Origin of the sequence: Saccharopolyspora sp. ID03-671 (assembly GCF_045278815.1) — a bacterium.
In the GTDB taxonomy this organism is placed as follows: domain Bacteria; phylum Actinomycetota; class Actinomycetes; order Mycobacteriales; family Pseudonocardiaceae; genus Saccharopolyspora; species Saccharopolyspora ipomoeae.
The window spans coordinates 5849468-5964810 of the sequence record NZ_CP134054.1 but is presented as its reverse complement, the minus strand read 5'-3'; the positions used below and the strand labels follow the sequence as shown (position 1 = coordinate 5964810).

The following is a 115343-nucleotide window of genomic DNA, read 5'->3' as shown; positions in this document are numbered from 1 at the left end:
AGGAGGGACGCGGCCACGCCCGCCTCAACTTCGCCACCCCGCGTCCCGTGCTCGAACGCATCATCACCGACCTCGCCGCAGCGGCCCGCAACCGCTGAGCACGTCGGGCGCACCCCGCACCAGGGGACGGTTCTTCCTCGAACTGCGCCGACATTTCGGACATCGATCACGGGTGATTCGAGGAAGAACCGCCCCCTGCCGCGCTTCGCCGACACCGGAGTTTTCGCCCACCCGTCGTTCCGCCTTCACCCTCGTCTTACCCCGCCAGGAGCTGCCCGGATCACGATGATCCGGTGCACGACGCGATGACGACCGGGCTCCCCGGTTCGCGAAGAGTCCGCAGCCTCGCGGTGCTCGGCGACTCCGTGGCCGCGGGCATGGGCGATCCGATCGCGGGCGGCCGGTGGCGCGGGTTCGCGCCCCTGCTCGCCGAGGCGATCGGGGCCGCCCGCTTCACCAACCTCGCGACCAGCGGCGCGCGGGTCCCCGAGGTCTGGCGCGCCCAGCTGCCCGCCGCGCTGCGGGTGGCTCCCGACGCGGCGGTGCTCATGGTCGGCATGAACGACACGATGCGCGCCGACTTCGACCCGCGACTGCTGCGGCAGCAGCTCGACCACGTGGTGCGCTCTCTGGTGGCGGCGGGCGCGGCGGTGGTCACCATCCGCTACCACGACCACGCCCGGGTCTTCCGGCTGCCGGGACCGCTGCGGCGGATGCTGAACCGGCGCATCGACGCGCTCAACCGCGTCCTCACGTCGGTCGCCGAGACGCACGGGGCCGCGGTCGTCGACCTCGACCGGCTGCCCGGCGCCTACCACCGCGCGGCGTGGAGCGTCGACCGGCTGCACCCCTCCGAGCTGGGCCACCGGATGCTGGCCGCCGCCTTCGCCGCCGGGCTGGCCGGGCAGGGCCTGCTGGTGCCCTCGGAGGTGTCGCTGACCTGCTCCGGCGGTGTTCCGGTGACCCGCATCGACCACGTCCGCTGGCTGCTGATCAAGGGTGTCCCGTGGGTGCTCAGCCGAACCCGGGACCTGACGCTCTACTCGCTGATCTCGTTCGCCCGCAAGGCTTTCCGACGACCGGGGCGGGCCGCCGACAGCGACGCGCCCACCGCGCCTAGCGATCCACCCCGGGTGTGGCCGGCCGGCTGATCCCGTGCCGCCCGCCCGGCAACCGCGCGGGGCTCTGCCCGGGCAACCGCACGGTCGCCACGCTGCCCTCGGGCACCTCGACCTCGAACTCCCAGGCGTCCTCGTCCCGGCGCCACGCGACCCCGGTGTGCCCGTGCGGCGTGGTGTGGCGGACGTCGGCCCAGGTCACGCGATCGTCCTGCACCGGGGCGATGTCGAAGGTCCGCCACCCGGGACTGGTGGCGCGCAACCCGCCGACCCGCTGCTGGATCCACGCCGAGGCCGCGCCGAGGAAGTAGTGGTTGTGGGAGCGGGCGCTCTCGTCCCACGACTCCATCAGCGTCTCCATCCCGAGCCGCCGCCAGATGCCCCAACCGGGCCGGTCCGGCCGGGTCGCCACGGTGATCGCCAGATCCGCGCGACCCACGTCGGCCAGCACCGGCAGCAGGTGCTTGGCCGCCACCGCCCCGCAGTCCAGGTGCCCCCGGGAGCGGTACTCGACGTGGTCGACCAGACCCGCGCCGACGGCCCCGGCGACGTAGGTCGGCACCGCGCCGAAGGCCAGCGGCAGCACGTTCATCGACTGCCGGTACCCCGCCTCGGGCGAGCGGTAGGTGGCGCTGGCCCGGTCGAAGTACTTCGCGTGGTAGGCGGCGGCGATCGTGCGTCCGGCGTCGCGGTAGCGCTCGGCGTCGCCGTTCCACCCGAGCACCTGGCAGATGTCGGCGGCGCGCGAGACCACCCGGTAGAGCATCATCGTCGCCGTCGGCTCCGGCCCCTCGGGCGCGTGCCAGTGCCCGGGCGAGAGCCAGTCGCCCCAGCTGTCGCCGCGCCACAACCCGCCCTCGGCGAGCTCCAGCAGCCGGTCGGTGTAACCGCGGATCGGGTCCCCGTAGCGCTCCAACAAGGCGCGATCGCCGTGCTCCCAGTACAGGTTCCACGGAATGAGCACCATCGAGGCGCTCCACGCCGGATCGGGTTCGCGACCCCAGCCCGGGGTGGGCACGATCATCGGCACCATGCCGGTCCCGTCGAGCGCGTCGACGTGATCGTCGAGCCACTTGACCAGCGAGTCCTTCAGCCCGAAGTGGTGCAGCACCGCCTCGGTGCCCAGGTGCGCGTCGGCGGTCCACCCGTTCTTCTCGTACACCGGCGTATCGGTGGGCACGCCGTGCAGGTTGTTCAGGAAGGTGCGCGCCGTGGCCGCGTCGATCCAGCTCAGCGTCTCGTCCTCGCAGACGAACGAGCCCGCCTCGGCGACCGCGGTGACCAGCCGCACCGCCCGCACGTCGCTGACGACGGCGTTGCCGCGGACCTGCACGCTCGCGTAGCGGAACCCCTTGTAGGAGAACTGCGGTTCCCAGGTGACCGGTCCGGAGCCGACGACGTAGCGGTCGACCTGGGACGGCCCGGCGGCCAGGACGTTGTCGGTGCGCGCGGTGCCGTCCTCGGCGAGCTGCTCGGCGTAGCGCACGACGACCTCCGCTCCGGGTTCCCCGCGGATCGAGCAGCGCAGCCGACCGGCGAGGATGGTGCCGAAGTCGTGCACGGTCGTGCCTCCGACGGTCGTCTCCCGTTGCGCCGCCAGGACTTCGGCGCGCCGGACCGGTGGCGCGGTCGCCTCCTTCAGCAGCCCGCCGGGGGGTGCGACCGCGATGGCCGGTTCCCAGCGGAGTTCGGTGCGCGCGTCGACGGTCTCGCCGGTGTAGAGCAGGTCCTCGGTGGTCGGACCGGCCGCGACCTCCCAGTCCGGACCGGAGGTCACGACGTGGCGGGCCCCGTCGGCGTCGAGGTACTCCAGCTGGGCGAGCAGGACCGGTTCCCGGTGCCACGGCGCGAGGTTCCAGCCCCACGTGTTGGCGCCGCGCGCGGAGTAGAAGCCGCGGCCGAGCTCGGCGGTGAGGGTGTTGCGGCCGGGTTCCAGCGCGACCTCGTAGGTGCGGTGCAGCACGGTGCGGTCGTAGGCGGTCTGGGCGGGTTCGAGGACGTCCTCGGTGACCTCGCGCCCGTTGAGCCGGAACACGCCGTACCCCAACCCGACCGCGGTCAGCCGCGCTTCGCGCGCGCCCTCGGGGACGTCGAAGGCGGTGCGGAACACGGGGTTGGGCGCGGGCACGGTGTCCACTCCGATCGCCCGCACACCCCGTTCGACCATCCCGTCGCGCAGCGCGATCCCGTCCACCGGGAGCGGTGAGACTCCGTCGTCGGCGAGGGTTTCCGTCGCGTTCGTGCGGGTCCGCCAGCCGACCCGGCCGCGGTCGACGGTCAGCTCGACCCGGTGCTCCCCCGGCTCGCCCGGTTCGGCGAGTTCGAGGTAGTGGGCGAAGCGGTCCCACCGGAAACCGCCGACCTCCACGACCGCGTCGGCCAGGACCGCACCCGCTGCGTCGCGCAGCTCCAGCCTGCCGCGCGGTTCGCCCTCGCGGACCAGGTCGACGCCGACGGCGGTGAACCTGCCCGGCGCGGTGAAGGTCTGGCCCAGCGACTCCCCCGGCCCGATCCAGGCGATCTCATCGGAGTCGATCGAGCGGAGAACGCGATGGGCCGGGTCGGTCCACCTGCCGATCCAGAGCGCGGAGCGGTCGGGGCCGTCGGGGAGGTGCGGATCCACGAGTTCCTTTCACAGAGCGTTCTTCTCGACCGAGGTGAGCTGTCGCGCACCCGGCAGACGGGGTATCCAGAGCAAGCCGATTCCGGCGGCGAGGAGCGCCAGGACCGCAACACCGGCGAAGGTGCCGCCCGCGCCGGCCGTGGCCAGGGCCGGGGTCGCGAAACCGATCAGCGCCGCCACGACCCGGCCGAAGGCGATCGTGACCCCTTGCGCGGTGGTGCGCAGCAGCGTCGGGAACAGCTCCTGCGACCACACCTTGTAGAGGGTCTCGCCGGCGAAGGCGCTGCCCAGCCCGGACAGCAGCAGCGTCGCCAGCAGCGAGAACTCGCTGAAGCCCACGACGAGCGGGAGCACCCACGCCAGCACGATGATCGCCGACCCGGCGGCGAACAGCGGCCCGCGCGCGGCGGTGTCGACGTAGCGCATGAACACCACGCCAGCGACCAGTCCGACGCCGAGTCCGACGGTGCTGAACAGCGAGTATGTGGCGACATCGCCGCCGACGACGTTGACGTGGAGGAACGAGCCGAACTGGCCCATCGTGTTCGCGCCGACGTTCCACATCGCGTAGTACAGGGCCGTGGCCAGCAGCCCCGGCAGCAGCGGCGGTCGCAGCAGCTGCGGGAGGTCGCGGAACCGCACCGACTCCCCCGATTCGACGGCATTCCGGGCCCGGCGCCACTCGGCGGATTCCCGCATCGTCAGCCGCAGTCCGAGCACCACCAGCGCGACCACGACGAGGTAGCCGAACAGGATTCGCCCACCGACGGCCCCGAGGCCCGACAGCAGTGCGCTGACCAGCATGGTCACCGCGATGCCGACGTTCCACAGCACCGAGGAGAACACCACGAGCCCGGCCTTGCGGCCTTCCGGCGCCTCCTCGTTGATCATCGCCAGCGACACGGGCAGGTCCGCGCCGATCGCCAGACCGATCACCACCGCGCCGATGACCAGCGGCCCCGGTCCGGTGGCCGCCGCGAGCAGCACGGCACCGAGGGCGTAGGCGGCCAGCGACCAGGTGAAGATCCGGCGGCGGCCGAAGCGGTCGCCGAGCCGCCCGCCGACCAGCGCGCCGAGCGCGAACGACAGCGTCTGCAGGCCCAGGACCAGCCCGATCTGCCCGTCCGACAACGACATCGACTCGGGATAGAGGGTGCCGACGACGATGCCCGCGGACACCAGGGCGCTGGAATCGAGGAACGAGGCCATGCCGGCGAGGAGCGCGGTGCGCCAGGGGCGGGCCGGTGTCGCGGTGCTGTCCATCGAACGCTCCCTGGTCGAGGTGCCGACGGCCTGTTCGCAGCGTGCACGGGGACGCTGAGCGGAGCTCGATTTTCATGCTAACGATCTACGAGCGGAGCGGGTTCGGAATTTCGGGTGACGGTCGGAGCTCCGGCCAGCCGAGCCGAACGATGGGTGTGACCTGTGGATACATCCACAGTGGTCACTCAATGGTGCGGTCTTCCAACCAGTTTCGCAGCGTAATGGCGTCGACCAACCGATCGTGCGGCCCATTTCGGTCGCGCCCGCGTTCACCCACGCGGCACAATGGGCACACCAGTTCGATTGCTGCTTGACAACTCCACACCGCACGACCACGAGCGGGCACGCCCCGGCTCGAGAACCCCACCGGCGCAGCGCCGTTCACCGCCGCCGGTTGGCCCCCCGCGTCGGCGTCGCGCCGGTGGGGTCCTCGGGCCACGGGTGCTTCGGGTAGCGGCCGCGCAGTTCGGCCCGGACCTGCGGATATCCGCTCCGCCAGAAGGATTCGAGGTCACCGGTCACCGCGGCCGGTCGCCCGGCGGGCGAGAGCAGGTGCAGCACCACCGGCACCCGCCCGTCGGCGATGCGCGGTGCCCGCTGCCATCCGAAGACCTCCTGCAGCTTGACCGGCAGGGCGGGCTGCTCGGCGCTGTAGTCGACCCGGATCTGCGACCCGGAGGGCACGGCGATGCGGTCGGGAGCGAGCTCGTCCAGCCTGCCCACCTCCGACCAGGGGACGAGGCGCCGCAACGCCTCCCCGGCGGCCAGCCGCAGGTCCGCGCGACGTCGCGCCTGGGAGAGCTCCGGTTCCAGCCACCGGTCCGCGGCCTCCAGCAGGGACTCGTCGTCGGTGGCGGGCCACGGGTCGCCGATCGCCCGGTGCAGGAACGCCAAGCGCTGCCGCAACCGCCGCGCGTCGTCGTTCCACCGCAGCGGTTCGAGCGCCTCGGCGCGCAGGCCCTCCAGCAGCGCGCGGCGGACCTGCTCCGGATCGGGGTCGCGCAGCGGCCTGGTCGCCAGCGGGATCGCGCCGAGCCGCCGCACCCGCACGGCGCGCACGTCGCCGTCGGCCCAGGAGATCTCGTCCTCCTCGGCGAGCAGCGCGGGCGCGGCGCGGCGGGCCAGCTCCTCGTCGGCGGGGGCGGCGAGCCGGATGACACCGGCCGACCGCCCGGGCGCGCGGTCGGCGACGGCCACGGCCAGCCACTCCGACCCGCGCAGCGCCGAGCCCGAGCGCAGCTCGACCGCGGTCCCGGAGGCCATCAGGTACGTGGCGGAGTCCTCGCCGCGGCGCCGCGCGAGCCGCTCGGGCTGCGCCAGCGCCACCACCAGGGCTTCGTCGCCGTCGCCGCGCGGCGCGTCGGGCACCTGCGCGGCGAGCCTGCGGGCCTCCTCCCGCCAGCGCTGCGCGCCGGGCCCGCCGGAGCGCAGCCGCGACAGCGCAGTGGTCACGTCGACCTCGGTGGTCAGGTTGTCGTTGTCGAGCAGCGCGACCACCTCGGCGGCGACCTCGCTTCCGGCGCTGTCGGCGCCGTCGAGCAGGGCCCGCGCCAAGCGCGGGTGCAGACCGAACCCGGCCATCCGCCTGCCCCGCTCGGTGACCGACCCGGACCCGTCGAGCGCGCCGAGACCCCGCAGCACCTCGCGCCCGGCGGACAGCGCCCCGCTCGGCGGGACGTCCCACCACGACAGCGCCGAACCGTCGGGAGTGCCCCAGCAGGCCAGTTCCAGTGCCAGCCGGGTGAGTTCGGCAGTGCGGATCTCCGGCTCGGGGTAGTCCGGCAGCGTCGAGTGCTCGTGCTCGGGCCAGCAGCGGTACACCACGCCGGGCCCCTGCCTGCCGGCACGACCGGCGCGCTGCTCGGCGACCGCGGCCGAGACGCGCACGGTCGTCAACCCGGACAACCCGCGCCGGACGTCGGTCCGCGAAACCCGCGCCAGCCCCGAGTCGACCACGGCCCGCACCCCGGGCACGGTCAGGCTGGACTCGGCGACCGCGGTGGCCAGCACGACCCGCCTTCGAGTCCCCGCCCGCAGAGCCGTGTCCTGCTGGGAGTGCGCGAGCCTGCCGTGCAGCGGCAGAACGTCCACATCGGACAGATCGGCGAGCTGCCCGGCGACGCGGCGGATCTCACCGGCGCCCGGCAGGAAGACCAGCACGTCGCCGTCCTGCTCGGACAGCGCGGCGCGGGTCGCTCGCGCCACCGCGGACTCGGTGCGCTCCCCGCGCTGCGGTGGCACGTGCTCGACGCGCACCGGATGCGTGCGGGCGCGGGCGTGCAGCACGGGCGCGCCGTCGAGCAGGTCGGCCACCCGCTCGGCGGCCACCGTCGCCGAGGTCGCCAGCACCTTCAGGTCCGGTCGCAGCCCTTCGCGGGCGTCCAGCAGCAGCGCGAGCAGCAGGTCGGCGTCGAGGTGCCGCTCGTGGCACTCGTCGAGCACCACCACGTCCACCCCGGACAGCTCCGGGTCGGCCTGCAACCGGCGCACCAGCAGACCCGAGGTCACCACCTCGACGACCGTGTCCGGTCCGCGCTTGCGCTCGCCCCGCACCGAGTAGCCGACGCGCTGCCCGACCCGCTCCCCCAGCAGCTCGGCCATCCGACCGGCCGCGGCGCGGGTAGCCAGCCTGCGCGGTTCGGCGACGACGACCCGCAACCCGGCCTCGGCCAGCGCCAGGGGAACCAGCGTCGTCTTGCCGGTGCCCGGCGGGGCCACGAGAACGGCGGTGCCGTGCCCGGTCAGCGCGGAGGTGACCTCACCCAGGACCGGGCGGACCGGGAGATCGGGGAACTCCATGTGCGGCCCGGGTTTACGCGAGCTCGTCGTCTTCGGGGTCGTGCTGGAAGATCGTCCGGCCGCGCAGGACCGTGCGCAGGCAGCGCGGCATCGGCGCCTGCGGCGAGAGGTCCGGCAGCGGCGGCACGCCCGACCGCGGATCGGTCGACCAGCGCTGCACCCGCGAATCGGTGGCGGCCACCACGAGCTCACCGGCGTCCCACACGGCGTAGGTGGCGGGAGCCCCGGGCACCAGCGTCCCTGTCACACCGTCGTCGACCCCGGCGGCGCGCCAGCCGCCCCGGGTGTGCGCGGTGAACGCGGCGCGCGGCGAGATCCCGAACCCGTCGGTGCGGTGGTTCACCGCGGCCTGCACCGACCGCCACGGGTCCACCGGCGTCACCGGCGCGTCCGACCCCAGCGCCAGCAGCACGCCGTGGGCGGCCAGCTGCGAGAACGGGTTGAGCAGGGTGCCGCGCGGCAGGCCCAGCCGGCGCGCGTACATGTCGCCGTCACCGCCCCAGGCGGCGTCGAAACCGGGCTGCACCGAGGCGACCACGCCGTAGGAACCGAGCTCGGCGGCCTGCTCCTCGTCGATCATCTCCAGGTGCTCCAGGCGGTGCCGCACGCTCGCCAGCGCGGGCGCGCCGACGACCTCGGCGGCCTTGCGGAACCCCGCGCACACCTCGGCGACCCCGGCGTCGCCGATGACGTGGAACCCGGCCTGGATCCCGGCCCGGGTGCAGGCCACCAGGTGTTCCGCGACCGCGTCGGCGTCGAGGTAGAGCACTCCCGCCGTGGACGGGTCGTCGGTGTAGGGCTCGCTCAGCGCGGCGGTGCGGGAACCGACGGCGCCGTCGACGAACAGGTCCCCGGCCAGGCCGCGAGCACCGAGATCGCGGGCGCGCTCGACGGCGCCCAGCTCCCCCCAGTAGCCGACGACCTCGGGCACCCCGCCCTGCTGCGACAGCGCCAGCAGCTCCACCAGGTCCTCGGCACCGGAGATGTCCGGCCCGGCGCACTCGTGCACGCAGGCCACACCGCGGGCGGCGGCCTGCTGCAGGAACGCCAGCTGCGCCTCCTTGCGCTGGCCCGAGCCCAGCGCGTCGCGGGCGGCGCGGCGCACGTGGTGGTGCGCGGCGCGGGTCAGCGGACCGTCGTCGCTCCAGCCCTCGGCGCCGCGGGCCAGCGGGTCCAGGTTGACCAGCGCGGTCGACACCAGCGCGGAGTGCACGTCGATGCGCGAGAGGTACACCGGGGCGCCACCGGAAGCGGTGTCGATCTCCTCGCGCGTCGGGGGTCTCCGCTCGGGCCACCAGGTCTCGTCCCAGCCGTGCCCCCACACCAGGGCGCCCGGGTACTCGGCCACGTGGTCGCGCAGCGCGTGCAGGAACTCCGTCAGCGAAGCGCAGCCGGTCAGGTCCAGGCCGCGCAGCAGCAGACCGGTCGAGGTGGCGTGCACGTGGGAGTCGACGAAGGCGGGAGTGACGAACGCGCCTTCGAGGTCGACGACCTCGGCATCGGGCGGTGCAGCGCACGGCCGACCTCGTCGGCGCCGAGCCACGAGACGACGCCGTCGGTGACGGCCATCGCGGTGGCGGCGGCGTCGGCGGGCGAGTGGATTCGGCCGCCGAGCAACAACGTGGTCTCGGGCATGTCCTTCGTGCTTTCCGCGTTCCGGGGTTCAACTGCGCAGTCCGCTCACGCCGGGCGGCTCAAGGCGCCGATCCCGTGATCGAACTCAGCCCCCGATCCGCACCGGCAACGATCGTTCTGACGAGCTTACCCGCACTAACCGCCCGGCCTTGAACCTGTCGCGATAACCGTGAACGCCAAGCTCAGGCCCCGTTCCAGGCGGCGCGCACCCGGAAGCGGTCCGGTCAGCGCTGCGGCGGCTCGTCGAGGCGCTCGGAGCGGACCTGCTGCGGCGGCAGGATGATCGGGGTGTCGCGCGGCGGGGTGTCGTCGGTCTCGTCGACGACCTCGCCGTCGATGAAGTCGCCCTGGCGGCCGCCGCCGCGGTGGAACCGCTGCTGGTGCAGCCACACCTGGTCCTGCATCTGCTTGGCGCGCTTCTCGGCGGCGCGCATCATGCGCTTGCGCACGACCGCCCTGGTCGGCGGCAGGAGCAGCAGGAGCCCGGCGACGTCGCTGAGGAACCCGGGCAGCACGATCAGCAGGCCACCGGCGGCGATGAGCATGCCGTCGGAGATCTCCTTGTCGGCGGACCTGCGCATCCTGGCGGCCTCGCGGACCTCGGCGAGGGTGCGGCGCCCCTCGCGGCGCAGCAGCCAGCTGCCCAGGACCGCGCCCAGCACGAGCAGGCCGAGCGTGGGCAGCAGCCCGATCGCCTGACCCATCGCGATCAGCACGGCGAGTTCGGCGACCCCGGCGATGAGGAGCAGCACGAGGATCGGCACCCAGGACCTCCAGTAGACACAGGCGTTGCACCCCGTCCAACGAACGACGGGCCGGAAATTCTCCCAAACCACCCCGGGACATTTCCGGCGAACCTCACAACGCCCGGGCGGGACCCCGCGACCCGCCGCGACCGCAGGTGCCGGTGGGCGGCCGGGGGCGGCTTCGTAGACTCACGGTGATGCGGGCGCACAAGTCGAAATCGCTCATCCTCCTGCTCGTGGGAAGCCTGCTGGCCCTCGCGGTGCTGATCAGCGACCAGTACCTGCCGAGTCTGCCGCTGCAACCCAAGCAGCTGCCGGCCGCCGTGGTGACGGTCGGTGACTCCACGCTGTCCGGTGAAGGTGGCGGCAACTACGTCGCGGGCACCAACGGCGAGAACGACAACTGGTGCCACCGCTCCCCCGCCGCCCCGGTCAACCAGCTGCGCCTGCCGCCGGAGGTGACCCGGATCAACCTGGCCTGCTCCGGTGCCCGCACCGAGTCGCTGCTCAGCGACCAGGAGTTCGTCGGGGCCGAGAAGTCCCAGTCGGTGCAGCTGGCCGAGCTGGCCCAGCGGTACCGGATCACCGACGTCGTGGTGCAGATCGGCGCCAACGACGACCCGGGCTTCACCGAGGTGGTCAACCAGTGCGTGGAGTCCTGGGCCCGCCGCGCCCCGCAGGGCTGCGCGACGCAGCTGCAGGACCGGTGGCCGCAGCGGGTGGAGCGGATGGAGCCCAAGGCTCTCGCGGCGGTGCACGACATCCGCGCGGCGATGGACAGCGCCGGCTACACGCCCACCAGCTATCAGCTGATCGTGCAGTCCTACGCGTCCCCGGTGGGCCCGGAGGTGCGGCCGGAGCTGCAGGGCCTGTCCGGGTGCCCGTTCCAGCCGAGCGACCTGGCGTGGATCCGCGACGTCGGCGTGCCGCAGCTCTCCGACGGGCTGCACGACGTGGCCCGCCAGGCCGGTGCGCGGTTCCTGGACCTCTCGCGGGCGGGCCACGGCCACGAGGCGTGCACCGGTGATCCGCGGACCGCGAGCGGCGAGTGGTTCACCCGGCTCACGGTCGACTGGGAAGCGCTCAAGGACGAGCAGCGCGCACCGCACGCGATGCAGGAGTCCTTCCACGCCAACGCCGCCGGCCACGCCCAGCTGGCCCGCTGCCTCGGCGAGTTCCTGGCCACCACCGAGCCCGGCGCGGCCTGCCTGCCCGACGAGCGCGGCAACCTCACGGCCGTGCCGCTCGCCGACGCCCACCGGTGAACCGGACCGCGCTCCACGAGCGCGGTTTCGCGAATCAGATTGCGGGCGGCCGGTTCTCGAACGGCGTGGACAGCACGACGGTGGTGCGGGTCGAGACCTTCGCGGCCTCGCGGATCTGGCGCAGCAGGTCCTCCAGCCCCAGCGGCGAGGCCACCCGGACCTGGAGGATGTAGGACTCGTCACCGGCGACCGAGTAGCAGGACTCGATCTCCGGCAGGTGCTGCAGCCGCTGCGGGTAGTCGTCCGGGGCGGCCGGGTCGATCGGGGTCAGCGAGATGAACGCGGTCAGCGGCAGACCGATCTGCTCACCGTCCACCTTCGCCGTGTAGCCCTGCAGCGCGCCCCGCTGCTCCAGCCGCCGGACGCGCTGGTGCACGGCCGACACGCTGAGCCCTACGCGCTCGGCCAGCTCGGTGAAGCTGCATCGGCCGTCGCGCGCGAGCTCGCGCAGGATCGCCCGATCGGTGGCCTCCAGGGCACCCGGGCCGGTGTTCCGTTCGCTCACGCCGGCAGCACCACCAGCTCGTGCGGCTGGTTGTTCACGCTCTCCACGCCGTCCTCGGTGACGATCACGATGTCCTCGATCCGCGCACCCCACTTGCCCTGCTGGTAGATGCCGGGCTCGACGCTGAACGCCATGCCCGCTTCGAGGACCAGGTCGTTGCCGCCGACGACGTAGGGCTCCTCGTGCACGTCGAGGCCGATGCCGTGACCGGTCCGGTGCACGAAGTTCTCACCGAAGCCCGCCGCGGCGATCGGCTCGCGGGCGGCGGCGTCGACGGACTCGGCGGTGGCACCGGGCCGCACGGCGTCGACGGCGGCGCGCTGGGCGGCCTGCAGGACCGCGTAGGTCTCGCGCACGTCGGCCCCGGAGGGCTCGCCGACGGCGTAGGTGCGGGTGCAGTCGGAGTTGTAGCCGCTGGCGATCGGGCCGCCGATGTCGATGACCACCACGTCACCGCGCTCGATGACCCGGTCGGACACCGAGTGGTGCGGGCTGGCGCCGTTGGGGCCGGAGCCGACGATGATGAACGCGGCCTCGGTGTGGCCCTCGGCGATGATGGCCTCGCCGATGTCGGCGCCGACCTCGGCCTCGGTGCGGCCGGGCTTGAGGAACTCCGCCATCCGGGCGTGCACCCGGTCGATCGCGGCACCGGCGTCGCGCAGCGCCTGCAGCTCGGTGGCGTCCTTGCGCATCCGCAGCTCGCGCAGCACCGGCGAGGCCAGCACCTGCTCGGCGTCGGGAAGCGCGCCGCGCAGCGGGATCGTGTGCAGCGCGGGCATCGCGTCGGCCACCGCGATGCGCGAGGGCGTGCCCAGCAGGTCGGCCACGATCCGGTGCGAGTCCTGGCCGTCGACCCAGGTCACGACCTCGATGCCGAGGTCGTCGAGCGGCACGTCGGCGTACCCGGGGGCCTCCAGCTTGGGCACCACGAGGGCGGGTCGGCCGTCGGCGGGCAGCACCAGGCAGGTCAGCCGCTCGTGCGACTCACCTCCGGCGCCCAGCAGATAGCGAAGGTCGGAGCCGGGCGTGATCAGCAGCGCGTCCAGGTCGGAGGCGGCAGCGGTTTCCGCGGCACGGGTCAGGCGCGCGGCGAGCACGGCGGGGTCCTGCTTCAACGAGACGGTGGCCATGGTCCAAGCCTAATCCCGGCGGGGTTGTCCGCCGAGCGGCGCCCGGTGGTTCCCCGCCTCGTCATCTGCGCCGGTGATCCGGGCGTCCGGCGCCTTCGAGCACGGCCGGACAGGCGACTGCCCGCCACCCGAGGTCGTCGTGGTGGCGGGAAGTCGCCTGTCTCGCACCCGGTTCCCGCTCGCGGACCGCGTACCAGGTCAGGCGGATCGGATCAGACCGATCGAATCAGACCGGGGCCTTGTCCAGGTCCTGCTCCAGCAGCGCCGCGAGCTCGTCGAGCGAGGTCTCGTCGGCGCAGGTCAGCTCGACCTCCTCGCCGTGGTGGGCGGCGAGGCCCATCACGCCGAGGACGCTGGCCGCGTCGACCGGTTCGCCCGCCACGCCGTCGACGACCTTCGCGATCGTGACGGACTCGGAGCGGGATGCCGCGGCCTGGGCGAACAGGGCGGCGGGGCGGGCGTGCAGGCCGACGGAGGCGGCGATGCGGACGCGGCGGTGCATGCGGGTTCCTCTCGGAAGTCGTTGGGGTGGAAGGCGTTCTGAGGCTCAGGCGGCGACGGGCTCGGCGGTTTCGGCGGCCCGCTCGGCGGCGGGTTCCCCCGCGGGCCGACCGATCCGCTTGGCGACCAGCACCGCGGCGGCGGAGATGACCACGCCGACCACGATCGCGGCCAGGTAGGGCAGCGGGTTGCCCACCAGCGGGGTCACGAAGATGCCGCCGTGCGGGGCGCGCAGCGTGGCGCCGAAGCTCATCGACAGCGCACCCGTGGTGGCCGCGCCGATCACGGTGGACGGGATGACCCGCAGCGGGTCGGCGGCGGCGAACGGGATGGCGCCCTCGGTGATGAACGAGGCGCCCAGCAGCCACGCGGTGCGGCCGTTGGCCCGCTCGGCCGGGGTGAACAGGCCACCGCGCACGGCCGAGGCCAGCGCGAGCGCCAGCGGCGGCACCATGCCCGCGGCCATCACCGCGGCCATGATCTCCAGCGAGGTCGTGTTGCCGATGCTCAGGCCGCCGACGGCGAACGTGTAGGCGACCTTGTTGATCGGACCGCCCATGTCGAAGGCGATCATCGCGCCCAGCAGCGCACCGAGCAGGGCCGCGTTGGCCCCGGACAACCCGGTCAGCCAGTCGGTCAGCGCGGTCATGGCCAGCGCGATCGGCTTGCCGACGACCACGAACATCAGGATGCCGACCACCAGCGTGCCCAGCAGCGGCAGCACCACCACCGGCATGATCCCGGCGATCCCGCGCGGGACCTTGACGGTCTTGAGCCCGGCGATCACCGCACCGGCGAGCAGACCCGCGACCAGTCCGCCGAGGAACCCGGCGCCGACGGTCACGGCGATGGCGCCGCCGACGAAACCGGGGGCGATGGCGGGCCGGTCGGCGATCGCGAAGGCGATGAACCCGGCCAGCACCGGCACCAGGAACTCGAAGGCGGCCGAGCCGATCTGGTTGGCCAGCGCAGCCCAGGAGACCAGGCTGGTCGCGTCGAAGTGGTCGGTGACCGGCGGGGCGTCGGTGATCTGGTAGCCGCCGAGCGCGAAGCTCAGCGCGATCAGGAGACCGCCCGCGGCCACGAACGGGATCATGTAGCTGACGCCGGTCATGAGCCACTGCCGCAACCGGCTGCCGAACCCGGCACCGGCGGCGACCTTGCTGGACAGCGCGGGCTCAGCGGGTTCGGCGGGATCCGCGGACCCCGGCTCGGGGGCCTCCGCGGCGGCCTCGGCGGCGCGGGTCAGCAGCGCGGGCGCGTCGTTGATGGCCTGCTTGACGGGGACCTCGACGATCGGCTTGCCGGCGAAGCGCTCCCGGTCCCGCACGCCCACGTCGACGGCGAAGATCACCGCGTCGGCGCTGCGGATGTCCTCCGCCGACAGCGGGGTCGATCCGGCGGAGCCCTGGGTCTCGACCTTCAGCTCGGCACCGGCGTCGGCGGCCGCCTGTTCGAGGGCCTCGGCGGCCATGTAGGTGTGCGCGATCCCGGTCGGGCAAGCGGTGATGGCCACGTACTTCACGGTGCGACCTCCTCGCTGATGTAGGCGGCCAGCTCGGCCGGGTCGGTGGCCTCGGCGAGCGTCGTCTTGAACTGGGCGCGCACGAGGCGGCGCGCGAGCGCGGCCAGCACGGTCATGTGCTGCTCACCGCCACCTTCCGGGGCGGCGATCAGGAAGATCAGCTTGGCGGGTCCGTCCTCGGCACCGAAGTCCACGCCCGCGCTGCTGCGGCCGAAGGCCAGCGACGGCGCGGTCACCGCGGTGGAGCGGCAGTGCGGGATGCCGATGCCGCCCTCCAGGCCGGTCGGCATCTGCGCCTCGCGGGCGTCGATGTCGGCCAGGAAGGTTTCGAGGTCGGTGACGCGGCCGGCGTCCACCAGCCGCTGGGCCAGTTCGCGGACCACGGCCCGCCGGTCGGTGCCGGACAGCTCCAGCTCGACGAGGTCCCGGGTGATCAGTTCGGTTGTCATGCAGCCACTCCGCTGAGGCTCACTGTTGCGTCCACTGCGTCCACCCGCACGCGCTGCGGGTAGACGTCGTTCAATCCGGGCATGCGGCTTCCCGCGAGCCCGACGGCGGCCGTGCCGTAGGCGACGGCGCTGCGCAGCGCCGCCTCCCCGACCGCGCTCTCGCGCAGGAACCCGGCGAGCATCGCGTCACCGGCGCCCACGGTGCTGCGCACCTCGGCGGCGGTGCTCGTCGCGTGCAGGGCGCCGGCTGCGCTCACCAGCACCGCGCCCAGCTCGCCGAGGCTGACCAGCACGGTGCCCACCCCGTCGGCCCGCAGCCGGTGGGCGACGTCGAGCACGTCCCCGAGGTCGCGCAGCGGGCCACCCGCCAGGTCGGCGAGTTCGGCGAGGTTCGGTTTGATCAGGTCGGGGGCCGCCTCGCAGGCCAGCGCCAGCGGCGGGCCGGAGGCGTCCACGGCGACCCGGGTGCCCGCGGCGCGGGCCGCGCCGACGAGCCGGGCGTGCAGGTCGGGCGGGCAGCCGTCGGGCAGGCTCCCGCAGGTCACCAGCCATTCGGCGCGCCCGGCGAGCTCGATCACCGAGGTCTCCAGCGCGGCGATCTCGGCTTCGGTGAGGCGCGGTCCGGGCTCGTTGAACTTGCTGGTGGTGCCGTCGGCCTCCACGACCGCGATGTTGCTGCGGGTCGCGGCGTTCACCGGGACCTCCACGACCGGAACCGCTTCGGGCGCCAGCAGTTCCGCCAGCCGGGCCCCTTCGGCTCCGCCGGAGGGCAGCACGGCCAGGGTGGGCACGCCCGCGGCGGCCAGGGCCCGGGCGACGTTCACGCCCTTGCCGCCCGGGTCGAGCTGCACCTGCTTGGCGCGGTGCACCTCGCCGGGCACCACCCGGTCGACCTGGACGGTGCGGTCGAGGCTGGGGTTGGGCGTCACGGTGACGATCACGCCAGCACCACCTCCGCCTCGGTCCGCTGGAGCTCGTCGACGGCGGCCCGGTCGAGGTCGTCGTCGGTGATGATCCGGTCGATCTCGGACAGCTCGGCGAAGCGGCTGAACTGGTCGTCGCCGTACTTGCTGTGGTCGGCCAGCAGCACGCGCTGCCTGCAGGCGGCGATCATCGCCGACTTCACCGCCGACTCGGCGGGGTCGGGCGTGGTGCAGCCGCGCGCGGCGGAGAAGCCGTTGGTGCCGAAGAAACCGACGTCGACGGTCAGCTGCCGGAGCACGTCCAGGGCCCAGGACTCGACGGTGGCGAGCGTGGTGCCGCGCACCCGGCCGCCGAGCAGGTGCACGTTGACGCCGTTGCGGGCCGCCAGGAGGTTGGCGGCGGGCAGCGAGTTGGTGACCACGGTCAGCTCCCGGTCGGCGGGCAGCAGCGCGGCGAGCTTGGCGGTGGTGGTCCCGCCGTCGAGCAGCACGGTGCCCCGGGCGGGGACGTGGTCGAGGGCTGCCTTGGCGATGCGCTCCTTGGCCTCGGCGTTGGTCTGGTCGCGCAGCGGGACTCCGGGTTCGAAGTCGAGCCGTTCCACGGCGATGGCCCCGCCGTAGACGCGCCGCAGCAGGCCCTGCCGCTCCAGCGCGGCGAGGTCGCGGCGGATCGTCTCGGGTGCCACCTCGAACTCGGCCGCGGCGGCGGTGACGTCGATGCGCCCGTCCTGCCTCGCCCGCTGCGCCAGCAGCTGTTGGCGCTCCGCCCCGTACATGCCCGTTTTCCTCCGCTTGGTGTTTGGTGTTGCCTGATTCTGCCTCTTGTTGTCATATTGTCAAGGCCTCGGGCCCACGAGGATTGAAGCTCGTCGCGTAGGGAGCAGTGCATGTCGACGGTACGAGGAGTCGGAGTCAGCCCCGGCCGGGCGGCCGGCCCGGTCGTGTTGGTTCATGACCGGTTGCCCGAACCCGCCAGCGGACCCGAGCCCGCCGACCTCGCGGTCGAGGCCGGCCGGATCCGGCCCGCCGCGCAGGAGGTGGCCGCGCAGCTGCGGGACCGCGCCGAGCGCGCGAGCGGTGAGGCGCGGGCCGTCCTCGACGTCACGGCCGCGATGGCCACCGACCCGTCCCTGCTCTCCGCCGCCGAGCGGGCGGTGACCGACCGGCGGCTGCCCGCCGCGCGCGCGGTCTTCGAGGCCGCCGCGCAGTTCGCCGAGACGCTGGCCGCCGCGGGCGGCTACCTGGCCGAACGCGTCCGCGACGTCGAGGACGTGCGGGACCGCCTCGTCGCCCGGCTCTCCGGTGTCGCCGTCGCGGGGGTGCCCGCGACGAGCACGCCGAGCGTGCTGGTCTCCCGCGACCTCGCCCCGGCCGACACCGCCGACCTCGACCCGAAGATGGTGCTCGCGCTGGTCACCGAGGAGGGCGGCCCGACCAGCCACACCGCGATCCTGGCGCGCTCCCTGGGCATCCCGGCCGTCGTGGCCGCGCGCGGCGCGCTGAGCGCCGAGGCCGCCGGAGCCCGGGTGGACGGATCGGCGGGCACGGTCGAACTCGTCGCCGAGCAGCTCGTCCCCGAAGCCGCGACCCGCACCGAGAACCGCTGGCACGGCACCGGATCGACCTCCGACGGGCACGCGGTGAAGCTGCTGGCCAACGTCGGCTCGGCCACCGACGCCACCGCCGCCCTCGACGCGGGAGCCGAGGGGTCGGGGTTGTTCCGCACCGAGTTCTGCTTCCTCGACGCCACGACCGAACCCACCGAGGCCCAGCAGCGCGAGGCCTACGCCGCGGTGCTCCGGCCGTTCGCCGGAAAGCCCGTCGTGGTGCGCACTCTCGACGCCGGAGCGGACAAGCCCCTGCCGTTCCTGGACGTCGACGCCGAACCGAACCCCGCGCTGGGCGTGCGGGGCCTGCGGGTCGCCTTCGACCGACCGGGCCTGCTGGATCGCCAGCTGGTCGCCATCGTCTCGGCGGCCGAGGACACCGGCGCCGACGTCTCGGTGATGGCACCGATGGTCGCGACCCCGGCCGAGGCGGCGTGGTTCGCCGAGCGGGCCCGCGCCGCCGGTGTCGGCCGCGTCGGCGTCATGGTCGAGACCCCGGCGGCGGCGCTGTGCGCCGATGAGCTTCTGTCCGAAGTGGACTTCGCGAGCATCGGCACCAACGACCTCGCCCAGTACACCTGCGCCGCGGACCGCATGATCGGCGCGCTCGCCGAGCTCAACGACCCGTGGCAGCCCGCGCTGCTGCGCCTGGTCGCGATGCTCGGCGAAGCCTCCCGCGCGCAGGCCGCACCGGTCGGCGTGTGCGGCGAGGCCGCCTCCGACCCGCTGCTGGCCGGTGTCCTCGCAGGACTGGGAGTCGCCAGCCTCTCGATGACGGCCGCGGCCCTCCCCTCGGTCGGCGCGGCCCTGGCCGAGCACCCGCTGAAAACCTGGCGACGAGCGGCGGAACAGGCGATCTCAGCCCCCGGAGCGGCCCAAGCCCGCGAACGTGCCCGCGCGGTCCTGGACGGCTGATCCGCGGCAGGTCGGGCACACGTCGTCACCCCCGCATGACAAGCTTGGGGATGTGACCGGACCTCTGATGCTCGTGGACTCCGCCGGGTTGTGGTTTCGCTCGTTCTACGCGCTGCCCGACTCGTTGACCTCCCCTGACGGCACGCCGGTGAACTCGGTGCGCGGCTTCTGCGACATGCTGGCGAAGCTGATCACCGACCGGCGGCCGTCTCGGCTGGTGGCCTGCCTGGACAACGACTGGCGCCCGCAGTTCCGGGTCGACGCGCTGCCCTCGTACAAGACGCACCGGGTGGCCGTGGAGGACCCGGACGCCGAGGACGTGCCCGACGCGCTGTCCCCGCAGATCCCGGTGATCATGGAGGTGCTCGACGCCGCGGGCATCGCCACCGCCGAGGCCGAGGGGTTCGAGGCCGACGACGTGATCGGGGCGCTGGCCGATCGGGAGCGCACCGATCCGGTGGAGGTCGTCACCGGCGACCGCGACCTGTTCCAGCTGGTGCGCGCCGAGCCGCAGGTGCGGGTCATCTACATCGGCGCGGGCCTGGCCAAGGCCCAGGACTTCGGCCCGGCGGAGCTGGCGGAGAAGTACGCGCTGAACCCGCAGCGCGCGGGCGCGGACTACGCGGAGATGGCGGTGCTGCGCGGCGACCCGTCCGACGGGCTGCCGGGCGTGGCCGGCATCGGCGAGAAGACGGCCGCGAAGCTGATCACCCAGTTCGGCTCGCTGGAGGCGCTGCTGCGCGGCGCCGCCGAGGGCGATGCCCGACTGACCTCGCGCGTCCGCGCGAAGCTCACCGACTCCGCCGAGTACCTGGCCGCGGCCCCGGCGGTGGTCAACGTCGTCCGCGACGCTCCCGTGGTGATGGACCGCGACTCCGACGCCATGCCCGCGGCACCGGACGTCGACCGCCTCCACGACCTGCAGAAGACCTGGGGTCTCGGAGCCAGCATCGACCGACTCGTCGCCGCGCTGGAGAACTAGCCGCGACCACCCGACATCTCTCGCCTACTTCGGGTGGCCGACCTCGTAGACGCCGTCCTCGTTCTTGACGGTGACGGTGACGGTCTTGTTCTGGCCGTTGACCTGGACCTGGCAGTCGAAGCGGCGCTGGACCTCCACCGGCTGACCGTCCGGGCACGTCACGGTGCCGACCCCGGCGAGGCTGTAGGAGCCCTTGAGGGTCTGGGTGACGCCCTTCTCCACGCTGGCCGCGTCGAAGACCGGGCGCACGAAGAACCCGGGCGCCACGAAACCGAGCACCAGCACGATGGCGACGACCACCAGCACGCCCGAACCGCCGAGGATCCACGGCAGCTTCGAGCGCCCCGCCTTCTTCGGCGGCACCTGCGGGAACCCGAACCCGTCCGGCGACGGGTAGTACGGCTGCGGCTGACCGTAGCCGTAGGGCTGCTGCCCGTACTGCGGCTGCTGGGGCTGGAGCGGCTGCTGCGGCACCGGCTGCGGCGGCATCGGTTGCTGCTGCATCGGCTGCTGGACGGGTTGCTGCTGAACCGGCTGCGGCACACCGCCGTAACCGCCCGGCTGCGGCTGGCCCTGCGGCATCCCGCCCGGCTGCATCCCGGGCCCCTGGGGCTGCTGCCCCCACTGGGGGTAACCCCCTGGCGGGCCGTAGGGGGACGACATCTACACCTCCGGATGAATTCAGCTGGCGCGGCCGACGTTCAGTGATCCAACCACAGTCGGCTCACACCCCACCGGCGGCCACCACGCCGCGGCGGATCGCGGTCACGGCCTTCGCCGCCGCCGCACCGACCTGGTCCTGGGTGCCGACGACGTCGCGGATCTGGTCCAGGAGGTCGATGACCTGACGGCACCAGCGCACGAAGTCACCGGCCGACAGCTCGGTGCCCGCCGACTCCGCGGCGGTGAGCACCTTCTCCAGCGACTCACCGCGCGCCCACCGGAACACCGGCCAGGCGAAACCGGCGTCCGGCTCGCGGGTGCGGTTGAGCTTGTGCCTGCGCTCGTCGTCCTCCAGCTCCTCCCACAGGTGCCAGGTCGACATCAGCGCGTCGGTCACCGGCCCGGCGGGCACCTGCGGAGCAGGACCCTCCCGCCGCGCCTCGTAGACCAGGGAGGACACCACGGCCGCGAGCTCGGCCGGGCCGAGGCCCTTCCAGGTGCCCACCCGCAGGCACTCGGCGGCCAGCAGGTCCGACTCGCTGTAGAGCCGCGACAACCGGCGCCCGTGCTCGGTGACCTGACCGGCCTGCGTCTCGGGCTCGTCCGCGCCGGGCTTGCCGCCCGGCGCGGGCAGGTAGTCGCGCTCGGTCAGCAGCGCCACGATCCGGTCGAACGAGCGGGCCAGCGAGTGGGTGGTGCTGTTGACCTTGCGGCGCAGGTTCTCGTTCTCGGCGCGCAGCCGCTCGTAGCGCTCCGCCCAGCGGGCGTGCGCCTCCCGCTCGTCGCAGCCGTGGCACGGGTGGGCCTTCAGCGCCCGCCGCAACGCAGCCAGCTCCGCGTCGTCACCCGCGTCCGAACGCCTGCGACCGCGCCCGCCCGGGGCGCTCAGGCCCGTGTTGCGCAGCGAGGAAGCCAGGTCCCGGCGGGACTTCGGGGAGCGGGTGTCGACGTGCTTGGGCAGCTTGATCTTGCCCAGCGCCTCCACCGGCGAGGTGAAGTCGGCGACCGACAGGCGCCCCGACCAGCGGTCCTCGGTCACCACCAGCGGACGCGGCTCCCCCATCGGCTCCAGGCCCGGGTCGATCACCACGGCCAGCCCGGACCGGCGACCCGCGGGCACCGAGATCACGTCGCCCTTGCGCAGCTTCTCCAGCGACTTGGCCGCCTCCGCGCGACGCGACTGCCGGTTCTGCCTGGCCAGCGCCTTCTCCCGCTCGGAGATGCGGCGCCGCAGGTCGAAGTACTCGGCGAAGTCGCCCAGGTGGCACTCCATCGCCTCGGTGTAGCCCTCCAGGGCCTCGGCGTTGCGCTCCACGCGGCGCGACAGCCCCACCACCGACCGGTCGGCCTGGAACTGCGCGAACGACTGCTCCAGCAGATCCCGAGCGGCGTCCTGGCCCACGCGCTGCACCAGGTTGACGGCCATGTTGTAGCCGGGCCGGAACGACGAGCGCAGCGGGTAGGTGCGGGTCGAGGCCAGACCGGCGACCTGCTTGGGGTCCACGCCGGGCTGCCAGACCACCACCGCGTGGCCCTCGACGTCGATGCCGCGCCGCCCGGCACGGCCGGTGAGCTGCGTGTACTCGCCGGGGCTGAGGTCCACGTGCGACTCGCCGTTGTACTTCACCAGCCGCTCCAGCACCACCGTGCGGGCGGGCATGTTGATGCCCAGCGCCAGCGTCTCGGTGGCGAACACGGCCTTGACCAGGCCGCGCACGAACAGCTCCTCGACGGTCTCCTTGAACGCGGGCAGCAGACCGGCGTGGTGCGCGGCCACGCCCCGCTCCAGCGCGTCCCGCCACTCCCAGAAGCCCAGCACCCCGAGGTCGGAGTCGGGCAGGTTGGCGGTGCGCTCGTCGATGACCTCGCGGATCTCCTCGACCTCGATCTCGGAGGTCAGCCGCAGTCCCGCCCGGACGCACTGCTGCACCGCCTGGTCGCAGCCGTTGCGGCTGAAGATGAACACGATCGCGGGCAGCAGCCCGGCCTGGTCGAGGCTGGTCAGCATCTCCAGCCTCGACGGGGGGAAGAACCGCGGCGGGCGCGGGCCCTTGCGCTTCTGCGGCGGGGCGCCGCGGCGCCCCTGCGGCAGGTGCGTGCGGGCCAGCTGCTGGGTGTGCCGCAGCAGGTGCTGGTTGATGCTCAGCTCGTGGTCGTCGGTCTCCCCGCCGAACAGGTCGAACATCCGGGGCCCGACCTGCATGTGCTGCCACAGCGGCACCGGCCGGTGCTCGTCGACGACGATCGTGGTGTCGCCGCGCACCTCCTGCAACCACTCGCCGAACTCCTCGGCGTTGCTCACGGTCGCCGACAGGCTCGCGACCTGCACGTAGTCGGGCAGGTGCAGGATGACTTCCTCCCACACCGCGCCCCGGAACCGGTCGGCGAGGTAGTGGACCTCGTCCATCACCACGTACCCGAGCTGGTCCAGCCCGCGCGAACCGGCGTAGAGCATGTTGCGCAGCACCTCGGTGGTCATCACGACCACCTGCGCGTCACCGTTGATCGAGGTGTCGCCGGTGAGCAGCCCGACCGCGTCGCTGCCGTACCGCTCGCTCAGGTCGGCGAACTTCTGGTTGGACAGCGCCTTGATGGGCGTGGTGTAGAAGCAGCGGCGCCCCTCCGACAGCGCCAGGTGCACGGCGAACTCGCCCACCACGGTCTTGCCCGCGCCGGTGGGCGCGCACACCAGCACGCCCCGCCCGGCTTCCAGCGCCTGGCACCCGGTGAGCTGGAAGGGGTCTAGTTCGAAGGACAGCTCCGCGATGAACTCGGCCAGTTTCGGATGGGCGCTGCGGCGGGAGTGCGCCGCGTACGCATCGGCCGGCGAGAGCTTGGTCGGGTTGGAACGGCTGGCAGCCACGCCCCAAGGTTTTCACATCACACCGACCGGTGTCTCACAGTGCTTCACGACGTGGCGCGAGCGGCGAAGCCCCGAGGCCGGAAACCCACCTCCGCAGCCGGCACCGCCGCGGGTTCTGAGACGTCTTCTGGCGACTACGCCGCGAAGCCGTGCATCGGAATGCATCAGGAGTGGTGCACGGAGTCCAGAAGACGTCTCAGGTTCCGCTACCCGCACCGCCAAGCAAATGGAGCAGCACAGATCTTCACCCGTGCGATGGCGCGCAAGCGACGCTCAGGGCACCTGGGACGCAGCGGATCGTCAGGGGCAGCCGGGCCTGGGGTTCGCCGTCGGCGTAAGCCAGCCACCCGTTGTCACCGCCGAGCCGGACCGTCTTGGCGCGCAGCGTGGTGACCGCCGGGTGGTCCACGTGCCGCCCGGTGCGCAGCCGCGGCAGGATCCGCACCAGCTCCCGCCGGGACACCTTCCCGACCACGGTCACGTCGAACAGGCCGTCGTCGTCGACCGCGTCGGGGCAGATCGGGATGCCGCCGCCGTACCAGCCGGTGTTGCCGATCGCGATCAGCGTGGCCTCGGTGTCGAGCACGCCGTGCTCGGTCTCCACCCGCAGCGTCCCGGTGCGCAGCCCCAGCAGCTCCCGGACCAGCGCGATGTCGTAGCGGCGCTGCCCGCGCGGACGGCGCATCCGGTTGGCGCGGGCGTTGACCTTCGCGTCGAACCCGGCGCACAGCACGGTGGCGAACCAGCCGGTGCCCGCGACCTTGCCGAGGTCGACGTGCCGCCGGGATCCGGCGGAGAGGGCCTTGGCCGCGGCGCGGGCGGCGGCGACGGGTTCGCGCGGGATGCCCAGGCTGCGCGCCAGGTCGTTGCCGGTGCCCGCCGGGATGATCGCCAGCGCGGTCGCCGACTCCGCGCAGGCCTGCACGGCCAGGTGCGCGATGCCGTCGCCGCCGACCACGGCCAGCACGTCGGCCCGGTCCTCCACCGCGCGCCGCACGGCGGCCTCGGTGCCGACCGCGTCGGTGGCGATCACCGTCCGCACCTCGCAGACAGCGCGAAGGTGGTCGGTGAGCTCACCGACCACCTTCGCGGAAAGACCTCCACCGGCCGCGGGATTGATCACCAGGACGCAACGCATGAGCATGCATCTAAGCCCACCGGCGGCCCGCTTGGCCAGGGGCCCGGGCGTCAGGTCGCGTCGTCGTGCTTGGGCATCGCCGACGGTGTCGTGTCCAGCTGCGAGGCCATCGGGTCGATCTCCGACGCCTCGTCGAGACCGACGCCGGTCAGCCCCTCGGCCGCCATCTTCTTGGCCTTGCGCCGGTCGTGCGAGCGGCAGATCAGCGCCGCCACCGCGAACAGCAGCGACAGGGCCGCGGCCAGCGCCAGCATCGAGAACGGGTCCTGACCGGGCGTGGCGACCGCGGCGAACACGAACAGCGCGAACACCAGGCCCCGCCACCAGCGGCGGAGCTTGTCGTAGGTGACCACGCCCGCGCGGTTGAGCATCACCAGGATCAGCGGCAGCTCGAAGCTCACGCCGAAGATCACCAGCAGCAGCAGCATGAAGTTGATGTACTTGCCACCGGTCAGCGCGGTGAAGAACGCCTCGCCGCCGAAGCCCGCCATGAACGTCAGCGCCTCGGGCACCACGTAGTAGGCCAGCACCGCGCCCGCGACGAACAGGATCGTCGCGAAGAACACGAAGGAGCGCGCGAACTTCCGCTCCTTGGCGTAGAGCCCGGGCGTGATGAACGCCCACAGCTGGTACAGCCACACCGGGCTGAACAGCAGCGCACCGACCGACAGACCGACCTTCATGCGCAGCATGAAGATCTCGAACGGCTCGGTCTGCAGCAGCTGGCAGGTCCCGTTCGGACTCAGCCGCTGGTTGACCGGCAGCGCGCAGTACGGGTGGAGCAGCACGTCGCTGAGCGTCGGCCACCCGAACGGCGCGGTGGAGAACCAGATGAACCCGAGGATGGCCCCGATGATCACGAACGTCACCGCCACCCCGAGCCGGTACCGCAGCTCGTAGAGGTGGTCGATGATCGTCATCGTGCCGTCGGGGTTGTGCCTGCGTCCCCACCGACGGCGATCACTCCGGAACGGGTTCAGGCGACGCAGTGGACTGTCACCCACTTCGCTTGCCCCGTCCCGTTCAGTTCTTCTGCTGGTTCTGCTGCTTGTCCTCGACCGGCGAGGTCGCAGGCGGAGCGCTCGGCTCGCCCGCGGTCAGCTCCGGCTTCTGCTCCTTCTCGGACTGAGCCTTCTTCGCGGCTTCCTCATCGGCCTTCATGCCGCGCGCCTCAGCCTTGAACACCCGAGCGGACTGTCCCAGAGAACGGGCCATCTGCGGGAGCTTGGTGGCGCCGAACAGCAGCACCAGAACCAAGACGATGAGGATCAGCTCCCAGCCACCTGGCAAACCCATCCGTACACAACCTTTCGTGATGTCCCTGCTGAGCGCTCATGGTACGCGCGGCAGGCGTCGGCAAATAGGTCCGTTTCTGGTTCTCGTCAACCGCGGCGGCGCTGCGAGATCGCCACCTTCAGCCCGGCGACCCGCGCCTTGACCATTCCGCTGCGATCGGCGAGAGCGCTGGTCGCGCTCCGCTGCGCGCGCTGGAACCGGCGCACCTCCAACAGGGTCCTGACCAGCAGGAACACCAGCAGGACGAGGCCTGCTGCCAGCAGCACGAGAGTCCACACGAACGGCACGTCTTTCACCGTATCGGGCTCAGGTTGACGGAAGGTGACGGGTCCGCCTCAACGCGGCACTCGCTCGTTGACGCACGTCACCTCCCAGCTCACCGGGCGTGAGCACGCGCACCTGCCCGCCGAGGCCGAGCAGCAGCCGCACCATCCAGTCCCGGTCGGCGTAGCGCATCCGCACCCGCGCCCGCCCGCCGGGCAGCTCGGTGACCTCGTCGACCTGGTAGTACTCGGCGACCCAGCGGGCGTCGGGTTCCAACTCCAGCTCGGCCACCTGCTGGTCCGGGGCGGGCTGGAACAGACCCGCGGAAACGTCGGTCGGCTCGGCCTCGGACGGTGGCCGGGCCGGCTCGTCGAGGCGCTGGGCGTCGTCGATGCGGTCCAGCCGGAACATCCGGACGCCGCGCGCGCTGCGGCACCAGGCCTCCAGGTAGCTGCGGCCGTCGACCAGCAGCAACCGCATCGGATCGACCGTCCGCTCGCTGATCTCGTCGCGCGAAGCCGTGTAGTAACGGATGCGCAACGCTTTTCCGCTGGTCGCAGCCGATTGGACCGTCCGGCGGACGTCCGGGTCGACCGCGTCCTCGGTGCCGAGCCCGATCACCACGCCCGACGGCCGGGCCTGGCCGACGGCGTTCTCCACCTTGGCCAGGGTGCGCTGCACCGCGTCGGTGTCGGGCACGCCCGGGGTCTCGGCCAGCGCGCGCAGCGCCACCAGCAGCGACGTCGCCTCGGAGGCCGTCAGCCGCAGCGGGCGCCGCATGCCTGCGTCGTAGGTGACGGTGATCGAGTCGCTGTCGAAGGACAGGTCGATGAGGTCGCCGGGCCCGTAGCCGGGCAGCCCGCACATCCACAGCAGTTCCAGGTCCTTGCGCAGCTGCTGCGGGGTGACGCCGAAGTCGGCGGCGGCGTCGGCGATGGGGATGCCGGGGCGGCTGAGCAGGTACGGCACCAGCGCCAGCAACCTGGGCAGGCGTTGCGTCGCGCTGGTCATCGCTGCTCCTCCCCCGCCGCGTCCAGGTGGATCTCGTGCACGGCCTTGCGCAGCGTGTCGGGCTGCAGCACGACCACGTCGGGCCCGTACCCCGCGAGCCAACCGGCCGCGGACTCCGGGTACTTCACGTCCAGTTCCAGCACCTCGCCGGGATCGCCGTCGAGCTCCAGGCGCTCGACGGTCTTGCCGAAGCGCCGCACGCCGTGCGCGCGACCGTCGGCCACCCACACCCGCGACGGGGTCGGCGGCGGGGGCTCGCGCTGCTCGCCGGCGACCATCTGGAGCAGGTCGACCTCGGGCGGGCGCTGCACGACGCCGCTGCGCCCCACGGCGGCGACCTGGCCCTGGATGCGGGAGAGCCGGAAGCACCGGGGCGCCTGCCGGTCTCGGTCGTGACCGACGACGTACCAGCGGCCGCGCCAGGACACCACGCCCCAGGGCTCGACGGTCCGGTGCCGCACCTCGGGACTGCTGGGACGCCGGTAGTCGAACTCGACGACGCGACCGGCCTGCACGGCCGAGTGCAGCGCGGAGAAGGCGGGTTCGCTGGTGCGGACCTTCGGCTCCACGGCCGCCGAGGCGCGCTCGTCGACGTCGACCCCGGCGGCGCGCAGCTTGAGCAGCGCGCCCTGGGCGGCGGAGGTGAACTCCGGCGAGTCCCACAGCCGCACGGCGAGCGCGACGGCGGCGGCCTCGTCGGGTTCCAGGTCGATGTCGCCGAGCTCGTAGTCGCGGCGGGCGATGCGGTAGCCGTCGGCGCTGTCGAAGGCGGAGTTGCGCCCGGTCTCCAGCGGGATCCCCAGGTCGCGCAGTTCCGCCTTGTCCCGCTCGAAGGTCCGGAAGAACGCCTCGTCGGACGGCGCGTCGGCGTAACCGGCGACGATGTGCCGGATCCGCTCTGCGGTGAGGTACTGGCGGGTCGACAGCAGGCAGAGCACCAAGTTCACCAAGCGTTCAGCACGCACAGTGGCCACCCCGAAACTCTAGCCCCCACCCATTCGATCATGAGTTCGGGTGGCGGGCGCGCCCCCACACATCACCCATCCGAATGACCCCCGATCGAAAACCCCGGTTTTCATCGCGCGAAAACCGGGGTTTTCGACGCGACGAATGTTGCGGTTTTCGACGTGGGATTGGTTTCGGTGGGTGCTGAAGTCATCGTTGATGCGAAAGTCGTTCAGGTGTTGTTCGGTTTCCTACCGTGGGGGACATGGGTGTTCTGATGATCACCGGTGCCTCGCGGGGCATCGGGGCCGCTACCGCGCGTCTGGCCGTCGACCAGGGGTATCGAGTCGTCCTGCTGGCCCGGGACGCCGAGGCGTTGTCCGGGCTGGTCGAGGAGCTGGGGGCCGGGAGCGCGGCGGCCCTGCCGTGCGACGTCACCGACTACGCGAGCCTCACCGAGGCCGTCGCGACCACCGAGCAGCGCTTCGGGAGCGTGGACGCCGTGCTGGCCAACGCCGGGATGAGCGTGCCCACCTCGTTCCTGGGCAGCGGCGGGGCCGAGCCCGAGCAGTGGCGGGACATGGTGCTCACCAACGTCTACGGGGCCGCCATCACGGCCCGCGCGGCGCTGCCGGCGCTCGTGCGCAGCCGCGGGCACCTGGTGCTGACCGGGTCCAACGCCGGCCGCGGCATCCGCCCCGGCAACCTCTACTCCGCCACCAAGTGGGCGGTGACCGGCATGGCGCAGAACATCCGGGCCGAGTGCGTCGGCACCGGCGTGCGGGTCACGCTCGTCCAGCCGGGCATGGTCGAGACCGACATGACGGCCGACCGCACCGACGTCCCGAAGCTGCGGGCCGAGGACATCGCCCGGGGCGTCCTCTACGCGCTGAGCCAGCCGGAGACCGTCGACGTCAACGAGCTGACGATCCGACCGGTCGGTCAGGCTCCGCAGAGCTGAGGCGTGGGGAAGTTTTCATGAAAACTTCCCCACCCACCCTCACAACGAGTTGATCAGCCGTTCCACCCGCTCGTCCACGGCGCGGAACGGGTCCTTGCACAGCACGGTGCGCTGCGCCTGGTCGTTCAGCTTGAGGTGCACCCAGTCGACCGTGAAGTCCCGGCCGGCGGCCTGAGCTGCGGCGATGAAGTCACCGCGCAGCTTCGCCCGGGTGCTCTGCGGCGGGGTGTCCTTCGCCGCCTCGATCTCGCCGTCCTCGGTGGCGCGGTCGACGAGGTCCTTGCGCTGCAGCATGTCGAACAGGCCCCTGCCCCGCCGGATGTCGTGGTAGGCGAGGTCGAGCTGCGCGATGCGCGGGCTGGACAGCTCCAGCCCGTGCTTGCTGCGGTAGCGCTCAAGCAACCGGAGCTTGATCGCCCAGTCGACCTCCCGGTCGATCAGCGAGTAGTCCTCGTGCTCGATGGCGTCCAGCGCACGGCCCCACAGGTCCAGGATCCGCTCCGACATCGGGTCCGAGCCGCGGCGGGCGACGTGGTCGACGGCGCGGCTGTGGTACTCCCGCTGGATGTCCAGCGCGGAGGCCTCCCGCCCGCCTGCCAGCCGGACCGTGCGGCGACCGGTGAGGTCGTGGCTGATCTCGCGGATGGCGCGGATGGGGTTGTCCAGGCTGAAGTCCCGGAACTGCACGCCCTGCTCGATCATCTCCAGCACGAGGTTCGCCGCCCCCACCTTGAGCAGGGTCGTCACCTCCGACATGTTGGAGTCGCCGACGATCACGTGCAGCCGCCGGTAGCGCTCGGCGTCGGCGTGCGGCTCGTCGCGGGTGTTGATGATCGGCCGGGACCGGGTGGTGGCGCTGGAGACGCCCTCCCAGATGTGCTCGGCCCGCTGCGACAGGCAGTACACGGCACCGCGCGGGGTCTGCAGGACCTTGCCCGCGCCGCAGATGAGCTGGCGCGTGACCAGGAACGGCAGCAGCACGTCGGCGATGCGGGAGAACTCGCCGGAGCGTCCGACCAGGTAGTTCTCGTGGCAGCCGTAGGAGTTGCCCGCCGAATCGGTGTTGTTCTTGAACAGGAAGATGTCCCCGCCGATGCCCTCGTCGGAGAGCCGGCGCTCGGCATCCGTGAGCAGGTCCTCCAGGATCCGCTCGCCCGCCTTGTCGTGCGTGACCAGCTGGGTGAGGTCGTCGCACTCGGCCGTGGCGTACTCGGGGTGGGAACCCACGTCGAGGTAGAGACGAGCCCCGTTGCGCAGGAAGACGTTCGACGACCTTCCCCACGACACGACCCGTCGGAACAGGTACCTGGCCACCTCGTCCGGGGACAGTCTGCGCTGCCCGTGGAACGTGCAGGTGACCCCGAACTCGGTTTCGATGCCGAAGATCCGCCGCTGCATGTCTCCACACTAGGCGCAAAACCGCCCTCGCGGCGGTCCGCCGTTCGGGCAACTGTCGAATCGACTTCACCGATTTTCGGTAGCAGGCCGTCACCCGCCCCGACGCGCACGCACCCGCACGGAGCAGCCCGAACGCCGTACAGCCGTACGACTTCCCGGGATGTGGAACCCCCGGAAACGACACCGCTCCCGCACCCGGCGGGGTGCGGGAGCGGTCGGCGCACGCTCACTTTCCGGACGAGCCGCCCTCGCCGGAGGACTCCTCGGCCGAGGAGTCCGAAGTCGACTCGGGCAGCAGCGCCGTCAGCGCCGCGCCCTGGATCCGGCGGAACGTCCGGTTAGGACGGGAACGATCGAGCACCGCGACCTCCAGGGCCTTGGTGCCGAGCTCGCGCCCGGAGTCCCCACTGGACGAAAGTCCCTTGACAGCGACCCGCACCGCGTCGCCCAATTCCAGCCCGTCGCTGAAGGAATCCTTCAACGCGCTGGTGATGGTGTCGGCCTGGCCGCCCATCACGACGTACTGCGGTTCGTCCACGATGGATCCGTCGTAGGTGAGCCGGTACAGCTGGTCGGATTCGGCGGTCGCCCCGACCTCCGCCACGCAGATCTCCACCTCGAACGGCTTGATCTGCTCGGTGAAGATCGCCCCCAGGTGCTGGGCGTAGGTGTTGGCCAGCGAGCGGCCGGTCACGTCGCGGCGGTCGTAGGAGTACCCGCGCACGTCCGCGATGCGCACACCGGCGACCCGCAGCGCCTCGAACTCGCTGTAGCGGCCCACCGCGGCGAAGCCGATGCGGTCGTAGATCTCGGAGACCTTGTGCAACGTCGGAGACGGGTTCTCGGCGACGAACAGCACCCCACCGGCGTACTTGAGCACCACCACGCTGCGGCCCCGGGCGATGCCCTTGCGGGCGAGCTCGGAACGCTCCCGCATCAACTGCTCGGGGGAGGTGTAGAACGGCATCGTCACGGCTTCTGCACTCCTGAATCTGCTCGCTGTGGCAGGCGGGATCGTGGGAACGGCGCTGGTCAGCCGCCCGGGTTCTCCAGGCGTCCGTTGACCACGGCGGTGGCGATCTCGGCGGTCCGCTCCTCGGTCAGCCGCACCGAGCCCTCGGCGCCGGTGATGGAGATGACCGACGGGTAGATCCGCCGGGACACGTCCGGGCCGCCTGTCGCGCTGTCGTCGTCGGCCGCGTCGTAGAGCGCCTCCACCGCGGTGCGCGCAGCGGTGTCGAGGTCGGCGTCCGGGTCGAAGCGCTTCTTCAGCGCCGACTTGGCGAACTGCGAGCCCGAGCCGACCGCGTGGTAGCCGCCCGCCTCGTCGTAGCGACCGCCGACCACGTCGTAGGACACGATCCGGCCCGCGCGGTCCGGGTCCTCGGCGTCGGTGTCGTAACCGGCGAACAGCGGCACGACCGCCAGGCCCTGCATGGCTGCGGACAGGTTGCCCCGCAGCATCGTGGCCAGCTTGTTCGACTTGCCGTCCAGCGACAGCGAGATGCCTTCGAGCTTCTCGTAGTGCTCCAGCTCGACGGCGTAGAGCTTGACGAGCTCCTGCGCGACACCGGCCGTCCCGGCGATGCCCACCGCCGAGTAGGAGTCGGTGATGAACAGCTTCTCCATGTCCCGCTGGGCGATGACGTTGCCCATCGTCGCCCGCCGGTCACCGGCCAGCAGCACGCCGCCGCGGAAGGTCACCGCGACGATCGTGGTGCCGTGCGGCGCCTGAACAGCGCCTTCGGGCGCCTTGCGCCCGCCCGGCAGCAGTTCCGGCGCGGTGGCGCTGAGGAAGTCGGTGAACGACGAGGATCCGGGGGTCAGGTAGGCGGCGGGAAGCGCCTGCCCGGGGAACTGGGCCGAGCTCTGGTCCATCAGCGACATCGTCTCCGTTCTCACAGGACTCCTGCGACAGGATGCACTCTAGTCATGATCGAATGCGCAGCGAAGGGCACCGGGCCGGTGTTTCTCCGGCCCGGTGACCGGTTCTCGCTTCGATCACCGCGCGGGCGCACCGGCGGCAGCGGGCTTACTCCCCGCCCTTCTGCACGTAGGCGCGCACGAAGTCCTCGGCGTTCTCCTCCAGGACGTCGTCGATCTCGTCCAGGATGGCGTCGACGTCCTCGCCGAGCTTTTCGCGACGTTCCTGACCGGCGGCCTCCGGTCCGTTCTCTTCCTCGCCGTCGTCGCCGCCGCCCGTCCGCTGAGCCTTCTCCTGAGACATCTCGCCTCCCGGTGGGTTGAAGTCCCGAACACCCCCGGAATCGGGGACGTCCTGCTGTGAACACTACCTATCCGACCACTCGTTCGCCCACGCCCAGCCGGGCGTCTTTGACGATCTTTCCCGCTACCTGACGTGCGCGAAACGTGCTCGTCGCCGGCGGCGCGTCACCCCTTCGTCAGCGAGTCGACCAGCTCCTCGGCGCTGTTGCTGGCCTCCAGCAGGGCGCCGACGTGGGCCTTGGTTCCCCGCAGCGGTTCCAACGTCGGGATGCGCACCAGCGATTCCCGGCCGAGGTCGAAGATGACCGAGTCCCAGGACGCGGCCGCGACCTCCGCCGGGTAGCGCTCCAGGCAGCGACCCCGGAAGTAGGCGCGGGTGTCCTCCGGTGGCGCGGACACCGCTTCCTGGACCTCCTCCTCGCTGACCAGGCGCTTCATCGAACCACGGGTGACCAGCCGGTTGTAGAGCCCTTTGTCCAGGCGCACGTCGGAGTACTGCAGGTCGATCATGTGCAGCCGCGGCGAGGCCCAGCCGAGGCCGTCGCGGCTGCGGTAGCTCTCCATCAGCCGCAGCTTGGCCGGCCAGTCCAACCGATCGGAGCAGGACATCGGGTCGGTGGCGAGCATGTCGAGCACCTCGCCCCAGGTGTTGAGCACGTCCCGGGAGGCCCGCTCGGCGCCGTTGGCGTCGAGGAACTCCGCGGCCCGCTCGTGGTAGGCGCGCTGCAGGTCCAGACCGGTGAACCGGCGGCCGTCGGCGAGCTCCACGGACTGCTTGAGGCTCGGGTCGTGGCTGATCAGGTGCACCGCCTGCACCGGGTCGGCCAGCTTGAGGTCGTCGAAGCGCAACCCGTGCTCGATCATGTCGAGCACCAGGGCGGTGGTGCCGACCTTGAGGTAGGTGGAGGTCTCCGCGAGGTTGGCGTCGCCGATGATGACGTGCAGCCGCCGGTACTTGTCGGCGTCGGCGTGCGGTTCGTCGCGGGTGTTGATGATGCCGCGCTTGAGCGTGGTCTCCAGACCGACCTCGACCTCGATGTAGTCCGAGCGCTGGGACAGCTGGAAACCGGCCTTCTCCCCGGCCTGGCCGAGCCCGACCCGGCCGGACCCGCACATCACCTGCCGGGAGGCGAAGAACGGCGTCAGACCGCCGATCACCGAGGTGAACGGGGTGTTGCGGGCCATCAGGTAGTTCTCGTGGGTGCCGTAGCTGGCGCCCTTGCCGTCGACGTTGTTCTTGTACAGCTGGATCGGGGCGGTGCCGGGCACGCTGGCGGCGCGCATCGCCGCCTCCTCCATGACGCGCTCGCCCGCCTTGTCCCAGATGACCGCGTCGCGCGGGTTGGTCACCTCGGGCGCGGAGTACTCGGGGTGGGCGTGGTCGACGTAGAGCCGGGCGCCGTTGGTGAGGATGACGTTGGCCGCCCCGAGGTCGTCGCCGTCCGAGCCGGTGGGCTGCTGCGCCGCCGAGCTCAGGTCGAAGCCGCGCGCATCGCGCAGGGGCGACTCGACCTCGTAGTCCCAGCGGGCGCGTCTGGCCCGCGGGATCTCGGCCGCCGCCGCGTAAGCCAGCACGATGTGGGTGGAGGTCAGCACCGGGTTGGCGCTGGAGTCGCCCGGTACGACGATGCCGTACTCCACCTCGGTTCCCATGATCCGCCGCATACCTCGCAGAGTACGGGGTGGGACCGATTTCTCAAGAAAACGGCGGCGTCCGCCGAGGGCGAACCCGCCTCGGCGGGATGACACCATCGCTGACGTGAACTCGGGCGAGGAGCAGGTGGCGCTGTACGACGCGGCCGGGCGTGTCGTGGGTGCGGCGACGAGGCGCGAGATGCGCGAGAGGGGCCTGTGGCACGCGGCGACGGCCGTGCTGCTGCGCTCCGGCGACGGCGAGCGGGTCTACGTGCACCGCCGCACCGACACCAAGGACGTCTACCCCGGTCTGCACGACTGCACGGCGGGCGGCGTGGTGGCCGCCGGCGAGGACCCGTTCGACGGGGCCCGCCGCGAGCTCGCCGAGGAGCTGGGCGTGGACGCCGAACCGGAGTTCCTGTTCCGCGAGGTCTTCGAGCAGGGCACCGTCCGCTACCACGGTTTCGTCTTCCAGGCCCGCTGGGACGGGCCCGTGGTGCACCAGCCGGAGGAGGTCGCCGAGGGCTGGTGGATGCCCCTCGCCGAGCTCCGCGAACGCCTCGACGACCCGAACTGGCCCGTCGTCCCCGACGGCCGCGCGTTCGCCCTCCGCTGGCTGCGGGACCTCGGCTGAGACCTCCCGTTCGTGGGGGAAGTTTTCATGAAAACTTTCCCGTCCTTCCAAACGCGGGTCGGGACAGTTTTCATGAAAACTTCCCAATCCCCCAACGTGAAGGACCAGGTCATCCCACCACAGGGTCTTCCGTCACCTCTCGAGTGGTGGGGGAAGTTTTCATGAAAACTTCCCCCACCCTCACCACGGTCAGTGCCAGGGCATTTCGGAGCGTTCGCCCCAGTAGGTGGCGGCGTCGCGGGCAAGGGAGGCGAGGGTGCCGAGCTCCTGGTCGGTGAGTTCGACGTTCAGGGCGTCCAGGTTGGTCTCCAGCTGCTCGACGCTGGCCGGGCCGAGCAGGACCACGTCCGCCCAGGGCTGGGCCAGCGCGTGGGCGATGGCGATGGCGTCCGGCCCCACGCCGTGGCCGCGGGCGATGGCGGCGAACTCCTCCGGCGGGTCCAGCGCGAGCCTGCCGTTGGCCATCGTCTCCTTCAGCAGCACCCGCCAGCCGCCGGTGTGCACCTCGTTGAGGACGCGCCCGACGGACGGCTCGGTGGTGTTCCAGGTCGACTGCACGGCGCTGAACAGCTGGCTGCCGCCGATCTCCAGCTCCCAGGCCCGCTCGATGCTCTCGGCCTGCGCGGCGCCGCTGGTGGAGAATCCGAGCCGCACACCGGCGTCGCGGATGCGGGCCAGCTCGTGCTGCAGCTCCAGGTCCTCGAACAGCGGGCTGGAACCGGTCAGCGAGTGCACCTGGTAGAGGTCGATGCGGTCGCCGAGCAGCGTGCGGGTCTCGGCCCACTGGCTGCGCAGCCGCTCCAGCGAGTGCTCCTTGACCTCGTGCACCTCGGTCTCGATGCGCCACTGCGCGACGTAGGCGTAGCCCCACTTGCTGAAGACCGTGACGTCGGCGTGGCCGCGCTCCCCCAGCCAGTCGGCCAGGAACTGCTCGGCGCTGCCGTAGGAGCGGGCGGTGTCGACCCAGCGGATGCCGCGGGCGTAGGCGGCGTCCAGGACGGCGCGGGTGCGCTCCTTCATCGCCTGGGCGGTGCGCTGCTGCGGCAGGGCTTCGGTGCGGCCGACGTTGATGTAGGCCGGTCTGCCCAGCGCGGCGAGCCCGAGTCCCAGTCGCTGCACGGGGTTCTGCGCGGGGATCATGCCCTGAAAACTATCCCGTCGGGCTTGGGCCCGCACGAGCTCGGGGCCGCCATCCCGGAAGGAGGGATGGCGGCCCCGGTGCTCGACTCGTCGACCTACAGGTACTGGCCCGTGTTGGTGGCCGTGTCGATCGCCCGGCCGGATTCCTGGTTCTTCCCGCTGACCAGGGTGCGGATGTAGACGATCCGCTCGCCCTTCTTGCCGGAGATGCGGGCCCAGTCGTCCGGGTTGGTGGTGTTGGGCAGGTCCTCGTTCTCGGCGAACTCGTCGATGATCGCGTCCTGCAGGTGCTGGACCCGCAGGCCGGGCTGGTTGGTCTCCAGCACCGACTTGATCGCCGCCTTCTTGGCCCTGTCCACGATGTTCTGGATCATCGCGCCGGAGTTGAAGTCCTTGAAGTACAGGACCTCCTTGTCCCCGTTGGCGTAGGTGACCTCCAGGAACCGGTTCTCGTCGGTCTCGGCGTACATCCGCTCCACCGTGGCCTGGATCATCGCGTCCAGGCACGCGGCGTTGTCCCCGCCGAACTCCTTGAGGTCCTCCTCGTGGATCGGGAGTTCCTCGGTGAGGTACTTGGAGAAGATGTCCTTGGCCGATTCGGCGTCCGGACGCTCGATCTTGATCTTCACGTCCAGCCGGCCGGGCCGCAGGATCGCCGGGTCGATCATGTCCTCGCGGTTGGAGGCACCGATGACGATGACGTTCTCCAGGCCCTCCACACCGTCGATCTCGCTCAGCAGCTGCGGGACGATGGTGGTCTCCACGTCGGAGGACACACCGCTGCCGCGGGTCCGGAAGATCGAGTCCATCTCGTCGAAGAACACGATCACCGGCGTGCCCTCGGAGGCCTTCTCCCGAGCGCGCTGGAAGATCATCCGGATGTGGCGTTCGGTCTCGCCGACGAACTTGTTGAGCAGCTCGGGGCCCTTGATGTTCAGGAAGTAGGACTTGGCCTGACCATCGTCGTCACCCCGCGCCGCGGCCACCTTCTTGGCCAGGGAGTTCGCCACCGCCTTGGCGATGAGCGTCTTCCCGCAGCCGGGTGGCCCGTAGAGCAGGACGCCCTTGGGCGGGCGCAACTGGTACTGCACGTAGAGGTCGGAGTGCAGGAACGGCAGCTCCACGGCGTCGCGGATCTGCTCGATCTGCCCGGCGAGGCCACCGATGTCGCGGTAGCCGACGTCCGGCACCTCTTCGAGGGTGAGGTCCTCGACCTCGGCCTTGGGCACGGTGTCGTAGGCGTAGCCGGCCTTGCTGTCGACCAGCAGGGAGTCGCCGGCCTTCAGCCCGGAATCGGCCAGCGGCTCGGTCAGCCACACGACGCGTTCCTCGTCCGTGTGCCCCATGACCAGGGCCCGCGGGCTCTCGCCATCGGCGTAGGACAGGATCTCCCGGAAGGTGCACACCTCACCGGTCTGTTCGAACGCACCCGCCTCGACCACGGTGAGGGCCTCGTTGAGGCGCACCGATTGGCCCAGCCTCAGGTCCCCGGTCTCGACGTTCGGCGACACCGCCACCCGCATCTTGCGACCGGAGGTGAATACGTCGACCGTGCTGTCCTCGTAGGCGTGCAGGAACACGCCGTACCCGCTCGGGGGCTGGGCGAGACGGTCGACCTCCTCGCGCAGCGCCGTCAGCTGGCCCCGCGCTTCCTTCAGGGTCTCGGTGAGTTTGGCGTTCCGTTCGGTGAGCTGGCTCACTCTCTCGGATGCCTCGGCCAGCCGCTTTTCCAGCAGACGCACCTGTTGAGGCGACTCGTTGAGCCTGCGGCGCAGCAGTGCGACCTCGTCTTCGAGAAGACGGATCTGGCTGCGGAGCTCCGCGGAGCCCGCACCCTGCTCGCCGTCGCCCTCCTCAGGCCGGCTGCCGGGACGGTCGTGCTGCATATCGGCACCCTCCTCCCGTGCTCGTACCACCACGGTACCGGCGATCACCGACGACGGCGGCGTCGTGAGGTCCCGCCGGATCGCCCAGCGTGCCACAGAAATCGCGGAATACACACGGTCTAAAGAACTTCGTTCCCCGCGCGTCATGTCCTGGCTGGTCGGGCCGGATACCGTGAGTTGTCGATCATGGTCCGTTCGATACTCCCGGACAACAGCGCAAGACCCCGGGAGATTCCCCGTGACCACGGGTTTTTCCGCTGCGCCACAGCGGTCGTGCGCGCTCTGCGATCATCCGGGCTAACGACTCCGGCATCCGGGTGGCATTTTCGCTCGGAGCCGCGTCACTTCTCCCATCATTTGGAACAACTCGTCGGTCCCGGACATTCCGGCCCTCACCGGGAGGAATCGACGGAGGTTGTAATCCGGTTACTCCGCACTCGCGGGGCCCGCGACTCTGATCTACTTACCGCCGCCCGAGCACAACCCGGCGTCGACAGCCGCAAGAGCACTCCTGGGAGGAGTCATGACCTATCCGCCGCAGCAGCCTGGTCAGGGCGGGTGGGGAGAGCAACCCGCGGGGAACGGATTCCCCCAGCAGCCCGCAGGCCCCCAGCAACCGGCACCGCAGCAGCAGCCGAACTGGTACGGCAACCAGCACACCGGATGGGGCCCGGAGCAGCCCGCTCAGGGACAGCCCGCGCAGATGCACCCCGGTCAGCCGATGCCGATGCCGCAGCAGCCCGGCCAGCCGCTGCCCCCGCAGTGGGGCAGCGAGAACGGGCCCGGTTCGTGGTTGCGGGAGCCCGGGGGCTTCGGCGACGTCGAGCCGCCGGCCGAGCAGAAGTCGCGGCTGCCGCTGATCCTGTCGATCGTCGCGGCCGTGGTGGTGCTGGTCGGAGCCGGTATCGGCGTGCACTTCTGGCTCGGCAGCGGCCCCGGTGAGCCGCGCCCGGTCGCCCAGGAGGTCGTGGCGAAGGTCAACGCGGGCGACTTCGGCACCGTCGGCGCGCTGTTCTGCGAGACCAACAAGGCCCAGCTGGAGACGGCGATGAGCCAGCTCAGCCAGTGGAAGTTCGACGTCAGGCTCGGCGAGGTCACCACCAACGGCGACAAGGCCTCGGCGAAGCTCACCGGAACCTACGAAGCCGACGGCGCGTCACAACCGGTGGACCAGACGATGGGCCTCGTCGTCGAGAACGGCGAGTGGAAGATCTGCGACCTCGGCCAGTAACCGCGGCCGCATCAGGGGCACAACAGAAAACAATCCAGGGGGATCTCCAGTGACGTACCCACCGCAGCAGCCGCCCGGCCAGGGCGGATGGGGGCAGCAGCCCGGCGGCCAACAACCCGGCGGCCAGTTCCCGCCGAGCGGCGGTCAGCAGTACCCGCAGCAACCGGGCGGCCAGTTCCCGCCCAGCGGCGGCCAGCAGTACCCGCAGCAGCCCGGCTACCCGCCGCAGCAGCCGTACCCGAACCCGTACGGCGGCTACGGCCCGCAGCCGAAGAAGAAGTCACCGCTCCCCTGGATCCTCGGCGGAGTCGGCGGCCTCGTCGTCATCGTCGGCGTCGTCATCACGCTGGTCATCGTCCTCACCGGCGGCCCCGGCGACCCGCGCCCGGTCGCCCAGCAGGCCGTGGACATGATGAACAACAAGGACTTCGCCGGGATTCAAGGCCTGACCTGCGACAAGGCGAGCACCGAGGTGCAGGACATGGTCGACACGATGGAAGGCAAGGGGTCCCAGTTCGACCAGCTCGAGGACATGGGCATCCCGCCGTCCGAGATCCAGCGGATGGTCGACAGCATGGAGATCAAGTTCATGCTGGGCGATGTCGTGGACAACGGCGACAACACCGCCACCGCGCACTTCAACGGCACCATGTCGCTGCACATCGAGGTCATGGGCCAGCGCATGGACCAGGACGTGCCGATCAACGAGACCAACGACCTGGTCGTCGAGAACGGCGAGTGGAAGCTCTGCTAACACCCTGACCAGCCAAAACGGCCCGCCCCGGAACCCCCGGCGCGGGCCGTTTCCCGTCCCCGGGTCGAAAACCGCGGTTCTCGACCGGTCGAAAACCGCTGCATTCGTCGCGTGAAAACTGCGGTTTTCGTCGCGCGAAAACCGGGGTTTTCGACCGGGGGACAGCCGTTCGGGGGTCAGCCCTTGCTGGGGCGGCGTTGGACTCGGGGTGGGGTCACTCCGTCGGCGAGGCGGCGGGTGGTGAGGAGGAAGGCCGTGTGGGCGACCATGCGGTGTTCCGGGCGGACGGCCATGCCCACGACGTGCCAAGGGCGGAGGAGGGTTTCCCAGGCCTGGGGTTCGGTCCAGTTCTGCTGCTCGCGGATCGCCTCCGTGACCCGGGAGAGCTGGGTGGTGGTGGCGACGTAGACGATGAGGACGCCGCCGGGGTTGAGCTTCTCCTTGACCAGCTCCAGGACGTCCCACGGGGCCAGCATGTCGAGCACGATGCGGTCGACCGGCTCGCCGTCGTACTCCAGCAGGTCGCCCAGCCGCAGGTCCCAGTTCTCCGGGATCTCGCCGAAGAAGCGCTTGACGTTGCGCTCGGCGTGCTCGTGGTGGTCCTCGCGCACCTCGTAGGAGGTGACGCTGCCCTCAGGGCCGACCGCGCGCAGCAGCGAGCAGCTCAGCGCGCCGGAACCGGCACCGGCCTCCAGGACCTTCGCGCCCGGCCGGATGTCGCCCCACATGAGGATCTGCGCGGCGTCCTTGGGGTAGATGACCTGGGCGCCGCGCGGCATCGACAGCACGTAGTCGGCCAGCAGCGGGCGCAGCGCCAGGAACGAGGTGCCGCCCGCGGAGGTCACCACCGAGCCCTCGGGCCGCCCGATCAGGTCGTCGTGCGCGAGTGCGCCGCGGTGGGTGTGGTACTCGCCTCCCTTTTCCAGCACGACCGTGTACTTGCGCCCCTTGGGGTCGGTCAACTGGACCCGGTCGCCGGGCTGGAACTCACCGCTGACGGTGCTGCTCAACTGCTGCCTACCTTCTCCGCGCTCGCCTGCCGTGCTCGCCGCACGGCGGACCATCGTCGCAGATGGCGGGGGCTGCACCCCCGCCGGGCGCGGTTCAGCTCCGGTGTGACCGCAGCGCCGAGCGCAGGTCCTCCCGGCGGAGCACGCCGCTGGGCCGCCCCTCCTCGTCGATCACCAGGAACTGCCAGGCCAGGACGGTCTGGACGCGTTCGAGCACCTCGTCCGGCGGCTCGCTGTCGAGCAGGATCGTGTCCGGGTCGACGGGCTCGGCGGCGCGTTCAGCGGGCTCGTGCGGCGCGTGGGTGGCCAGGCGCTCGGCGGCGGTCTGATCGAGCAGGCCGACCGCGATGCCGTCCGCCCGCACCAGCACGACACCGCGCCCGGCGGCGGCCAGCAGGGCGTCGCCGACCGGGCTCTCGGCCGGCAGCTGCAGCACCGGGCGCACCAGGTCGGACAGCTCCAGCCCGCTGGGCCAGCCGCGGCGCTGCTCGGCCTGGTGCTCGGCGCTGGCACCGGCGACGACGAACCAGGCCATCAGCACGCACACGCCCAGCCGCAGCCACTGGTCGTCGGCGCCGCTGAACAACCCGATCAGCGCGTAGACCATCAGGGCGACGGCGACCACGCCCGCTCCGACGACTCCGGCGGTGGTGCCGGCGACGCGGCGCCCGGTGATCCGCCACAGCAGCGCGCGCAGCATCCGGCCGCCGTCCAGCGGCAGGCCCGGCAGCAGGTTGAACACGCCGACGGCGAGGTTGGCCACGCAGGTCTGGGCGACCAGCAGCCAGACCGCACCGCCGGGGGTCATCGCGTACCAGGCCAGTCCGGTCGCGCCCGCCAGCACCAGCGACACCGCGGGCCCGGCGGCGGCGATGAGACCTTCCTGCGCGGGTTTGGGCGGCGTGCGGGAGATCTCGGACAGGCCGCCGAGCAGGAACAACCGCACCCGCCGCACCGGCATCCCCATCCGCAGCGCGACGATGCAGTGCCCGAGCTCGTGCAGCAGCACCGATGCCGCCAGCAGCACGGTGAACACGGCTGCGAGCACGGCGGACTCCCACACCCCGGCCCCGGGCAGGATGCGGCCGACCAGCGGCGTGTAGAGCAGCACGATGAGCGCGGCGCCGATCCACCACGAGGTGGACAGCAGCACCGGCACCCCGGCCACCCGGCACAGCAGCAGCCCGCCGTCGTTGAGCTTGGGCCGGGCAGGTGTGGACGCGGTCGGCGGCATGGCCGAAGGGTAGTCCGTCGCGGGTGAGGGGGCTGTGATGCGGCGGGGTTCACGCGCCCGCCACCTGACGTGGGGTGATCGCTGTCGGTGGGCTTCGTTAGGGTCGAGGACCATGACGGAGATCGCGCAGCAGCCGGCCCAGCAGGACGAGACGACCCGCCGGCGTCCGGCGCTGTCGCCGTCGCGGGCCGGGGATTTCAAGCAGTGCCCGCTGCTGTACCGCTTCCGCGCGGTCGACCGCATCCCGGAGAAGCCCACGCGCGCCCAGATCAGGGGCACCGTCGTGCACTCGGTGCTGGAGCGGCTCTACGCGCTGCCGACCGAGCAGCGCGACCGGGACCGGGCCGGGGAGATGCTGAACCCGGCGTGGGAGGAGCTGCTCGCCGAGCAGCCGGAGCTGGGCGAGCTCTTCGAGGGCCCGGAGGATCCGGAGCTGGAGAAGTGGCTGTCGTCGGCGAGCGGCCTGCTCGACGCCTACTTCGAGATGGAGGATCCGCAGCGGCTGCAGCCGGAGGCGTGCGAGCTGCGGGTGGAGACCGAGCTGCCGTCGGGTGTGCTGCTGCGCGGGTTCATCGACCGGGTGGACGTGGCGCCGACCGGCGAGATCCGCTTGGTGGACTACAAGACCGGCAGGGCTCCCGGCGAGATCGGCGAGGCCAAGGCGATGTTCCAGATGAAGTTCTACGCCTTGGTGCTGTGGCGGTTGCGGGGCGAGATCCCGCGCCAGCTGCTGCTGATGTACTTGGCGAACAAGCAGAAGCTCGCCTACGCGCCCGACGAGGACGAGCTGCGCCGCTTCGAGCGAACGCTGGAGGCGATCTGGCAGGCGATCCTCAAGGCCGGGAAAACCGGGGATTTCCGGCCGAATCCGAGCAAGCTCTGCGACTACTGCGATCACAAGGCCCTGTGCCCGTCCTTCGGCGGCACTCCCCCGCCCTACCCGGGCTGGCCCGAGGACCCGGCCACCAACGAGGAGTCCATCCTGGACCGAACGGACTGACCTGGCACGTCGCGGACGACGTGCCAGGCGCCGCAGCGGTTCTTAATCCTCGTACGGGTCGTAGTTGGCCGCGGTTCCGTACTCGCCGGCCTGGGTCTGGTCGATGACGGCGAAGCGGGCTCCCGTCGGGTCTCGCAGCACCGCCATGCGGCCGATGCTGGAGTCGTAGGGGTCGACCCGGACCCGGCCGCCGTGGGCGATGGCGGTGCGCACCAGCTCGTCGGTACCGATCTCGGCGTCGACGCCGAGGTAGAGGAGCCAGTGCGGGTGGGTGGTTTCGGTGATGAAGTCGCGGATCATGCTGACCCGCGCCAGGACCGACTCGTCGCCGAGGTACCAGACCGAGTAGTCCGAGCGGTGCTCGGTGCCGAACTGCTCGTGCTCGTACCCGAAGAGCTCCTGGAAGAAGTGGTCGGCGGTCTGAGCCTTGATGGTGACCAGCTCGGCCCACATCAGGGTGCCGGGCAGCCCGACGTCGAACTGCCAGGACTCCTCCGGTTCCAGCAGCCCGAACTCGGCGTCGGAGGGGCCGTCGAGCACCGCTTTGCGGCCGATCTTCGGCACAGAGTTGATCGGCACGGTCTGCACCGCGCCGTGCTCCTCGGCCTCGGCGACCTTGGCGGCGCAGTCGTCGGTGGCGAGGTAGAGCCGCCACTGGGACTGGTCACCGGAGGCGGCGCGGAGGCTGGCCACCGGGAATCCCTCGCGGAGCGCGATGACGTGCTCCCCGGAGATCGGGTCGGAGTGGGTCTCGTACTCCCAGTCGAAGAGGTTCGCGTAGAACTCGCGGGCCTTGTCGAGGTTCGTGGTGATCAGCTCGATCCAGCAGGGCATGCCTGCGTAGAGCTGCCACTGCGGCGGCGTCTTCCCCGGAACCACAACTGCCATTGCTGCCACCCCCATCGGCGTCGTCCAAGATCGTCGCCGTCGAAACTACCCGCCCGGTACGACATCTCGACGGGCACCGGTCCTGCTCGTGTTCACCTCGCCCCAGCCTCCTCCGGGGAGGGCGAGGTGAACACGAACGGAGCGGCGGTTACGCCCGAATGGAGCAGCAGCGGACAGTTTTAGCCAGAATCACCCATGATCAACATCCGTTTTGTCCGGACAGTTATGGCTAAAACCGTCACCTCTAGAGGCGGCAGGCGCGGATGTCCGAGGACAGGATGGCCTTGGCCCCGACGGCCGCGAGGCGGTCCATGATCGCCGGGGCGTCCTTGCGGGAGACCATCGCGCGCACCGCGACCCAGCGCTCGTCGGCCAGCGGCGCCATCGTCGGCGACTCCAGGCCCGGGGTCATCTTCGTGGCCTCGTCGAGCAGGTCCTTCGGACAGTTGTAGTCCAGCATCACGTACTGCTGGGCGAACACGACGCCCTGCAGCCGCGCGATCAGCCGGCTCTTGGCCTGCTCCTGGTCGGAGTCGCGGCGCTCGATGACCACGGCCTCGGACCGGCAGATCGAGTCGCCGAAGGCCACCAGCCCGTGCTGGCGCAACGTCCGGCCGGAGCCGACGACGTCGGCGATCGCGTCGGCGACACCGAGCTGGATGGAGATCTCCACCGCCCCGTCGAGCCGGATGACCTCGGCCGTCACGCCGTAGCGCGCCAGGTCGTCGGAGACCAGTCGCGGGTAGGACGTGGCGATCCGCTTGCCCTGCAGGTCGGCCACGCTCCACTCGCCCGCCCCGGAAGGCGCGGCGTAGCGGAAGGTCGAGCCGCCGAAGCCCAGCGCCAGCCGCTCGTCGACCGGGGCGCCGGAGTCCAGCGCCAGGTCGCGGCCGGTCAAGCCCAGGTCGAGCTCGCCGGAACCGACGTAGATCGCGATGTCCTTGGGCCGCAGGAAGAAGAACTCGACCTCGTTGGCGTTGTCGATCACGGTCAGGTCCCGCTGCTCATGGCGCTGCCGGTACCCGGCTTCGGCGAGCATCTCAGAAGCGGGACCGGCAAGCGTGCCCTTGTTGGGCACAGCGACGCGCAGCATGGGAACTCCTTCTTGGACAGCACTCAACTTGACGAGCGGTGCAGGTAGCGGAACCTCGGACGCCCTCTCGGTCCGGGATCCCCTGCTCATGTACGCCGGCTCAGGAGATGATCTACAGGTAGCGGTAGACGTCCTCGGGGGACAGACCGCGACCCAGCATGATGACCTGCAGCCGGTAGAGCAGCTGCGAGATCTCCTCGGCGAGTTCCTCGTCGGACTCGTGCTCGGCGGCCAGCCAGACCTCACCGGCCTCCTCCAGGACCTTCTTGCCCTGGGCGTGCACACCGGCGTCGAGCGCGGCCACCGTGCCGGAGCCCTCTGGGCGGGTCCGGGCACGTTCCTGCAGCTCGGCGAACAACTCGTCGAAGGTCTTCACAGTCCTCGATCCTTGCATCCGTCCTGGGCGGGTTCACATCGGACCCGGCCGTTTGCGGGCTCGATCACGGCCGATCAGCGGAAGCCGGTGGTGGCCTCCAGGACCGCGCCGAGCGTGTCCTTGATCATCGCAAGCGCGGCGCCGCGCGGGCTGGAGCGCCCTCCCGAGACCGTGACCTGCCCGGCTTCGCCGCAGTCGTAGCGCACCGCCTTCTCCGGACCGCGCAGCGAGCCCAGCGGGGACCCCTCGGGCTCGGCCGACAGCACCACCCGCACCACGCCCGGCTCGTCCCGCCTCGCGCGCGCGACCTGGCGCAGCCGGTGACCTGCGGGAACGTCGGGGAGCTGGGCGATGGGTTCGGTCTCGGCGCGGGTCCGAGCCGGGTCCCAGCCCCACAGCAGGGCGCTGATCAGCCGGAGCTTCGTGGCCGCGTCACCACCGGAGAGGTCCTGGCTCGGGTCGGCCTCGGCGATACCGGCCCGCTGCGCCTCGGCGACGGCCTCCGCCAGGTCCGCGCCGTCGGCGACGCGGTCCAGGACGAAGGTGGCGGTGCCGTTGACGCAGCCGGCGACCTCGTCGACGTCGAAGCCGCGCAGCACCGAGCGCGCCAGGTCCCCGGCGGGCATCGCGGCACCGGTGGCACCGGAGACCCGCACCGACCGGCCCGCGCGCGCTCGGCCCCGGCCAGCTCCGTCCAGCGCGCGAGCAGGTGCGACTTGGTCGCGGTGACCACGTGCGCGCCCGCGTCCAGGGCCTGCAGCGCCTCGCGAGCCGCCCGGTCGTCGCCGTCGGAGGGAACCGCCTGGGCGAACACCGCAGCGCCGGTGCGCTCCAGCAGCTCCGGCAGGTCGCTCAGCGACCCCCACTCCCCCGACTCGCGCTGCCGGTCGCGGCCCCGCACGGCCACCACCCGCAGGTCGAAGCCGTGCCGGCGGCCGCGGTCGGCGACCAGCTCGGCGTAGGCGCGACCGACCGGCCCGTGCCCGGCCAGCACGATCGGGATCGGGGTGCTCACGCCGCCGGGGTGAACAGCTCGGCGAGCTCGGCGAAGTCGACGTCGGCGAGCGAGTCGCGCAGCGTCCGGCGCGGACCGTCCTCCAGCGGGACCTCGCACGGCACGGCCAGGACGACGCAGCCCGCGGCCTCGGCGGAAGCGACCCCGGTCGGCGAGTCCTCGACGGCCACGCAGTCGGCGGGGTCGACGCCGAGCAGGCGCGCGGCCTTGAGGTAGGGCTCGGGGTCGGGCTTGTTCTTGCCGTCGACCTCGTCGCCGCACACGGTGACGTCGAAGGAGTCGTGCCCGAGGGTGTCCAGCGCCATGTCGGTGAGCGGCCGGATCGTCGAGGTCACCAGCGCGGTGCGCAGCCCGAGCTCCTTCGCGCTGCGCAGCGCCTCCTGCGCGCCCGGCCGCCACGGCAGGCCGTCCGCGAACAGCTGGGTCATCCGGCGCGCGACCCAGCTGGCGGCGGTGGCGATGTCGGAGTTGCCGTCGGGCAGGCCCAGGTCCACCAGGAGCAGCCGCATGCTGCGGGTCATGTTGGAGCCGACCATGTCCTCGCGGACCGCCTGCGAGAGGCGACCGCCGCGGTGCGCTGCGTAGTCGTCGAGCGCGATGGTCCAGAGCTTCTCGGAATCGACGAGCGTGCCGTCCATGTCGAACAGCACGGCTGCGGGCTGGGCCACGCGGAACACTCCGTTCACAGAGGTGGAAAGGACTCACAGAGGAGGAAAGGACCGCCCACCAGTACACACGACCATCTGTACCGATTCCCACCGAAGGACTCTCAGATCACATCCCGGTGTTGCAGGTAGCGGAACATGAGGATGCCGGGCAGCACCGGCAGCCAGTAGGTGAGCACCCGCGAGAGCAGCACGGCCGCGATCGCGGCGGTCGGCGGCACGCCCATCGCGCCCAGACCGGCCAGCAGGACGGCTTCGACGGCGCCGAGGCCGCCGGGCGAGGGCACCAGGTGACCGAGGGTGTTGCCGACGATGAACACGACGGTCACCGCGGTCCAGGAGAAGTGCGGGTGCAGCGCCGCCAGCGACGCCGCCAGCCCGAGCCCGGAGACGATCAGGTAGCCGAGCGCCCCGCCGAACAGCTGCAGCGCGCGGACCGGGTGCCGCAGGGTGTCCAGCAGCTCCCGGACGACCTCCCGCAGCGAGGGCATCACCTTGCGCCGCACCGGCGGGGCCAGCAGCACCAGCACCGCGACCAGCACCAGCGCTCCGGCGGCGACGAGCACCTGCCAGCCGGGCAGCGACAGGTGCGTGAAGGTCCCCGACAGGCCCGCGGCGAACACGCCGATCACCGCCACCACGACCGCCACGGCACCGGTCCCGGCCTGGTTGAGCAGCGTCGCCCCGACGGCCAGGGGCCTGCGCAGCCCGAGCCGTTCCAGGTAGACGACGTTGATGCCGAAGAACCCGGCGCCACCGGGGGTGGTGCGGCCGGTGAAGGCGGCGGCGATCTGGACCTGGAGGGTGCGCCAGAACGGCAGCGGGATGCGGCTGGAGCCCTGCATCGAGATCGACGCCAGCACCACCGAGGCGAAGCCGGTCAGCACCGCCACCACCAGCCAGCCCCAGTGGGCGTGCCGCAGCGCGTCGGCGACCTCGCGCGTGTCGGACAGCTCGGGGATGAGCAGGTAGACGGCGGCGCCGATGAGCACCAGACCCAGCACGGTGCTCGGGCGCACCGGGGAGCGGAAGCCGGGGATGGGCAGGCCGAGCCGGTCGGCGAGGGTCTCGCGCAGCTCGGCCAGGAAGTAGCGGCCGCGCTGGGCCTGGGTCCGGATGCGGCGCGGCAGCGACAGCGGCACCAGGGCGCGCAGGGCGGCTGCCAGCGACTCGACGGGCAGCGCGGCGATCGCGCTGGTCACGGCCCGTTCGGTGCCCACCAGGGCGGCGATGGACACGAGCGCCTCGGCGAGGTCCTGGGCGCAGCGGGCCTCGTCCGCTCCGGGGTGGCTGAAGGTGAACGACAGCAGCCAGGGGCGTCCGCGCTCGTCGACGAGGATGTTCTTGGCCCGCAGGTCGTGGTGGGCGATGCGGGCCTCGGCCAGCATCGCCACCTGCTGCCACACGCCGGCCAGCAGCTCGTCGTCGATCTCGCCGGGGTCGAGCTCGGTCAGCCGCCTGCCTGCGACCTCGCGCATCACCAGCAGCGCGGGCGCGTAGGGGACGTCGCAGGCCAGCACGACCTCCGGGGTGCGCACGCCCGCTCGGGAGGCGAGCAGGGCGGCGTAGGCCTCGTGCTCGACCTCGTGGTGCGGTGTGGACAGACTCGGCTCGTCCTGCACGTCGAGCAGCATCAGCAGTCGCTTGAGCTTGTACCAGCCGCCCGCCCGGCGGCTGAGCCTGCGCACCACCTTCACCCGCAGCGGCGGCCCGTCGACGGTGGTCACCGCCAGTTCGCGGGGTTGCAGCAGCCCGTGCCGCAGGGCGGTGATGGACACCGGGGCGAGCCCGGCCCGCTCCAGCTCGTCGAAGACCACCAGCTGCGACACCCGGCGGCCGGGAGCGCCCCACACCAGGTGGCACAGCAGGCCCACGCCCCAGCCGAGCAGCGCGCCGCCGACCGCGCCCAGCGGCAGGTGCAGGTCGAGGTGCACCACGGCGATGCCGGTCAGCAGCACCAGGCCCCAGCCCAGGTAGCGGGCGACCCGCCCGAAGTACGGGGTGGCCACCACGGCCAGCACCGTCACCACCGCGACCGCCTCCGACGGGAAGGGCCTGCCGAGCACCTGGTGCAGCAGCGCCGCGACGAGCCAGGTCACCGCGCCGGACCCGCCGCACAGCAGCGCCACCCGGACCCAGCCGAAGTAGGAGGTCACCACGACCACGCCGACGATGCCCGCCCACGACCCGACCCAGGTGAGCACCACCCAGACGGGGTCGACGGCGCGCGGGAGCGCGATCAGCTGTTGGTGAACAGCGACCTCGACCGGGTTGGCCGGTACCAGCGCCAGCAGCGCGCTCAGCGTGAGCAGTCCGCCGACGAGGCCGAGTTTGCCCAGGTCGCGGGGATGCCTGCCGATGGACAGCCGCAATCGCGACCGCGGCGAAACACCGGTCGCGCCACTCGCCTCCGACGGGCTCTGATCCACGGCCACCTGCCCCGAACAGACTGGTCAACCCAGCCTCGGACCAGGAATCCGAGCCGTCAAACCGACCCTCCGGTCAGGCAAGCGACGAGACCACCACCAAGCGATAGGCTTGCGCGGTGACCGATCGCGAACAGACGCCTGAACCGAACGCCGACCTGACGCGGTTGACGGACCCGATCGTGGTTTGCGCGTTCGAAGGATGGAACGACGCCGGGGACGCAGCCAGCTCCGCGATCGAGCACCTGCAGCTCATCTGGGACGCCGAGTCCCTCAGCGAGATCGACCCGGACCCGTACTACGACTTCCAGGTCACGCGCCCCACGGTCAAGCTGGTCGACGGCGTCACCCGGCAGGTCACCTGGCCGACGACGCGGCTGACGGTGTGCCGGCCGCCCGGCGCCGAGCACGACGTGGTCCTCATCCACGGCATCGAGCCGAACATGCGGTGGCGGGCGTTCTCCGCTGAGCTGGTCGAGCAGCTGGAGAAGCTCGGGGCGCGCACGGTGGTCACGCTGGGCGCCCTGCTGGCCGACGCGCCGCACACCCGCCCGGTCCCGGTCAGCGGCACGGCTTACGACGAGGGCTCCGCGGAGACCTTCGGTCTGGAGCGCACCCGCTACGAGGGGCCGACAGGGATCGTGGGGATCTTCCAGGACGCGTGCGTGCAGGCGGGCATCCCGGCGATCTCGTTCTGGGCGGCGGTGCCGCACTACGTCTCGCAGCCCCCGTCGCCGAAGGCCACGCTGGCGCTGCTGCACCGCGTCGAGGAGGCGCTCGACGTCGAGGTCCCGCTCGGCAACCTGCCCGACCAGGCCGAGGAGTGGGAGGAGACGGTCAGCGAGATGGCCGAGGAGGACGAGGACGTCCGCAACTACGTCCGCGCCCTCGAGGAGCGGGGCGACGCCGAGGTCCGCCTCACCGAGGCCAGCGGCGACGCCATCGCCGCCGAGTTCGAGCGCTACCTCCGCCGCCGGGGCCCCGGCGGCAAGGGCCCCCTCGGCCCCGGCCCGGGCTGACCCCTCACCGTGTCGAAAACCCCGGTTCTCGTGCGACGAGAACCGGGGTTTTCGACGTGCGGGCGAGCCCGGGTCAGGCCGCTGCGCAGCGGGCGATGAAGGCTTCCGAGGCTTCGGGGTCGAGGAACCAGGCGGTCATGTCGTCGGGGTTGGCGAAGCCGTCGGCGAAGCGCTCGCCGACCGCGGGGAGCTGCATGGCCGCGCCGAAGATGTCGAGGACGTGCGGGGGCGGCGGCTGCAGGGCGGCGTTGGCCCACGAGGTGATGTGCTGGGCGACGTCCCAGTAGCGGTCGAAGGTGCGCTGCATCCAGTCCCAGTCGAACGCGTCCTCGCCGTGCTCGACGATGCTGTCCAGGTAGATCTGGGCGGCGTGGCAGGCGGCGTTGGCGCCCTGCCCGGTGACCGGGTCGTTGAGCACCACGCTGTCGCCCAGGCCCAGGACGAGACGACCGGAGGGCAGCTGCCCGATCGGCTTGCTGACCTGCGGTGTCACCGCCCCGGCGAGGGTCGCGCCGTCGTCGGTGAGCTCGGCGTCGGCGAAGCGCTCGTGCTCCCACGGGCAGTGCCGGCGCAGCAGGCCGAGCATCCGCTCCCACTGCTGCTGCGGCTCGGGCCGGTCGCCGAAGGCGTCGAGCGGGCCGCCGGGAACGCCTTCCAGCAGCAGGATCTCGCAGGCGCCGTCGAGGGTGAGGCCGGGATAGCTGATGACCTCGCCGAGTCCGGCCAGGGCGTTGAACCGGGCCGCCGAGGAGTCGTCGCGGTCGCCGGGGACCCCGCGCACGTAGGCGGCCGAGAGCGCGCGCTGCGGTTCGGCGTAGGGCGAGCGCTGCGGGTCGCGCTCGAACAGCGACGCCAGCTCGCCCTTGCCCGCGGCGACCACGACGAGGTCGTGGTCCCCGGCCATGTCGTCGAGCTCGGCGACCGTGAGCGCCCGGTGCACGAGGGTGCCGCCGCGCTCGGTGAACAGCTCCATCCAGGCCGGCATCTTGACGCGCTGGTCGATCGACAGCGCGTAGTCCTTCAGCGGCGCCGTCCAGTCGATGGCGCGCTCGCCGTCGGGGCCCGCCACCGACACGCGCAGACCGGTGAGGTGCGGTGCGGTGTCGTCCCACAGGCCGAGCCCGTGCCGTCTCTCGATCTCCAGCGTCTGGTAGTACATCGACTGCGTCGACAGGACGCGACCACCGCGGATCTGCTCCGGCGTCTGCGCCGAGACCAGCGTGACGTCGTACTGCTCGGCCTGGAGCGTGAGAGCCAGCTGCAGCCCCGACTGCCCGGCCCCGACGATCAGGACCTTCCGCATATCTCCCCGACCACCTTTCGAGTGTCCCCGTGTTCGGGCAACAGGGTTGTGCGACGCCAATTCAGACGAACTTCGTCGCTCCCAGTGATGACGCGATGATCAAATCAAACCCGTTCGGACGTGTCGAGGAAGTGCGGAACTCGTTTTGATCAAGCAGAACGTGATGTTCCGTCGCTGCTCACCCGCTGTTCTCGCCGGAGGAGAGCGGACAGGAGAAGGGTGACCGGGAGCGGACTCCCGATCACCCTTCGTCGTGGTCGCGGTGTTAGAGCTCGACGCCCAGCAGCGCGTCGACCGCCGCGCGGATCGCACCCGGCGCGGACGCGTCGTCACCGCCGGACACCAGCGCCGACTCCACCCAGGCGTCGATCGCGCGCAGCGCGCCCGGAGCGTCAAGGTCGTTCGACAGCGCCTCGCGCAGCCCCGCGATCGCCTCGGCCGCCGCCGGACCGGAGCTCAGCGCCACCGCCTCGCGCCAGCGCGACAGCCGGGCGGCGCCGGCGGTGAGCGCGTCCGCGGTCCAGGACCGGTCCTCCCGGTAGTGGCCGTCGAGCAGCGCCAGCCGGATCGCCATCGGGTCCACCCGGTCGCCGCGCAGCCGCGAGACGAACACCAGGTTGCCGCGCGACTTGGACATCTTCTCGCCGTCGAGCCCGATCATCCCGGAGTGCACGTAGTGCTTCGCGAACGGGTACTCGCCGGAGAGCGCCTCGGCGTGCGCGGCGCTGAACTCGTGGTGCGGGAAGATCAGGTCCGAGCCGCCGCCCTGCACGTCGAAGCCCAGGCCCAGGCGGTTCAGCGCGATCACCGAGCACTCCAGGTGCCAGCCGGGACGGCCGGCGCCGAGCTCGGAGTCCCAGGACGGCTCGCCCGGCCGCGCCATCCGCCACAGCAGCGCGTCGAGCGGGTGCTCCTTGCCCGCGCGGTCCGGGTCTCCCCCGCGCTCGGCAAAGAAGGTGTTCATGGTGGCCTCGTCGTAGTTCGACTCGGAGCCGAACCGGCCGGTGGCCTGGTGCCGGAAGTAGATGTCGGGGTACTCGGCGTCGTCGGCGCGGTAGGCGGCGCCGGAGGCCAGCAGCTTGCCGACGGCCTCAACGATCTCCGGGATGGACTCGACCGCGCCGACGAAGTCGGCGGGCGGCAGCACCCGCAGCGCCTCCATGTCCTCGCGGAACAGCGCGGTCTCGCGCATCGCGAGCACCACCCAGTCCTCGTTGTCCCGCTCGGCCCGCTCCAGCAGCGGGTCGTCGATGTCGGTGACGTTCTGCACGTAGTGGACCTGGTGACCGTTGTCCAGCCAGACCCGGTGGATGAGGTCGAACGCCAGGTAGGTCGCGGCGTGGCCGAGGTGGGTCGCGTCGTACGGGGTGATCCCGCAGACGTACATCCGCGCTTCGGGCCCGGGTTCGGTGGGCCGGACCTCAGCGGCGGAGGTGTCGAACAGCTGGAGTGGGCGAGGCGTGCCTTCCACCTTGGGGACGGTGACCGATGACCAGGGTTGCATGCGTCCGACCTTAAACGTCCGCGCGGAGGCGGTGCCGCCATGTGGACCATCGCCCGTATCACATCCTGAGATGGTCGAGACCTTTTCCGGAATCGCACCCGGACCGCACCGCTCCGGAAATCAAATTCCGATTCACCCCGAATATCCGGTTGCGAGATCATCTTCGAGTAGTGGACAAACGGACTCGGGCAGCCTAAGAATCGATGCACAACAGAACCCGAGGAAGCGGAGGCGGAAACTCCGTAAATCGTGATCTCCCAGTTCACAAGCGTCCTGGAAGATCCAGAATGATCCACATCGACCATGCTGACCCGGGCAATCGCAATCAGATCTTCACCTGAACGGGTGGACATCCGCGAAACGGCTCGTATGATCGATCACCGCCGAAAGGGAGCGGAAACGAATTCCCGGACAGGGCCGGGGAACCACAATCCGGATGCTCGAACAATTCCTCGAATCAGTTCGATCTTCGCCGGAATCGATCTATCCGGATCCGCACATCAGGTGGAGGCGATCGGTGACTTCGGTACGCGTGGAACGGCTCTACAAGATCTTCGGCCCGCAACCCGCCGAGCAGGTTCGCCGGCTCGACGAGGGCGCTGACACCTCTGCCCTGCCCGAAGGGACCACGGCCGCGGTCGTCGACGCCTCGTTCTCGGTCCAGGAGGGTGAAACCTTCGTGGTCATGGGCCTGTCCGGCTCGGGCAAGTCCACCCTGATCCGGATGCTCAACGGCCTGCTCACGCCCACCTCCGGGCAGGTGTTCGTCGACGACGCCGACATCACCGCCATGTCCGGCCGCGAGCTGCGGACGATGCGGCAGCAGAAGATGAGCATGGTCTTCCAGCACTTCGCGTTGTTCCCGCACCGCACGGTGCTCGACAACGCCGGCTACGGGCTCCGGATCCGCGGCGTCCCCGACGACGAGATCAGCACCAGGGCCGCGGAGGCGCTCGGCATGGTCGGTCTCGACGGTTGGGAGCAGCGCTACCCGCAGCAGCTCTCCGGCGGCATGCGCCAGCGCGTCGGCCTCGCCCGAGCCCTGGCCGCCGGGACCGACGTGCTGCTGATGGACGAGGCGTTCAGCGCCCTGGACCCGCTGATCAAGCGCGAGATGCAGGACCAGCTGCTGGAGCTCAACGCCCAGCTCGGCAAGACGATCATCTTCATCACCCACGACCTCAACGAGGCGATGCGCCTCGGCGACCGGATCGCGGTGATGCGGGCGGGCCGGATCGTCCAGATCGGCGACTCCGAGCAGATCCTCAGCGAACCCGCCGACGACTACGTGGCCGAGTTCGTCCAGGACGTCGACCGCAGCCGGGTGCTCACGGCGGGCTCGATCGCCGACCCCAGCGGGGCAGCCCCGGCCGGGGTCACCCCGGTCCCGGCGACCGCGCCGCTGCGGGACCTCTTCGACCGGATCGGCCGGAACGGCCCGCTGCCCGTGGTCGACGCCCAGCAGCGGGTGATCGGCGTGGTCACGCCGCAGGCGGTCTTCACCGCGCTCAGCCACCGGACCGAACTCGAGGAGGCCTGAGATGACGGCGCTCTCGCAGCTGCCGCGCGTGCCGATCGGTGACTGGTTCAGCGCGGCCGTCGAGTGGCTCAACGACAACATCGGACCGCTGTTCGACTTCATCGACCTGGTGGTGAAGTCCGCCGTCGCGGGGCTGAGCTTCGCGCTGACCTGGTTGCCGCCGCTGGTGATGGTGCTGGTGTTCACCGCGCTGGCGCTGTGGCTGCGCAGCTGGCGGTTCGCGCTGTTCAGCCTCATCGGCTTCGGGCTGGTGGTCAGCATCGAGGAGTTCGAACCCGCGATGGAGACGCTGAGCCTGGTGCTGGTCTCCAGCGTGCTGGCGGTGCTCATCGGCATCCCCGTCGGGGTGCTGGCCGCCCGCAACCGGCACGTGAGCAACGTGGTGCGACCGGTGCTCGACCTGATGCAGACCCTGCCGGCGTTCGTCTACCTGGTGCCGGTGATCGTGTTCTTCAACATCGGCGTGGTGCCGGGCGTGGTGGCGACGGTGATCTTCTCGCTGCCGCCCGGGGTGCGGCTCACCGAGCTGGGCATCCGGCAGGTCGATTCCGAGGTGGTCGAGGCCGGTGAGGCCTTCGGCGCGCCGACCAGGCAGATCCTCACCGGCATCCAGCTCCCGCTGGCGATGCCGTCGATCATGGCCGGCATCAACCAGGTGATCATGCTCTCGCTGTCGATGGTGGTCATCTCGGGCATGGTCGGCGCCCCCGGGCTCGGCACCAACATCTACGAGGCGGTGACGCGCGTGCAGCTCGGCCAGGGCTTCGAGGCCGGGCTGGCGGTGGTGATCCTCGCGGTCTACCTGGACCGGATCACCGCTGTGCTCTCGGACCGCTCGCCCGTCGCGCGGGCGGAGCGCAAAGCGGCCAAGACCGGGTAGTCCGGCCGCCGCGGAAAGGCAGGTTGTCAATGTTGCGCACGAGATCGAGGCGGCTGGTCGCGATTCTGGCCGCGCTCGCCGCGCTGGTGATGGTCGCCGCCGGGTGCGGTGGCCGCGAAGCGCAGACCGGCCAGGAAGCCAAGCAGATCAACATCGGCTACATCGCGTGGGACGAGGACATCGCCGTCACGTACCTCTACAAGGAACTGCTGGAACGACGCGGCTACAAGGTCAACGCCACCGAGCTGGAGGCCGGTCCGATCTACGCCGGGCTCGCCCAGGGCAACCCGGACCTGTTCCTGGACGCGTGGCTTCCCGCCACGCACGAGGACTACTGGAAGCAGTACGGACCCCAGCTCGAGGACCTGGGGATCTGGTACGACCAGGCCACGCTCAACATCGCCGTGCCCAACTACATGACCGACGTGAACACGATCGCCGATCTCAAGGGCAAGGGCGCCGAGCTGAACGGCACCATCACGGGCATCGACCCGGGCGCCGGCCTGAGCCGCACCACCAAGGAGGCGCTGCCGAAGTACGGCCTGGAGGGCGAGTACCAGCTGCAGACGTCCTCGACCACGGCGATGCTCGCCGCGCTGCAGAAGGCGACCGACGAGCAGAAGCCGATCGTGGTGACCCTGTGGCACCCGCACTGGGCCTACGCCCGCTACCCCATCAAGGACCTGCAGGACCCGATGGGCGCGATGGGGCAGGCCGAGCAGATCCACGCGGTCGGGCGCAAGAACTTCAGCCAGGACTTCCCCGAGGTCACCGAGATGGTCAAGAAGTTCAAGCTGACCGACCAGCAGCTCGCCAGCCTGGAGAACGAGATCAACAGCGCCGCCAAGGGCCAGGAGCAGCAGGCCGCCAAGAAGTGGGCCGACGCCAACCCGGACGTCATCAAGTCCTTCGCGGGCTGATCATCCCTCCCAGGGGGCAGTTTTCATGGACGGGACAGTTTTCATGAAAACTGTCCCCACCCCAGGACCCCAACCGAGACGAAGTTTTCATGAAAACTTCCCCACCTCACGAACCTCGCACCCACGGGCAGGGGCATCAGGGACGGGACAGTTTTCATGAAAACTGTCCCGTCCCTGGTGCCCGGAGGGGGAGGAAGTTTTCATGAAAACTGTCCGCTGCCGCGGAACACCCTCACCGGCGGCGCTTGGTGCGGAGGTAGTCGCCCACCACGGCGGCGCCGAGGCCGTCGGCTTCGGGGGCGAGGACTCGGCCGCCGCCTCGGCGGGCGACGATGTTGACGAACCGCTCCAGGCGGGGGTCGTCGCCGAGCATGAAGACGCTCAGGGTGGTGCCCAGGCGGTGCAGGGCGTCCACTTCGGACAGGGTGACGCTCAGCGTGTGCGGGTCGGGCGGGTAGTCGAAGACCGCTTCCCCGTTCGGCTCCAGGTGGGCCGTGGGTTCGCCGTCGGTGATGACCAGCACGACGGGCTGCGCGTCGGAGTGCTTGCGCAGGTGCCGACCCGCGAGCAGCAGGGCGTGGTGCAGGTTCGTGCCCTGCTCCCACGCGCCCTCCAGCGCGGCCAGCTCACCGACGTCCACAGCGGACGCGTATCGCCCGAAGGTGACCAGCTGCAAGGCATCCGAGCGGAACCGGGTCGCCACCAGGTGGTGGAGCGCGAGCGCGGTGCGCTTCATCGGCACCCACCGGCCGTCCTGCACCATCGACCACGACGTGTCCACGCACAGCACCACCGCCGAGCGCGATCGCTGCTCGGTCTCGGCGACCTCCAGGTCCGCGAGGTCCAGCATCGGCGAGTCCGGCCCCTCGGCCGCGCGGCGCAGCACCGCGTTGCGGACCGTGCGCACGGCGTCCCACGGCTCGGCGTCGCCGTAGGTCCAGGGCCGGGTGGTCCCGGTGAGCTCGCCCGCCGCGCCCGCGCGGTCGGTGTCCCGCTCGCCCCGCCGCGTCCCGAGCTGCGAGATCACCGACTGCAGCGCGTTCTCCCCGAGCCGCCGCATCGCCCGCGGGCTCAGCTGCAACGACCCGTCCGGCGCGCGCCGCAGCAGACCTTGATCGCGCAGCTGGCGCTCGATCTGCGACAACCGCTGCGCGTCGACGGTGGCCTGCGGGCCGAGTTGGCGCTCCAGCGCTTCCAGGTCGATGTCCTCCAGGCTCGCGCCCGGGTAGGACTGGCTCAGCTGCTCGGCCAGCCGGTCCATCTCGCCGAGCTCGGCCATCGCCGCGGTCGCCTCCGCCATGCCCATCGGCTGGTCGCCGCGGAACCGCGCCCGCCCGTTCCAGTCCTCGCCGGGCCGCAACCCCTGCAGCTGCCGGTCGATGTTCTGCAGCGCCTGAGCGATGCGCGGATCACCGAAAGCCTGCTGCGACAACGCCATCAGCTCCTGGCGCTGCTCCTCGCTCATCGAGTTGAGCATCCGCTGCGCGGCGGCCGACCGGGCCGCGAGCGCGTCGACGAGCGCGTCGACGTTCTGCGGGTTCTCCGGGAAGAACTCGCCGTGCTTCGCCATGAACTCGTCGAACTTCTGCTGGACGTCGTCATCGCCGCGGGCGTGCGCGGCCAGCAGGGCCGACAGGTCGTCGAGCATCTCCCGCACCCGCTCGACGTCTTCCGGCGAGACCTCCTGCATCGCGTCCTTCATGCCCTGGAAGCGCTGTTCGAGGACCTCGGTGCCCAGCATCTGCCGGATCTCCTCGAAGGCCTCCCGGGCCTCCGCCGACCGCCAGTCGTACTCCGAGAGCTCGTTGACCTGCCCGGACACGTCCGGCGGCAGGGCGCTGAGCTGCAGCTCGCGGAAGCGGGCGTCCTCGGAGGTGTCGGCCGCCAGCGCCAGCCGCTCCTGCTCCAGCGCGCGTTCCAGCAGCCTGCGGACCTCGGAGATCGTGCCGTCGAGCCGGTGGCGGCGCTGCATCTCGCTGCGCCGCTGCCACAACCGGCGGGTCAGCTCGTCCAGCCCGGACGAGTCGCGGGTGCCGGTGCGCAGCAGCTCCTCCAGCGCCGAACGCGGGGAGGCGCCCTCCATGACGTCGCGGCCGATCTGGTCCAGCGCGTCGCGCAGGTCGACCGGCGGCTCCAGCGGGTCGGGCCCGCCGTGCCACGCCGAGTACCGGTAGCGCGGACTCATCAGCTGTACACCGAGCGGTCGTCGTCGGAGTCCTTGCCCAGCTTCTTGGCCAGGTACAACGACTCCAGGGCGAGTTCCACGGCGCTGGCGATGCGACCCGGCGGGTCGTCGGCGCGCACCCCGGCGCGCTCGGCGACCTGGTGCAGCACCGGCAGCTCCGGCAGCGCGGTGAGCACGTCCCGGCCCGCGATCTGCTCGCCGGTGGCCACCGGGTGTCCGTCGACGACGGCCTCGGCCAGCGAGTTCAGGTCCAGCCCGGCGAACAGGCCCCGCGCGGTGTCGGCGACCGAGCGCCGCAGCAGGTAGTTCAGCAGCTCGTCCTCGCGGCCCTCCTCGCCCGCCTCGAACTCGATCTTGCCGCGCAGCACGGCGGGCACCGCGGCCAGGTCGACCGGGCGGGCCACCGCCGGGTCCTCGCCGGTCAGCGCCGAGCGGTGCAGCGCGGCGGCCGCGACGGTCTCGGCGGCGGCGATGGCGAACCGCGCCGACACGCCCGAGCGCTGGTCCACGGCGCTGGACTCGCGCAGGTGGTCCACGAAGCGGGCCAGCACCTCCAGCAGGTGGTCGCCGACCTCCGCCGGCAGGTCCGCCTCCTGGCGCATCAACGACACCTCGTCGTCGATCTCCGTCGGGTAGTGGGTGCGGATCTCGGCGCCGAAGCGGTCCTTGAGCGGGGTGATGATCCGGCCGCGGTTGGTGTAGTCCTCGGGGTTGGCGGTGGCCACCAGCAGCACGTCCAGCGGCAGCCGCAGGCTGTAGCCGCGGATCTGGATGTCGCGCTCCTCCATGACGTTGAGCAGCGACACCTGGATCCGCTCTGCCAGGTCCGGGAGTTCGTTGATGGTCACGATGCCCCGGTGCGCGCGCGGGACGAGTCCATAGTGGATGGTCTCGGGGTCGCCCAGCGACCGGCCTTCGGCGACCTTGACCGGGTCGACGTCGCCGACCAGGTCGCCGACGGAGGTGTCGGGCGTGGCCAGCTTCTCGACGTAGCGGTCGTCGCGGTGCCGCCAGGCCACCGGCAGGTCGTCGCCCAGCTCGGCGGCGCGGCGCAGCGAGACCGGCGTGATCGGCTGCAGCGGGTGCTCGCCCAGCTCGGAACCCTCGATGACCGGGGTCCACTCGTCCAGCAGCGCGTGCAACCCGCGCAGCAGCCGGGTCTTGCCCTGACCGCGCTCACCGAGCAGCACCACGTCGTGCCCGGCGATCAGCGCGCGTTCCAGCTGCGGCAGCACGGTCCGGTCGAAACCGACGATGCCGGGCCACAGCGCCTGCCCGGAGCGCAGCGCCGTCAGCAGGTTCGCGCGCATCTCCGCCTTGATGCTGCGGGGTTCGTGTCCGCTGGTGCGCAGCTCCCCCGCCGTGCGGGGCAGCCCTGGAGGTGGGGTCGGGATCGTCACGCCCACGACGCTACTCCGAGGGAAACGTGAACGCCGCCACCGCGTCGAGGATTTCGAATCGTGAGCCGGTGGAGTAGAACACTCCACGGCAACGAAAAATCGCGAAGCGGTGGGAGGCCCTGGTGGCTCTGGAAATCGAGGTGGAGCCGGGCGAGGTCGGCTTCGACGCGGACCGGTTGCGGCGGATCGACCGGCACTTCGAGGACTACGTCACGACGGGCAAACTGCCCGGCTGGCTGGTGCTCGTGGCCCGCCAGGGCAAGATCGCGCACCTGTCGACGCACGGCATGCGCGACATCGAGAGCGGCAAACCGGTCGAGTCCGACACGCTGTTCCGGATCTACTCCATGACCAAGCCGATCACCTCGGTCGCGGCCATGATGCTCTACGAGGAAGGCGCGTTCGAGCTCACCGACCCGGTCAGCGACTTCATCCCGTCCTTCGCCGACATGTCCGTCTACACCGGCGGGCCAGCCCGCAACCCGCAGACGCGGCCGGCGACCGAGCCGATCCGGATCTGGCACCTGCTCACCCACACCGCCGGGCTCACCTACGCGTTCAACTACCTGCACCCGCTCGACGAGCTGCACCGCCGCGCCGGGTTCGAGTTCGGCATGGCGCCCGACCTGGACCTGGCCGCCTGCTGCGACGCGTGGGCGGAGATCCCGCTGCTGTTCGACCCGGGCACGCGCTGGAACTACTCGGTGGCCACCGACGTGCTCGGCCGCGTCGTGGAGGTCGCCTCCGGGCAGCGGCTCGACGAGTTCTTCCGCACCCGCGTGCTCGACCCGCTGGGCATGACCGACACCGGTTTCCAGGTCGACCCGGCCGACGCCGACCGGCTGGCCTCGCTGTACTCGGCTGACCCGCAGGGCAAAGCGCGGCTGCACCCCAAGCACGAGCAGATGTACGACACGGCGTTCGAGCCGCCGAAGGCGCCCTCCGGCGGTGGCGGTCTGTTCTCCTCGGCGCGCGACTACCACCGCTTCCAGCAGATGCTGCTGCGCCGCGGCGAGCTCGACGGGGTGCGGCTGCTGGGCGGGCGCACGGTCGACTTCATGACCCGCAACCACCTGCCCGGCGGCGCGGACCTGGAGACCCTGGCGATGGGCTCGTTCTCCGAGGTCGCCAACGCGGGCAAGGGCTTCGGCCTGGGATTCTCGGTGGTCGACGACCCGCTGGCGGCCAAGGTCCTGAGCTCGAAGGGCGAGTTCGCCTGGGGCGGCCTGGCCAGCACGGCCTTCTGGGTCGACCCGGCGGAGGACCTCACGGTCCTGTTCCTGACCCAGCTGATGCCCTCCAGCACCCACCCGATCAGGCCCTACCTGCACCAGCTGGTGTACCAGGCCCTGACGGACTGACCGACCCGTCAGCCAACCGGCGAAGTCGGTCCCCGCGGAGCTTCAAAAAGCCGGCCAGGGGATCGCGGGCCAGTCCCCGGACGGTTCCGGGTAGACCCCCGCTTCGAGCAGCCGGTCGATTCGGGTGCTCACGGCCTGCACCTCTTTGATCGTGAGGTGGTCGGAGAGCTCCTCGGCGAGGTCCCCCTCCATGAGGGCACGGACCTCGCCGAGCCGCTCCAGCTCGGCCTCGCCGACGCGCTCGCCGATCCAGCCCCACAGGACCGTGCGCAGCTTGTCGTCGGTGTTGAGGCTGACGCCGTGATCGACGCCCAGCACCCGGCCGTCGGGGGCGCGCAGGATGTGCCCGCCCTTGCGGTCGGCGTTGTTGATCACGATGTCGAGCACCGCGAGCCGCCGCAGCTGGTCGTGGTCGGCGTGGGCGAGCACCACCGGATCGCCGTCGGGGTCTTGGGCGCGCAGCACCTGCCGCCAGCCGTCGCGGACCTCGCTGGGGTGGGTGATGTCGACGAGCTGCGCGTCCTCCTCGGCCTGCTCGTCGATCCACAGCTGCACCATGCCGGGCCCGAACGGGCCGTCGCGGAGCAGCGTCGGCGGGATCAGGCCCCAGCCCGTCGCCTCCGAGATCAGGTAGGACGCGACCTCGCGGCCGGCCAGGGTGCCGTCGGGGAAGTCCCACAGCGGGCGCTCGCCGCGCACCGGCTTGTAGACGCACTCACCGGAGAGGCCGTCGAGCTCCACCGAGCAGAGCAGCGTCGCGTTGGACGCCTCGACGAGCCTGCCCTGGATCTCCAGCCGCCCGTGGCGCAGCAGCTCGCAGGTCGCGGGCTCCTCGACGGCCACGGGGCTCAGACCTCGTCCGAGCGCCGGTAGCCGTTCTGCCGCGGGCAGATGTGGCCAGCCGGGTCCAGCGGTTCGCTGCACAGCGGGCACGGCTTGCGACCTGCGCTGATGACCCGCTCGGCGCGTTCCGCGAAGGCGCGGGCGTGCACCGGGCTGAGGAACACGCGGAGCGCGTCCGGCCCCTCCTCGGTGTCGTCGAGGACGACCGACTCGTCGATCTCCTCCTCGGTGACCGCGAGCAGTTCGACGACCACGGCCTCGGACTCGGCGTCCCAGCCCAGGCCCATCGTGCCGACGCGGAACTCCTCGTCGACCGGGACCGAGAGCGGTTCGGTGTCGACGAGCTCCTCGGGCGTGGAGCCGGGCAGGTCGGCGTCGAACCGGCGCTGCACCTCGTCGAGGAGAGCACCGATCCGCTCGGCCAGGACCGAGACCTGTTGCTTTTCCAATTGCACGCTGACCGTGCGGACGTCCTCGGACGCCTGCAGGTAGAAGGTGCGATCGCCGGGTTCCCCGACCGTTCCGGCGACGAATCGGTCGGGTTGGCGGAAGACGTGGATGACGCGAGCCATGACCCCTCCGACACTAGGCCACCGAGCGCACGTCGTGCGCGACTGGCCCCCGTTTTGTACATCACCTTCCGGTGCAACGCGGTGACCAGGGATGACCGTCCCCCGAGGGAGCGTGTTCGCTGTTGGTGAACTGCGGCGCGGCACGCTGACTGCCGATACGCTCGCGGCAAGATCAGCGGTGTTCGAGCCGACCGGGGCTCGAACCGACCGGATGGAGCACGCCGATGAGCACGCGCGAACTGACCCGCCCCCCGAGGCTGCGTCCGGGTGCCGTGGTGGCGGTGGTCGCTCCGGCCGGCCCGGTGCCCGCGGAGCTGCTGGAGACCGGCCTCGCCCTGCTGCGCGACTGGGGGCTGGAGGTCCGCGTCGGCAAGCACGTCCTGGACCGCCACCCGCGCCTGGACTACCTCGCGGGCACCGACGCCGACCGGGCCGCCGACCTGCAGCAGGCCTGGTGCGACCCGGAGGTCGAGGCGGTGTTCTGCGCGCGCGGCGGCTACGGCTGCCTCCGCATGATCGATCACCTGGACTTCGGCGAGCTGGCCGCCGCCGGACCGAAGGTCCTCGTCGGGTCCAGCGACGTCACAGCGCTGCACGAGGTGTTCGCCGCCGAGCTGGGGCTGGCCACGATCTTCGGGCCGATGGTGGCGACCAAGGCGTTCGCGCACGACGACAAGGCCCGCGACCACCTGCGCCGCACCCTGTTCACGCCGGAGGCGGTGACGATACTGACCGGCCGCAACGCGGCGACGATGGTGCCCGGGCGCGCCCTGGGCGTCACCTACGGCGGAAACCTGAGCCTGCTCGCGGGATCGCTGGGCGCGGGCCTGGCCGCCCGGCCGCCGGAGCGCGGCATCGCGCTGCTGGAGGACGTCACCGAGGAGCCCTACCGCCTCGACCGGTTCCTGATCCAGCTGATCCGCGCGGGCTTCTTCGCGGGCGCCACCGGGATCGCGCTGGGCTCGTGGACCGACTGCGGCCCGGTGGAGGAGGTCCGCGCGATGCTGGAGAACCTCCTGGGCGACCTCGGCGTCCCGATCCTCTGGGAGCTCGGCTTCGGCCACTGCGAGGCCCAGCGCACCGTCCCCCTCGGCGTCGCAGCAGAGCTCGACGCCGACGCCCAACGCCTCTCCGTCCTCCAACCCGCCCTTCGGTAGGGGCGGAGCAGTTCGCACGAAGACCGTCCCCTCCCGCAACCGCCCCACCCCTGGGCACGGGCCCGTGGAGTGGGGAAGTTTTCATGAAAACTGTCACCTCCCCGGAACTCCAGAGGTCGCACAGTTCTCATGAAAACTGTCACCTCCCACACAACTCTCACCCCTGGGTACGGGGTTCGTGAGAGGGGGAAGTTTTCATGAAAACTTCGCCTCTCCCGGGACTCCGGGGGTGGGGAAGTTTTCATGAAAACCTCGCGTAGGTTCGGGGTGTGCGCGTGCGGGCGATCTCTCCTGAGGCACTGGTGGACGAGGTGGTGGAGCGGGTCGACGCCCTTCCCGGGCGGTGGCTGCGGGTGGCTGTTGACGGGGCCGAGGCCGCCGGGACCGGCGAGTTCGCGGATCGGCTGGTGCCACCGCTGCGGGAGCGGGGCCGCGAGGCCGTGCGGGTGCGGGCCGCGGACTACCTGCGTCCCGCGTCGGTGCGGCTGGAGCTCGGCCACCACGACCCGGACTCCTACTACCTGTCCTGGTTCGACACCGCGGGCCTGGCCCGCGAGGTCCTCCGCCCGCTCGCCGAGGACGGCACCGGCCGGGTGCTGCCCGCGCTGTGGGATCCCGAGGCCGACCGCTCCCCTCGCCTGAACCGCGTCTCGCTGCCGGAGCGCGGAGTGGCCATCGTCGACGGACCGCTGCTGCAGGGCGTGGGCCTGGACTTCGACCTCGTCGTGCACCTCTGGCTCTCCGACGGAGCGCTGCAGCGCCGCACGCCCGAGGACCGCCACTGGACGCTCCCCGCGTTCGAGCGCTACGCCGAGGAGGTCGACCCCACCTCCCTGGCGGACCTCGTGGTCCGCGTGGACCACCCGGATCGCCCGGCGATCATCGACAGCTTCAGCTGAGCGTCCGCCGGGGCCGTTGCGCAGCCGTCAGGACAGTTTTAGCCATAATTGTCCGGGCAAAAAGGACATTGATCATGGGTGATTATGGCTAAAACTGTCGTCGTCCCGGAGTCACGCCACCCGGCGCGAGGTGCTCGGAACCGCGGCGAGGAGGGTTCTGGTGTAGTCGTGCTGCGGGTCGAGGAGGACCTGCTCGACCGTGCCGAGCTCGACGATCTCTCCCCGGTACATCACCGCCACCCGATCCGCGATGTTCCACGCCAGACCCAGGTCGTGGGTGATGACCAGCGTGGACAGGCCGCGCTCGACCCGGAGGCCCAGCAGCAGGGAGAGGATCTCGCCGCGGACCGTGGCGTCCAGCGAGGCGACCGGCTCGTCGGCGATGAGCACCTCCGGCTCCAGCACCAGCGCCCCCGCGATCACCACGCGCTGGCGCTGACCACCCGAGAGCTCCTGCGGGAACCGCGACAGGAAGTCCTCCGCAGGCCGCAGCTCCGCCGCCTCCAGCGCCGCGACGACCCGGCCCGGCTCGTCGTCGGTGATGCCGTGGATCCGCAGCCCTTCGGCCACCGCCTCGTAGACGGTGTGCCGCGGGTTGAGCGCCCCCGTCGGGTCCTGCAGCACCAGCTGCACCTTCCGCCGGTAGTCCCGCAGCGCCGACGAACCCGTCGGCAGCGCGGCGCCGCCGAAGCGCACCTCCCCGCCGGTCGGCCGCTGCAGCCCGAGCAGCGTGCGCGCCAACGTCGTCTTGCCGGAACCGGACTGACCCACCAGCGCGACGATCTCATTGCCGCCCACCTCCAGGTCCACCCCGCGCACCGCGCGCACGACCTTCCCGGACCGGCTGCGGAAGGTCACCTCCACACCGGAGGCCGACAGCAGCGGCGCACCGGCCGCGCCGCCCTCGGTGAGCCGGAACCGCTGGTCCCCCACCGTCGGGAACGCCTCGGCCAGCGCCTTGCTGTGCTCGTGCTGCGGCCGGGTCATCACCTGCTCCGTCGGCCCGTGCTCGACGACCTCGCCCCGGTACATCACCGCCAGCCGGTCGCAGGTCGCCGACAGCACCGACAGGTCGTGGCTGATCATCACCAGCGCGATGCCGCGCTCGGCGACCAGCCGCTTGAGCAGCTCCAGCACCTGCGCCTGCACCACGACGTCCAGCGCCGTGGTCGGCTCGTCGGCGATGACCAGGCGCGGTTCGCAGGCCAGCGCCATCGCGATCATGACCCGCTGCTTCTGACCGCCGGAGAGCTCGTGCGGGTAGGCACCCGCCCGGTCGGCCGGCAGCTCGACCTGCGCCAGCAGCTCCGCCACCTTCGCCTTGAGGTCGCCCTTGCCGCCGTGCAGCCGGATCGGCTCGGCGATCTGCTCGCCGATGGTGCGCACCGGGTTCAGCGCGTGCATCGCGCCCTGGAACACCACCGACGCACCGGCCCAGCGGACCGCGCGCAGCCGGCCGAAGCTCATCTCGCGCACGTCCTCGCCGTCGAGCAGCACCTCGCCCTCGACGCGGGCGGTGCGCGGCAGCAACCGCAGCACCGACATCGCGACGCTCGTCTTGCCGCAACCGGATTCGCCTGCCAGACCGAGGGTTTCGCCCCGTTCCAGGCTCAGGTCCACACCGGACACGGCGGGTTCACTCGCGCCGCCGTAGGTGATCGACACGTCGCGCAGTCGCAGAATCGGACTCACCGCCGCCCCCGCAGCCTCGGGTTGAACACCGCTTCCAGCGCCCGGCCGCACAACGTGAAACCGAGCACCACCAGCACGATTCCCAGACCGGGCGGCAGCAGGTACCACCAGGCCCCGCCGGTGACCGCGCCGGTGTCCATCGCCGATTTCAGCATCGTCCCCCAGGAAACCCGGCTGGGATCGCCGAGACCGAGGAAGGACAGCGTGGATTCGGCGATGATCGAGCTCGCCACGGCCAGCGTGGTGTTCGCGAACACCAGCGGCAGCACGGCGGGCAGCACGTGCTTGCCGATCACGTGGCCGTGCCCGGCGCCGAGCGCGCGGGCGCGTTCGATGTAGGGCCGGGCCTCGATGGTGAGCGTCTGCGCCCGCACCACCCGCGCGGTGTGCGGCCACGAGGTCACGCCGATGGCGAGCACGATCGTCCACAGCCCGCGTTCGAGCACCGTCGACAGCGCGATCGCCAGCACCAGCGAGGGCAGCACCAGGAAGAAGTCGGTGAACCGCAGCAGGATTCGCGAGGTCCAGCCGCCGAAGTGCGCGGCCACGACCCCCACCAGCGCGCCGATGCACACCGACAGCAACGCCGCCGACAGCCCGACGACCAGCGACACCCGCGCGCCCCACCAGGTCAGCAGCAGCACCGAACGCCCGGATTCGTCGGTGCCCAGCGGGTATTCGGCGCCGGGCGCCTGCAGCGCCGCCCCGGTCGCGCGGGTGACGTCGAGCCCGGCCGAATCGGTGAGCACCGGTGCCAGCAGCGCCAGCAGCACGATCGCGGCCAGCAGGATCAGGCCCGCCAGGCCCGCTCGGTCGGCGCTGAAGACCCGCCAGCCCTCGGCGAAGCGCTCCTTGCGGCGCGCGCGCACGACCTGGGAAGCGGTGGGGGCGCTCATGATTCGCGCACCCGGGGGTCGATGACCCGGTAGAGCAGGTCGGCCAGCACGTTCATCACCACCACGCTCCCCGCCAGCACGATGAAGATGCCCTGCAGCAGCGGCAGGTCCGGAACCCGCAGGGCTTCGAAGGTCAGCAGTCCGAGACCGGGCCAGGAGAACACGGTCTCGACGGTGATCGCTCCGGCGATCACCAGGCCCAGCCGCAGGAAGATCAGCGTCACGGTCGGCAGCAGCGCGTTGGGCACGGCGTGCCTGCTGCGCACCAGGTCCTCGCGCAGTCCCTTGGCGCGCGCGGTGGTCAGGTAGTCCTCGCCCATCTCCTCCAGCAGCGAGGAGCGCATCACCATCAGGTACTCGGCGTAGATGACGGCGAGCATCGTCAGCACCGGCAGCACCATGTGGTGGGCGACGTCGAGGACCTGCGGCAGCAGCCCCGGCGGCGCGTCCGGGCTGGAGATGCCGCCGACCGGGAACAGCCCCGGGATCGGCCCGACCCCGACGCCGAAGGCCATGAGCACGATCAGACCCAGCCAGAACGTCGGCACCGACCACAGCGCCAGCGCCACCGAGCTCGCGGTCTTGTCGAACGCCCCGCCGTGCTTCCACGCCGCCCGCGAGCCCATCCACAGCCCGAGCAGGATCGCCAGCACGGTGGCGGTGCCCACCAGCAGCAGCGTCGGCCCGACGCGTTCGAGGATGAGCTCGCCGACCGGGCGGCTGTAGGTGTAGGAGGTGCCGAGGTCGCCGCGCAGCAGGTTGCCGAGGAAGTCCAGGAACTGCTTCCACAGCGGCTGGTCCAGGCCGAGCCGCTCGCGCAGGTCGGCGATCTGCTGCGAGGTCATCGGCGCACCGCGGGTCATGGTGCGCACCGGGTCGCCGGGCATCACCCGGAACAGGAAGAAGCCGAGCACGGCGACCAGCAGCAGGCTCACCAGCCCGCCGCCGATCTTGCCGCCGACGAAGCGCAGCGACCGGCCGCCGTTGCCGGAGGCCGGTTCCTGCGCGTCCACAGTGGTCAGAAGGTCCGACACGCGGTCACTCCCGGTCGTCCGCGGTGGCCCGGCGCCGCACCACGACCACCACGCCCACCAGCACGATCACCACGACCACGCCGCCCAGGACCCAGGCGACGGTGGTGTAGTTCGTGCCGCCGGAACCGCTGACGGCATGCTCGGTGGGGTCGGCGCCGTAGTAGCCCCAGTAGCCCTGCTGCCCGGTGATCACGCCCTCGGTGGCCGGCTGCAGCTGGAAGCCGTTGTAGCGGTCGCTGCGGTAGGCCTCCAGCGAGTTGCCGTAGTACAGCACCAATCCGGTGGCCTGGTCGTAGAACCGCGACTGCAGCCGCTTGACCAGGTCGATCCGCTTGGCGGGGTCGAACTCGGCGAGCTGCTCGGCGTAGAGGTCGTCGTAGACCGGGTCGCACTGCAGGGTGTCCGGGGTGCCGTTGCCGTCGGGCGTCGGGCGGGCGCCGCAGGTCTGCAGCCGCAGCACGTAGTCCGGGTCGGGGTTGGCCGACCAGCCGCTGATGACCATGTCGAAGTCGCCGGCGGTGGTGCGGTCGTTGAGCTGGTTGTCGGAGATCGGCTGCAGCTCGACGTTGATGCCCAGGTCGGCCAGCCAGCGCTTGACGAACTCCCCGACCTGCGCGTCGCTCGCCTCGTCGCCGTGCAGCACGAAGTCGAAGTTCAGCGGCTCGCCCTGCGGCGTGCGACGGACGCCGTCGGGGCCTCGGGCGTACCCGGCCTCGTCGAGCATCCGGTTCGCCGCGGCCGGGTCGAAGGTGCGCGGCTGCGGGGGGTTCCAGTGGTAGTCGTCGAAGATCGGCGGCAGGTATCCCCCGCCGACCTGCCCGTAACCGCCGAGAACCCGGTCCACGAGGGCTTTCCGGTCGATGCCGAGGTCGATGGCCTGCCGGACGCGGAGGTCCTTCAGCGCCGGGTGCCCGGTGCCGATCGGCTGGTTCTCGCTGTTGGTGGCGCCGGGGTTGAGGATCATCTCGTAGAACCGGCGGCCCTGGCCCTTGACCTGGGTGATGTCGGGCTGGTCGGCGAGCGCGTCGAACTGGGCGGGCGTGAGCTTCTGGACGACGTCCACGTCGCCCTTGCGCAGCGCCTGCACCGCGGCGTCGCTGTTCTTGAACTGGATGAACTGCAGCTCGGCGACCTTCGGCGCACCGCGCCAGAAGTGCGGGTTGGCGGTGAGCGTGACGTCCTGCTCCGCCCGGTACCCGGTGAGCGAGTAGGGCCCGCTGCCGACGACGGGCATCTGGTCGTTGGCGAAGTTCGCGACGTCGGTGACCTTCGACCACACGTGCTCGGGCACGATCGGCGCGTCGATGGCCAGCATCGTGGCCTGCGGCGTCTTGGTGCGGATGACCAGCGTCTGATCGTCGGGCGCGGTGACCTGGTCGAAGTTCTCGACGAAGTTGCCGTTGGCGGTGGCCGCGGCCGGATCGCTCATCATCCGGTTGTAGGTGTAGGCGGCGTCGCGGGCGGTCACCGGCCGCCCGTCGGACCAGGTGACACCGGGCCGGATGTGGAAGGTCCAGGTGAGCTTGTCCGGTGTGGACTCCCACCGCTCCGCCAGCTCCGGTTCGACCCCGAAGTCCTGGGCGTTGTAGGTGGTCAGCGTCGGGTAGATCGCCCGGAAGAGGTCCGTGGCGGCCAACGAGTAGCCCAGGAACGGGTTCAGCGAGTCGATCTGCTGCTGCAGTCCGACGCGCAGCGTGGCGCCCTGGGGGCGCTCCCCGTTCTCCTGCGCCGACCCCGGTACCGGCAGCAGCAAGCCGACCAGCAACGCGGCCCCCAGCGCGACGAGTCGTCTACGCACGTGCGGCCCCCTTCATCCTCGCGCGAATGGAAAGAAGGAACCACCTCTTGCTGCTGTTAGTCAATGCTTCACCACGGGTTGTCGCGAACCCGCGTCACGCGCGGGTCGCGAAACCGCGACCCGCGCGGCACCGAACTACAGATCGCCCCAGCGTGCGGGCTGCCACTGCACGCATTCCGGCTTGGCCCCCGTCCGGGTGAACTCGTCGAGGGCGGCGCGGAGTTCGCGGAACGGCAGGACTGCGCTGCGGGGGAACTTCAACGTGCTGCCCGCGTCGAAGGCCAGCGCGGGCGCGTCCGGCGACGGCTGCGGGTTGCAGCTGTGCCAGGACGTCATCTCGCCCTCGTCGTCCTCCTCGGTGAAGTTGAGGACTCCGAGCTCGCTGTCGGCGTCGGTGACGACCCGGATCTGCTCGTACGGCCCGGGCGCGTCGGGGTCGGCGTGCGGCCGGTCCCAGACGTAGACGTGCCCGGCGGCGTCACCCGGGGAGCGCAGCAGCCGGTCGACGAGTTCGGCCTTGTCGTCCTCGCTCTGCGCGTAGAGCCGCTCGCCGTCGACGACCGCGGTGGTGACGGTGACGCCGAGCTCGGTGTTGCGGGCGCCGATCGCCTCGGCCTTGAGCCCTTCCAGGCAGGTCCGGGCCTCGGTCAGCGCCTTCATCGCCGCGCCCTGGTGGTAGACCAGATCACCCCAGTACGGGTGGCCGAGGACCTTGTTCAGGTCGTCGTAGACGGCGCGGGTCTCGTCGATCAGCTTGTCCAGGGCGTCGACGGGTACGTCGGTCAAACGCGCGAAGACCACCGCCGGCGGCTCCAGCGTTGCGTGCGGGTCGGGCTCATCCTGTGCTGGATTCGACATGCCTTCCCTGCATCCACTTCGATCACGGGCACCAGCGCGGGCGCCCCAAGCCCAGCTCGTTCGCTCCGAGGCTACCGCGCGTCATCCGGCCGTCTCGCAGCGCATCCGGATGATCTTCCGTCCGGCTCAACCGGCCCAGTCGCTGAGCACTTCCAGAGCTCCGTGGTCGCGGCGCGCGGCCAGCGACAGCAGCGCGCGGCCGACCCCGTCGGCGTCGCCGAGGCCGAGATCGTCGACGAGCTCCGGCGGCAGGCTCAGCGCCGAGAGCGCGACGCCGAGCATCCCGGCGTCGAGCAGTCCCGCGCCGCGCCGGCTGATCCGGCGGCCGACGGCGGAGTGCAGCTGCACGGCGGTGTCGACGCTGGCCCGGCTGATCCGGCCGAGCAGCCCGCGGACCTCCGGATTGCGCACGCCCTCCAGGTGCAGCTCGAACAGCGCGAGGAACTGGGCGCGGGCGTTGCCCGACATGCGCTGCAGCATCGCCGCGTACAGGGCGGTCACGTCATCGGGCCCGATGTCGTCGGGGATCTGGGTGCAGAGCGCTTCGAGGGCGGCGACGTGCCGCTCGGCGAGGTAGTGCGCGATCGCCTCGAACAGGGCGTTGCGCGTCGGGTAGTAGTTCTTGGTGGTGCCCTCCGGGACCCGCGCCTCGCGGTCGATCGCACGATGCGTCAGCCCGCGGCCGCCGTCCCGTGCGAGCACCTCGATGGCGGCGTCGGCGAGCAGTTCCCGACGGTTTCCTCGCTGCGTCATGCATCCCCTAGATCTCGCTCGAGTTGACCAAGATCGTATCCCCGACACCACGCCGGTGGCACCAGGGCACGCGGGGGACTCGCAGCGCAAAGCCGCGGGAGTCGTGAAATGGGCGACGGAGCCGCTGCTCCAGGTGTGGGACTCGGCCCGAACCACCGCCGAGCCGATCGGGTTCCGCTACCGGCACCGCCGAGCAACCACAGCGGCAGTCCGTATTAGCAGCGGTTGATCATCACTGGAGGGCGCCGAGCTGCTGGGCCAGCTCGGTGATGCGGCGCAGCTGGGCCGCGCGTTCGGCCGCGAGCTGCTGCTCGGGATCGACGGCCTCGTCCGCCAGGGCCAGCAGCGACAGCGTTTCGCGCACCGCGCCCTCCGGTGGCGCCGTCACCGCCTCGACGAGTCCGTCGACCGCCGCGTCCAGCTGGTCGGGTTCCACGACCCGGTTGGCCAGGCCGATCCAGCGCCTCCTCCGCGGTGACCTCCCTCCCGGTCACGCAGATGTCCACGGCGCGCGCGTACCCGACGGCGCGCACCAGCGGCAGCGTGCCGCCGAGATCGGGCACCAGCCCGAGACCGGTCTCGGCCATCCGCAGCCGCGCGTCGTCGGCCAGCACCCGCAGGTCGCAGGCCAGCGCGAGTTGGAACCCGGCGCCGATCGCATGCCCCTGAACGGCGGCGATCGTGACCCTGTCAGGCTCGCGCAACCAGCTGAACGCCTGCTGGTAGCCGCCGATCTCGGCGTCGGACTGCTCGGTGGGGCGCTCGGCCAGCGCCGCCAGACCCGGAGCGCCGTCAGCCCCGTCGGGGCTGAACATCCTCCGGTCCAGACCGGCCGAGAACGCCCGACCGGCCCCGCGCAGCACGACGACCCGGATCTCCGCACCCAGCGACCGGCCGATCTCCCGCAACGCCTGCCAGGTGTGCGGGGTTTGCGCGTTGAGCTTGTCCGGGCGGTCCAGCGTGATGGTGGCACGCCGCCCGTGGATCGTGAGCCCCACACCGCCACGATCCAACAGGCCGGCGTCCACTACCGACTCCGCCAAGCGGACCTCCACTGCTGACGGCACGACCGGAGCCGGTCGGCCGCCGAGTTCACTTCTTCTTGGACCGGGTCGCCCCGCCGCGGCCACGCAACTGCACGCCTGATTCGCTCAGGACCCGGTGCACGAAGCCGTAGGACCGGCCGGTCGACTCCGCCAGTGCGCGGATGCTCGCCCCCTTCTCGTACTTCTTTCTCAGATCACTGGCCAGCTTGTCGCGCGCGCTTCCCGTAATGCGCGCGCCCTTCTTCAGCTCAGCCACGGTGTCCCCGCCTTCCCTCTGAGCAGGTCGGGCCTCGCGACCCCTGTCAGCGCAATGATCGAACAGGAAAGGCCCGAACGCCAGGCGATCATGGAAAAAGATCGGCCATCGGTCGAGATGTGGGCGCGGCGATCACCGGAATGCACTAATCCATCCGTAGTAGCGACCCGGCGGGGTGCACGGAGCGCTACGCCAACTGGACCAAGTCCAGGTAATCGGCCGACCAGTGGTCCTCGGTGCCATCCGGCAACAGGATGACCCGTTCGGGCTCCAGCGCTTCCACCGCGCCCGGGTCGTGGGTGACCAGCACGACGGCGCCGGTGAAGTTGCGCAGCGCGTCGAGGACCTGCTCGCGGCTGGCCGGGTCGAGGTTGTTCGTCGGCTCGTCCAGCAGCAGCACGTTGGCCTGGCTGGAGACCAGCCCGGCCAGCGCCAGCCGGGTCTTCTCACCGCCGGAGAGCGTGCCCGCAGGCTGCTGCAGCTGCTCGCCCTGGAACAGGAACGTGCCCAGCAGGTTGCGCAACTGCTGCTCGGGGGCGTCCGGTGCGGCGGTGCGGACGTTCTCCCAGACCGTGGCGTCGTGGTCGAGCGTCTCGTGCTCCTGCGCGAAGTACCCGATGCGCAAGCCGTGACCTGGGACGACACCGCCGGAATCCGGGGTCTCCTGGCTGCCGAGCAGCCGCAGCAGGGTCGTCTTGCCCGCACCGTTGAGGCCGAGCACCACGACCTTGGAGCCCCGGTCGATGGCCAGGTCGACGCCGCTGAAGATCTCCAGCGAGCCGTAGGACTTGGACAGGCCGTCGGCGGTGAGCGGGGTCTTGCCGCAGGGCGCCGGGTCCGGGAAGCGGATCTTGGCGACCTTCTCCGCCGCCTGCTCGGTCTCGGCCGAGGCCAGCAGCTTCTCGGCGCGCTTGGCCATGTTCTGCGCGGCGACGGCCTTGGTGGCCTTGGCGCGCATCTTGTCGGCCTGGGTCATCAGCGCCGAGGCCTTCTTCTCGGCGTTGGCGCGCTCGCGGCGGCGGCGCTTCTCGTCGGCGGCGCGGGCGTCCTGGTAGCGGGTCCAGTCCATGTTGTAGACGTCGGCCTCGCCGCGGATCGCGTCGAGGAACCACACCTTGTTGACCACCGCCGACAGCAGGTCGATGTCGTGGCTGATGACCACCAGACCGCCGTCGTGGTTCTTCAGGAAGTCGCGCAGCCAGCTGATCGAGTCGGCGTCGAGGTGGTTCGTCGGCTCGTCCAGCAGCAGCGTCGTCGCCGACCGGCCGCCCGGACCGGCCTCGGAGGCGGCGAACAGGATCCGGGCCAGCTCGACGCGGCGGCGCTGACCGCCGGAGAGCGTGCTCAGCGGCTGGTTGAGCACCCGGTCCGGCAGGCCCAGGTTGCTGCAGATCCGCCCGGCCTCGCTCTCGGCGGCGTACCCGCCGCGGGCGCCGAAGCGCTCCTCCAAGCGGCCGTAGCGGTTGATGGCCTTGTCCCGCTCGCGGTCGTCGACGAGCTCGGCCATCGCGGTCTGCGCCTTCTCCATGTCGCGGACCAGCTGGTCGAGGCCGCGGGCGGAGAGCACGCGGTCCTTGGCGGTGACGGTCAGGTCGCCCTCGCGCGGGTCCTGCGGCAGGTAGCCGACCTCGCCGCGGCTGGTCACGTCACCCGCGTGCGGCTGGCCCTCGCCAGCGAGGACCTTGAGCGTGGTGGTCTTGCCCGCGCCGTTGCGGCCGACCAGGCCGATCCGGTCGCCGGGCTGGACGCGCAGGGTGGCGTCGGAGAGCAGGATGCGGGAACCGGCGCGCAGTTCCAGGCCGGTGGCTGAGATCAAGGAGAACTCCGGGGACGAGGTGGTCTGCGTGGCATGAGTGCGCCCACCGGCGAGAACGGGTGGGCGTGCGGGGCGCGGGTGCTAATCGACGCGCGGGGTGGCGCGGGAACGCACCAGGAATCGCTTGCTGACCACGTCCTCAACTGTACCGGTCGGGATCCAGCGAATTTCCGCTGCGGTGGAGATCACCCCGCGTCGCGGATCTCGATCTCGACCGCGACGGCCCGCCGGGCGGCGTCGTCGAGGACCGCGTGGCGGGGTTCGGGGACGTCGAGAACCCGCTGCTCGGCGCGGTCCAGCAGGCCGGTCAGCCTGCGGTCCTCGCGCAGCGCCCGCAGCGCCTTGTGGTCGCCGCCGAGGACGAGGCCGTCGAGCTCTCCCGCCACCGGCAGCAGCGTCCGGGCCACGGCGTCGGCGGCCGAGGCCAGCGAGCGGGCCGACTGGCCCTCGCGGCGGCGGGCGAAGCGCTGCTGCGACCAGCCGCCCGCCTTGTTCCGGCCGTGCACCAGGTGCCGGTCGGTGCTGGAGGACTCCACCACCCCGTCCACCGCGACGCCGACGCTGTGCGCGCCGAGCCGGACCAGCACCAGGCCGATCCGGCGGGTCGCCGAGACGTGCTCGACCAGCGACGACACCGCGAGACCGGGCTGCTCGCCGTGCGGTTCCGGGAGTTCCCCGAAGGGCACGGCGACGGTCGCCGTCGCGCCGTCCCCGGCGGTGACCAGCACCTGCCGCGGTCGCAGCAGGGTCGTGGCGGCGCCGTCGTGCTTGGCCGCGAAGCGCTCGAACCAGCCCTGGACGCGGTCCGGCGCCACTTCCACGGCGCGGCCGCCGCCCGCGAGCTCCCGGACCCGGCTCATAGGACGAACGTGTCGTTCCACAGCTGCGTGGTGCGGCCCGAGAGGGCCTCCAGCAGCGCGGCGGCCTGGTCGTCGGTGAGCGAGGCGACGAAGTCGATCACCGCGCGGCCCCGGGCCAGCGTCGAGACCGCGACGCCCTCGGGCAGCAGCGCGGCGGGCAGCTCGTCGAACTCCTGGCGTGCCAGGTCCAGCAGGTCGCGCAGCCGGTGCGGGGCCACCTCGGCCTCGTCGACCAGCCACCCGTCGAGGGCCTCGACCAGGTTGCTGATCAGCCGGTCCTGCCCGCGCTGGTGCAGCGCCAGGTCGGGGCGCTGCAGCACGAAGTGGCGGTGCACGAACTTGAGCACCTGCACCTCGTGCCACTGGTCCGGCTTCAGCGACACGTGCCCCGAGCGCGGTTCGATCTCGGTCTCGACCCGGACGCCCTCGACCAGCCGCCGGGTCCAGTCGCCGGAGAAGCGCACCACGGTCTGCTCGGCCTGCTGGGAGCGGTCGAAGGGCCTTTCGAGGAGGTTGATCGCCAGGTCCGTGCGCACCTTCTTCACCGCGGCGGCGAACGCCTCGTCGTCGGCGATCCAGTCGTCCTTGTCGTGCAACCGGCGGCGCAGCAGCTCCAGCGACGCGCCGGGCCGCGGATCGCCGGGGCGAACCTCGTCCTCGGCGGCGAACTCCACGCAGCGGCCCAGCCACTCCTGCAGCTCGTGGTGCACGGTCGTGAACTGCAGGATGCCGACTCGGTGGAAGTCCTCCAGGTCGTGGATCGCGTAGGCGATGTCGTCGGCGGTGTCCATCACCGAGGCCTCGACGGTCTGCTGCCACTCGGGGACGGTCTTGTCGAACGGGGTCCGCGCGTCCACGAGGTCGTCGAGCTCGGTGCTGTAGGCGGAGAACTTCGCCGCCCCGGTGCCCGGCAGCTCCGCCGGTTCCGAGGCGCCGCGCGGCAGCCGCTCGGGCTCGTGCGGCACCGCCGAGTGCCGCGTCCACGGGTACTTCAGCAGCGCGGCGCGGACGGCTGCGGTCAGGTCCAGCCCGTTGCCCTCGGTGCCGCGCACGTCGATGCGGGTCACCACGCGGTAGGTCTGGGCGTTGCCCTCGAAGCCGTCCGGCAGCGCGAAGCGCTCCCGCGCCAGCCGGTCCAGCACGCTCTCCCCCAGGTGCCCGAACGGCGGGTGCCCGAGGTCGTGGCCGAGTCCAGCCGCCTCGACGACGTCGAGATCGAGGCCGCCGAGCTCCTCGACCTTGGCGCGGCTGACCGGATCGGCCAGCAGCCGCTCGGCGATGGCGCGCGCGACCTGGGCGACCTTGAGGCTGTGGGTGAGGCGGTTGTGCAGCAGCAGGCCGGACCCGGACGGGCTGACGACCTGGGTGACCCCGCCGAGCCGGGCGAAGAACGCCGAGGCCGAGATCCGGTCGCGGTCGGCGCGGAACGGGCTCGCGGCCAGGTCACCGGGCATGGTGCGCCCGGTGCTGTCGCTGCGGCGGGCGGCGCGTGCTGGCACTTGCTGCATGCGCCTCACGTTATCGGGCAGCCACCCCGCGCCGCCCCCGGCGGGCGTGATCGAATGTTCGGGTGGCGGATGTCGTGGTGGTGGGCGCCGGACCTGCGGGTCGGGCGGCCGCCTCGGCCTGCAGCGATGCCGGGATGACCGTGGCGCTGGTGGATCCGGCGCCGCGCAGCGGCTGGGCGAGCACCTTCGGCTCCTGGGCCGACGAGCTGCCGCCCGACGTGGCGGCGTCCTCGACGGTGATGGACCGGATGCGGCTGCGCGGCACCGGCGATCACGTGTGGCACCGGCCGTACGCGGTGCTGGACAACACCGCGCTGTGGAAGCACCTGTGGCGCGGGGACATCACCGAGATCACCGGCCGCGCCGTGGCCGCCGAGCACGGTCCGACCGGTTCGACCGTGGTCCTCAAGGACGGCAGGCGGCTGGCCGCCGGGGTGGTCGTCGACGCGACCGGACCCGCGCGCACGCTCTGCGGCGGGCGTCCCGCGCACCCGCCCGCGCAGCAGACCGCGGTCGGCTGGGTCGTCGACTCCGCCACCGCCGAGCCGCTGTGCGGCCCCGGCGAGGGCGTGTTCATGGACTGGCGCTCGGCGCCGCGCACCAGGGGCGGCTGGCCGACGTTCCTCTACGCGGTGCGGCTGGGCGCGGACCGCGTGCTGCTGGAGGAGACCTCCCTGGCGCGCCGCCCGGCCCTGCCGCTGGCGCTGCTGCGCCGCAGGCTCGCCGGGCGGCTGACCGACGCCGGGATCGACCCGGAGGCGCGGCTGGACGAGGAGCGGGTGCGGTTCCCGGTCGACGATCCGCTGCCCCGCCCGGGACGCGTGGTGCCCTTCGGCGCCGCGGCCGGGTTCGTGCACCCGGCCAGCGGGTTCAGCGTGGCGCGGGCGTTGCGCTCGGCGCCGTGGCTGGCGGCGGCGCTCAGCGGCGGCCTCACCACCGGGCCCGCCACCGCCGCGCGGGCGGGCTGGCAGGTGCTGTGGCCGACGGAGGCGATGACCGCGCACGTGCTGCGGATGCGGTCGCTGCGCGCGCTGCTGTCGCTGCCGCCGGAGCTGGTGCCGGAGTTCTTCGAGGCGTTCTTCGCGCTGCCCGAGCCGCACCGGGTGGAGTTCCTGGCCGGCGAGGGCACCTCGACGGGCACGGCCCGCGCCATGTCGGCCCTCTTCGCGCGCGTACCGTGGAGCATCCGCCGTCGCCTCGTGCTGGGCGGGATGTCGCTGGGGCATCCGGCCGCGCGGCACGGACTCGGCGGAAGTTGATCTCGTCGTTATTCACCAGCACGAAAAGCGGTGAATTGTCATCCGCTTCTCGGGTTGCGACGTGAGAATCACAACGCGGGTTTTTCGAGTCGCCCAATTCATTGAACGTTCACGCAGCGTGCAAGGCGCTACCCGATAGGCTTTGCCCGTCGTCCACGCAGGGTGACCGAGTCGATTCGAAATGGTGTGCCGCGTGCGGAGCGGGCTTCGCCCGACTGATGTTCCACCCTGCTCAAGCACGCTAAGTTGGTCGACGGGAATGGCGGCGCTCCGCCGACGAGGAGGAGCTGAGATGTCGGTGAACAGATCGTGAACACGGTCGCTGGAGAAGCATGAGTCGCGGCAACATCGACTCCGTGCTCGCGCTGGTGGACGAAGTGCGCTTCGCGTTCCAGCCATTGATCAACATCAAGACCGGTGCCATCGTCGCGATAGAGGCGTTGGCCAGACCGGCGGGCGCGCACGTCCAGGACCTGTTCCGGGAAGCGGCGCGGCTGCGACGGCTCACCGAACTCGATGTGGACTTGGCGGTCAAGGCGGTGCAGGCGGCCGCGGACCACGAATCGCTGCTCCCGCTGCACCTCAACCTCTTCGGCGGCACCGTCGTGCACGACCGCGAGCGGCTGGAGCTGCTGCGCGAGAAGCTGCGCGAGGTCGGCAGGCGCGAGCACGAGGTCACCCTGGAGATCGGTCCGCCGTTCGGCCGGATCGACACCGACCAGCTGCTGGAGAGCATCGGCAAGCTGCGCTCGGACGGCTTCCAGATCGCCCTCGACGGGGTCGGCGAGGGCGACGTGCCGCTGACCCTCATCGGCGACATCGGGCCCGCCACCATCAAGCTCGACCGCGCCGTCGTGCACGGCCTGCCCGACGACCCGGCGCGCGCCGCCGTCGTCGAGTCCGTGCGGCACCTGTGCGAGTCCACCGACAGCCTGCTGGTCGCCGAGGGCGTCGAGAGCGACCGCCAGCTCAACTCGCTGCGCCGCAACGGCGTCCGCCTCGTGCAGGGCAACCTGCTGGCACCGGCCGGGCGCAGGCCGCCCACGGCCAGCACCGTGCCCGGCGTGGCCGCCGAGGTCACCGACCCGCACGCGCCGTCGATCAACACCATCGCCAGCGGCCCGCGCGTCACCGAGTTCCTCTCCCCCGCGACGATGCTGTCCATCGACGCCACCGCCGACAAGGTCCGCGAGGTGCTGGCCGACCACACCGAGATCAGCGGCGTCGTGCTGGTCGACGAGCACAACCGCCCGCAGCACACCATCGACCGCAACCGCTTCCTGCTCGCCGTCACCGGCCCCTACGGGCACGCGCTGCACGCCAAGCGCCCCGCCTCGCGGCTGGCCGACGATCCGCGCGTGGTCACCACCGCCACCACGGCGATGGAGGCCCTGAGCATGGTCACCGGCTCCGACCAGTACCGGATGTACGACGACGCGATCGTGGTCGACGAGGCCGGTCGCTGCCTGGGCGCGGTCCGGGCGGGCGACCTGATCCGCGGCATGGCGGAGATGAAGGTCGAGGAGGCCGCCGCGCTCAACCCGCTGACCCGGCTGCCGGGCAGCGACGCCATCGCCCGCGACGTGGCCCGGCGCATCGCCGCCGAGGAGATCTTCGCGGTGAGCTGGCTGGACATCGACGGGTTCAAGTCGGTCAACGACAACGCCGGGTTCTCCGCGGGCGACGACCTGATCCGCTCGATCGGCCGCGGGCTCACCGACGCCGCGGCCTCGCTGTCGTCGGTGCAGGTCGGCCACGTCGGCGGCGACGACTTCCTGCTGGTCTCCGACCTCGACGACCTCGTGCCGCTGGCCGACGCGGTGCTGGGCACCACCCGCACCGTCGGCGACACCGAGGTCACGCTGTCGCTGGCGACGCTGGTGTGCACCACGCAGACGGTCGCCGACTACGACGAGGCCTCCAGCAAGCTCGCCCCGCTCAAGGGCTCCGCGAAGCAGCTCACCGGCTCCAGCTGGGTGATGTCGAGACCGGGCTCGGACCGGGTCGAAGTCCTCCGGGGCCACGTCGCGGGAGCGTCCCCGGCACCCCCGCCGCCGGCCGGAGCCCCGCCGATGTTCCCCCCTCAAGCACCCCCGCCGCCTCCGGCGTACCCGCCGCCCCCGGCATCCCCGCCCCACGGCTTCCCCACCCAAGACCCGGAGCAGATGCACCACGAGCGGTTCTGAGCAGCGCAGAAGCCCCCGGCTCCCAAAGAGGGAACCGGGGGCTTCTGCGTTGCCAGGGGACGGTTCCAGTCCGAATCACCCGTGATCAAAGTCCGTTTTGCCCGGTCGATTCGAGGAAGAACCGTCCTCGCTGAAGTCCTCAGACGGTGAAGCCGAGGGCCCTGAGCTGCTCGCGGCCCTCCTCGGTGATCTTCTCCGGGCCCCACGGGGGCATCCAAACCCAGTTGATCCGGAAGTCGGAGACGATGCCACCGCCCGGTCCGCCGGTGAGGGCGGCGCGGGCCTGGTCCTCGATGACGTCGGTCAGCGGGCACGCCGCCGAGGTCAGCGTCATGTCCACCGTGGCGGAGTTGTCCTGCTCGACCCGCACGTCGTAGACCAGACCGAGGTCCACCACGTTGATGCCCAGCTCCGGGTCGACGACGTCGCGGAGAGCTTCCTCGACGTCCTCCAGCTTGGCGACCTCGGCGGCCGGGGCGGCCTGCTCGGGCAGGGCGTCGGCAGTGCGCGCCTCGTCCTGCACCTGGGTCTCGTCGCTCACTTTGCCTCCTGAAAGTCTGTTGGCACCGGACTCACGCGCGGGAGACGGCGTCCTTGAACGCCATCCAGCCCAGGAGCGCGCACTTGACGCGCATCGGGTACTTCGCGACGCCCGCGAAGGCGATGGCGTCCTCCAGCACGTCCTCGTCGGGTTCGACCTTGCCGCGGCCGTGCATCAGCTCGCTGAAGGCGGCCTCGGTCTCCAGGGCCTCCTTGAGCGGCTTGCCGACGACGAGGTCGGTCAGCACCGACACCGCCGCCTGGCTGATCGAGCACCCCTGCCCCGCGTACGAGACGTCCTCGACCTTCGCGCTCTCGCCCTCGCCGGTCAACCGGACCCGCAGCGTCACCTCGTCCCCGCAGGTCGGGTTGACCTGGAAGGACTCGGCGTCGAACGGCTCCCGCAGTCCGTGCCGGTGCGGGTTGCGGTAGTGGTCCAGGATGATCTCCTGGTACATCTGCTCAAGCTGCATGTGCGCCAGTCCTCGGCGGTTCAGGCGACGCCGAAGAAGCGCTGCGCCTCGCGCACCGCGTCCACCAGCGCCTTGACCTCGTCCAGTTCGTTGTACAGGTAGAACGACGCGCGAACGGTCGCCGGAATTCCCATCCGCCGGTGCAGCGGCCAGGCGCAGTGGTGTCCCACCCGGACCTCCACGCCCTGATCGTCGAGCACCTGGCCGGCGTCGTGCGGGTGCACGCCGTCGATCACGAAGGACACGGCGCCACCGCGGTTCTCGGTGCTGGTGGGGCCGATGATGCGCACGCCCTCGATCGCGCCGAGCTCGCGCAGCGCGGTCTCGGTGAGCGCGTGCTCGTGGGCGGCGACCCGGTCCATGCCCACCTCGGTGAGGTAGTCCACGGCCGCGCCGAGCCCGACGACCTGCGAGGTCATCGGCACGCCCGCCTCGAACCGCTGCGGCGGCGGGGCGAACGTGGAGCGCTCCATGTGCACGAGCTCGATCATCGAGCCGCCGCTGATGAACGGCGGCATCCCGTCGAGCAGCTCGCGGCGCCCGTAGAGCACGCCGACACCGGACGGGCCGAGCATCTTGTGCCCGGAGAACACCGCGAAGTCCACGCCCATCGCCTTGAAGTCCACCGGCGCGTGCGGCACCGACTGGCAGGCGTCGAGCACGGTCAGCGCACCCACCTCGTGGGCGCGGCGGATGATCTCCTCGCCGGTGTTGACGGTGCCCAGCACGTTGGACTGGTGGGTGAAGGCCACGACCTTCGCCCGCTCGGAGATCACCGAGGCCACGTCGGAGGTGTCCAACCGGCCCTCGTCGGTGACGCCGAACCAGCGCAGCGTGGCACCGGTGCGCTCGCACAGCTGCTGCCACGGCACGAGGTTCGCGTGGTGCTCCATCTCGGTCACCACGACCTCGTCGCCGGGGCCGAGGCGGAAGCGCTCGGCTTCCGCCCCGGCCGTCGCGGCGTTGCTCATGGCGTAGGCGACGAGATTCACGCCCTCGGTGGCGTTCTTGGTGAACACCACCTCGTCATCCCCGACGCCGACGAAGCGCGCGATGCGTTCCCGCGCGCCCTCGTAGGCGTCCGTGGCCTCCTCGGCCAGCTGGTGCGCGCCGCGGTGCACGGCGGCGTTGGAGGTCTCCAGGAAGGAGCGCTCCGCGTCGAGCACCTGGCGCGGCCGCTGCGAGGTCGCCCCGGAGTCGAGGTAGACCAGGCGTTTGCCGTCGCGGATGGTGCGCCCGAGGATCGGGAAGTCCGCGCGGACAGCCGCGACATCGAGTGGGGTGCTCGCACCAGTGGTGCGAGGAGGCTGCTGGGTCATGACTGGGCGGCCGCCTCCTTCTTGCCGGTGAACCGCACGTAGCCGTTGGCCTCGAGCTCGTCGGCGAGCTCGGCACCGCCGGTCTCGACGACCTTGCCGTCGGCGAAGACGTGCACGCGGTCCGGGGTGATGTGCCGGAGGATCCGGGTGTAGTGGGTGATCAGCAGAACGCCCTTGTCACCCTTCTCCTTGAAGCGGTTGACGCCGTCGGAGACGACGCGCAGGGCGTCGACGTCCAGGCCGGAGTCGGTCTCGTCGAGCACCGCGAACTTCGGGTTCAGCAGGTCCAGCTGCAGGATCTCGTGGCGCTTCTTCTCACCGCCGGAGAAGCCCTCGTTGACGCTGCGCTCGGAGAAGGACGGGTCGATGTCCAGGTCGGACATCGCCTGCTTGACCTCCTTGACCCAGTGCCGGATCTGCGGGGCCTCGCCGCGCACGGCGGTGGCCGCGGTGCGCAGGAAGTTCGACATCGACACGCCCGGCACCTCGACCGGGTACTGCATGGCGAGGAACAGGCCCGCGCGGGCGCGCTCGTCGACCGACATCTCCAGGACGTCCTCGCCGTCGAGCAGCACCGTGCCCGAGTCGATCTGGTACTTGGGGTGACCGGCCAGCGCGTAGGCCAGGGTCGACTTGCCGGAGCCGTTGGGGCCCATGATGGCGTGGATCTGACCGGAATCGATGGTCAGGTTGACGCCCTTGAGGATCGGCTTGGCGCCTTCCTCGGTGAGGACCGAACCGTGCAGGTCCTTGATCTCCAGGGTGGCCATTTCTTCTCGTTCTCCTGGTGTGGTGGTACCGAAGGTCTGGGAATCGACGTGGCGTCAGACGCCGACGACGGCGAGCTCTTCCTCGATCTCGGCCTCCAGGCGCTCGCGCACCTCGGGGACGTTGATCTTCTGCAGCAGCTCGCCGAAGAAGCCGCGCACGACCAGGCGGCGGGCCTGGTCCTGCGGGATGCCGCGGGCCTGCAGGTAGAACAGCTGCTCGTCGTCGAACCGGCCGGTGGCGCTGGCGTGGCCGGCTCCCTCGATCTCGCCGGTCTCGATCTCCAGGTTCGGGACCGAGTCGGCCCGCGCACCTTCGGTCAGCACCAGGTTGCGGTTGAGCTCGTAGGTGTCGGTGCCCTCGGCCGCGGCCTGGATCAGCACGTCGCCGATCCACACCGAGTGGGCCGAGTCGCCCTGCAGCGCGCCCTTGTACAGGACGTTGCTGCGGCAGTTGGGCACGTTGTGGTCGACCAGCATGCGGTGTTCGAGGTGCTGGCCGGCGTCGGCGAAGTAGAGGCCGAGCAGCTCGGCGTCGCCGCCCTTGTCCGCGTAGTTGACCGTGGTGTTCACGCGCACCAGGTCGCCGCCGAGGGTGACGGCGAAGTGGCGGAACACCGAGTCGCGGCCGAGGGTGGCGTGCTCGGAGCTGACCTGCGTGGCGTCGTCGGCGAAGTCGTGGATGGACACGACCCGCAGCTGGGCGCCGTCGGCGACGACGAACTCGACGTTGTCGCCGATGGTGCCGGAGCCGCGGTAGTCGAGGACCACGACGGCCTCGGCGAACTGCTCCGCGTGGATCTGCAGGTGGCCGAAGGCGACCTGGTCCGCGCCGGGGCCGTCGATGGTGACGGTGATCGGCCCCTCGGGCTTGGTCTCCTTGGGCACGGTGACCACGGTGGCCTCGGTGAAGGAGCTCCACGCCTGGGCCGCGACGCGGTCGGCGGGCACGCCGCCCTGGCCGATGCGCGCGTCGTCGCGACCCACGGTCTCCACGGTCGCCTCACCGGTGACCGCGACCTTGATGCTGCCGGTCGCGGTGGCGGAGCCGTCGTGCAGGCCCTTCAGGCGCTTGAGCGGGGTGAACCGCCAGTCCTCCTCGCGACCGCCCGGGACCTCGAAGGCCTCGACGTCGTAGGAGCGGAAGCGCTCCCCGCGGGAGGCCTGCGGAACGACAGGCCCCCCGTGGGAGTGCTCGGTCAGCCCGTGCTGCTGGGCGTCGGTTTCGGTGGTGCTCATCGTTAGCCGACGGCCCCTTCCATCTGCAGTTCGATCAGTCGGTTCAGTTCCAGCGCGTACTCCATCGGCAGCTCGCGCGCGATGGGCTCGACGAAGCCGCGGACGATCATGGCCATCGCCTCGTCCTCGGTCAGACCGCGCTGCATCAGGTAGAACAGCTGGTCATCGCTGACCTTGGACACCGTCGCCTCGTGGCCCATGGTCACGTCGTCGACGCGCACGTCCACGTAGGGGTAGGTGTCGGAGCGGCTGATGGTGTCGACCAGCAGCGCGTCGCACTTCACGTTCGACGAGGAGTGGTGGGCGCGCTTGGCGACCTTGACCAGACCCCGGTACGAGGTGCGGCCACCACCGCGGGCGATCGACTTGGAGACGATCGTCGAGGAGGTGTGCGGCGCCAGGTGCTCCATCTTCGCGCCGGCGTCCTGGTGCTGGCCCTCGCCGGCGAAGGCGACGGACAGGACCTCGCCCTTGGCGTGCTCGCCCATCAGGAACACCGAGGGGTACTTCATGGTGACCTTGGAGCCGAGGTTGCCGTCGACCCACTCCATGGTGGCGCCCTCTTCGGCCTTGGCCCGCTTGGTCACCAGGTTGTAGACGTTGTTCGACCAGTTCTGGATCGTCGTGTAGCGGCAGCGGCCGCCCTTCTTCACGATGATCTCCACGACGGCCGAGTGCAGCGAGTCGCTGGAGTAGATCGGCGCGGTGCAGCCCTCGACGTAGTGCACGTAGGCGCCCTCGTCGACGATGATCAGCGTCCGCTCGAACTGGCCCATGTTCTCGGTGTTGATCCGGAAGTAGGCCTGCAGCGGGATGTCGACGTGCACGCCCGGCGGCACGTAGATGAAGGAGCCACCCGACCACACGGCGGTGTTGAGCGCGGAGAACTTGTTGTCACCGGCCGGGATGACCGAGCCGAAGTACTCCTTGAAGATCTCCGGGTGCTCGCGCAGCGCCGTGTCGGTGTCCAGGAACAGGACGCCCTGGGCCTCCAGGTCCTCGCGGATCTGGTGGTAGACGACCTCGGACTCGTACTGCGCGGCGACACCCGCGACCAGCCGCTGCTTCTCCGCCTCCGGGATGCCCAGCTTGTCGTAGGTGTTCTTGATGTCCTCGGGCAGGTCTTCCCAGGTCTGGGCCTGCTCCTCGGTGGAGCGCACGAAGTACTTGATGTTGTCGAAGTCGATGCCCGACAGGTCCGCACCCCAGTTGGGCATGGGCTTGCGGTCGAAGAGCTTGAGCGCCTTCATGCGCGTCTCGAGCATCCACTCGGGCTCGCTCTTCTTGTCCGAGATGTCGCGCACGACGTCCTCGGACAGACCGCGCTTGGCGGCCGCGCCCGCGACGTCGGTGTCAGCCCAGCCGTATTCGTAGTTGCCCAGCGTCGCCAGGGTTTCTTCCTGGGTGAGCTGACCATCGGATGCGGTGGTGGGATTGCGCTGCTCCGCAGCGGCAGTCATACGGACTCCCCTCCAGCAGGAATCGGGGCGGTGTTCTGCCGGTCCTTCGGGACCGAACCGGCAGAGGTCTGTTCGGAATCCGGATCGTGCTGATCCGGATCCGTCAACCGCGCGGTTGGTACGTGCGTGGTGCAGGCCGCATCACCGTTCGCGATCGTGGCCAGCCGCTGCACGTGGGTGCCGAGGACTTCGGCGAACGCCGCCGTCTCGGCTTCGCACAGCTGCGGGAAGTCCGCAGCGACGTGCGCCACCGGGCAGTGGTGTTGGCAGAGCTGCTCGCCGCTTCCGACGCTGCGCGCCGAGGCAGCGTAGCCCTCCCGGGAGAGCGCGTCGGCGAGTACCTCCGCGCGCTCGGCCGGGGTCCGAGCGGCCACGAGGGCGTCCCGGTGGTTGGCCACCAGAGCGGCCATCCTCCGTTCCGCGAACTCGCGCACCGCCTGTTCCCCTTCGTGTTCGGCGATGAACCGCAGCGCCGCCACCGCGAGGTCGTCGTAGGCGTGTCCGAACCTCGCCCTGCCCGGCTCGGTGAGCAGGTAGAGCTTGGCGGGTCGGCCACGGCCCCGACGGCCGCGCGGAGAGGACTCCCGGGTGTAGGCCTCGCCCTCGGCGACCAGCACGTCCAAGTGCCGGCGCACCGCGGTGGGACTGACCCCGAGTTCGTCGGCCACCGCAGCAGCGGTGATCGGCCCCCGTTCCAGCAGCAACCGCGCAACCGTGTGACGGGTCCGGCCGTCGCCTTGCGCAGCCGTGCCGGACTGGCCCGCAGGGCCCGTCTCGGCGGCGGCTGCGGTCGGCTGCGACGTCCCGACCTTTTTCACAACACGAATGTTACCTATTTCGATCGCACGCACCAGGGGCACGGGGCGGACACGTGATCTGACTCACCCCATTACGCTGCGGAGCCGTGGCTGCAGGCGAAACGACGGACCAGACGATGCTGCTCCCCGGGTCGGAGGCACCCGAGCGGACCAGCACGGAGCCGCTCGATCACGCCGAGCGGAGGCAGCTCGACCACATCCGCCGCTTCGGCACCACCGGATCGCTGATCCTGGCCGCCGGGGCGTTCGGAGCCGGGGCCAACCCGGTCATCAACCCGATCTACGGCGCCCGGTTCCTCGGCCTGCTCAGCCGGATGCCCACCGTGGCGATGGCGATCTGCTGGCTCGGCATGCTCATGATCGTCGCAGCCTGGCTGTGGCTCGGACTGCTGTGCAGACCCGGCCGCGAGCGCGTCCTCGGCGTCGGCCAGCTCGCCCGCACCGCCGCCATGTGGGCGCTGCCGCTGGCCCTGTGCCCACCGCTGTTCAGCACCGACATGTACAGCTACCTCGCGCAGAGCGAGGTCGCCGCGCGCGGCTTCAACCCCTACCTGGTCAGCCCGCTCATCGGACTCGGCGTCGACCACCCCTTCACCAGCAACGTGCCCAACATCTGGCGCGACACCCCGTCCCCGTACGGGCCGCTGTTCCTGATGTTCGGCCAGCTCATCTCCCGCATCATCGGCGACAACGTGATCTTCGGCGTGCTGATCTGGCGGCTGGTCATGCTCTGCGGCCTTGCGCTGGCGATCTGGGCGATCCCCCGCCTCGCCCGCCGCTGCGGCGTGCACCCGGCCGCCGCGCTGTGGCTCAGCGTCGCCAACCCGATCGTGCTGTTCCACGTCATCAGCGGCATGCACAACGAGGCCCTGATGGTCGGCATCATGCTCGCCGCCATCGAGCTGGGCCTGCGCCACCAGACCACGCCCGGCACCATCGCCGCCGGCGTGCTGCTGACCATCGCCGGGGCGATCAAACCGCCGGGCTGGATCGCGCTCGGATTCTTCGGGATCTGCCTGGTGGTGATCCGCGGCGGGCGCTGGCGCGAGCTGTTCCGCGTCGGCGCGCTGCTCGGCGCCGTGTTCCTGGCCACCATGACGGTGATCACCGTCGGCAGCGGCTGGGGCCTGGGCTGGATCGACACCTTCGACGTGCCCAACCGGGTCAAGACGTTCATGGCCCCGCTGACCGCGTTCGGCATGACCGGCGGCGGGATCTCCACGCTGCTGGGCCTGGGCAACCAGACCGACGCGATGCTGGTCATCACCAAGCTCATCGGCTACGTGATCGTGGCCGCGGTGTGCCTGTGGATGCTGTGGCTGTCCTTCCGCGGCCGCGTACAGCCGCTGGTCGCGATGGGCGCCACCTACCTCACGCTCGCGCTGGCCGTGCCCGTGCTGTGGCCCTGGTACCTGCTGTGGTCGGTGGTGCCGCTGGCCCTGTCGACCAACAACTCCCGCTTCCGCCACACCGCCACCGCGATCTGCGCCGCGGTGTCCCTGCTCATCCCGCCCACCGGCGCCGGATTCGTGCTGCGCGCGTACCAGATCCCGCTCGCCGTGATCGCCGCGATCATCGCCTTCGCGATCACGGTGGCGCTGGTGAGGCACCGGATGCCCGCCATCCGGCCCACCCTCGGCCGAGTGCGCCAGGTCAAGCAATAGGCTGTGAATCCGTGAGCAACGAGAGTCCGGCCGTCCTGCTGCGCGGGCTGGAGAAGCGCTTCGGGGACACCACCGCGGTCGCCGGCCTCGACCTGAGCCTGCCGCGCGGCAGCGTCCTGGCGCTGCTGGGGCCCAACGGCGCGGGCAAGACCACCACCGTGGAGATCTGCGAGGGCTTCCAGCGCCCCGATCGCGGCGAGGTCCGCGTCCTGGGCCTCGACCCGCACTCCCAGGGCGAGCAGCTGCGCCCGCGCATCGGCGTCATGCCCCAGGGCGGCGGCGCCTACCCGGGCGTGCGCACCGAGGAGATGCTGCACCTCGTCGCCGCCTGCACCGCCGACCCGCTCGACCCGGCCTGGCTGCTGGAGGTGCTCGGCCTGGAATCGGTGCGCCGGACCTCCTACAAGCGGCTCTCCGGCGGCCAGCAGCAGCGGCTGTCGCTGGCCTGCGCCCTGGTCGGCCGCCCCGAGCTGGTGTTCCTCGACGAACCCACCGCCGGGCTCGACCCGCAGGCCCGCCGCCTGGTGTGGGAGCTGGTCGCCGCGCTGCGCCGCGACGGCGTGAGCGTGCTGCTGACCACGCACCTGATGGACGAGGCCGAGGCGCTGGCCGACCGGGTCGTCATCGTCGACCACGGCCGCGCGGTCGCCGACGGCACCGCCGAGGAGCTCACCGCACCGGCCGACGGCAAGCAGGAGCTGCGGTTCCGCTCGCAGACCGGCCTGGACCTGGACCTGCTGCTGGCCGCGCTGCCCGAGGGCTACAAGGCCGACGAGCTGCGCCCCGGCGACTACGTGGTGCGCGGCGAGATCAACCCGCAGGTGGTCTCCACGGTGACCGCCTGGTGCGCCCAGCACAGCGTGCTGGCCCAGGAGCTGCGGGTGACCCGCCGCAGCCTGGAGGACGTCTTCCTGGACCTGACCGGACGGGAGCTTCGATCGTGACCGCCGAGCTCGGTGACCGGTTCCCCGCCGGAACCTTCTCCCCCGCTCCCGGACGGGGCCGCGCGCTGCGGATGCTGGCCGCGCAGACCCGCATCGAGACGCTGCTGATCGTCCGGCACGGCGAGCAGGCCCTGCTGACGCTGATCATCCCGATCGCGCTGCTCATCGGCATGAGCACCGTCCACATCGGCGACCTGCCCGAGCCCCGGGTGAACTCGGTGATGCCGCGCATCCTGGCGCTGGCCGTGATGTCCACGGCGTTCACCGGCCAGGCCATCGCGCTCGGTTTCGACCGCCGCTACGGCGTCCTCAAGCGCCTGTCGGCGACCGCCCTGCCGCGCTGGACGCTCATCTCCGGCCGGGTGCTGGCGACGCTGCTGGTGGTGGCGCTGCAGGCGTTGGTGCTGAGCGTGACGGCGCTGTTCCTCGGCTGGTCCCCGGCCCTGTCCGGGCTGCTGCCCGGCGTCGTCCTGCTGGTCCTGGGCACGCTGGTGTTCGGCGCGGCCGGTGTCCTGGTCGGAGGGGCGCTGCGCCCGGAGATCATCCTGGCGCTGGCCAACGCGATCTGGTTCGTCCTGCTGCTCGCCGGAGGCCTCGCCCTCCCGGCCGCCGACCTGCCGGGCGCGCTGGCCGACATCGCCGGCTTCCTGCCCTCGGGCGCGCTGGCCGAAGCCCTCGACGCCGTCCTCGTCCAGAGCTCGCTGCCGGGCGCCCAGCCGATCCTCGTCCTGCTCGCCTGGGGCGTCGCCTGCGGAGCCACCGCGGTCCGCACCACTCGCCTGACTTGACGTCAGGCGAGCACCGCAGGTGCTTCCTCCTCACCCCACCTGAGCAACCCGCACCGCCGCGGGTTCTCAGACGTCTTCCGGGGAGGACAGCCGACGTGTCGTGTATTGGCATACACAAGCCTCGGATCCCGGAGCCAGAAGGCGTCTGAGGTTCCGCTTCCCGCACCGCCAAGCAACAAGACCACAGGCATCCTTTTAAGCTGCGGGCATGACCAAGATCGCTCGCCAGGCGAAGGCCGCGTTAGAACTGTTCCACTCGATGATCTACTTCGCGCCGGAGGCCGAAGACCGGTTCACCAAGCTGGGTCTCAAGCCCGGGCGGATGAGCTACTACGCGGGCCGGTCGGCCGCGATGGGTCCGGTGGGTCCGGGCGTGGTGGCCGCGACCTTCTACAACTTCAACCCCGTGTCGGTCGCCAAGTCGATCCCGGCCGCCTGGGACATCGCCTCCCCCGCGCAGGTCCTGGACGCGCGGCTGGACGCCGTCGACGCGGCGCTGCACCGGCTGCTGGGTGACGAGGTGCTGGCCTCCGACGACGTCGCCGAGGCCGCCGAACTCGCGCGCATCGCCTCCGACGGCTGCCTGCCGGAGGGCAAGCCGCTCTACGCCGGGCACGCCGACCTGGACTGGCCCGAGGTGCCGCACCTGAAGCTGTGGCACGCGCTGACGCTGCTGCGCGAGTTCCGCGGCGACGGCCACATCGCCGCCCTGCAGGACGCCGGGATCTCCGGCATCCAGTCGCTGGTCCTGCACAGCACCATGCGCGGCGGGTTCACCCCGGAGGCCGCGCGCACCCTGCGCGAGTGGTCCGAGCAGGAGTGGGCGGAGGCGACCGAGCAGCTGGCCGCGCGCGGCCTGGTCACCGCCGACGGCGAGCTCACCGACGCGGGCAAGGACTTCCGCGAGGTCATCGAGGTGCGCACCGACGAGATCGCGATGCCCCCGTGGCGGCACCTCGGCGAGGAGCGCACCGCTTCCCTCATCGGCAAGGGCGGCAAGCTCAGCAAGGCCCTCGTCGAGGCGGGGGCGCTGCCGATGAACCTCTTCTCGTGACCGAGTCGTCACCTGCGTGACCTGCGGGCGGGACGATTCGAGCAGCGGAATACCATTGCCTCGTGGCGCTACCTACTTGGATCTCCCGCCCGTCCCCGCGCACCGTGCGGATCCTCGCGATCGCCGTGCTGGTGACGCAGGCTCTGATCTCGGTGACCGGGGTGACCGTCCGCGTGACGGGCTCCGGGCTGGGGTGTCCGACCTGGCCGCAGTGCTTCCCGGGCAGCATGGTCCCGGTCCCGCACGCGGAGGTCGCCGCCCTGCACCAGGCGATCGAGTTCGGCAACCGGCTGCTCACCGGCGTCGTCGGCTTCATCGCGCTGGCGTGCCTGCTCGCGGCGTGGCGCAGCCGCCCCCACCGCAAGCGCCTGGTGGGCCTGGCGCTGATCATGCCGCTCGGCGTGGTCGCTCAGGCCGTGATCGGCGGCATGACGGTGCTGGTGGACCTGGCCTGGTGGAGCGTCTCGGTGCACTTCATGGCCTCGGCGACCCTGATCTGGCTGGCCGCGATCCTGGTCAAGGCCACCACCGAGGGCGACCGCGCGCCGCTGGGCATCGTCACGCGCCCGATGCGCCGCCTGCTGGTCGCGCTGGTCGTGGTCACCGCCGCGGTGCTGCTGGCGGGCACGCTGGTCACCGCCGCGGGACCGCACGCGGGTGACCCGGACACGCCGCGGCTGGGCTTCGCCGTCGCCTCGCTGGTGCAGCTGCACGGCGTCCTGGTGATGGCGTACGTGCTGCTGCTCGCGGTCTTCGGCGTCTGGCTCCGCTCGGCCCGCCCGACCAAGGCGCTGATCCGCGCCTACATCACCGCCTGCGTGATGGTCCTGGTCCAGGGCGCGATCGGCTCGGTCCAGTACTACCTCGGCGTCCCGGAGATCCTGGTCGTCCTCCACGTCGCGGCGGCCACCTGCGTCATCATCACCACCGCCGTCCTCTGGGGCGAGTCCCGCAACCGAGGCCCCCTCCCCCACCCAGAAGTCCCAGAACCCCAGGAATCCCCAGCAACGGTCTAACCCGGTTCCAGTGGTGGCACAGTTTTCATGAAAACCTCCCGACCCCACGGGACCCGAAGTTTTCATGAGAACTTCCCCGTCCCAGGAACCACGAGACCTCGCGGAAAACGCTCTCCCCTCAGGAGGGTCGAAGTTTTCATGAAAACCTCCCGTTCCGGGGAGGAGGGAAGTTTTCATGAAAACTGCGCCGACACGAGGGGAGGTCGAGTGGGGGTCAGAAGCGGAGGTTGCGCTTGCCCTCGCGCTCCCAGCGGCGCCAGAGCTCGGGCATCTCGCCGGCGAGCCACTTGTAGAACTCGTTGACCGCGCGGAGCCTCCGGGCCCGTTCGCCCTGGCCGCTGAACATGCGCAGGCCGGAGGCGGTGAGCTCTTCGAGGTCGGTGACGCGTTCCATGCGCTGCCGGACCAGGCCGGGCCAGCGGTCCTCCTCCACCTGGTAGAGCGCGGCCTCGCGCCCCTGCCGGGTGGTCTTGGAGACGACGCCCAGGCGCATGAGCAGCCGGACGTTGGTGCTGATCGAGCCGGTGCTGGCGGCCAGCGCGTGCGAGAGCTCGGTGGCGGTGCGCTCCGGCGGGTCGCAGATCAGCAGGAACGCCAGGATCCGACCGGCGATCAGCGGCATGCCCTCGGTGGCTTCGAAGTGGGCCGCCATCTGCTCGATCCACTCCGACATGGCCGGTCGGTCGGTGCGCTGCAGGTACTCCTCGGACACGCCGCCTCCCTCCAGATCGAGTTCAGTTTCCGCTGAAAACATAAACCACAGCGATGATCTCGACCAGCCGTGCGGACGGCGTGTCCGGAAAGGACCAGGTCGGCGGGCCCCAGGTCAGCGAGCCCGCGGACCGGCCATCTTGCGGCGGTGCGCGGCACCGATCTTCAGCGCGGCGGTGGTCTCGGCGTCCCACTCGCAGGCGGTCAGCCCGTCCACGGCCTCGACCAGGGCCTCGCCGACGGTGGGGCTGGTGACCATGACGTCGCCGAGGCGGCCGTCCTCGCCGATCAGCACCACGCGGGCGCCGGCACGGCCGATGTTCTCCACCACCGCTCGCGCCGACCCGCCGTGGTCGGCGACGAAGGCCTTCGCGACGGAGAGGGCCTTCGGGGTGGGGGCGGTGCTCTGCTCGGTGTCCTTCTCGGCTGTCATGCCGGGATCCTAAACACCATTCACCCCGCGGCAGAACCGGTCGGTAGTGCACGACACTCGATCTCGGGCGCCCGGACCGCCGAAGCCCGAGGATGGACCGGGACGGGATGATCGGCGGGAGCCGTCGCGTTGCCCCTGACGGCCGAGACGAAAGCCCTGCGAAGGAGAGACACATGCGCGCGATTCGGGTGGCGACCAACGGCGGTCCCGAGGTCCTCGAACTCGGGGAGGTCGAGCTCGGCGAACCCGGACCGGGCCAGCTGCTGGTCGACGTCGCCGCAGCCGGGGTCAACTTCATCGACACCTACCAGCGCAGCGGCATCTACTCGATGGAGCTGCCGTTCACGCCCGGTTCCGAAGGTGCGGGCGCGGTCGCCGCGGTCGGCCCGGACGTCGACGGGTTCGCCGTCGGAGATCGGGTCGCGTGGGCGATGGCTCCCGGCAGCTACGCCGAGAAGGCGCTGGTCCCGGCGGCCTCCGCGGTGAAGGTCCCGGACGGCGTCGACGACCGCACCGCCGCCGCGGCGATGCTGCAGGGCATGACCGCCCACTACCTGATCACCTCCACGCACGAGGTGTCCACGGGCGAGACGGCGCTGGTGCACGCGGCCGCCGGCGGGATGGGCCTGCTGCTCACGCAGCTGATCAAGCACAAGGGCGCCAACGTCATCGGCACCGTGTCCACCGACGAGAAGGAGCGGTTGGCGCGCGCGGCCGGAGCCGACGAGATCATCCGGTACACGGACGCCGACGTGGCCGCCGAGGTCCGCGACCTCACCGACGGGCGCGCGGCGTCGACGGTCTACGACGGCGTGGGAAGGACGACGTTCGACGCGAGCCTGGCGAGCCTGCGCCCGCGCGGCACGCTGGTGCTCTTCGGCGCCTCCAGCGGCCCGGTCCCGCCGTTCGACCCGCAGCGGCTGAACTCCGGCGGCTCGCTGTTCCTGACCCGGCCGTCGCTCGGGCACCACCTGCTCAGCCGCGACGAGCTGGACTGGCGCGCGGGCGAGGTCTTCGGCTGGATCACCTCGGGCACGATCGACTTCCGCATCGGCGGCACCTACTCGCTCGACGAAGCCCGCCGGGCCCACGAGGACCTCGAAGGCCGCCGCACGACCGGCAAGCTCCTCATCCTGCCCTGACGCACGCCTCGCGCTGACCGGTCGGGCCGCCTCGCGCGAGCGGGGCGGCCTACCAGGGCCAGCCGAGGACCGGGAGGCTCAGGGCGGAGTCGACGGCCAGCGCCACGAACACGATCATCAGGTACGTGTTGGACATGTGGAACAGCCGCATCGGCTTGGTCGGGACGCCGCGCTTGGTGGCGGCGTGGAGGCGGTGGGCCAGCACGAGGAACCAGGCGCCGGTGATCGCGGCGAAGGCCGCGTAGAGCCAGCCCGCGGCCGGGACCAGCAGCAGCGTCCAGGCCACCATCAGCCAGGTGAACAGCACGATCTGCCGGGACACCGCGACCGGCCGCGCCACCACGGGCAGCATCGGCACGCCCGCGCGCTCGTAGTCGTCCTTGTACTTCATCGCCAGCGACCAGGTGTGCGGCGGCGTCCAGAAGAACACGACGCCGAACATCACCAGCGCGGGCCAGTCGACGCGGCCGGTCACCCCGGCCCAGCCGATCACCACCGGCATGCAGCCCGCGGCGCCGCCCCACACGATGTTCTGCGCGGTCCGCCGCTTGAGGACCATCGTGTAGATGAAGACGTAGAACAGGATCGTGCCCACCGCGAGCGCCCCGGCCAGCAGGTTGGTCGACGCCCACAGCACCAGGAACGAGCCGACGCCCAGCGCGATGCCGAACACCAGCGCGTGCCGGTTGGACACGGTGTGGCGCACCAGCGGCCGGGCCCGCGTGCGCTTCATCACCTGATCGATATCGGCGTCGACCACGCAGTTCAGCGCGTTGGCGCTGCCGGCGGCCATCGTGCCGCCGACGAGCGTCGCCAGGACCAGGAACGGCGACGGGATCCCGCGCACGGCGAGCATCATCGCGGGGATGGTGGTGACCAGCAGCAGCTCGATGACCCGGGGCTTGACCAGGCTCAGATAGGCTTTGAGCAGGTCAGCGACCTTGCGAGCGGGCTGACGGGTGAGTTCGGCGGTGGTGGTCACGACGCTGCGCTCACCGACGACATGACACTCCCCGCACTTGCCGACCACGCTCCTGCCGGTTCCCCGAAGAACGGAACAGAACCGTTAACCAATAGTAGTCGCGCTACAGAAGGCGGTCGCGCGCGGGTGCGAGTGCCCCTGTTCACGCCCCTGACGAGCTAAGGTGGAATCGTTCGGCGATCAGCCGCGTTCTCCCCGGCAGCCCGTGAGCACGAAGCCCGGATCTGGTGCACGCTGGTCGACGAATCGCCGGCTCCCCCACCGTTCGAGGAACGGTTCTCGCAGGTCGAGGCTGGTTCAGCAGTGGGGCGACACCGTTACTCAAACGGGCCGCCGGGCGCCTGATCGCAGGAGACTAGGCTGCCCGACGGACGAGGGATAACTGCGGTTCGAATCGGTCCAGCGGACCGTTCGCCGCGTTGAGGGAAATACCGCCGAAGGAAAACTGGAGCTGCGTCCGTGTCCGTCACCGACGACCTTGCCCGCTTGACGACCAAGCGACTGCCCAACGACTGGACCGAGCTGGATCAGCGCGCCGTGGACACCGCGCGCGTCCTCGCCGCCGACGCGGTGGAGAACTGCGGCAGCGGCCACCCGGGCACGGCCATGAGCCTCGCGCCCGCCGCCTACGCCCTGTTCCAGCGCGTCATGCGGCACGACCCCACCGACCCGGAGTGGATCGGCCGCGACCGCTTCGTGCTGTCGGCCGGGCACTCGAGCCTGACGCTGTACGTGCAGCTGTTCCTCTCCGGCTACGGCCTGGAGGTCGAGGACCTCAAGCAGCTGCGCAAGTGGGGCTCCCTGACCCCGGGTCACCCGGAGTACGGGCACACCAAGGGTGTGGAGACCACCACCGGCCCGCTGGGCCAGGGCCTGTCGACCGCGGTCGGCATGGCGATGGCCGCGCGCCGCGAGCGCGGTCTGTACGACCCGGAGGCCGCTGCGGGTGAGAGCCCGTTCGACCACCACATCTACGTGATCGCCTCCGACGGCGACATCGAGGAGGGCGTGACCTCCGAGGCGTCCTCGCTGGCCGGCGTGCAGCAGCTGGGCAACCTCACGGTGATCTACGACGCGAACGAGATCTCCATCGAGGACAACACCGGCATCGCCCTGACCGAGGACACCGCCAAGCGCTACGAGTCCTACGGCTGGCAGGTCATCACCGTCGACGGCGGCGAGGACGTGCAGGGCCTGCTGGAGGCCATCGAGTCCGCCAAGGCCGAGACCGCCCGCCCGACCCTGATCGTGCTGCGCACGGTCATCGGTTTCCCGGCGCCGACCAAGATGAACTCCGGCAAGGCGCACGGCGCCGCGCTGGGTGCCGACGAGGTCGCCGAGGTCAAGAAGGCCGTGGGCTTCGACCCGGAGCAGTCCTTCCAGGTCGACGCGGACGTGCTCGACCACGCCCGCGAGGTCGTCGAGCGCGGCAAGAAGGCCCGCGCCGAGTGGCAGGCCTCCTTCGACAAGTGGGCCGCCGCCAACCCGGAGCGCAAGGAGCTGCTGGACCGGCTGACCGCCCGCGAGCTGCCGGCCGGCTGGGCCGACAAGCTGCCGACCTGGGAGGCCGACGGCAAGGGCGTCGCCACCCGCAAGGCCTCCGGTGAGGTCCTCAACGCGCTGGCCGACGTGCTGCCCGAGCTGTGGGGCGGTTCGGCGGACCTCGCCGAGAGCAACAACACCTCGATGAAGGGCCAGCCCTCGTTCGGCCCGGAGTCGATCTCCACCGACGCCTGGTCGGCCAACCCGTACGGCCGGACGCTGCACTTCGGCATCCGCGAGCACGCGATGGGCGCGATCCTCAACGGCATCGCGCTGCACGGCGGCACCCGCCCGTACGGCGGCACCTTCCTGGTGTTCAGCGACTACATGCGTCCCGCGGTGCGCCTGGCGTCGCTGATGAAGGTCCCGTCGATCTTCGTCTGGACGCACGACTCCATCGGCCTGGGCGAGGACGGCCCGACGCACCAGCCGATCGAGCACGTCGCCTCGCTGCGCGCGATCCCCGGCTTCTCGATGGTCCGCCCGGCGGACGCCAACGAGACCGCTGCCGCGTGGAAGGCGATCCTGGAGAACCCCACCGGCCCGGCCGGCCTGGCGCTGACCCGCCAGGGCGTTCCGACGCTTCAGGGCACCAGCCAGGAGGGCGTCGCCAAGGGCGGGTACGTCCTGGCCGACGCCGCCAACGGCGAGCCGGAGCTGATCCTGATGGCCACCGGTTCCGAGGTCCAGCTGGCCGTCGAGGCCCGCGAGACCCTCGAAGCCGAGGGCGTGGCGACCCGCGTCGTCTCGTTCCCGTGCGTCGAGTGGTTCGACGCCCAGGACGAGGCCTACCGCGAGTCGGTGCTGCCGAGCTCGGTGAAGGCCCGCGTCTCGGTCGAGGCGGGCATCGCCATGCCGTGGCACCGGTTCGTCAAGGACGCCGGTGAGTCGGTGTCGCTGGAGCACTTCGGTGCCTCGGCCGACTACAAGACCCTTTACGAGCAGTTCGGCATCACCACCGAAGCCGTTGTCGCAGCTGCTCGACGCAGCCTGAGCAACGCCAAGCAGGCGTGAGCGGAGGAATTTCTGTGACGACCAACGCGAACCTCAAGGCCCTCACCGAGGCCGGAGTTTCGATCTGGCTGGACGACCTGTCCCGCCAGCGCATCAGCTCGGGGAACCTGGCCCAGCTGATCACCGACCAGGCCGTCGTCGGGGTCACGAGCAACCCGACGATCTTCGCCAACGCGCTGTCCAACGCCGCCGACTACGCCGACAAGGTCAAGGACCTCGCCGCGCGCGGTGCCAGCGTGGACGACACCATCCGCGAGCTGACCACCGCGGACGTGCGCGACGCCGCGGACATCTTCCGCAACGTCTACGAGTCCACCGGTGGTGTGGACGGCCGCGTCTCCCTGGAGGTCGACCCGCGGCTGGCGCACGACACCGACAAGACGGTGGCCGAGGCGATCGACCTGTGGAAGGCCGTGGACCGGCCGAACCTGATGGTCAAGATCCCGGCGACGCTGGCGGGTCTGCCCGCGATCACGAAGGTGATCGGTGAGGGCATCAGCGTGAACGTGACGCTGATCTTCTCCGTCGAGCGCTACCGGCAGGTCATGGACGCCTACCTGGCGGGTCTGGAGCTGGCCAAGGCCAACGGTCACGACCTGTCGAGCATCGAGTCGGTGGCGTCGTTCTTCGTGTCCCGCGTGGACACCGAGATCGACAAGCGGCTCGACGCGATGCAGGAGGGGCACCCGCTGCGGGGCAAGGCCGCGATCGCCAACGCCCGCCTGGCCTACGCCGCCTACCAGGAGGTCTTCTCGACCGAGCGGTGGAACGCGCTCCAGGCGCAGGGTGCTCGGGCGCAGCGCCCGCTGTGGGCCTCGACCGGGGTCAAGGACAAGTCCTACTCCGACACCCGCTACGTCGACGAGCTGGCGGCACCGAACACGGTCAACACGATGCCGGAGTCGACGCTGCAGGCCACGGCCGATCACGCCGACGTGCGCGGTGACCTGGTCACCGGCACCGCCGCCGAGTCGCAGCAGGTCTTCGACGACCTGGCCGCGGCGGGCATCGACCTCGACGACGTGTTCAAGGCCCTGGAGACCGAGGGCGTGGAGAAGTTCGAGAAGTCCTGGACCGAACTCCTCGACACCGTGGCCTCCCAGCTGGAGCAGGCCAAGTAAGCAGCGCCACGCGCGTTGAAGTCGGTCCGGGCCGGTGCGGCGATGCTGTCGCACCGGCCCGGATCGGCGAGAATCACCTACGAACTGAAAACTCTTTCGAGCCCTGAAGGATCTTCATGGCAACCGATGTTTCTGTCGAAATTGCCGACGCGGCGCTGGCGGCCGAGGCTCGCCCACTGGTCGAGCGGCTGACCGCCGACGCGGTTGCCGGCAAGCTCGCCGCCCAGGACGCCACGCTGTGGGGCCCCGACGCCGAGCCCGAGGCCTCCATCCGCCTGTCCTGGACGACGCTGGCCGAGAGCTCCCGGCCGCTGCTGGCCGAGATCGACGCGCTGCGCGCCGAGCTGCACGCCGACGGGCTGGACCGCGTGGTGCTGGCCGGCATGGGCGGCTCCTCGCTGGCCCCCGAGGTCATCACCGGCACCGCCGGTGTCCCGCTGACCGTCCTCGACACCACCGACCCCGCTCAGGTCGCCGACGCGCTGTCCGGTGATCTGGACCGGACCGTGCTGGTCGTGTCCTCCAAGTCGGGCACCACCGTCGAGACGGACTCGCACCGCCGGATCTTCGAAAAAGCCTTTGAGCAAAACGGAATCGATCCTGTGACCCGCATCATCGTGGTCACCGACCCCGGTTCCCCGATGGAGACCGCGTCCCGCGAGGCGGGCTACCGCAAGGTCTTCACCGCCGACCCGAACGTGGGCGGCCGCTACTCGGCGCTGACCGCGTTCGGGCTCGTCCCGGCCGGGCTGGCCGGTGCCGACATCGCCGGTCTGCTCGACGACGCCGCGACCGCCTTCAAGGCGCTCAGCGCCGACTCCGACCACAACCCGGCGGTGCAGCTGGGCGCGGCCATCGGCGCGGCGCACGCCCGGGGCGCCGAGAAGCTGGTCTTCGCCGACACCGGTTCCGGCATCGCCGGTTTCGGTGACTGGGTGGAGCAGCTCATCGCCGAGTCCACCGGCAAGAACGGCACCGGCGTGCTGCCGGTCGTCGTGGAGAACGACGAGGCCCCGGGCTACGCCGACGCCGGTTCCGACGCCACCACGGTGGCCATCGGCCCGCGCGTCGACACCGCCCAGATCAGCACCACCGGTCCGCTCGGCGGGCAGATGCTGCTGTGGGAGTTCGCGACCGCGATCGCGGGCCGGCTGCTGGGCATCAACCCGTTCGACCAGCCCGACGTGGAGGCCGCCAAGAAGGCCGCCCGCGCCCTGCTGGACGGCCCCGCCGGTGGCCCGGCGGCGACGCCGGCGGCCGTCGACGGCTCCATCGAGGTGCACACCTCCGGTGAGTGGGCCTCGGCCGGCGTCGGCACCGTGGCCGAGGCGCTGCGCGCGTTCCTGGCCACCGCGCCGAAGGGCGGCTACCTGGCGATCCAGGCCTACCTGGACCGGCTCGACGACGCCTCGGCGGCGGTGCTGCGCTCCGAGCTGGCGCGGCGCACCGGGCTGCAGACCACCTTCGGCTGGGGTCCGCGGTTCCTGCACTCCACCGGCCAGTACCACAAGGGCGGCCACCAGAACGGCGTGTTCCTGCAGATCACCGGCGACTCCGAAGCCGATCTGGAGGTGCCGGAGCGGCCGTACGCTCTGGCCGGACTGCAGCGCGCGCAGGCGCTGGGCGACGGCCAGGTGCTGGCCGACCACGGCCGCCCGGTGCTGCGACTGCACCTGACCGACCGCGCGGCCGGGCTCGTCGAGCTCGTCAAGGCCGTGCAGACCCTCGGGGGACAGGCGTGACCACGAGCAGCGAATGGACCAACCCGCTGCGGGATGCCCGGGACAAGAGACTCCCGCGGATCGCCGGGCCGTGCGGGCTGACGATCTTCGGCGTCACCGGTGACCTCTCGCGCAAGAAGCTGATGCCGGCGATCTACGACCTGGCCAACCGCGGCCTGCTGCCGCCGGGCTTCGCGCTGACGGGCTTCGCCCGCCGCGACTGGGCCGACCAGGACTTCATGCAGGTCGTCTACGAGGCGGTCAAGGAGAACGCGCGCACGCCGTTCCACCAGACCGTCTGGGACCGGCTGGCCGAGGGCATCCGGTTCGTGCCGGGTTCCTTCGACGACGACGAGGCGTTCGACAAGCTCGCCGAGACCGTCAAGGAGCTCGACGCCGACCGGGGCACCGGCGGCAACCACGGCTTCTACCTGTCGGTGCCGCCGTCGGCGTTCCCGACGGTGCTCAAGCAGCTGTCCCGGTCCGGGCTGACCAGCCCGACCGACGAGAGCTGGCGCCGCGTGGTCATCGAGAAGCCGTTCGGCCACGACTCGGAGAGCGCCAAGGAGCTCAACCGGATCGTCAACGACGTCTTCCCCGAGGAGTCGGTGTTCCGCATCGACCACTACCTCGGCAAGGAGACGGTGCAGAACATCCTGGCGCTGCGCTTCGCGAACCAGCTGTTCGAGCCGATCTGGAACGCGCACTACGTCGACCACGTGCAGATCACGATGGCCGAGGACATCGGTCTGGGCGGTCGCGCGGGCTACTACGACGGCATCGGCGCGGCCCGCGACGTCATCCAGAACCACCTGCTGCAGCTGATGGCGCTGACGGCGATGGAGGAGCCGGTCTCCTTCTCGCCGGACGACCTGCGCGCGGAGAAGATCAAGGTGCTCTCGGCGACCAAGCCGGTGGGCCCCTTCGACCAGACCACCGCGCGCGGCCAGTACACGGGTGGCTGGCAGGGCGGTTCGCTGGTGCCGGGCCTGCACGAGGAGGGCGGTTTCGCGTCCGACTCGATCACCGAGACCTACGCGGCGATCACCCTGGAGGTGGAGAGCCGCCGCTGGGCGGGCGTGCCGTTCTACCTGCGCTCGGGCAAGCGCCTGGGCCGCCGGGTCACCGAGATCGCCGTGGTGTTCAAGCGCGCGCCGCACCTGCCGTTCGACTCCACCATGACCGAGGAGCTGGGGCAGAACGCCCTGGTCATCCGGGTGCAGCCGGACGAGGGCGTGACGATGCGCTTCGGCGCGAAGGTTCCGGGCACCTCGATGGAGGTCCGGGACGTCACGATGGACTTCGGCTACGGCCACGCCTTCACCGAGTCCTCGCCGGAGGCCTACGAGCGGCTGATCCTGGACGTGCTGCTGGGTGAGCCGTCGCTGTTCCCGGTGAACGAAGAAGTCGAACTGTCCTGGAACATCCTCGACCCGGTGCTGGAGCACTGGGCCTCGCGCGGCAAGCCCGAGCCGTACAAGGCCGGGACCTGGGGTCCGTCCTCGGCGGACGAGATGCTGGCCCGCACCGGACGCGTCTGGAGGCGACCGTGATCATCGACCTGCCGTCGACCACCACCTCGCAGGTCAACAAGAAGCTGGTGGAGCTGCGCGAGTCCGGGGGCGCCGTGGCGCTCGGCCGGGTGCTCACGCTGGTGATCGCCACCGGCGACGGCACCGAGGTGGAGAAGGCGATCCAGGCCGCCAACGAGGCGAGCCGGGAGCACCCGTGCCGCGTGATCGTGGTGGCCAGCGGTGCCCGCCAGGCCGCTCCGAGGCTGGACGCGCAGATCCGCGTGGGCGGTGACGCCGGTGCGTCCGAGGTCATCGTGCTGCGGCTCTACGGCCCGCTGGCCGACGAGGGCGCGGGCTCGGTCGTGCCGCTGCTGCTGCCGGACGCCCCGGTGGTGACCTGGTGGCCGACCGACGCGCCGGACGCCCCGGCGAAGGACCCGCTGGGCGCGCTGTCGCACCGCCGCATCACCGACGCGGCGGCCGAGGCGGATCCGATCGAGTCCCTGCAGAAGCGGACGAAGTCCTACGTGGACGGCGACACCGACCTGGCCTGGACGCGCCTGACGTCCTGGCGGGCGATGCTGTCCGCGGCGATGGACCTGCCGCCGCACGAGCGGGTCACCGCCGCCACCGTGACCGGTGCGGCCGACTCGCCCTCGACCGATCTGCTGGCGGGCTGGCTGTCGGCGTACCTGGAGATCCCGGTGCGCAGGCTGGAGAGCACGCGGGCCGGATCGGGCATCTACTCGGCGGTGCTGGAGCGCCCCTCCGGCAACGTCGAGATCGTGCGCCCGGACGGCAAGGTCGGCACGCTGACCCAGCCGGGCCAGCCGGACCGGCGGATCTCGCTGTCCCGCCGCGAGGTGCAGGACTGCCTGAGTGAGGAGCTGCGCCGCCTCGACCCGGACGAGATCTACGAGGTCACCCTCGGCGGTCTCAAGGGCATCGTGCGCGGCGAGGAGCCGACCGAGGAGTCCGCTGAGGAAGGGGACGAGCGGTGAGCCGTCCCGAGGCGCTGGTCCACTCCGGCGGCGACGTGCTCGCCGCCGCGGTGGCCGCGCGGCTGATCACCGCGATCGCCGACGCCCAGGCCGCTCGCGGCTCGGCGTCGGTGGTGCTCACCGGTGGCCGCACCGGCATCGGCGTGCTGGAGCAGGTGCGCCTCTCCCCCGCGCTCGGCGCGGTGGATTGGTCCACCGTCGACTTCTTCTGGGGCGACGAGCGGTTCCTGCCCGACGGTGACGGCGAGCGCAACGAGACGCAGGCCCGGCGGGCGCTGCTGGACCACGTCGGCGTCGACCCGTCCCGGGTGCACCGGATGGCGCCGTCGGACGGCGAGTTCGGCGACGACGCGGACGCGGCGGCGGCCGGTTACGCCGAGCTGCTGGCGTCGCTGGCGCCCGAGGGCGCGGCGGTGCCGTCGTTCGACGTGCTGATGCTGGGCGTCGGCGAGGAGGGCCACACGGCCTCGCTGTTCCCGGACACCCCGCACGTGCGGGAGTCGGAGCGGACGGTGGTGGGCGTGCACGACTGCCCGAAGCCGCCGCCCACCCGCGTCTCGCTGACGCTCCCCGCGATCGGCGCGGCCTCGCAGGTGTGGCTGATGACCACCGGCAAGGCCAAGGCCGAGCCGGTGGCCGCGGCGCTGAACGGCGCGAAGCCGGTGGACATCCCGGCCGCGGGTGCGCTCGGCCGCGACCGCACCCTCTGGCTGCTGGACGCCGACGCGGCGGCCGAGCTGGGCTGACGAACCGGCGACGACGCAACACGCCTCCTTCTCGTTGAAGGGGGCGTGTTCTCGTTCGCCCTGACCGGTGATGACCTGTGCGGGCGGGCCTGATCGGCAATACGCTGTGGCGCGGTCGATGATCGCGACGAAGGGGACCCGATGCGCAGGCTCGGTTCGCTCGGCACGGCACTGGGTTTGGCAGCGGTCCTGCTGGGGCTGCTGGGCACGGCGGGTGTGGCAGCGCCGTCGAGCACGGAGATGCGGGGCGTGTGGATCGCCAGCGTCGCCAACACCGACTGGCCGAGCCGGCCGGGCCTGTCGGTGGAGCAGCAGCAGGCCGAGTACCGGGCGATGCTGGACCAGGCCGTCGCCAACCGGATGAACGCGGTGTTCGTGCAGGTCCGGCCCACCGCGGACGCGTTCTGGCCGTCCACCGTGGAGCCGTGGTCGCACTGGCTGACCGGGCAGCAGGGCCGCGACCCCGGTTACGACCCGATGCGGTTCCTGGTCGACGAGGCGCACCAGCGGGGCCTGGAGTTCCACGCCTGGTTCAACCCGTACCGGGTGAGCATGACCGACGACCTGAACGCGCTGGTGCCCACGCACCCGGCTCGGGTCCATCCGGAGTGGACGTTCGCCTACGGCGGCAAGCGCTACTACGACCCGGGCGTGCCGCAGGTCCGCGACCTGGTGACCTCGGCGATCACCGACGCGGTGTCGCGCTACCAGGTCGACGGCGTGCACCTCGACGACTACTTCTACCCCTACCCGGTCGACGGCCGGGCGATCCCGGACGAGCGGACGTTCGCCGAGCACGGCAAGGGCTTCGCGAACATCGACGACTGGCGGCGGGACAACGTCGACGAGCTGGTCTCGGGCCTGCACGACCGGGTGCACGCGCTGCGGCCCGACGCCGAGTTCGGCGTGAGCCCGTTCGGCATCTGGCGCAACGCGAGCAGCGATCCGGCGGGCTCGAACACCAAGGGCATGGAGTCCTACTCGGCGATCTTCGCCGACACCCGCCGCTGGGTGCGGGAGGGCTGGGTCGACTACATCGCGCCCCAGGTCTACTGGCAGTTCGGCCACCCGTCGGCCGACTACGCGGCGGTCGTCCCGTGGTGGTCGCGGACCGTCTCGGGCACCGGCGTCGACCTCTACATCGGCCAGGCCGCCTACAAGGTCGGTCAGCCGGGCTGGACCGACCCGGCGGAGCTGTCGAACCACCTGGCCTTCAACGCGGACCAGCCCCACGTGGCGGGCGACCTCTACTTCAGCGCCAAGTCCCTCACCACGGTCGCCCGCGACGCGATGACCCGAGTCGTGAACGACCACTACGCGAGCTGACCTCATCCGGGCATTCGGAGGCTGTTGAGGGCTGCGGCGGAGCAGCCGTTCCAGGCGTGGGACTCAGCCTGCACCGCCGCAGGTTCTGAGCGGCTTCGTGGCGAGGACGCCGCGACGCCGTGTATTGGACATACATCAGGAGTGGCGCCCGGAGTCCACGGAGCCGCTCAGGTTCTGCTACCCGCACCGCCAAGCAGAGCAACCACTGGAACAGGTCCGGGAGTCAGGTCCGCTCGGCGAAGGCCTCCACCTGGGCGGTGGTCCCGGCGACGACGAGGGTGTCGCCCTGGCCCACGGGGGTGTCGGCGGTGGCGTAGGTGAAGTCCTCACCGGGGCGCTTGATGCCGACGACCGTGACGCCGTACTTGGAGCGCAGCTTGAGCTCGCCGAGGGTGGTGCCGACCGCTTCGGCGGGGGCGTGGGTCTTGACCAGCGCGTAGTGCTCGGCGAGTTCGATGTAGTCGAGCATCCGGCCGTTGACGAGGTGCGCGACCCGCTCCCCCATCTCGTGCTCGGGCAGCACCACGTGGTGCGCGCCGACGCGTTCGAGGATGCGGCCGTGCTGCCTGCTGGTGGCCTTGGCCCAGATGTGCGGGATGCCGAAGTCGGCCAGCAGCGACGTGGTGAGGATGCTGGCCTCCAGGTCGGTGCCGATGGCGACGACGGCCCGCTTGAACTGGTGCACGCCGAGCTGGCGCAGGCTCTCGGGGTCGGTGCTGTCGGCGACGGCGGTGTGGGTGAGCTCGTCGGCGTGGCGCTGGACCTCGGCGGGTCGCGAGTCCAGCGCGAGCACCTCGGAGCCGCGCCGCACCAGCTCGGCGGCCAGCGAGCTGCCGAACCGGCCGAGGCCGATGACCACGATCTGGTTGGTGTCGTCGTTCTTAGCCAACGATGGGTCGCTCCTCCGGTAGTTCGTAGCGGCGGGCGCGTTCGCGCAGGGCGAGCGCGGACGCCAGGGTGATCGGCCCGAGCCTGCCGATGAACATCAGCAGCACCAGCAGTATCTGCCCGAAGGCCGGCAGCTGTGCGGTGATCCCGGTGGACAGCCCGACGGTCGCGAACGCCGAGATGGCCTCGAAGAGCACCTGGTCGAGCCCGAACGGGCTGATGGCCAGCAGGACGAGAACGGTCAGCATCACCACGGCGACGCCGAGCAGCACGATGGTGAGCGCCTGCCGCTGCACGAGTTCGGGCAGCCGCCTGCCCATCACGTGCACGGTGGGTTCGCCGCGGATCTCGGCGAGGATCACGAACGCCAGCAGGGCGAAGGTGGTGACCTTGATGCCGCCCGCGGTACCGGCGCTGCCACCGCCGATGAACATCAGGATGTCCTGCAGCAGCAGCGTCCCGGGGTGGAAGGCCGCGACATCGAGGCTGTTGAAACCGGCGGTGCGCGGCATGACGCCGGTCGAGAACCCGGCGAGCAGCTTGGCGGGCCAGGACATCGGGCCGAGCGTCCCGGGATTGCTCCACTCGGCCAGCGTGGTGCCGACGGCGCCGACGACCAGCAGCAGCGCGGTGGCCAGCAGGGTGACCCGGGCGTGCATGGTCCAGCGGCGCGAGCTGCGCAGGTGGCGCAGGATCTCCACCCACACGGGGAAGCCGAGCCCACCGGCGATCACCGCGAAGCAGATCGGCAGGATGAACCACGGGTCGGTGGCGAAGGAGATGAGGTTGTCGCTGCGCAGCGCGAACCCGGCGTTGTTGAACGCCGAGATCGCGTGGAAGACGCCGTCGTAGATCGCGCGGCCGAGCGGTTCCCGGTAGCCGATGAGCAGCCGCGCGGTCAGCAGCACGGCCACGACCAGCTCGAACAGCAGGCTCAGCCCGATCACGCGGGTGACCATGCGCCGCACGTCGCCCAGCCCGAGCGACTTGGTCTCGGCTTGGGCGGTCAGCCGCATCCGCAGCCCGAAGCGGCGGAACATGAGCAGGCTCAGCAGCGACGCGACGGTCATGATGCCGAGGCCGCCGAGCTGGATGAGCCCGAGGATGATCAGCTCGCCCGCGGTGGAGAAGTAGGTGGGCGTGTCCACCACGATCAGGCCGGTCACGCACACCGCGGAGGTGGCGGTGAACAGGGCCGGGAGCAGCGCCGTCGGCTCACCGCTCTCGGCGGAGAACGGCATCATCAGCAGAACGGTGCCGACCGCGATGAGGGCTGCGAAGCCCAGCACGATCGGCACCGATGGGCGCCGCGCCGCGGCGGCGAACCCGCGCTCGAAAGCAGAGGCGCTCACACGAGCACCCTACTTCGCGGGGCTGATCAGGGTTCGCTGACCACCACGACGCCGTCGCTGTCGGCGTAGACGTACTCACCGGGCACGAACTTCACACCGCCGAGCTCGACGACCTCGTCCAGGACGCCTTCCCCGGTCTTGGTGGACTTGCGCGGGTTGGTCCCGAGCGCCTTCACCCCGAACTCCATGCCCCCGATGACGGCGGAGTCGCGGATGGCCCCGTTGACGATGATCCCGCTCCACCCGTTCGACCGCCCCAGCTCGGCGATGATGTCGCCGACCAGAGCGGAGTGGAGGGACCCGGCCCCGTCGATGACCAGCACTGCCCCTTCACCGGGCGAGGACAGCGTCTCCTTCAGCAGCGCGTTGTCCTGGAAGCAGGTGACGGTCCGAATCCGCCCCTCGAAGGCCACCACACCCCCGAAGTCCCGGAACTGCACGTCACAGCTCCGCACCTCCGGCCCTTCCCGATCAGCCAGATCAGCAGTAGCCACACCCATCAAGAACCTCCAAGAACGAGAGACGAGAAGACACTACCCACCAGTAATAAAAGAAGCCAAGAGACAAACCCCACCGACGAACGTCAGGCAACCGGCGAAGCCGGTTTCTCATTACCCCACCTGAGCAACCGGCACCGCCGCGGGTTCTGAGCGGCTCTCTGGGGAGGACAGCCGACACGCCGTGTTTGGCATACATAAGTCTCGGATCCCGGAGCCAGAGAGTCGCTCAGGTTCCGCTTCCGGCACCGCCAAGCAAAGAGACCACTGAGCAGTGTCACTAAACAGGACCAAAAGCAAAAACCGGGCCCGGAGGAACTAAGTCCCGCCAAGACCCGGCTTTCACAGGAAAAACTAACGCCCCTTGCGTTCGCGGAGCTTGGCCAGCGCTTCGTCCAGGATCTTCATCCCGTCCTCATCACTGCGCCGCTCCTTCACGTACGCGAGATGGCTCTTGTAGGGCTCGTTGCGCCGTGCCGACGGAGGGTTGGTCTCGTCCCGGCCTGCGGGCAGTCCGCAGCGCGGGCAGTCCCACTCCTCCGGCACCTCGGCGTCGAGCGCGAACGACGGCGTGCTGTGGTGCGCGTTGGCGCACCAGTAGTCGATCCGCTTCCGCGGGGCTGCTTCGCCCCGCTCGTTCTCCCCTACTGCGGGGCCCGATCCCACACGAGTGCCGCGAATGGCATTACCGCCAGTCATCCATCCTCACCCACCAAGCGGCCCGGGGTTGATCGACCGTCCCGTGCTGAGGCCGATCAACCGATCTTGATCAACAGGCCGACGCCGACGATGGAGATGACCCACAGCGCGATGACGAACAGCGTCATCCGGTCGAGGTTCTTCTCCGCCACGCTGGAGCCGGCCAGGTTGGACTGCATACCGCCGCCGAACAGCGAGGAGAGTCCGCCCCCCTTGGCCCGGTGCAGCAGGACAAGCAGCACCAGCAGGACACTCGTCACGATCAACATGATCTGCAGGAAAAGAGTCATATCGTCCTCGTTCGCACAGCGGTTCGCAACCTAGAGTACCGGCCCGCCGACCCCCAGTTGACCAGTCCACCCACTTACGCACCGAGGTTCTCACACGCCGACCTCGGTTTCTGCGGCGGGCGACAACCGGACACCGGAATTCTCGACGCGGAATTCACCCGAAACGACGAGAGGGCGCCACCGGGACCGGTGACGCCCTCTCGCTGCGGGTCACGGGATCGGGCCGCCCGCGGCCATCGCGGAGAGCTTGGCGAACTCGTCGGCGTTGAGGCTGGCCCCGCCGACCAGCGCGCCGTCGACGTCGGTCTGGCCGACCAGCTCGCCGATGTTGCTGGACTTCACCGAGCCGCCGTAGAGCACGCGGATCTCGTCGGCGATCTCCTTGCCGTACTTCTCCTCCAGCGCCTTGCGCAGCGCGCCGCAGACCTCCTGGGCGTCGGCGGCGGTGGCCACCTTGCCGGTGCCGATGGCCCACACGGGCTCGTAGGCGATGACGGCCTTGCGGACCTGCTCGGCCTTGAGGCCCTTGAGCCCGTCGATGAGCTGGGTGGTGCAGTGCTCGACGTGGCCGCCGGCCTCGCGGACGTCGAGGGCCTCGCCGACGCACAGGATGGGCGTCATCTCGTTCTTGAGGACCTGGCGGACCTTCTTGTTGACGATCTCGTCCGTCTCGGCGTGGTACTCGCGCCGCTCGGAGTGGCCGACGACGACGTAGGTGCAGCCGAGCTTGGCCAGCATGGGGCCGGAGACCTCACCGGTGTAGGCACCGGAGTCGTGCTGCGAGATGTCCTGCGCGCCGTGCTTGATCAGCAGCTTGTCGCCGTCGATCAGGGTCTGGACGCTGCGGATGTCGGTGAACGGCGGGATGACCGCCACCTCGACCTTGGCGAAGTACTTCTCCGGCAGCGCGAAGGCGAGCTTCTGCACCAGGGCGATGGCCTCGAGGTGGTTAAGGTTCATCTTCCAGTTGCCGGCGATGAGGGGCTGACGTGCCATCAGGCGTCACCTTCCAGGACCTGAACACCCGGGAGCTCCTTGCCCTCCAGGTACTCCAGCGACGCACCACCGCCGGTGGAGATGTGCGAGAACCCGTCCTCGGGCAGGCCCAGGGTGCGCACGGCCGCGGCCGAGTCGCCGCCGCCGACGACGCTGAAGGCATCGGAGTCGACGATGGCCTGGGCGATGCCGCGAGTGCCCTCGGCGAAGGCCGGGAACTCGAAGACGCCGGCCGGGCCGTTCCAGAACACGGTGCCGGAGCCGCGCAGGACCTCGGCGAACTGCTCGACGCTGCGCGGGCCGATGTCGAGGCCCATCCAGCCGTCGGGGATGGCGTCGGCGTCGACGGTCCGCTTGTCGGCGTCGGCGGCGAAGCGGTCACCGGCGACGATGTCGACGGGCAGCACGATCTTGTCGGCGGCCTCGGCGAGCAGCGCCTTGGTGTTGTCGATCTGGTCTTCCTGCAGCAGCGAGGAGCCGACGCCGTAGCCCTGGGCGGCCAGGAACGTGTAGGCCATGCCGCCGCCGATGAGCAGCTTGTCGACCTTGGGCAGCAGCGCCTTGATCACGCCGAGCTTGTCGGAGACCTTGGAGCCGCCGAGCACGACCGCGTAGGGGCGCTTGGCGTCGCCGGTGAGGGTGCGCAGCACCTCGACCTCGGCGAGCACGAGGCCACCGGCGTAGGCGGGCAGCTTCTTGGCGACGTCGTAGACGGAGGCCTGCTTGCGGTGCACGACGCCGAAGCCGTCGGAGACGAAGGCGGCGTTCTCGCCGACGAGCGCGGCGAGGTCGGCGGCCAGCGCTTCGCGCTCGGCGTCGTCCTTGCTGGTCTCGCGCGCGTCGAAGCGCACGTTCTCCAGCAGCGCGACGTCGCCGTCGGCCAGTCCGCCGACGGTGGACTTGGCGGAGTCGTCGACCAGGTCACCGGCGAGGGACACGTCGGCGTGCAGCAGCTCGCCGAGGCGCCGGGCGACCGGGGCCAGCGAGAACTGCGGGTCGGGCTCGCCCTTGGGGCGGCCGAGGTGGGCGGTCACCACGACCTGCGCACCGGCGGCGCTGAGCTTGGAGATGGTCGGCAGGGAGGCGCGCACCCGGCCGTCGTCGGTGATCGTGTCGCCGTCCAGCGGCACGTTGAGGTCGGCGCGCACCAGGACGCGACGACCGCGGACGCCCTCGGACAGCAGATCGTCGAGGTTCTTCACGCTGCAAACTCCTCGTGAGACGGGAAGACCCGCATGAGCCGGACGAAATCGCTTCGGCTCATGCGGGTCTCCTTGGTCTTTCACCACCCTCGCGACTTGCACCGCCGCGGGTTCTCAGACGTCTTCTGGTGAGGACAGCCGTAGCGCCGTGTATTGGCATACATCAGTCTCGGATCCCGGAGCCAGAAGGCGTCTGAGGTTCCGCTACCCGCACCGCTGCGCAAGCCGAGTGGTGGAATCCAGTTCCCTGGCTTCAGGAAAGCTTCGAGCCCACCAGGTTGACCAGGTCGGCGAGGCGGTTGGAGTAGCCCCACTCGTTGTCGTACCAGCCGACGATCTTGACCTGGTTGCCGATGACCTTGGTCAGCGGCGCGTCGAAGATCGTCGAGTGCGGGTCGGTGACGATGTCGCTGGAGACGATCGGGTCCTCGTTGTACTTGAGGATGCCCTTGAAGGAGCCCTCGGCGGCCGCGGCCTTGAAGGCCTCGTTGACGGACTCGACGGTGGCGTCCTTCTGCACGGTGGCGGTCAGGTCGGTGACCGAGCCGGTCGGCACCGGCACGCGCATCGCGTAGCCGTCGAGCTTGCCGTTGAGCTCCGGGATGACCAGGCCGATGGCCTTGGCGGCACCGGTGCTGGTGGGCACCACGTTGACCGCGGCGCCACGGGCGCGGCGCAGGTCCTTGTGCGGGCCGTCCTGCAGGTTCTGGTCCGCGGTGTAGGCGTGCACCGTGGTCATCAGGCCCTGCTCGATGCCGAAGGTGTCGTTGAGGACCTTCACCATCGGCGCGAGGCAGTTGGTGGTGCAGGAGGCGTTGGAGATGATGGTCTGCGTGCCGTCGTACTTGTCGTCGTTGGCACCCAGCACCACGGTCAGGTCCTCGCCCTTGGCCGGGGCCGAGATGATGACCTTCTTGGCGCCGCCCTCGTCGACGTGCTTGCGGGCGTCGGCGGCGTTGGTGAAGAAGCCGGTGGACTCGACGACGACGTCCACACCCAGGTCGCCCCACGGCAGCTTGCCCGGGTCGCGCTCGGCGAGGATCTTGATGAGCTTGCCGCCCACCTCGATGCCCTCACCGGTGACCTTCACCTCCTGGTCGAGACGACCCAGGATGCTGTCGTACTTGAGCAGGTGCGCCATGGTCGCGACGTCGCCCAGGTCGTTGGCGGCCACGATCTCGATGTCGTGATCGCTGGCGGTCGCCGCACGCCAGAAGTTCCGCCCGATCCGACCGAAGCCGTTGATGCCTACGCGAACGGTCACGCCGATCTCTCCTCGTGACTGACCCGGCCGATGACTTCGGCGGGTGAGTTGATGGTCTCGCGCTCACCCTATCTGCCTCGGCAGACCCCGCACGGGGGCGGTCGCGGGCCGTTGGCACCCGACCGGGCGAGCAGTGCCGAGGATACCCGCGAAACCCGATGTCGGGGGCGTCTTTGCAGTTCAGAAGCCCACGGTCACCCCTGTCGGGATTGCGCCACCGGTGATCGGAATCTCTGCACCGGTTCGGCCGGTTTCAGCCGGTCCGGGGTCACGTTCTCGATGTGCGTCACCTGGGGACAGTTTTAGCGAGAACTGTCCGGACAAAACGGACATTGATCATGGGTGATTCGAGGAAAAACCGTCCCCTGGCAACCAAGTCGAGGAAGCCCGGTCCGGGAGAAAGACGAATCCCCCTCGAAAACGCTTCCGAGGGGGATCCGGTGTTCAGGCTTCGGCTTCGAGCATCTCCGCGGTCACGGCGGACTCCGTGTCCGGCACTCCGAGCTCCCGGGCTCGCTTGTCGGCCATCGCCAGCAGGCGCCTGATCCGGCCTGCCACCGCGTCCTTGGTCATCGGCGGGTCGGCGAGCTGGCCGAGCTCCTCCAGCGACGCCTGCCGGTGGGCCAGCCGCAGCCGCCCGGCGACCGTGAGGTGGTCGGGGGCGTTCGGGCCCAGCAGGTCCAGGGCGCGCTCGACGCGGGCCGCCGAGGCGACCGCCGCGCGGGCCGAGCGGCGCAGGTTGGCGTCGTCGAAGTTGGCCAGCCGGTTGGCGGTGGCCCGCACCTCGCGCCGCATCCGGCGCTCCTCCCAGGACAGCACGCTGGAGTGCGCGCCGAGCCTGGTGAGCAGCGCGCCGATGGCGTCGCCGTCGCGGACCACGACCCGGTCCGCGCCGCGCACCTCGCGCGACTTGGCCGACACGCCGATCCGGCGCGCGGAGCCGACCAGCGCCAGCGCGGCCTCCGGTCCCGGGCAGGTGACCTCCAGCGAGGAGGACCGGCCGGGCTCGGTGAGCGAGCCGTGCGCCAGGAACGCGCCGCGCCAGGCGGCCTCGGAGTCGCAGGCGCCGCCGGAGACCACGTGCGCGGGCAGGCCGCGCACGGGACGGCCGCGCGGGTCGAGCAGCCCGGTCTGCCGGGCCAGTCCCTCGCCGTCCTTGACCACGCGCACCACGTAGCGGGTGCCCTTGCGCAGCCCGCCCGAGGTGATCACGTGCACGTCGGAGTGGTGGCCGAACAGCTCGTGGATCTCCTTGCGCAGCCTGCGCGCGGTGGATCCGCTGTCCAGCTCGGCCTCGACCACCACCCGGCCGGCGACGATGTGCAATCCGCCGGCGAAGCGCAGCAACGACGAGACCTCCGCCCGTCGGCAGCACGTCTTGCTCACCGACAACCGGCTCAACTCGTCCTTGACCGCCGCGGTCATCGCCACTGGTCCCTCCTCCTCTCCAGTGCGGCCCGCAGGCTCGCCGCGAGCGCCTGCGGGTCGTGCCGTCCCGGCACGGCGGGCGCGGCGATCTCATCCAGCAAGGTCTGCG

103 protein-coding genes and 2 pseudogenes (2 of these 105 running past the window's edge) are annotated in these 115343 nt (G+C 71.1%); 32 read left to right on the top strand and 73 right to left on the bottom strand.

The features are described from left to right. Positions 1-98 carry the 3' end of a MalY/PatB family protein gene (locus REH65_RS27635; RefSeq protein ID WP_406689719.1) on the top strand. Its footprint begins 1084 nt before the window's first position, so 98 of the gene's 1182 nt are visible here — the last part of the coding sequence; its start codon lies beyond the left edge, outside the window; it ends in the stop codon at positions 96-98. A gap of 195 nt (positions 99-293) precedes the next feature. Further along, a complete protein-coding gene (locus REH65_RS27630; protein ID WP_406689718.1) occupies positions 294-1151 on the top strand; it encodes an SGNH/GDSL hydrolase family protein in 858 nt (285 codons plus the stop codon). On the opposite strand, the gene REH65_RS27625 is transcribed toward REH65_RS27630, so the two are convergent. The 5 genes and pseudogenes from REH65_RS27625 to REH65_RS27605 all read right to left on the bottom strand — a co-directional run bounded on the left by REH65_RS27625 (position 1117) and on the right by REH65_RS27605 (position 10202). Further along, entirely contained in the window at positions 1117-3741 is a 2625-nt protein-coding gene (locus REH65_RS27625; RefSeq protein WP_406689717.1) for a family 78 glycoside hydrolase catalytic domain, read from the bottom strand. The two genes, REH65_RS27630 and REH65_RS27625, sit on opposite strands and share 35 nt — an antisense overlap. Positions 3742-3750: 9 nt before the next feature. After that, complete coding sequence (locus REH65_RS27620) at positions 3751-5004, bottom strand: MFS transporter (RefSeq protein ID WP_406689716.1); 1254 nt, start codon at positions 5002-5004, stop codon at positions 3751-3753. Positions 5005-5385: 381 nt separating this feature from the next. Continuing rightward, positions 5386-7803, bottom strand: coding sequence for an ATP-dependent helicase HrpB (hrpB, locus tag REH65_RS27615; protein WP_406689715.1), 2418 nt, complete (start codon positions 7801-7803; stop codon positions 5386-5388). 13 nt (positions 7804-7816) lie between these two features. Then, positions 7817-9438: pseudogene (locus tag REH65_RS27610) on the bottom strand (amidohydrolase). Positions 9439-9662: 224 nt separating this feature from the next. Further along, a complete protein-coding gene (locus REH65_RS27605; protein ID WP_406689714.1) occupies positions 9663-10202 on the bottom strand; it encodes an FxsA family protein in 540 nt (179 codons plus the stop codon). A 179-nt stretch (positions 10203-10381) separates the two neighbouring features. Between REH65_RS27605 and REH65_RS27600 the strand changes: the two genes are divergently transcribed. Next, complete coding sequence (locus REH65_RS27600; protein WP_406689713.1) at positions 10382-11449, top strand: GDSL-type esterase/lipase family protein; 1068 nt, start codon at positions 10382-10384, stop codon at positions 11447-11449. A gap of 34 nt (positions 11450-11483) precedes the next feature. Here the strand turns inward: REH65_RS27600 and REH65_RS27595 are convergent, their stop codons facing one another. From REH65_RS27595 to REH65_RS27565, 7 genes are all read right to left on the bottom strand, one after another. After that, positions 11484-11954 (bottom strand): Lrp/AsnC family transcriptional regulator, encoded by a 471-nt coding sequence (locus REH65_RS27595; RefSeq protein ID WP_406689712.1) that lies wholly within the window; start codon positions 11952-11954, stop codon positions 11484-11486. Further along, the gene (locus REH65_RS27590) at positions 11951-13084 is read right to left on the bottom strand and encodes a M24 family metallopeptidase (RefSeq protein ID WP_406689711.1); all 1134 of its coding nucleotides are present in this window, start codon (positions 13082-13084) and stop codon (positions 11951-11953) included. The genes REH65_RS27595 and REH65_RS27590 overlap by 4 nt, the downstream gene beginning before the upstream one ends. 226 nt (positions 13085-13310) lie before the next feature. After that, positions 13311-13586: an HPr family phosphocarrier protein gene (locus REH65_RS27585; protein ID WP_406689710.1), complete on the bottom strand. Its 276-nt coding sequence runs from the start codon at positions 13584-13586 to the stop codon at positions 13311-13313. 45 nt (positions 13587-13631) lie between these two features. Then, positions 13632-15110: a PTS fructose transporter subunit IIC gene (locus REH65_RS27580; protein ID WP_406689709.1), complete on the bottom strand. Its 1479-nt coding sequence runs from the start codon at positions 15108-15110 to the stop codon at positions 13632-13634. Then, complete coding sequence (locus REH65_RS27575) at positions 15107-15559, bottom strand: fructose PTS transporter subunit IIA (protein ID WP_281453635.1); 453 nt, start codon at positions 15557-15559, stop codon at positions 15107-15109. The genes REH65_RS27580 and REH65_RS27575 overlap by 4 nt, the downstream gene beginning before the upstream one ends. After that, on the bottom strand, positions 15556-16500 hold the full coding sequence (pfkB, locus tag REH65_RS27570) for a 1-phosphofructokinase (protein WP_406689708.1): 945 nt from the start codon (positions 16498-16500) through the stop codon (positions 15556-15558). The genes REH65_RS27575 and pfkB overlap by 4 nt, the downstream gene beginning before the upstream one ends. Further along, complete coding sequence (locus REH65_RS27565; protein WP_406689707.1) at positions 16497-17258, bottom strand: DeoR/GlpR family DNA-binding transcription regulator; 762 nt, start codon at positions 17256-17258, stop codon at positions 16497-16499. The genes pfkB and REH65_RS27565 overlap by 4 nt, the downstream gene beginning before the upstream one ends. A 111-nt stretch (positions 17259-17369) precedes the next feature. On the opposite strand from REH65_RS27565, the gene REH65_RS27560 reads away from it, so the two are divergent. Together REH65_RS27560 and REH65_RS27555 are read left to right on the top strand one after the other, a co-directional pair. Then, positions 17370-19004 (top strand): phosphoenolpyruvate--protein phosphotransferase, encoded by a 1635-nt coding sequence (locus REH65_RS27560; RefSeq protein WP_406689706.1) that lies wholly within the window; start codon positions 17370-17372, stop codon positions 19002-19004. Between the two features lie 67 nt (positions 19005-19071). Then, the gene (locus REH65_RS27555; protein ID WP_281454017.1) at positions 19072-19986 is read left to right on the top strand and encodes a 5'-3' exonuclease; all 915 of its coding nucleotides are present in this window, start codon (positions 19072-19074) and stop codon (positions 19984-19986) included. A 24-nt stretch (positions 19987-20010) separates the two neighbouring features. Here the strand turns inward: REH65_RS27555 and REH65_RS27550 are convergent, their stop codons facing one another. The 8 genes from REH65_RS27550 to REH65_RS27515 all read right to left on the bottom strand — a co-directional run bounded on the left by REH65_RS27550 (position 20011) and on the right by REH65_RS27515 (position 28195). Next, the gene (locus REH65_RS27550) at positions 20011-20649 is read right to left on the bottom strand and encodes a DUF4333 domain-containing protein (RefSeq protein ID WP_406689705.1); all 639 of its coding nucleotides are present in this window, start codon (positions 20647-20649) and stop codon (positions 20011-20013) included. Positions 20650-20710: 61 nt separating this feature from the next. After that, the gene (locus REH65_RS27545) at positions 20711-23512 is read right to left on the bottom strand and encodes an RNA helicase (protein WP_281453640.1); all 2802 of its coding nucleotides are present in this window, start codon (positions 23510-23512) and stop codon (positions 20711-20713) included. A gap of 244 nt (positions 23513-23756) precedes the next feature. After that, positions 23757-24656 (bottom strand): YegS/Rv2252/BmrU family lipid kinase, encoded by a 900-nt coding sequence (locus tag REH65_RS27540; protein ID WP_281453641.1) that lies wholly within the window; start codon positions 24654-24656, stop codon positions 23757-23759. A 44-nt stretch (positions 24657-24700) separates the two neighbouring features. Beyond that, positions 24701-25570, bottom strand: a complete 870-nt coding sequence (gene tatC, locus REH65_RS27535) for a twin-arginine translocase subunit TatC (protein WP_406689704.1) — start codon at positions 25568-25570, stop codon at positions 24701-24703. 103 nt (positions 25571-25673) lie between these two features. Next, positions 25674-25946, bottom strand: a complete 273-nt coding sequence (gene tatA, locus REH65_RS27530; protein ID WP_406689703.1) for a Sec-independent protein translocase subunit TatA — start codon at positions 25944-25946, stop codon at positions 25674-25676. An 86-nt stretch (positions 25947-26032) separates the two neighbouring features. Continuing rightward, entirely contained in the window at positions 26033-26233 is a 201-nt protein-coding gene (locus REH65_RS27525; RefSeq protein ID WP_281453644.1) for a bacteriophage holin, read from the bottom strand. Positions 26234-26252: 19 nt separating this feature from the next. After that, entirely contained in the window at positions 26253-27221 is a 969-nt protein-coding gene (locus REH65_RS27520) for a helix-turn-helix transcriptional regulator (protein WP_406689702.1), read from the bottom strand. Further along, a complete protein-coding gene (locus REH65_RS27515; RefSeq protein ID WP_406689701.1) occupies positions 27218-28195 on the bottom strand; it encodes a helix-turn-helix transcriptional regulator in 978 nt (325 codons plus the stop codon). The genes REH65_RS27520 and REH65_RS27515 overlap by 4 nt, the downstream gene beginning before the upstream one ends. A 236-nt stretch (positions 28196-28431) precedes the next feature. Here REH65_RS27515 and REH65_RS27510 point away from each other — a divergent pair, with 236 nt between their 5' ends. Next, positions 28432-29127, top strand: coding sequence for an SDR family oxidoreductase (locus tag REH65_RS27510; protein ID WP_281453647.1), 696 nt, complete (start codon positions 28432-28434; stop codon positions 29125-29127). 39 nt (positions 29128-29166) lie between these two features. Here REH65_RS27510 and pafA read toward each other — a convergent pair whose 3' ends face one another. The 5 genes from pafA to dop form a co-directional block, all read right to left on the bottom strand. Then, positions 29167-30525, bottom strand: coding sequence for a Pup--protein ligase (pafA, locus tag REH65_RS27505; protein ID WP_281453648.1), 1359 nt, complete (start codon positions 30523-30525; stop codon positions 29167-29169). 226 nt (positions 30526-30751) lie between these two features. Beyond that, positions 30752-31498, bottom strand: coding sequence for a proteasome subunit alpha (prcA, locus tag REH65_RS27500; protein ID WP_406689700.1), 747 nt, complete (start codon positions 31496-31498; stop codon positions 30752-30754). A 59-nt stretch (positions 31499-31557) separates the two neighbouring features. Continuing rightward, positions 31558-32403 carry a proteasome subunit beta gene (prcB, locus tag REH65_RS27495; RefSeq protein ID WP_281454018.1) on the bottom strand — a complete coding sequence of 282 codons (846 nt, stop codon included), beginning with the start codon at positions 32401-32403 and terminating at the stop codon, positions 31558-31560. Positions 32404-32557: 154 nt separating this feature from the next. After that, positions 32558-32752 (bottom strand): ubiquitin-like protein Pup, encoded by a 195-nt coding sequence (locus tag REH65_RS27490; RefSeq protein WP_281453650.1) that lies wholly within the window; start codon positions 32750-32752, stop codon positions 32558-32560. Between the two features lie 164 nt (positions 32753-32916). Further along, the gene (dop, locus tag REH65_RS27485) at positions 32917-34416 is read right to left on the bottom strand and encodes a depupylase/deamidase Dop (protein WP_406689699.1); all 1500 of its coding nucleotides are present in this window, start codon (positions 34414-34416) and stop codon (positions 32917-32919) included. A 94-nt stretch (positions 34417-34510) separates the two neighbouring features. On the opposite strand from dop, the gene REH65_RS27480 reads away from it, so the two are divergent. Beyond that, positions 34511-35020, top strand: coding sequence for an NUDIX hydrolase (locus tag REH65_RS27480; protein WP_406689698.1), 510 nt, complete (start codon positions 34511-34513; stop codon positions 35018-35020). A 189-nt stretch (positions 35021-35209) separates the two neighbouring features. Here REH65_RS27480 and REH65_RS27475 read toward each other — a convergent pair whose 3' ends face one another. Further along, complete coding sequence (locus REH65_RS27475) at positions 35210-36160, bottom strand: aldo/keto reductase (RefSeq protein ID WP_406689697.1); 951 nt, start codon at positions 36158-36160, stop codon at positions 35210-35212. Positions 36161-36255: 95 nt separating this feature from the next. Then, positions 36256-38046, bottom strand: a complete 1791-nt coding sequence (gene arc / locus REH65_RS27470) for a proteasome ATPase (protein ID WP_281453654.1) — start codon at positions 38044-38046, stop codon at positions 36256-36258. A gap of 523 nt (positions 38047-38569) precedes the next feature. Between arc and REH65_RS27465 the strand changes: the two genes are divergently transcribed. Next, entirely contained in the window at positions 38570-39277 is a 708-nt protein-coding gene (locus REH65_RS27465; protein WP_406689696.1) for a hypothetical protein, read from the top strand. Positions 39278-39326: 49 nt separating this feature from the next. After that, entirely contained in the window at positions 39327-40031 is a 705-nt protein-coding gene (locus REH65_RS27460; protein WP_406689695.1) for a hypothetical protein, read from the top strand. Between the two features lie 176 nt (positions 40032-40207). Here the strand turns inward: REH65_RS27460 and REH65_RS27455 are convergent, their stop codons facing one another. Further along, entirely contained in the window at positions 40208-41095 is an 888-nt protein-coding gene (locus REH65_RS27455) for a tRNA (adenine-N1)-methyltransferase (RefSeq protein ID WP_406689694.1), read from the bottom strand. 40 nt (positions 41096-41135) lie between these two features. Continuing rightward, the gene (locus REH65_RS27450; RefSeq protein WP_406689693.1) at positions 41136-42275 is read right to left on the bottom strand and encodes a site-2 protease family protein; all 1140 of its coding nucleotides are present in this window, start codon (positions 42273-42275) and stop codon (positions 41136-41138) included. Between the two features lie 112 nt (positions 42276-42387). Here REH65_RS27450 and REH65_RS27445 point away from each other — a divergent pair, with 112 nt between their 5' ends. Continuing rightward, entirely contained in the window at positions 42388-43275 is an 888-nt protein-coding gene (locus tag REH65_RS27445) for a RecB family exonuclease (RefSeq protein ID WP_406689692.1), read from the top strand. Between the two features lie 42 nt (positions 43276-43317). On the opposite strand, the gene REH65_RS27440 is transcribed toward REH65_RS27445, so the two are convergent. The 7 genes and pseudogenes from REH65_RS27440 to REH65_RS27410 all read right to left on the bottom strand — a co-directional run bounded on the left by REH65_RS27440 (position 43318) and on the right by REH65_RS27410 (position 49741). Next, positions 43318-44163 carry a VOC family protein gene (locus REH65_RS27440; protein WP_406689691.1) on the bottom strand — a complete coding sequence of 282 codons (846 nt, stop codon included), beginning with the start codon at positions 44161-44163 and terminating at the stop codon, positions 43318-43320. Positions 44164-44407: 244 nt separating this feature from the next. Next, positions 44408-45256 (bottom strand): ATP phosphoribosyltransferase, encoded by an 849-nt coding sequence (hisG, locus tag REH65_RS27435; RefSeq protein ID WP_406689690.1) that lies wholly within the window; start codon positions 45254-45256, stop codon positions 44408-44410. A gap of 112 nt (positions 45257-45368) precedes the next feature. Continuing rightward, complete coding sequence (locus tag REH65_RS27430; RefSeq protein WP_281453662.1) at positions 45369-45632, bottom strand: phosphoribosyl-ATP diphosphatase; 264 nt, start codon at positions 45630-45632, stop codon at positions 45369-45371. Between the two features lie 74 nt (positions 45633-45706). Further along, positions 45707-46258, bottom strand: a complete 552-nt coding sequence (locus REH65_RS27425) for a hypothetical protein (protein WP_406689689.1) — start codon at positions 46256-46258, stop codon at positions 45707-45709. A 98-nt stretch (positions 46259-46356) separates the two neighbouring features. Beyond that, positions 46357-46626: pseudogene (locus REH65_RS27420) on the bottom strand (homoserine dehydrogenase); the annotation flags it as partial. A gap of 17 nt (positions 46627-46643) precedes the next feature. Continuing rightward, positions 46644-47315 (bottom strand): HAD family hydrolase, encoded by a 672-nt coding sequence (locus tag REH65_RS27415; RefSeq protein WP_406689688.1) that lies wholly within the window; start codon positions 47313-47315, stop codon positions 46644-46646. A 101-nt stretch (positions 47316-47416) separates the two neighbouring features. Further along, complete coding sequence (locus REH65_RS27410) at positions 47417-49741, bottom strand: lysylphosphatidylglycerol synthase domain-containing protein (protein ID WP_406689687.1); 2325 nt, start codon at positions 49739-49741, stop codon at positions 47417-47419. Between the two features lie 116 nt (positions 49742-49857). On the opposite strand from REH65_RS27410, the gene REH65_RS27405 reads away from it, so the two are divergent. After that, complete coding sequence (locus tag REH65_RS27405) at positions 49858-50757, top strand: PAC2 family protein (RefSeq protein ID WP_281453666.1); 900 nt, start codon at positions 49858-49860, stop codon at positions 50755-50757. A gap of 73 nt (positions 50758-50830) precedes the next feature. Here REH65_RS27405 and REH65_RS27400 read toward each other — a convergent pair whose 3' ends face one another. Both REH65_RS27400 and mshC read right to left on the bottom strand, forming a co-directional pair. Beyond that, positions 50831-52060, bottom strand: coding sequence for a styrene monooxygenase/indole monooxygenase family protein (locus REH65_RS27400; RefSeq protein ID WP_406689686.1), 1230 nt, complete (start codon positions 52058-52060; stop codon positions 50831-50833). Positions 52061-52325: 265 nt separating this feature from the next. Continuing rightward, positions 52326-53564 (bottom strand): cysteine--1-D-myo-inosityl 2-amino-2-deoxy-alpha-D-glucopyranoside ligase, encoded by a 1239-nt coding sequence (gene mshC / locus REH65_RS27395; protein ID WP_406689685.1) that lies wholly within the window; start codon positions 53562-53564, stop codon positions 52326-52328. 517 nt (positions 53565-54081) lie between these two features. Here mshC and REH65_RS27390 point away from each other — a divergent pair. Genes REH65_RS27390 through REH65_RS27380 form a run of 3 tightly spaced genes read left to right on the top strand, consistent with a single transcriptional unit; the run spans position 54082 to position 56904 of the window. Continuing rightward, on the top strand, positions 54082-55104 hold the full coding sequence (locus REH65_RS27390; protein ID WP_343231351.1) for a betaine/proline/choline family ABC transporter ATP-binding protein: 1023 nt from the start codon (positions 54082-54084) through the stop codon (positions 55102-55104). 1 nt (position 55105) lies between these two features. After that, a complete protein-coding gene (locus REH65_RS27385) occupies positions 55106-55984 on the top strand; it encodes a proline/glycine betaine ABC transporter permease (RefSeq protein ID WP_281453669.1) in 879 nt (292 codons plus the stop codon). Between the two features lie 29 nt (positions 55985-56013). After that, entirely contained in the window at positions 56014-56904 is an 891-nt protein-coding gene (locus tag REH65_RS27380) for a glycine betaine ABC transporter substrate-binding protein (protein ID WP_281453670.1), read from the top strand. A gap of 232 nt (positions 56905-57136) precedes the next feature. Here REH65_RS27380 and REH65_RS27375 read toward each other — a convergent pair whose 3' ends face one another. Further along, positions 57137-59089, bottom strand: coding sequence for a vWA domain-containing protein (locus REH65_RS27375; protein ID WP_406689684.1), 1953 nt, complete (start codon positions 59087-59089; stop codon positions 57137-57139). Next, positions 59089-60489 carry an ATP-binding protein gene (locus REH65_RS27370; RefSeq protein ID WP_281453672.1) on the bottom strand — a complete coding sequence of 467 codons (1401 nt, stop codon included), beginning with the start codon at positions 60487-60489 and terminating at the stop codon, positions 59089-59091. Before REH65_RS27370 ends, REH65_RS27375 begins: the two co-directional genes overlap by 1 nt. Before the next feature lie 119 nt (positions 60490-60608). Here REH65_RS27370 and REH65_RS27365 point away from each other — a divergent pair, with 119 nt between their 5' ends. Then, positions 60609-61850: a serine hydrolase domain-containing protein gene (locus REH65_RS27365; RefSeq protein ID WP_406693253.1), complete on the top strand. Its 1242-nt coding sequence runs from the start codon at positions 60609-60611 to the stop codon at positions 61848-61850. Between the two features lie 42 nt (positions 61851-61892). Here the strand turns inward: REH65_RS27365 and REH65_RS27360 are convergent, their stop codons facing one another. Both REH65_RS27360 and REH65_RS27355 read right to left on the bottom strand, forming a co-directional pair. Next, a complete protein-coding gene (locus tag REH65_RS27360; RefSeq protein WP_406689683.1) occupies positions 61893-62693 on the bottom strand; it encodes an SCO1664 family protein in 801 nt (266 codons plus the stop codon). 5 nt (positions 62694-62698) lie between these two features. Then, positions 62699-63265 carry a DUF3090 domain-containing protein gene (locus REH65_RS27355; protein ID WP_281453674.1) on the bottom strand — a complete coding sequence of 189 codons (567 nt, stop codon included), beginning with the start codon at positions 63263-63265 and terminating at the stop codon, positions 62699-62701. A 224-nt stretch (positions 63266-63489) separates the two neighbouring features. Here REH65_RS27355 and REH65_RS27350 point away from each other — a divergent pair, with 224 nt between their 5' ends. Continuing rightward, positions 63490-64422: an LD-carboxypeptidase gene (locus REH65_RS27350; protein ID WP_406689682.1), complete on the top strand. Its 933-nt coding sequence runs from the start codon at positions 63490-63492 to the stop codon at positions 64420-64422. Positions 64423-64691: 269 nt separating this feature from the next. Further along, entirely contained in the window at positions 64692-65321 is a 630-nt protein-coding gene (locus tag REH65_RS27345) for a uridine kinase (RefSeq protein ID WP_406689681.1), read from the top strand. 111 nt (positions 65322-65432) lie between these two features. On the opposite strand, the gene REH65_RS27340 is transcribed toward REH65_RS27345, so the two are convergent. The 11 genes from REH65_RS27340 to REH65_RS27290 all read right to left on the bottom strand — a co-directional run bounded on the left by REH65_RS27340 (position 65433) and on the right by REH65_RS27290 (position 77838). Continuing rightward, complete coding sequence (locus REH65_RS27340) at positions 65433-67013, bottom strand: dipeptide ABC transporter ATP-binding protein (protein ID WP_406689680.1); 1581 nt, start codon at positions 67011-67013, stop codon at positions 65433-65435. Then, complete coding sequence (locus REH65_RS27335; protein WP_406689679.1) at positions 67010-67909, bottom strand: ABC transporter permease; 900 nt, start codon at positions 67907-67909, stop codon at positions 67010-67012. The genes REH65_RS27340 and REH65_RS27335 overlap by 4 nt, the downstream gene beginning before the upstream one ends. Continuing rightward, entirely contained in the window at positions 67906-68943 is a 1038-nt protein-coding gene (locus tag REH65_RS27330) for an ABC transporter permease (RefSeq protein WP_281453679.1), read from the bottom strand. The genes REH65_RS27335 and REH65_RS27330 overlap by 4 nt, the downstream gene beginning before the upstream one ends. Positions 68944-68947: 4 nt before the next feature. Then, positions 68948-70741, bottom strand: a complete 1794-nt coding sequence (locus REH65_RS27325) for an ABC transporter substrate-binding protein (RefSeq protein ID WP_406689678.1) — start codon at positions 70739-70741, stop codon at positions 68948-68950. Positions 70742-70876: 135 nt separating this feature from the next. After that, complete coding sequence (locus tag REH65_RS27320) at positions 70877-71599, bottom strand: Imm1 family immunity protein (protein ID WP_281453681.1); 723 nt, start codon at positions 71597-71599, stop codon at positions 70877-70879. Positions 71600-71725: 126 nt separating this feature from the next. After that, on the bottom strand, positions 71726-72352 hold the full coding sequence (locus REH65_RS27315; protein WP_281453682.1) for a TetR/AcrR family transcriptional regulator: 627 nt from the start codon (positions 72350-72352) through the stop codon (positions 71726-71728). Between the two features lie 215 nt (positions 72353-72567). Then, the gene (locus tag REH65_RS27310; RefSeq protein WP_406689677.1) at positions 72568-73395 is read right to left on the bottom strand and encodes an enoyl-CoA hydratase/isomerase family protein; all 828 of its coding nucleotides are present in this window, start codon (positions 73393-73395) and stop codon (positions 72568-72570) included. 49 nt (positions 73396-73444) lie between these two features. Continuing rightward, positions 73445-73654 carry a helix-turn-helix domain-containing protein gene (locus REH65_RS27305; protein WP_093260265.1) on the bottom strand — a complete coding sequence of 70 codons (210 nt, stop codon included), beginning with the start codon at positions 73652-73654 and terminating at the stop codon, positions 73445-73447. Between the two features lie 187 nt (positions 73655-73841). Further along, entirely contained in the window at positions 73842-75470 is a 1629-nt protein-coding gene (locus REH65_RS27300; RefSeq protein WP_281453684.1) for an ABC-F family ATP-binding cassette domain-containing protein, read from the bottom strand. Between the two features lie 185 nt (positions 75471-75655). Beyond that, the gene (locus tag REH65_RS27295; RefSeq protein ID WP_406689676.1) at positions 75656-76330 is read right to left on the bottom strand and encodes an acVLRF1 family peptidyl-tRNA hydrolase; all 675 of its coding nucleotides are present in this window, start codon (positions 76328-76330) and stop codon (positions 75656-75658) included. Further along, on the bottom strand, positions 76327-77838 hold the full coding sequence (locus REH65_RS27290; protein ID WP_406689675.1) for a deoxyguanosinetriphosphate triphosphohydrolase family protein: 1512 nt from the start codon (positions 77836-77838) through the stop codon (positions 76327-76329). The genes REH65_RS27295 and REH65_RS27290 overlap by 4 nt, the downstream gene beginning before the upstream one ends. A 62-nt stretch (positions 77839-77900) precedes the next feature. On the opposite strand from REH65_RS27290, the gene REH65_RS27285 reads away from it, so the two are divergent. After that, positions 77901-79097 carry a lycopene cyclase family protein gene (locus REH65_RS27285; protein ID WP_281453686.1) on the top strand — a complete coding sequence of 399 codons (1197 nt, stop codon included), beginning with the start codon at positions 77901-77903 and terminating at the stop codon, positions 79095-79097. Between the two features lie 332 nt (positions 79098-79429). Beyond that, the gene (locus REH65_RS27280) at positions 79430-81283 is read left to right on the top strand and encodes a GGDEF domain-containing protein (protein ID WP_406689674.1); all 1854 of its coding nucleotides are present in this window, start codon (positions 79430-79432) and stop codon (positions 81281-81283) included. Between the two features lie 139 nt (positions 81284-81422). Here REH65_RS27280 and REH65_RS27275 read toward each other — a convergent pair whose 3' ends face one another. The 7 genes from REH65_RS27275 to REH65_RS27245 are packed head-to-tail and all read right to left on the bottom strand — an operon-like array spanning position 81423 to position 87899. After that, a complete protein-coding gene (locus REH65_RS27275; protein WP_281453688.1) occupies positions 81423-81824 on the bottom strand; it encodes a metal-sulfur cluster assembly factor in 402 nt (133 codons plus the stop codon). A gap of 31 nt (positions 81825-81855) precedes the next feature. Further along, complete coding sequence (gene sufU / locus REH65_RS27270) at positions 81856-82296, bottom strand: Fe-S cluster assembly sulfur transfer protein SufU (protein WP_093417153.1); 441 nt, start codon at positions 82294-82296, stop codon at positions 81856-81858. A 20-nt stretch (positions 82297-82316) separates the two neighbouring features. Then, positions 82317-83615, bottom strand: a complete 1299-nt coding sequence (locus REH65_RS27265) for a cysteine desulfurase (RefSeq protein ID WP_281453689.1) — start codon at positions 83613-83615, stop codon at positions 82317-82319. Continuing rightward, positions 83612-84385: a Fe-S cluster assembly ATPase SufC gene (sufC, locus tag REH65_RS27260; protein WP_281453690.1), complete on the bottom strand. Its 774-nt coding sequence runs from the start codon at positions 84383-84385 to the stop codon at positions 83612-83614. The genes REH65_RS27265 and sufC overlap by 4 nt, the downstream gene beginning before the upstream one ends. 54 nt (positions 84386-84439) lie before the next feature. Continuing rightward, positions 84440-85621, bottom strand: coding sequence for a Fe-S cluster assembly protein SufD (sufD, locus tag REH65_RS27255; RefSeq protein WP_406689673.1), 1182 nt, complete (start codon positions 85619-85621; stop codon positions 84440-84442). Positions 85622-85623: 2 nt separating this feature from the next. Beyond that, complete coding sequence (gene sufB, locus REH65_RS27250) at positions 85624-87081, bottom strand: Fe-S cluster assembly protein SufB (protein ID WP_281453692.1); 1458 nt, start codon at positions 87079-87081, stop codon at positions 85624-85626. Beyond that, positions 87078-87899, bottom strand: a complete 822-nt coding sequence (locus REH65_RS27245; RefSeq protein ID WP_281453693.1) for a metalloregulator ArsR/SmtB family transcription factor — start codon at positions 87897-87899, stop codon at positions 87078-87080. The genes sufB and REH65_RS27245 overlap by 4 nt, the downstream gene beginning before the upstream one ends. 86 nt (positions 87900-87985) lie before the next feature. Between REH65_RS27245 and mptB the strand changes: the two genes are divergently transcribed. The 5 genes from mptB (at position 87986) to REH65_RS27220 (ending at position 93365) form a co-directional block, all read left to right on the top strand. After that, positions 87986-89563 carry a polyprenol phosphomannose-dependent alpha 1,6 mannosyltransferase MptB gene (gene mptB, locus REH65_RS27240; protein WP_406689672.1) on the top strand — a complete coding sequence of 526 codons (1578 nt, stop codon included), beginning with the start codon at positions 87986-87988 and terminating at the stop codon, positions 89561-89563. Between the two features lie 11 nt (positions 89564-89574). Beyond that, positions 89575-90507, top strand: a complete 933-nt coding sequence (locus REH65_RS27235; RefSeq protein WP_281453695.1) for an ABC transporter ATP-binding protein — start codon at positions 89575-89577, stop codon at positions 90505-90507. Then, positions 90504-91295 (top strand): ABC transporter permease, encoded by a 792-nt coding sequence (locus REH65_RS27230; protein ID WP_406689671.1) that lies wholly within the window; start codon positions 90504-90506, stop codon positions 91293-91295. Before REH65_RS27235 ends, REH65_RS27230 begins: the two co-directional genes overlap by 4 nt. Positions 91296-91503: 208 nt before the next feature. After that, positions 91504-92349, top strand: coding sequence for an SCO6745 family protein (locus tag REH65_RS27225; protein ID WP_406689670.1), 846 nt, complete (start codon positions 91504-91506; stop codon positions 92347-92349). A gap of 62 nt (positions 92350-92411) precedes the next feature. Beyond that, a complete protein-coding gene (locus REH65_RS27220) occupies positions 92412-93365 on the top strand; it encodes a COX15/CtaA family protein (protein ID WP_406689669.1) in 954 nt (317 codons plus the stop codon). 214 nt (positions 93366-93579) lie between these two features. On the opposite strand, the gene REH65_RS27215 is transcribed toward REH65_RS27220, so the two are convergent. Then, positions 93580-94077, bottom strand: coding sequence for a transcriptional regulator (locus tag REH65_RS27215; protein WP_281453698.1), 498 nt, complete (start codon positions 94075-94077; stop codon positions 93580-93582). Between the two features lie 114 nt (positions 94078-94191). Continuing rightward, a complete protein-coding gene (locus REH65_RS27210; RefSeq protein WP_281453699.1) occupies positions 94192-94509 on the bottom strand; it encodes a hypothetical protein in 318 nt (105 codons plus the stop codon). 173 nt (positions 94510-94682) lie between these two features. On the opposite strand from REH65_RS27210, the gene REH65_RS27205 reads away from it, so the two are divergent. Then, positions 94683-95651 carry a quinone oxidoreductase family protein gene (locus tag REH65_RS27205; protein ID WP_406689668.1) on the top strand — a complete coding sequence of 323 codons (969 nt, stop codon included), beginning with the start codon at positions 94683-94685 and terminating at the stop codon, positions 95649-95651. 49 nt (positions 95652-95700) lie between these two features. On the opposite strand, the gene REH65_RS27200 is transcribed toward REH65_RS27205, so the two are convergent. Next, positions 95701-96633: a heme o synthase gene (locus REH65_RS27200; protein ID WP_406689667.1), complete on the bottom strand. Its 933-nt coding sequence runs from the start codon at positions 96631-96633 to the stop codon at positions 95701-95703. Between the two features lie 486 nt (positions 96634-97119). On the opposite strand from REH65_RS27200, the gene tkt reads away from it, so the two are divergent. The 7 genes from tkt to REH65_RS27165 all read left to right on the top strand — a co-directional run bounded on the left by tkt (position 97120) and on the right by REH65_RS27165 (position 106618). Then, complete coding sequence (gene tkt / locus REH65_RS27195) at positions 97120-99189, top strand: transketolase (protein WP_406689666.1); 2070 nt, start codon at positions 97120-97122, stop codon at positions 99187-99189. 14 nt (positions 99190-99203) lie between these two features. Beyond that, the gene (gene tal / locus REH65_RS27190; protein ID WP_406689665.1) at positions 99204-100310 is read left to right on the top strand and encodes a transaldolase; all 1107 of its coding nucleotides are present in this window, start codon (positions 99204-99206) and stop codon (positions 100308-100310) included. A gap of 116 nt (positions 100311-100426) precedes the next feature. Next, positions 100427-102052: a glucose-6-phosphate isomerase gene (locus tag REH65_RS27185; protein WP_406689664.1), complete on the top strand. Its 1626-nt coding sequence runs from the start codon at positions 100427-100429 to the stop codon at positions 102050-102052. Continuing rightward, complete coding sequence (gene zwf / locus REH65_RS27180) at positions 102049-103584, top strand: glucose-6-phosphate dehydrogenase (protein WP_281453705.1); 1536 nt, start codon at positions 102049-102051, stop codon at positions 103582-103584. Before REH65_RS27185 ends, zwf begins: the two co-directional genes overlap by 4 nt. Then, positions 103581-104546, top strand: a complete 966-nt coding sequence (gene opcA / locus REH65_RS27175) for a glucose-6-phosphate dehydrogenase assembly protein OpcA (protein WP_281453706.1) — start codon at positions 103581-103583, stop codon at positions 104544-104546. Before zwf ends, opcA begins: the two co-directional genes overlap by 4 nt. Next, positions 104543-105292: a 6-phosphogluconolactonase gene (gene pgl / locus REH65_RS27170; protein WP_406689663.1), complete on the top strand. Its 750-nt coding sequence runs from the start codon at positions 104543-104545 to the stop codon at positions 105290-105292. Before opcA ends, pgl begins: the two co-directional genes overlap by 4 nt. Before the next feature lie 141 nt (positions 105293-105433). Continuing rightward, positions 105434-106618: a glycoside hydrolase family 10 protein gene (locus REH65_RS27165; RefSeq protein ID WP_406689662.1), complete on the top strand. Its 1185-nt coding sequence runs from the start codon at positions 105434-105436 to the stop codon at positions 106616-106618. 223 nt (positions 106619-106841) lie between these two features. On the opposite strand, the gene REH65_RS27160 is transcribed toward REH65_RS27165, so the two are convergent. The 10 genes from REH65_RS27160 to yvcK form a co-directional block, all read right to left on the bottom strand. Beyond that, positions 106842-107507, bottom strand: a complete 666-nt coding sequence (locus REH65_RS27160) for a TrkA family potassium uptake protein (RefSeq protein ID WP_281453709.1) — start codon at positions 107505-107507, stop codon at positions 106842-106844. Continuing rightward, positions 107500-108858, bottom strand: coding sequence for a TrkH family potassium uptake protein (locus tag REH65_RS27155; protein ID WP_406689661.1), 1359 nt, complete (start codon positions 108856-108858; stop codon positions 107500-107502). Before REH65_RS27155 ends, REH65_RS27160 begins: the two co-directional genes overlap by 8 nt. A gap of 26 nt (positions 108859-108884) precedes the next feature. Further along, positions 108885-109358, bottom strand: coding sequence for a ribonuclease E activity regulator RraA (gene rraA, locus REH65_RS27150; protein WP_281453711.1), 474 nt, complete (start codon positions 109356-109358; stop codon positions 108885-108887). A gap of 351 nt (positions 109359-109709) precedes the next feature. Further along, complete coding sequence (locus tag REH65_RS27145; protein WP_281453712.1) at positions 109710-110054, bottom strand: RNA polymerase-binding protein RbpA; 345 nt, start codon at positions 110052-110054, stop codon at positions 109710-109712. 56 nt (positions 110055-110110) lie between these two features. Continuing rightward, a complete protein-coding gene (secG, locus tag REH65_RS27140; protein WP_281453713.1) occupies positions 110111-110344 on the bottom strand; it encodes a preprotein translocase subunit SecG in 234 nt (77 codons plus the stop codon). Between the two features lie 210 nt (positions 110345-110554). Continuing rightward, positions 110555-111340 (bottom strand): triose-phosphate isomerase, encoded by a 786-nt coding sequence (gene tpiA, locus REH65_RS27135; protein ID WP_281453714.1) that lies wholly within the window; start codon positions 111338-111340, stop codon positions 110555-110557. Then, on the bottom strand, positions 111340-112542 hold the full coding sequence (locus REH65_RS27130) for a phosphoglycerate kinase (protein ID WP_406689660.1): 1203 nt from the start codon (positions 112540-112542) through the stop codon (positions 111340-111342). Before REH65_RS27130 ends, tpiA begins: the two co-directional genes overlap by 1 nt. Before the next feature lie 253 nt (positions 112543-112795). Beyond that, complete coding sequence (gene gap / locus REH65_RS27125) at positions 112796-113806, bottom strand: type I glyceraldehyde-3-phosphate dehydrogenase (protein ID WP_093423841.1); 1011 nt, start codon at positions 113804-113806, stop codon at positions 112796-112798. Between the two features lie 444 nt (positions 113807-114250). Next, the gene (gene whiA, locus REH65_RS27120) at positions 114251-115237 is read right to left on the bottom strand and encodes a DNA-binding protein WhiA (protein ID WP_093423839.1); all 987 of its coding nucleotides are present in this window, start codon (positions 115235-115237) and stop codon (positions 114251-114253) included. After that, positions 115228-115343: the 3' portion of a uridine diphosphate-N-acetylglucosamine-binding protein YvcK gene (gene yvcK / locus REH65_RS27115; RefSeq protein WP_406693252.1), read on the bottom strand. It continues 841 nt past the right edge of the window; only the last 116 of its 957 coding nucleotides appear in the window; its start codon lies off the right edge, out of view — the gene reads right to left on this strand; the stop codon is at positions 115228-115230. The genes whiA and yvcK overlap by 10 nt, the downstream gene beginning before the upstream one ends.

Excerpts from the sequence above, each read along its gene's own strand:
- REH65_RS27620 (WP_406689716.1), bottom strand. The coding sequence starts at position 5,004 with ATGGACAGCACCGCGACACCGGCCCGCCCCTGGCGCACCGCGCTCCTC.
- hisG (WP_406689690.1), bottom strand. The coding sequence starts at position 45,256 with ATGCTGCGCGTCGCTGTGCCCAACAAGGGCACGCTTGCCGGTCCCGCT.
- REH65_RS27210 (WP_281453699.1), bottom strand. The coding sequence starts at position 94,509 with ATGACAGCCGAGAAGGACACCGAGCAGAGCACCGCCCCCACCCCGAAG.
- hrpB (WP_406689715.1), bottom strand. The coding sequence starts at position 7,803 with ATGGAGTTCCCCGATCTCCCGGTCCGCCCGGTCCTGGGTGAGGTCACC.
- REH65_RS27280 (WP_406689674.1), top strand. The coding sequence starts at position 79,430 with ATGAGTCGCGGCAACATCGACTCCGTGCTCGCGCTGGTGGACGAAGTG.
- REH65_RS27295 (WP_406689676.1), bottom strand. The coding sequence starts at position 76,330 with ATGAGCCGGGTCCGGGAGCTCGCGGGCGGCGGCCGCGCCGTGGAAGTG.
- REH65_RS27565 (WP_406689707.1), bottom strand. The coding sequence starts at position 17,258 with ATGTACGGGGCGGAGCGCCAACAGCTGCTGGCGCAGCGGGCGAGGCAG.
- tpiA (WP_281453714.1), bottom strand. The coding sequence starts at position 111,340 with ATGGCACGTCAGCCCCTCATCGCCGGCAACTGGAAGATGAACCTTAAC.
- prcB (WP_281454018.1), bottom strand. The coding sequence starts at position 32,403 with ATGGACCAGAGCTCGGCCCAGTTCCCCGGGCAGGCGCTTCCCGCCGCC.
- REH65_RS27455 (WP_406689694.1), bottom strand. The coding sequence starts at position 41,095 with ATGGTCCGCCGTGCGGCGAGCACGGCAGGCGAGCGCGGAGAAGGTAGG.
- sufD (WP_406689673.1), bottom strand. The coding sequence starts at position 85,621 with ATGAGCACCACCGAAACCGACGCCCAGCAGCACGGGCTGACCGAGCAC.
- REH65_RS27510 (WP_281453647.1), top strand. The coding sequence starts at position 28,432 with ATGGGTGTTCTGATGATCACCGGTGCCTCGCGGGGCATCGGGGCCGCT.
- mshC (WP_406689685.1), bottom strand. The coding sequence starts at position 53,564 with ATGCAACCCTGGTCATCGGTCACCGTCCCCAAGGTGGAAGGCACGCCT.
- REH65_RS27320 (WP_281453681.1), bottom strand. The coding sequence starts at position 71,599 with ATGTCGAATCCAGCACAGGATGAGCCCGACCCGCACGCAACGCTGGAG.
- REH65_RS27165 (WP_406689662.1), top strand. The coding sequence starts at position 105,434 with ATGCGCAGGCTCGGTTCGCTCGGCACGGCACTGGGTTTGGCAGCGGTC.
- REH65_RS27475 (WP_406689697.1), bottom strand. The coding sequence starts at position 36,160 with ATGATCCCCGCGCAGAACCCCGTGCAGCGACTGGGACTCGGGCTCGCC.
- REH65_RS27380 (WP_281453670.1), top strand. The coding sequence starts at position 56,014 with ATGTTGCGCACGAGATCGAGGCGGCTGGTCGCGATTCTGGCCGCGCTC.
- REH65_RS27315 (WP_281453682.1), bottom strand. The coding sequence starts at position 72,352 with ATGACGCAGCGAGGAAACCGTCGGGAACTGCTCGCCGACGCCGCCATC.
- REH65_RS27465 (WP_406689696.1), top strand. The coding sequence starts at position 38,570 with ATGACCTATCCGCCGCAGCAGCCTGGTCAGGGCGGGTGGGGAGAGCAA.
- REH65_RS27555 (WP_281454017.1), top strand. The coding sequence starts at position 19,072 with ATGCTCGTGGACTCCGCCGGGTTGTGGTTTCGCTCGTTCTACGCGCTG.
- REH65_RS27520 (WP_406689702.1), bottom strand. The coding sequence starts at position 27,221 with ATGACCAGCGCGACGCAACGCCTGCCCAGGTTGCTGGCGCTGGTGCCG.
- REH65_RS27440 (WP_406689691.1), bottom strand. The coding sequence starts at position 44,163 with ATGGCAGTTGTGGTTCCGGGGAAGACGCCGCCGCAGTGGCAGCTCTAC.
- pafA (WP_281453648.1), bottom strand. The coding sequence starts at position 30,525 with ATGCAGCGGCGGATCTTCGGCATCGAAACCGAGTTCGGGGTCACCTGC.
- REH65_RS27205 (WP_406689668.1), top strand. The coding sequence starts at position 94,683 with ATGCGCGCGATTCGGGTGGCGACCAACGGCGGTCCCGAGGTCCTCGAA.
- sufC (WP_281453690.1), bottom strand. The coding sequence starts at position 84,385 with ATGGCCACCCTGGAGATCAAGGACCTGCACGGTTCGGTCCTCACCGAG.
- sufB (WP_281453692.1), bottom strand. The coding sequence starts at position 87,081 with ATGACTGCCGCTGCGGAGCAGCGCAATCCCACCACCGCATCCGATGGT.
- REH65_RS27600 (WP_406689713.1), top strand. The coding sequence starts at position 10,382 with ATGCGGGCGCACAAGTCGAAATCGCTCATCCTCCTGCTCGTGGGAAGC.
- sufU (WP_093417153.1), bottom strand. The coding sequence starts at position 82,296 with ATGCAGCTTGAGCAGATGTACCAGGAGATCATCCTGGACCACTACCGC.
- secG (WP_281453713.1), bottom strand. The coding sequence starts at position 110,344 with ATGACTCTTTTCCTGCAGATCATGTTGATCGTGACGAGTGTCCTGCTG.
- REH65_RS27185 (WP_406689664.1), top strand. The coding sequence starts at position 100,427 with ATGGCAACCGATGTTTCTGTCGAAATTGCCGACGCGGCGCTGGCGGCC.
- REH65_RS27400 (WP_406689686.1), bottom strand. The coding sequence starts at position 52,060 with ATGCGGAAGGTCCTGATCGTCGGGGCCGGGCAGTCGGGGCTGCAGCTG.
- REH65_RS27575 (WP_281453635.1), bottom strand. The coding sequence starts at position 15,559 with ATGACAACCGAACTGATCACCCGGGACCTCGTCGAGCTGGAGCTGTCC.
- REH65_RS27590 (WP_406689711.1), bottom strand. The coding sequence starts at position 13,084 with ATGGCCACCGTCTCGTTGAAGCAGGACCCCGCCGTGCTCGCCGCGCGC.
- REH65_RS27145 (WP_281453712.1), bottom strand. The coding sequence starts at position 110,054 with ATGACTGGCGGTAATGCCATTCGCGGCACTCGTGTGGGATCGGGCCCC.
- REH65_RS27375 (WP_406689684.1), bottom strand. The coding sequence starts at position 59,089 with ATGAGTCCGCGCTACCGGTACTCGGCGTGGCACGGCGGGCCCGACCCG.
- REH65_RS27560 (WP_406689706.1), top strand. The coding sequence starts at position 17,370 with ATGTCGACGGTACGAGGAGTCGGAGTCAGCCCCGGCCGGGCGGCCGGC.
- tatA (WP_406689703.1), bottom strand. The coding sequence starts at position 25,946 with ATGGGTTTGCCAGGTGGCTGGGAGCTGATCCTCATCGTCTTGGTTCTG.
- rraA (WP_281453711.1), bottom strand. The coding sequence starts at position 109,358 with ATGGGTGTGGCTACTGCTGATCTGGCTGATCGGGAAGGGCCGGAGGTG.
- dop (WP_406689699.1), bottom strand. The coding sequence starts at position 34,416 with ATGCGGCGGATCATGGGAACCGAGGTGGAGTACGGCATCGTCGTACCG.
- REH65_RS27350 (WP_406689682.1), top strand. The coding sequence starts at position 63,490 with ATGAGCACGCGCGAACTGACCCGCCCCCCGAGGCTGCGTCCGGGTGCC.
- REH65_RS27490 (WP_281453650.1), bottom strand. The coding sequence starts at position 32,752 with ATGTCTCAGGAGAAGGCTCAGCGGACGGGCGGCGGCGACGACGGCGAG.
- arc (WP_281453654.1), bottom strand. The coding sequence starts at position 38,046 with ATGCAGCACGACCGTCCCGGCAGCCGGCCTGAGGAGGGCGACGGCGAG.
- tatC (WP_406689704.1), bottom strand. The coding sequence starts at position 25,570 with ATGACGATCATCGACCACCTCTACGAGCTGCGGTACCGGCTCGGGGTG.
- REH65_RS27540 (WP_281453641.1), bottom strand. The coding sequence starts at position 24,656 with ATGCTCATGCGTTGCGTCCTGGTGATCAATCCCGCGGCCGGTGGAGGT.
- REH65_RS27450 (WP_406689693.1), bottom strand. The coding sequence starts at position 42,275 with ATGCCGCCGACCGCGTCCACACCTGCCCGGCCCAAGCTCAACGACGGC.
- REH65_RS27290 (WP_406689675.1), bottom strand. The coding sequence starts at position 77,838 with ATGCAGCAAGTGCCAGCACGCGCCGCCCGCCGCAGCGACAGCACCGGG.
- REH65_RS27385 (WP_281453669.1), top strand. The coding sequence starts at position 55,106 with ATGACGGCGCTCTCGCAGCTGCCGCGCGTGCCGATCGGTGACTGGTTC.
- REH65_RS27335 (WP_406689679.1), bottom strand. The coding sequence starts at position 67,909 with ATGAGCGCCCCCACCGCTTCCCAGGTCGTGCGCGCGCGCCGCAAGGAG.
- REH65_RS27225 (WP_406689670.1), top strand. The coding sequence starts at position 91,504 with ATGACCAAGATCGCTCGCCAGGCGAAGGCCGCGTTAGAACTGTTCCAC.
- REH65_RS27355 (WP_281453674.1), bottom strand. The coding sequence starts at position 63,265 with ATGGCTCGCGTCATCCACGTCTTCCGCCAACCCGACCGATTCGTCGCC.
- REH65_RS27445 (WP_406689692.1), top strand. The coding sequence starts at position 42,388 with ATGACGGAGATCGCGCAGCAGCCGGCCCAGCAGGACGAGACGACCCGC.
- REH65_RS27265 (WP_281453689.1), bottom strand. The coding sequence starts at position 83,615 with ATGACCCAGCAGCCTCCTCGCACCACTGGTGCGAGCACCCCACTCGAT.
- REH65_RS27550 (WP_406689705.1), bottom strand. The coding sequence starts at position 20,649 with ATGTCGTCCCCCTACGGCCCGCCAGGGGGTTACCCCCAGTGGGGGCAG.
- REH65_RS27585 (WP_406689710.1), bottom strand. The coding sequence starts at position 13,586 with ATGCACCGCCGCGTCCGCATCGCCGCCTCCGTCGGCCTGCACGCCCGC.
- REH65_RS27425 (WP_406689689.1), bottom strand. The coding sequence starts at position 46,258 with ATGCCCGCCGGGGACCTGGCGCGCTCGGTGCTGCGCGGCTTCGACGTC.